At 72.2% G+C, this 110403-nt stretch carries 123 protein-coding genes (1 of these 123 only partly in view); 31 read left to right on the top strand and 92 right to left on the bottom strand.

Annotated elements, in window-relative coordinates; translation table 11 throughout:
* From KU893_RS20505 to KU893_RS20490, 4 genes are all read left to right on the top strand, one after another.
* On the top strand, window positions 1-440 hold the 3' portion of the coding sequence (locus KU893_RS20505; protein WP_218236239.1) for a LysE/ArgO family amino acid transporter. Its footprint begins 184 nt before the window's first position; only the last 440 of its 624 coding nucleotides appear in the window; its start codon lies off the left edge, out of view; its stop codon occupies window positions 438-440.
* A gap of 146 nt (window positions 441-586) precedes the next feature.
* Window positions 587-2332, top strand: a complete 1746-nt coding sequence (locus KU893_RS20500; RefSeq protein ID WP_218236238.1) for an alkaline phosphatase — start codon at window positions 587-589, stop codon at window positions 2330-2332.
* Between the two features lie 2 nt (window positions 2333-2334).
* Window positions 2335-2862 (top strand): hypothetical protein, encoded by a 528-nt coding sequence (locus tag KU893_RS20495; RefSeq protein ID WP_218236237.1) that lies wholly within the window; start codon window positions 2335-2337, stop codon window positions 2860-2862.
* Window positions 2863-2882: 20 nt separating this feature from the next.
* Window positions 2883-3098 carry a hypothetical protein gene (locus KU893_RS20490; RefSeq protein WP_218236236.1) on the top strand — a complete coding sequence of 72 codons (216 nt, stop codon included), beginning with the start codon at window positions 2883-2885 and terminating at the stop codon, window positions 3096-3098.
* 18 nt (window positions 3099-3116) lie between these two features.
* On the opposite strand, the gene KU893_RS20485 is transcribed toward KU893_RS20490, so the two are convergent.
* The 15 genes from KU893_RS20485 to KU893_RS20415 all read right to left on the bottom strand — a co-directional run bounded on the left by KU893_RS20485 (window position 3117) and on the right by KU893_RS20415 (window position 14847).
* Window positions 3117-3965, bottom strand: a complete 849-nt coding sequence (locus KU893_RS20485; RefSeq protein WP_218236235.1) for an alpha/beta hydrolase — start codon at window positions 3963-3965, stop codon at window positions 3117-3119.
* Window positions 3966-3969: 4 nt separating this feature from the next.
* Window positions 3970-4623, bottom strand: coding sequence for a VOC family protein (locus KU893_RS20480; protein ID WP_218236234.1), 654 nt, complete (start codon window positions 4621-4623; stop codon window positions 3970-3972).
* 22 nt (window positions 4624-4645) lie between these two features.
* Window positions 4646-5233 carry a TetR/AcrR family transcriptional regulator gene (locus KU893_RS20475; protein ID WP_218236233.1) on the bottom strand — a complete coding sequence of 196 codons (588 nt, stop codon included), beginning with the start codon at window positions 5231-5233 and terminating at the stop codon, window positions 4646-4648.
* 24 nt (window positions 5234-5257) lie between these two features.
* Entirely contained in the window at window positions 5258-5938 is a 681-nt protein-coding gene (locus KU893_RS20470) for an ABC transporter ATP-binding protein (protein ID WP_218236232.1), read from the bottom strand.
* Window positions 5935-7059: an ABC transporter permease gene (locus tag KU893_RS20465; RefSeq protein WP_218236231.1), complete on the bottom strand. Its 1125-nt coding sequence runs from the start codon at window positions 7057-7059 to the stop codon at window positions 5935-5937. The genes KU893_RS20470 and KU893_RS20465 overlap by 4 nt, the downstream gene beginning before the upstream one ends.
* A gap of 82 nt (window positions 7060-7141) precedes the next feature.
* Window positions 7142-7591 carry a methyltransferase family protein gene (locus KU893_RS20460; RefSeq protein WP_218236230.1) on the bottom strand — a complete coding sequence of 150 codons (450 nt, stop codon included), beginning with the start codon at window positions 7589-7591 and terminating at the stop codon, window positions 7142-7144.
* A gap of 148 nt (window positions 7592-7739) precedes the next feature.
* Entirely contained in the window at window positions 7740-7934 is a 195-nt protein-coding gene (locus KU893_RS20455; protein WP_218236229.1) for an SHOCT domain-containing protein, read from the bottom strand.
* A 177-nt stretch (window positions 7935-8111) separates the two neighbouring features.
* Window positions 8112-8657: a hemerythrin domain-containing protein gene (locus KU893_RS20450; protein ID WP_218236228.1), complete on the bottom strand. Its 546-nt coding sequence runs from the start codon at window positions 8655-8657 to the stop codon at window positions 8112-8114.
* Between the two features lie 64 nt (window positions 8658-8721).
* Window positions 8722-9795, bottom strand: coding sequence for a redox-regulated ATPase YchF (ychF, locus tag KU893_RS20445; protein ID WP_218236227.1), 1074 nt, complete (start codon window positions 9793-9795; stop codon window positions 8722-8724).
* A 76-nt stretch (window positions 9796-9871) separates the two neighbouring features.
* A complete protein-coding gene (locus KU893_RS20440) occupies window positions 9872-10693 on the bottom strand; it encodes a zinc metalloprotease (RefSeq protein WP_218236226.1) in 822 nt (273 codons plus the stop codon).
* A 147-nt stretch (window positions 10694-10840) separates the two neighbouring features.
* On the bottom strand, window positions 10841-11530 hold the full coding sequence (locus KU893_RS20435; RefSeq protein ID WP_218236225.1) for a RibD family protein: 690 nt from the start codon (window positions 11528-11530) through the stop codon (window positions 10841-10843).
* Window positions 11503-12381: a lysylphosphatidylglycerol synthase domain-containing protein gene (locus tag KU893_RS20430; protein ID WP_257440819.1), complete on the bottom strand. Its 879-nt coding sequence runs from the start codon at window positions 12379-12381 to the stop codon at window positions 11503-11505. Before KU893_RS20430 ends, KU893_RS20435 begins: the two co-directional genes overlap by 28 nt.
* 32 nt (window positions 12382-12413) lie before the next feature.
* Window positions 12414-13442 (bottom strand): glycosyltransferase family 4 protein, encoded by a 1029-nt coding sequence (locus KU893_RS20425; RefSeq protein ID WP_218236224.1) that lies wholly within the window; start codon window positions 13440-13442, stop codon window positions 12414-12416.
* The gene (locus KU893_RS20420; protein ID WP_218236223.1) at window positions 13439-13852 is read right to left on the bottom strand and encodes a 6-pyruvoyl trahydropterin synthase family protein; all 414 of its coding nucleotides are present in this window, start codon (window positions 13850-13852) and stop codon (window positions 13439-13441) included. The genes KU893_RS20425 and KU893_RS20420 overlap by 4 nt, the downstream gene beginning before the upstream one ends.
* Entirely contained in the window at window positions 13852-14847 is a 996-nt protein-coding gene (locus KU893_RS20415) for a zinc-dependent alcohol dehydrogenase (protein ID WP_218236222.1), read from the bottom strand. Before KU893_RS20415 ends, KU893_RS20420 begins: the two co-directional genes overlap by 1 nt.
* 71 nt (window positions 14848-14918) lie before the next feature.
* On the opposite strand from KU893_RS20415, the gene KU893_RS20410 reads away from it, so the two are divergent.
* A complete protein-coding gene (locus KU893_RS20410) occupies window positions 14919-17099 on the top strand; it encodes a CDP-alcohol phosphatidyltransferase family protein (RefSeq protein WP_218236221.1) in 2181 nt (726 codons plus the stop codon).
* Between the two features lie 53 nt (window positions 17100-17152).
* Complete coding sequence (locus tag KU893_RS20405) at window positions 17153-17530, top strand: hypothetical protein (protein WP_218236220.1); 378 nt, start codon at window positions 17153-17155, stop codon at window positions 17528-17530.
* On the opposite strand, the gene KU893_RS20400 is transcribed toward KU893_RS20405, so the two are convergent.
* Complete coding sequence (locus KU893_RS20400; RefSeq protein WP_218236219.1) at window positions 17507-18187, bottom strand: hypothetical protein; 681 nt, start codon at window positions 18185-18187, stop codon at window positions 17507-17509. The genes KU893_RS20405 and KU893_RS20400 overlap by 24 nt on opposite strands.
* Window positions 18184-18696, bottom strand: coding sequence for a sigma-70 family RNA polymerase sigma factor (locus tag KU893_RS20395; protein ID WP_218236218.1), 513 nt, complete (start codon window positions 18694-18696; stop codon window positions 18184-18186). The genes KU893_RS20400 and KU893_RS20395 overlap by 4 nt, the downstream gene beginning before the upstream one ends.
* A 135-nt stretch (window positions 18697-18831) precedes the next feature.
* On the opposite strand from KU893_RS20395, the gene KU893_RS20390 reads away from it, so the two are divergent.
* Together KU893_RS20390 and KU893_RS20385 are read left to right on the top strand one after the other, a co-directional pair.
* On the top strand, window positions 18832-19614 hold the full coding sequence (locus KU893_RS20390) for an exodeoxyribonuclease III (RefSeq protein ID WP_218236217.1): 783 nt from the start codon (window positions 18832-18834) through the stop codon (window positions 19612-19614).
* 57 nt (window positions 19615-19671) lie between these two features.
* Window positions 19672-20097: a DUF6542 domain-containing protein gene (locus tag KU893_RS20385; RefSeq protein WP_218236216.1), complete on the top strand. Its 426-nt coding sequence runs from the start codon at window positions 19672-19674 to the stop codon at window positions 20095-20097.
* Here KU893_RS20385 and KU893_RS20380 read toward each other — a convergent pair.
* The 38 genes from KU893_RS20380 to rpsJ all read right to left on the bottom strand — a co-directional run bounded on the left by KU893_RS20380 (window position 20094) and on the right by rpsJ (window position 51716).
* Complete coding sequence (locus tag KU893_RS20380) at window positions 20094-20711, bottom strand: L-threonylcarbamoyladenylate synthase (protein ID WP_218236215.1); 618 nt, start codon at window positions 20709-20711, stop codon at window positions 20094-20096. The genes KU893_RS20385 and KU893_RS20380 overlap by 4 nt on opposite strands.
* Before the next feature lie 2 nt (window positions 20712-20713).
* Window positions 20714-21730, bottom strand: a complete 1017-nt coding sequence (locus KU893_RS20375; RefSeq protein WP_218236214.1) for a 4-hydroxy-3-methylbut-2-enyl diphosphate reductase — start codon at window positions 21728-21730, stop codon at window positions 20714-20716.
* Window positions 21731-21819: 89 nt separating this feature from the next.
* Window positions 21820-22368, bottom strand: coding sequence for a 50S ribosomal protein L17 (gene rplQ / locus KU893_RS20370; protein WP_218236213.1), 549 nt, complete (start codon window positions 22366-22368; stop codon window positions 21820-21822).
* Between the two features lie 70 nt (window positions 22369-22438).
* Window positions 22439-23461: a DNA-directed RNA polymerase subunit alpha gene (locus KU893_RS20365; protein WP_139621498.1), complete on the bottom strand. Its 1023-nt coding sequence runs from the start codon at window positions 23459-23461 to the stop codon at window positions 22439-22441.
* A 181-nt stretch (window positions 23462-23642) separates the two neighbouring features.
* Window positions 23643-24251, bottom strand: a complete 609-nt coding sequence (gene rpsD, locus KU893_RS20360) for a 30S ribosomal protein S4 (protein WP_218236212.1) — start codon at window positions 24249-24251, stop codon at window positions 23643-23645.
* 31 nt (window positions 24252-24282) lie between these two features.
* On the bottom strand, window positions 24283-24684 hold the full coding sequence (gene rpsK, locus KU893_RS20355) for a 30S ribosomal protein S11 (RefSeq protein ID WP_038681087.1): 402 nt from the start codon (window positions 24682-24684) through the stop codon (window positions 24283-24285).
* A gap of 55 nt (window positions 24685-24739) precedes the next feature.
* Window positions 24740-25114: a 30S ribosomal protein S13 gene (gene rpsM / locus KU893_RS20350; protein ID WP_036547929.1), complete on the bottom strand. Its 375-nt coding sequence runs from the start codon at window positions 25112-25114 to the stop codon at window positions 24740-24742.
* Window positions 25115-25328: 214 nt separating this feature from the next.
* A complete protein-coding gene (rpmJ, locus tag KU893_RS20345) occupies window positions 25329-25442 on the bottom strand; it encodes a 50S ribosomal protein L36 (RefSeq protein ID WP_004008316.1) in 114 nt (37 codons plus the stop codon).
* Between the two features lie 42 nt (window positions 25443-25484).
* Window positions 25485-25706, bottom strand: coding sequence for a translation initiation factor IF-1 (infA, locus tag KU893_RS20340; protein WP_028656368.1), 222 nt, complete (start codon window positions 25704-25706; stop codon window positions 25485-25487).
* Window positions 25707-26235: 529 nt separating this feature from the next.
* Window positions 26236-27282, bottom strand: a complete 1047-nt coding sequence (locus KU893_RS20335) for an LLM class flavin-dependent oxidoreductase (protein ID WP_218236211.1) — start codon at window positions 27280-27282, stop codon at window positions 26236-26238.
* Between the two features lie 37 nt (window positions 27283-27319).
* The gene (locus KU893_RS20330; protein WP_218236210.1) at window positions 27320-29782 is read right to left on the bottom strand and encodes an FHA domain-containing protein; all 2463 of its coding nucleotides are present in this window, start codon (window positions 29780-29782) and stop codon (window positions 27320-27322) included.
* A 38-nt stretch (window positions 29783-29820) separates the two neighbouring features.
* The gene (locus KU893_RS20325; RefSeq protein ID WP_218236209.1) at window positions 29821-30873 is read right to left on the bottom strand and encodes a TerC family protein; all 1053 of its coding nucleotides are present in this window, start codon (window positions 30871-30873) and stop codon (window positions 29821-29823) included.
* A 215-nt stretch (window positions 30874-31088) separates the two neighbouring features.
* Window positions 31089-32219, bottom strand: a complete 1131-nt coding sequence (locus tag KU893_RS20320; RefSeq protein ID WP_218236208.1) for an isochorismate synthase — start codon at window positions 32217-32219, stop codon at window positions 31089-31091.
* Window positions 32220-32224: 5 nt separating this feature from the next.
* Window positions 32225-39106: a DUF5979 domain-containing protein gene (locus KU893_RS20315; RefSeq protein WP_218236207.1), complete on the bottom strand. Its 6882-nt coding sequence runs from the start codon at window positions 39104-39106 to the stop codon at window positions 32225-32227.
* Window positions 39107-39272: 166 nt separating this feature from the next.
* A complete protein-coding gene (gene map, locus KU893_RS20310) occupies window positions 39273-40115 on the bottom strand; it encodes a type I methionyl aminopeptidase (protein WP_257440820.1) in 843 nt (280 codons plus the stop codon).
* 10 nt (window positions 40116-40125) lie between these two features.
* Window positions 40126-40701 (bottom strand): adenylate kinase, encoded by a 576-nt coding sequence (locus KU893_RS20305; RefSeq protein WP_218236206.1) that lies wholly within the window; start codon window positions 40699-40701, stop codon window positions 40126-40128.
* Complete coding sequence (gene secY / locus KU893_RS20300; protein ID WP_218236205.1) at window positions 40698-42011, bottom strand: preprotein translocase subunit SecY; 1314 nt, start codon at window positions 42009-42011, stop codon at window positions 40698-40700. Before secY ends, KU893_RS20305 begins: the two co-directional genes overlap by 4 nt.
* Before the next feature lie 160 nt (window positions 42012-42171).
* Window positions 42172-42612 (bottom strand): 50S ribosomal protein L15, encoded by a 441-nt coding sequence (gene rplO, locus KU893_RS20295; RefSeq protein ID WP_218236204.1) that lies wholly within the window; start codon window positions 42610-42612, stop codon window positions 42172-42174.
* A gap of 2 nt (window positions 42613-42614) precedes the next feature.
* Entirely contained in the window at window positions 42615-42803 is a 189-nt protein-coding gene (gene rpmD / locus KU893_RS20290) for a 50S ribosomal protein L30 (protein WP_139621508.1), read from the bottom strand.
* Entirely contained in the window at window positions 42803-43447 is a 645-nt protein-coding gene (rpsE, locus tag KU893_RS20285; RefSeq protein WP_218236203.1) for a 30S ribosomal protein S5, read from the bottom strand. The genes rpmD and rpsE overlap by 1 nt, the downstream gene beginning before the upstream one ends.
* Before the next feature lie 25 nt (window positions 43448-43472).
* Window positions 43473-43856 carry a 50S ribosomal protein L18 gene (rplR, locus tag KU893_RS20280; protein WP_179727416.1) on the bottom strand — a complete coding sequence of 128 codons (384 nt, stop codon included), beginning with the start codon at window positions 43854-43856 and terminating at the stop codon, window positions 43473-43475.
* Window positions 43857-43858: 2 nt separating this feature from the next.
* Window positions 43859-44398, bottom strand: coding sequence for a 50S ribosomal protein L6 (gene rplF / locus KU893_RS20275; protein ID WP_218236202.1), 540 nt, complete (start codon window positions 44396-44398; stop codon window positions 43859-43861).
* Window positions 44399-44420: 22 nt separating this feature from the next.
* Complete coding sequence (gene rpsH / locus KU893_RS20270) at window positions 44421-44825, bottom strand: 30S ribosomal protein S8 (RefSeq protein WP_218236201.1); 405 nt, start codon at window positions 44823-44825, stop codon at window positions 44421-44423.
* Window positions 44826-44902: 77 nt separating this feature from the next.
* The gene (locus KU893_RS20265; protein WP_011757321.1) at window positions 44903-45088 is read right to left on the bottom strand and encodes a type Z 30S ribosomal protein S14; all 186 of its coding nucleotides are present in this window, start codon (window positions 45086-45088) and stop codon (window positions 44903-44905) included.
* A gap of 1 nt (window position 45089) precedes the next feature.
* Window positions 45090-45659 carry a 50S ribosomal protein L5 gene (rplE, locus tag KU893_RS20260; protein WP_218236200.1) on the bottom strand — a complete coding sequence of 190 codons (570 nt, stop codon included), beginning with the start codon at window positions 45657-45659 and terminating at the stop codon, window positions 45090-45092.
* Between the two features lies 1 nt (window position 45660).
* A complete protein-coding gene (gene rplX / locus KU893_RS20255; RefSeq protein WP_218236199.1) occupies window positions 45661-46056 on the bottom strand; it encodes a 50S ribosomal protein L24 in 396 nt (131 codons plus the stop codon).
* Window positions 46056-46424 carry a 50S ribosomal protein L14 gene (gene rplN, locus KU893_RS20250; RefSeq protein ID WP_141797584.1) on the bottom strand — a complete coding sequence of 123 codons (369 nt, stop codon included), beginning with the start codon at window positions 46422-46424 and terminating at the stop codon, window positions 46056-46058. The genes rplX and rplN overlap by 1 nt, the downstream gene beginning before the upstream one ends.
* Window positions 46425-46490: 66 nt before the next feature.
* Window positions 46491-46763 carry a 30S ribosomal protein S17 gene (rpsQ, locus tag KU893_RS20245; protein ID WP_203043709.1) on the bottom strand — a complete coding sequence of 91 codons (273 nt, stop codon included), beginning with the start codon at window positions 46761-46763 and terminating at the stop codon, window positions 46491-46493.
* Window positions 46763-46999, bottom strand: a complete 237-nt coding sequence (rpmC, locus tag KU893_RS20240; RefSeq protein WP_028656351.1) for a 50S ribosomal protein L29 — start codon at window positions 46997-46999, stop codon at window positions 46763-46765. The genes rpsQ and rpmC overlap by 1 nt, the downstream gene beginning before the upstream one ends.
* The gene (rplP, locus tag KU893_RS20235) at window positions 46999-47418 is read right to left on the bottom strand and encodes a 50S ribosomal protein L16 (RefSeq protein ID WP_139621514.1); all 420 of its coding nucleotides are present in this window, start codon (window positions 47416-47418) and stop codon (window positions 46999-47001) included. Before rplP ends, rpmC begins: the two co-directional genes overlap by 1 nt.
* A 3-nt stretch (window positions 47419-47421) precedes the next feature.
* Window positions 47422-48252 (bottom strand): 30S ribosomal protein S3, encoded by an 831-nt coding sequence (gene rpsC / locus KU893_RS20230; protein WP_218236198.1) that lies wholly within the window; start codon window positions 48250-48252, stop codon window positions 47422-47424.
* Entirely contained in the window at window positions 48252-48671 is a 420-nt protein-coding gene (gene rplV, locus KU893_RS20225) for a 50S ribosomal protein L22 (RefSeq protein ID WP_218236197.1), read from the bottom strand. Before rplV ends, rpsC begins: the two co-directional genes overlap by 1 nt.
* Window positions 48668-48949: a 30S ribosomal protein S19 gene (gene rpsS / locus KU893_RS20220; protein ID WP_139621517.1), complete on the bottom strand. Its 282-nt coding sequence runs from the start codon at window positions 48947-48949 to the stop codon at window positions 48668-48670. The genes rplV and rpsS overlap by 4 nt, the downstream gene beginning before the upstream one ends.
* A 14-nt stretch (window positions 48950-48963) precedes the next feature.
* Entirely contained in the window at window positions 48964-49800 is an 837-nt protein-coding gene (gene rplB, locus KU893_RS20215; protein WP_218236196.1) for a 50S ribosomal protein L2, read from the bottom strand.
* A gap of 24 nt (window positions 49801-49824) precedes the next feature.
* Entirely contained in the window at window positions 49825-50130 is a 306-nt protein-coding gene (gene rplW / locus KU893_RS20210; RefSeq protein ID WP_218236195.1) for a 50S ribosomal protein L23, read from the bottom strand.
* Entirely contained in the window at window positions 50130-50741 is a 612-nt protein-coding gene (gene rplD, locus KU893_RS20205; RefSeq protein ID WP_218236194.1) for a 50S ribosomal protein L4, read from the bottom strand. Before rplD ends, rplW begins: the two co-directional genes overlap by 1 nt.
* A gap of 5 nt (window positions 50742-50746) precedes the next feature.
* Window positions 50747-51397: a 50S ribosomal protein L3 gene (gene rplC / locus KU893_RS20200; RefSeq protein WP_218236193.1), complete on the bottom strand. Its 651-nt coding sequence runs from the start codon at window positions 51395-51397 to the stop codon at window positions 50747-50749.
* A 10-nt stretch (window positions 51398-51407) separates the two neighbouring features.
* Window positions 51408-51716: a 30S ribosomal protein S10 gene (rpsJ, locus tag KU893_RS20195; protein WP_007078637.1), complete on the bottom strand. Its 309-nt coding sequence runs from the start codon at window positions 51714-51716 to the stop codon at window positions 51408-51410.
* A 457-nt stretch (window positions 51717-52173) separates the two neighbouring features.
* On the opposite strand from rpsJ, the gene KU893_RS20190 reads away from it, so the two are divergent.
* From KU893_RS20190 to KU893_RS20150, 9 genes are all read left to right on the top strand, one after another.
* Window positions 52174-53334: a hypothetical protein gene (locus KU893_RS20190; protein WP_218236192.1), complete on the top strand. Its 1161-nt coding sequence runs from the start codon at window positions 52174-52176 to the stop codon at window positions 53332-53334.
* Entirely contained in the window at window positions 53331-53969 is a 639-nt protein-coding gene (locus tag KU893_RS20185; RefSeq protein WP_218236191.1) for a DUF4129 domain-containing protein, read from the top strand. The genes KU893_RS20190 and KU893_RS20185 overlap by 4 nt, the downstream gene beginning before the upstream one ends.
* Window positions 53966-55102, top strand: a complete 1137-nt coding sequence (locus KU893_RS20180; RefSeq protein WP_218236190.1) for a DUF4350 domain-containing protein — start codon at window positions 53966-53968, stop codon at window positions 55100-55102. The genes KU893_RS20185 and KU893_RS20180 overlap by 4 nt, the downstream gene beginning before the upstream one ends.
* Entirely contained in the window at window positions 55099-56070 is a 972-nt protein-coding gene (locus KU893_RS20175) for an AAA family ATPase (protein ID WP_218236189.1), read from the top strand. The genes KU893_RS20180 and KU893_RS20175 overlap by 4 nt, the downstream gene beginning before the upstream one ends.
* Window positions 56071-56085: 15 nt before the next feature.
* Window positions 56086-57423, top strand: a complete 1338-nt coding sequence (locus KU893_RS20170; protein ID WP_218236188.1) for a DUF58 domain-containing protein — start codon at window positions 56086-56088, stop codon at window positions 57421-57423.
* 227 nt (window positions 57424-57650) lie between these two features.
* The gene (locus KU893_RS20165) at window positions 57651-58568 is read left to right on the top strand and encodes a DUF4349 domain-containing protein (RefSeq protein ID WP_218236187.1); all 918 of its coding nucleotides are present in this window, start codon (window positions 57651-57653) and stop codon (window positions 58566-58568) included.
* Window positions 58569-58689: 121 nt separating this feature from the next.
* Entirely contained in the window at window positions 58690-59649 is a 960-nt protein-coding gene (locus KU893_RS20160) for a hypothetical protein (RefSeq protein ID WP_218236186.1), read from the top strand.
* Between the two features lie 176 nt (window positions 59650-59825).
* Complete coding sequence (locus tag KU893_RS20155) at window positions 59826-60755, top strand: LysR family transcriptional regulator (RefSeq protein ID WP_218236185.1); 930 nt, start codon at window positions 59826-59828, stop codon at window positions 60753-60755.
* A gap of 32 nt (window positions 60756-60787) precedes the next feature.
* Window positions 60788-61603 (top strand): NYN domain-containing protein, encoded by an 816-nt coding sequence (locus KU893_RS20150; protein ID WP_218236184.1) that lies wholly within the window; start codon window positions 60788-60790, stop codon window positions 61601-61603.
* On the opposite strand, the gene KU893_RS20145 is transcribed toward KU893_RS20150, so the two are convergent.
* The 6 genes from KU893_RS20145 to KU893_RS20120 all read right to left on the bottom strand — a co-directional run bounded on the left by KU893_RS20145 (window position 61488) and on the right by KU893_RS20120 (window position 66019).
* Window positions 61488-62360: an FAD:protein FMN transferase gene (locus KU893_RS20145; protein WP_257440821.1), complete on the bottom strand. Its 873-nt coding sequence runs from the start codon at window positions 62358-62360 to the stop codon at window positions 61488-61490. The genes KU893_RS20150 and KU893_RS20145 overlap by 116 nt on opposite strands.
* Window positions 62357-62794: an FMN-binding protein gene (locus KU893_RS20140; protein WP_218236332.1), complete on the bottom strand. Its 438-nt coding sequence runs from the start codon at window positions 62792-62794 to the stop codon at window positions 62357-62359. Before KU893_RS20140 ends, KU893_RS20145 begins: the two co-directional genes overlap by 4 nt.
* Before the next feature lie 5 nt (window positions 62795-62799).
* Window positions 62800-64200 carry a ferredoxin reductase family protein gene (locus KU893_RS20135; RefSeq protein ID WP_218236183.1) on the bottom strand — a complete coding sequence of 467 codons (1401 nt, stop codon included), beginning with the start codon at window positions 64198-64200 and terminating at the stop codon, window positions 62800-62802.
* Window positions 64197-64655, bottom strand: coding sequence for a hypothetical protein (locus tag KU893_RS20130; protein WP_218236182.1), 459 nt, complete (start codon window positions 64653-64655; stop codon window positions 64197-64199). Before KU893_RS20130 ends, KU893_RS20135 begins: the two co-directional genes overlap by 4 nt.
* A gap of 97 nt (window positions 64656-64752) precedes the next feature.
* A complete protein-coding gene (hemE, locus tag KU893_RS20125; protein WP_218236181.1) occupies window positions 64753-65850 on the bottom strand; it encodes a uroporphyrinogen decarboxylase in 1098 nt (365 codons plus the stop codon).
* A 31-nt stretch (window positions 65851-65881) separates the two neighbouring features.
* The gene (locus KU893_RS20120) at window positions 65882-66019 is read right to left on the bottom strand and encodes a hypothetical protein (protein WP_218236180.1); all 138 of its coding nucleotides are present in this window, start codon (window positions 66017-66019) and stop codon (window positions 65882-65884) included.
* 227 nt (window positions 66020-66246) lie between these two features.
* On the opposite strand from KU893_RS20120, the gene KU893_RS20115 reads away from it, so the two are divergent.
* The gene (locus KU893_RS20115) at window positions 66247-66957 is read left to right on the top strand and encodes a hemerythrin domain-containing protein (RefSeq protein ID WP_218236179.1); all 711 of its coding nucleotides are present in this window, start codon (window positions 66247-66249) and stop codon (window positions 66955-66957) included.
* Here the strand turns inward: KU893_RS20115 and KU893_RS23735 are convergent.
* The 6 genes from KU893_RS23735 to KU893_RS20085 all read right to left on the bottom strand — a co-directional run bounded on the left by KU893_RS23735 (window position 66898) and on the right by KU893_RS20085 (window position 74587).
* On the bottom strand, window positions 66898-68964 hold the full coding sequence (locus tag KU893_RS23735; protein WP_218236178.1) for a sensor histidine kinase: 2067 nt from the start codon (window positions 68962-68964) through the stop codon (window positions 66898-66900). The genes KU893_RS20115 and KU893_RS23735 overlap by 60 nt on opposite strands.
* Window positions 68961-70205 (bottom strand): BTAD domain-containing putative transcriptional regulator, encoded by a 1245-nt coding sequence (locus tag KU893_RS20105; RefSeq protein WP_218236177.1) that lies wholly within the window; start codon window positions 70203-70205, stop codon window positions 68961-68963. Before KU893_RS20105 ends, KU893_RS23735 begins: the two co-directional genes overlap by 4 nt.
* Before the next feature lie 53 nt (window positions 70206-70258).
* Window positions 70259-71536: a TolB-like translocation protein gene (locus KU893_RS20100; protein WP_218236176.1), complete on the bottom strand. Its 1278-nt coding sequence runs from the start codon at window positions 71534-71536 to the stop codon at window positions 70259-70261.
* Complete coding sequence (locus KU893_RS20095) at window positions 71533-71859, bottom strand: hypothetical protein (protein ID WP_218236175.1); 327 nt, start codon at window positions 71857-71859, stop codon at window positions 71533-71535. Before KU893_RS20095 ends, KU893_RS20100 begins: the two co-directional genes overlap by 4 nt.
* A 142-nt stretch (window positions 71860-72001) precedes the next feature.
* Window positions 72002-73186 (bottom strand): TolB-like translocation protein, encoded by a 1185-nt coding sequence (locus KU893_RS20090; protein ID WP_218236174.1) that lies wholly within the window; start codon window positions 73184-73186, stop codon window positions 72002-72004.
* Window positions 73187-73306: 120 nt separating this feature from the next.
* Window positions 73307-74587, bottom strand: coding sequence for an FAD-binding oxidoreductase (locus KU893_RS20085; protein WP_218236173.1), 1281 nt, complete (start codon window positions 74585-74587; stop codon window positions 73307-73309).
* Window positions 74588-74720: 133 nt separating this feature from the next.
* Between KU893_RS20085 and KU893_RS20080 the strand changes: the two genes are divergently transcribed.
* Together KU893_RS20080 and KU893_RS20075 are read left to right on the top strand one after the other, a co-directional pair.
* Window positions 74721-75335 (top strand): DUF3000 domain-containing protein, encoded by a 615-nt coding sequence (locus KU893_RS20080; RefSeq protein WP_218236172.1) that lies wholly within the window; start codon window positions 74721-74723, stop codon window positions 75333-75335.
* Window positions 75335-76717 (top strand): HRDC domain-containing protein, encoded by a 1383-nt coding sequence (locus KU893_RS20075; protein WP_218236171.1) that lies wholly within the window; start codon window positions 75335-75337, stop codon window positions 76715-76717. Before KU893_RS20080 ends, KU893_RS20075 begins: the two co-directional genes overlap by 1 nt.
* Here the strand turns inward: KU893_RS20075 and KU893_RS20070 are convergent.
* The gene (locus tag KU893_RS20070) at window positions 76630-78054 is read right to left on the bottom strand and encodes an extracellular solute-binding protein (RefSeq protein WP_218236170.1); all 1425 of its coding nucleotides are present in this window, start codon (window positions 78052-78054) and stop codon (window positions 76630-76632) included. The two genes, KU893_RS20075 and KU893_RS20070, sit on opposite strands and share 88 nt — an antisense overlap.
* A gap of 62 nt (window positions 78055-78116) precedes the next feature.
* Between KU893_RS20070 and KU893_RS20065 the strand changes: the two genes are divergently transcribed.
* Window positions 78117-78716 carry a hypothetical protein gene (locus KU893_RS20065; protein WP_218236169.1) on the top strand — a complete coding sequence of 200 codons (600 nt, stop codon included), beginning with the start codon at window positions 78117-78119 and terminating at the stop codon, window positions 78714-78716.
* 144 nt (window positions 78717-78860) lie between these two features.
* On the opposite strand, the gene KU893_RS20060 is transcribed toward KU893_RS20065, so the two are convergent.
* From KU893_RS20060 to KU893_RS20030, 7 genes are all read right to left on the bottom strand, one after another.
* On the bottom strand, window positions 78861-79487 hold the full coding sequence (locus KU893_RS20060; RefSeq protein WP_218236168.1) for an Ig-like domain-containing protein: 627 nt from the start codon (window positions 79485-79487) through the stop codon (window positions 78861-78863).
* Window positions 79488-79612: 125 nt separating this feature from the next.
* Window positions 79613-81460, bottom strand: coding sequence for an Ig-like domain-containing protein (locus KU893_RS23730; protein ID WP_218236167.1), 1848 nt, complete (start codon window positions 81458-81460; stop codon window positions 79613-79615).
* Between the two features lie 216 nt (window positions 81461-81676).
* On the bottom strand, window positions 81677-85588 hold the full coding sequence (gene hrpA, locus KU893_RS20050) for an ATP-dependent RNA helicase HrpA (RefSeq protein WP_218236166.1): 3912 nt from the start codon (window positions 85586-85588) through the stop codon (window positions 81677-81679).
* Window positions 85589-85662: 74 nt separating this feature from the next.
* Window positions 85663-86103 carry an SRPBCC family protein gene (locus KU893_RS20045; protein ID WP_218236165.1) on the bottom strand — a complete coding sequence of 147 codons (441 nt, stop codon included), beginning with the start codon at window positions 86101-86103 and terminating at the stop codon, window positions 85663-85665.
* A 28-nt stretch (window positions 86104-86131) separates the two neighbouring features.
* The gene (locus KU893_RS20040; protein ID WP_257440822.1) at window positions 86132-87238 is read right to left on the bottom strand and encodes an FUSC family protein; all 1107 of its coding nucleotides are present in this window, start codon (window positions 87236-87238) and stop codon (window positions 86132-86134) included.
* A 155-nt stretch (window positions 87239-87393) separates the two neighbouring features.
* A complete protein-coding gene (locus KU893_RS20035; protein WP_218236164.1) occupies window positions 87394-88230 on the bottom strand; it encodes an SDR family NAD(P)-dependent oxidoreductase in 837 nt (278 codons plus the stop codon).
* The gene (locus tag KU893_RS20030; protein ID WP_218236163.1) at window positions 88227-89744 is read right to left on the bottom strand and encodes a flavin-containing monooxygenase; all 1518 of its coding nucleotides are present in this window, start codon (window positions 89742-89744) and stop codon (window positions 88227-88229) included. The genes KU893_RS20035 and KU893_RS20030 overlap by 4 nt, the downstream gene beginning before the upstream one ends.
* A 40-nt stretch (window positions 89745-89784) precedes the next feature.
* Here KU893_RS20030 and KU893_RS20025 point away from each other — a divergent pair, with 40 nt between their 5' ends.
* Window positions 89785-90405, top strand: coding sequence for a TetR/AcrR family transcriptional regulator (locus KU893_RS20025; RefSeq protein ID WP_218236162.1), 621 nt, complete (start codon window positions 89785-89787; stop codon window positions 90403-90405).
* 55 nt (window positions 90406-90460) lie between these two features.
* Here the strand turns inward: KU893_RS20025 and KU893_RS20020 are convergent, their stop codons facing one another.
* Window positions 90461-90739, bottom strand: coding sequence for a hypothetical protein (locus KU893_RS20020; RefSeq protein WP_218236161.1), 279 nt, complete (start codon window positions 90737-90739; stop codon window positions 90461-90463).
* A 139-nt stretch (window positions 90740-90878) separates the two neighbouring features.
* Window positions 90879-92231: a threonine/serine exporter family protein gene (locus tag KU893_RS20015; RefSeq protein WP_218236160.1), complete on the bottom strand. Its 1353-nt coding sequence runs from the start codon at window positions 92229-92231 to the stop codon at window positions 90879-90881.
* A gap of 41 nt (window positions 92232-92272) precedes the next feature.
* Between KU893_RS20015 and KU893_RS20010 the strand changes: the two genes are divergently transcribed.
* Window positions 92273-93400 carry a glutamate--cysteine ligase gene (locus tag KU893_RS20010; RefSeq protein WP_218236159.1) on the top strand — a complete coding sequence of 376 codons (1128 nt, stop codon included), beginning with the start codon at window positions 92273-92275 and terminating at the stop codon, window positions 93398-93400.
* Between the two features lie 4 nt (window positions 93401-93404).
* On the opposite strand, the gene KU893_RS20005 is transcribed toward KU893_RS20010, so the two are convergent.
* Complete coding sequence (locus KU893_RS20005; protein ID WP_218236158.1) at window positions 93405-94847, bottom strand: FG-GAP-like repeat-containing protein; 1443 nt, start codon at window positions 94845-94847, stop codon at window positions 93405-93407.
* 153 nt (window positions 94848-95000) lie between these two features.
* On the opposite strand from KU893_RS20005, the gene KU893_RS20000 reads away from it, so the two are divergent.
* The gene (locus tag KU893_RS20000) at window positions 95001-96485 is read left to right on the top strand and encodes a WS/DGAT/MGAT family O-acyltransferase (RefSeq protein WP_257440824.1); all 1485 of its coding nucleotides are present in this window, start codon (window positions 95001-95003) and stop codon (window positions 96483-96485) included.
* Window positions 96486-96503: 18 nt separating this feature from the next.
* Here the strand turns inward: KU893_RS20000 and KU893_RS19995 are convergent, their stop codons facing one another.
* Entirely contained in the window at window positions 96504-97685 is a 1182-nt protein-coding gene (locus KU893_RS19995) for a site-specific DNA-methyltransferase (RefSeq protein WP_218236157.1), read from the bottom strand.
* A 25-nt stretch (window positions 97686-97710) separates the two neighbouring features.
* Between KU893_RS19995 and KU893_RS19990 the strand changes: the two genes are divergently transcribed.
* Window positions 97711-98328: a mismatch-specific DNA-glycosylase gene (locus tag KU893_RS19990; RefSeq protein ID WP_308167235.1), complete on the top strand. Its 618-nt coding sequence runs from the start codon at window positions 97711-97713 to the stop codon at window positions 98326-98328.
* Between the two features lie 189 nt (window positions 98329-98517).
* Here the strand turns inward: KU893_RS19990 and KU893_RS19985 are convergent, their stop codons facing one another.
* The 5 genes from KU893_RS19985 to KU893_RS19965 are packed head-to-tail and all read right to left on the bottom strand — an operon-like array spanning window position 98518 to window position 101620.
* A complete protein-coding gene (locus tag KU893_RS19985) occupies window positions 98518-99168 on the bottom strand; it encodes a class I SAM-dependent methyltransferase (RefSeq protein WP_218236156.1) in 651 nt (216 codons plus the stop codon).
* A 26-nt stretch (window positions 99169-99194) separates the two neighbouring features.
* Entirely contained in the window at window positions 99195-100193 is a 999-nt protein-coding gene (locus KU893_RS19980; protein ID WP_218236155.1) for an HAD family hydrolase, read from the bottom strand.
* Window positions 100190-100414, bottom strand: coding sequence for a helix-turn-helix domain-containing protein (locus KU893_RS19975; protein ID WP_257440825.1), 225 nt, complete (start codon window positions 100412-100414; stop codon window positions 100190-100192). Before KU893_RS19975 ends, KU893_RS19980 begins: the two co-directional genes overlap by 4 nt.
* Window positions 100395-101048, bottom strand: a complete 654-nt coding sequence (locus tag KU893_RS19970) for a GntT/GntP/DsdX family permease (protein WP_218236153.1) — start codon at window positions 101046-101048, stop codon at window positions 100395-100397. The genes KU893_RS19975 and KU893_RS19970 overlap by 20 nt, the downstream gene beginning before the upstream one ends.
* Window positions 101049-101056: 8 nt before the next feature.
* Window positions 101057-101620, bottom strand: a complete 564-nt coding sequence (locus KU893_RS19965; RefSeq protein ID WP_246592948.1) for a gluconokinase — start codon at window positions 101618-101620, stop codon at window positions 101057-101059.
* A 103-nt stretch (window positions 101621-101723) separates the two neighbouring features.
* On the opposite strand from KU893_RS19965, the gene KU893_RS19960 reads away from it, so the two are divergent.
* The 4 genes from KU893_RS19960 to KU893_RS19945 all read left to right on the top strand — a co-directional run bounded on the left by KU893_RS19960 (window position 101724) and on the right by KU893_RS19945 (window position 104900).
* The gene (locus KU893_RS19960; RefSeq protein ID WP_257440826.1) at window positions 101724-102449 is read left to right on the top strand and encodes a FadR/GntR family transcriptional regulator; all 726 of its coding nucleotides are present in this window, start codon (window positions 101724-101726) and stop codon (window positions 102447-102449) included.
* Entirely contained in the window at window positions 102433-103065 is a 633-nt protein-coding gene (locus KU893_RS19955) for a hypothetical protein (protein WP_218236152.1), read from the top strand. Before KU893_RS19960 ends, KU893_RS19955 begins: the two co-directional genes overlap by 17 nt.
* Before the next feature lie 334 nt (window positions 103066-103399).
* Window positions 103400-104488: an ABC transporter permease gene (locus KU893_RS19950; protein WP_218236151.1), complete on the top strand. Its 1089-nt coding sequence runs from the start codon at window positions 103400-103402 to the stop codon at window positions 104486-104488.
* A 4-nt stretch (window positions 104489-104492) separates the two neighbouring features.
* Complete coding sequence (locus tag KU893_RS19945) at window positions 104493-104900, top strand: DUF2237 family protein (protein ID WP_257440827.1); 408 nt, start codon at window positions 104493-104495, stop codon at window positions 104898-104900.
* A gap of 16 nt (window positions 104901-104916) precedes the next feature.
* On the opposite strand, the gene KU893_RS19940 is transcribed toward KU893_RS19945, so the two are convergent.
* From KU893_RS19940 to KU893_RS19920, 5 genes are all read right to left on the bottom strand, one after another.
* Complete coding sequence (locus KU893_RS19940; RefSeq protein ID WP_218236150.1) at window positions 104917-105330, bottom strand: hypothetical protein; 414 nt, start codon at window positions 105328-105330, stop codon at window positions 104917-104919.
* Between the two features lie 70 nt (window positions 105331-105400).
* A complete protein-coding gene (locus KU893_RS19935) occupies window positions 105401-106069 on the bottom strand; it encodes a hypothetical protein (RefSeq protein ID WP_218236149.1) in 669 nt (222 codons plus the stop codon).
* The gene (locus tag KU893_RS19930; RefSeq protein ID WP_218236148.1) at window positions 106066-106617 is read right to left on the bottom strand and encodes a SigE family RNA polymerase sigma factor; all 552 of its coding nucleotides are present in this window, start codon (window positions 106615-106617) and stop codon (window positions 106066-106068) included. The genes KU893_RS19935 and KU893_RS19930 overlap by 4 nt, the downstream gene beginning before the upstream one ends.
* A 54-nt stretch (window positions 106618-106671) precedes the next feature.
* The gene (gene ppnP, locus KU893_RS19925) at window positions 106672-106995 is read right to left on the bottom strand and encodes a pyrimidine/purine nucleoside phosphorylase (protein ID WP_218236147.1); all 324 of its coding nucleotides are present in this window, start codon (window positions 106993-106995) and stop codon (window positions 106672-106674) included.
* Window positions 106996-107006: 11 nt separating this feature from the next.
* Window positions 107007-107579 (bottom strand): dihydrofolate reductase family protein, encoded by a 573-nt coding sequence (locus KU893_RS19920; protein ID WP_218236146.1) that lies wholly within the window; start codon window positions 107577-107579, stop codon window positions 107007-107009.
* 77 nt (window positions 107580-107656) lie between these two features.
* On the opposite strand from KU893_RS19920, the gene KU893_RS19915 reads away from it, so the two are divergent.
* A complete protein-coding gene (locus KU893_RS19915; RefSeq protein ID WP_218236145.1) occupies window positions 107657-108241 on the top strand; it encodes a TetR/AcrR family transcriptional regulator in 585 nt (194 codons plus the stop codon).
* Window positions 108242-108263: 22 nt separating this feature from the next.
* On the opposite strand, the gene KU893_RS19910 is transcribed toward KU893_RS19915, so the two are convergent.
* Together KU893_RS19910 and KU893_RS19905 are read right to left on the bottom strand one after the other, a co-directional pair.
* Complete coding sequence (locus tag KU893_RS19910) at window positions 108264-108869, bottom strand: DNA-3-methyladenine glycosylase (RefSeq protein ID WP_257440828.1); 606 nt, start codon at window positions 108867-108869, stop codon at window positions 108264-108266.
* Window positions 108870-108906: 37 nt separating this feature from the next.
* The gene (locus tag KU893_RS19905; protein ID WP_218236143.1) at window positions 108907-109389 is read right to left on the bottom strand and encodes a CYTH domain-containing protein; all 483 of its coding nucleotides are present in this window, start codon (window positions 109387-109389) and stop codon (window positions 108907-108909) included.
* Between the two features lie 37 nt (window positions 109390-109426).
* Between KU893_RS19905 and KU893_RS19900 the strand changes: the two genes are divergently transcribed.
* Window positions 109427-109819, top strand: coding sequence for a (deoxy)nucleoside triphosphate pyrophosphohydrolase (locus tag KU893_RS19900; RefSeq protein ID WP_257440829.1), 393 nt, complete (start codon window positions 109427-109429; stop codon window positions 109817-109819).
* Window positions 109820-109849: 30 nt separating this feature from the next.
* On the opposite strand, the gene KU893_RS19895 is transcribed toward KU893_RS19900, so the two are convergent.
* Window positions 109850-110403 (bottom strand): HNH endonuclease signature motif containing protein (locus KU893_RS19895; protein ID WP_218236141.1); only part of this gene is annotated, 554 nt, incomplete at its 5' end.

Here is a 110403-nt window from a genome sequence, read left to right as displayed (position 1 = left end):
TGGACGAGACCGGTTGGGCCCTCACGGTCGTGCGGTGGCTCGGCGTCGCCTTCCTGCTCTGGTACGCCGCCGGCTCGCTGCGCCGCGCCGCCCGGCCCGAGTCGCTGGCCGCCGTCAACGGCACGGCGAGCGCCGGGGCCGAGACCCGGCGCAGCGTCGTGACCCGGGTGGTCCTGCTGACCTGGCTCAACCCGCACGTGTACCTCGACACGCTGCTGCTCATCGGGTCGATCGCGACCGCCCACGACGGCGGCGAGCCAGCGGGCCGCTGGTGGTTCGGCGTCGGCGCGACGCTCGCGAGCCTGCTCTGGTTCTGCGGCCTGGGTTTCGGTGCGCGACTGCTCGCACCGCTGCTGTCCCGGCCTCGGTCCTGGCAGGTACTGGAGCTGTGCATCGCGGGGACCATGGTCCTGGTCGCCGCCAAGCTCGCCCTGGGGTGATCTCGAACCTCCCGGGACGAGGATGTGCGCCGTTCACGTGGCGCACACCTTGCGGCCAACCGCTGCTCGCGACCGGTTGTCGTGGGCTTTCTAACCTCCGGGCGGTCGCGCCGACCGGCGGCGCGGAGGAAAGGGACAACCCGAGCATGCGATCTCGCATCAAGACGACCGCCCTGGCCGCGGTGCTGCTGGCCGGCACCGCCGGTGCCGGCGCGGGCCTGGCCAACCAGGCCACCGCCGCCGAACCCGCCGCGGGCAAGGCGAAGAACGTCATCTACCTGCTGGGCGACGGCATGGGCCGCACGCACGTGACGGCGGGCCGCGAGCGCTTCTACGGCGCCGACGGCAAGCTGAACATGGAGACGATGCCGGTGGTCGGCCAGGTGTCGACCTACGCCGTCGAGAAGAACTCCGGCCAGCCCGGTGCCGCCGACTTCCACCCGAACCTGGTCACCGACTCCGCCTCGGCCGCCACCGCGTGGTCCTCCGGCGTCAAGACCTACAACGCCGCGCTCGGCATCGACGGCAAGGGCAACCTCGCGCCGACCGTCATGGAGCAGGCGCACGCCGCCGGCCTGGCGACCGGCAACGTGTCGACCGCCGAGATCACCGACGCGACCCCCGCCGGCCAGATGTCGCACGCGCTCGCGCGCGGCTGCCAGGGCCCGACGTACTCGGCCGCCAGCTGCCAGGACAACGCCATCACCGGCGCCGACCTGCCGACCAGCGACGTCCGGGTCACCCCGATCGCCGACCAGATCGCCCGCAACCAGACCGCCGACGTCATCCTCGGCGGCGGACTCGCGCGCTTCGACGCCGCCGACCAGAGCGCGCTCGAGGCCAACGGCTACAGCGTCCTGGGCTCGCCGGCGACCCAGACCGTCGCGACCGAGGCCGACCTCAACGCCGCGAGCGGCCAGAAGGTCTTCGGGCTGTTCAACAAGGGCAACCTGACCGTCGAGAAGTCCAAGCAGGACAACCCCGGCTCGCCCCAGGCGCTGGAGCCGACGGTCGCCGAGATGACCTCCAAGGCGATCAGCCTGCTCAAGTCCAAGAGCGCCGCCACCGGCGGCAGGGGCTTCTACCTGCAGGTCGAGGGTGCGCTCATCGACAAGCGCTCGCACGCCAACGACGCCGCGCAGACCCTCGAGGAGATCAAGGCGTTCGACGACGCGGTCAAGGTCGCGCTCGACTTCGCCAAGGCCGACGGCAACACCCTCGTGGTCGTCACCGCCGACCACGAGTGCGCCGGCTTCAACATCATCGAGAAGGGCAGCTTCACCAACGCCGAGGCCGACGTCCCCCCGGTCAACAAGGACTCGGGCAACCCGGCCAACAACTCGACCCCGCTGCGCACCGCCAACCAGGCCAAGGCCGCCGGTCGTGAGGCCTTCGCCCCGGCGACCTTCCGCACCAAGGACGACCCGGCCTCCGTGCACGACGGCGACGCGGCCGCGAGCCTGTGGCTCTCCTACCTGTCGGGCAACCACACCGGCGCCGACGTCCCGGTCTTCGCCTACGGTCCCGGCTCGTCCGCGATCAGCAACGAGATCGACAACACCGACCTGTTCAACATCGTGCGCAGCGCGCTGAACCTCGACGGCTCGGCCACCCCGGCCAAGGCGGCGTCGAGCACCGGCCTCACGGCGCCGAAGAGCGTCAAGGCGGGCAAGAAGGTGGCCGTCAAGGTCGCCGTCACCCCGGCCGCCGCCACCGGCTCGGTGAAGGTCCTCGACAAGGGCAAGGTCGTCAAGACGGTCACCGTCTCCGGCACCACCGTCAAGGTGAAGCTCAAGCTCAAGAAGGGCAAGCACAAGCTGGCGGCGGAGTACGCCGGCAGCGCGTCGTACAACCCGTCGACGTCGCCGACCGTGAAGGTCCACGTGCGCTGACCATGAAGTTCCGCATCACTGCTGTCTCGGTCGCCGCCGCGCTCGCCCTCGCGGGCTGCGGCGGCGCCGGGAACGGCGGCCCCGCCGCCTCCTCGACCCCGTCGACCACCCCGAGCCCGGTGATGGTCACCTCCTTCCCGGACCTCCCGGCCCCGACCGGTGAGCCGGACCTGCCGGGCATCGCCACCGCCGCGCCCGCGTCCGCCGGCTCCGTGGGCCGCATCCCCGGCCCGTTCGACGACCGGGTCAGCCTCGGCCCGCTGAGCTTCGACGGCCAGCGCGTCGTCGGTTCCCTCGACGTCACCAGTGACGTCTCGGACCTGCTCGAGCTGCAGGTGCTCGCGGGGTTCTACGACGCCTCGGGCACGCTGGTCGGCCGCGGCCGGTTCACCCACCACCTCGACGAGGACACCCACCACGACGACGGCCCGCCCTCGCAGCACGAGGCGTTCACGATCGCCGTGCCGAAGAAGCTGCGCGGCCAGGCCGTCTCGGCCGCGGTCGGCGTCCCGGTCCTCGTCAACGAGTAGCCGGCCGGTAGCCTGCCGGCGTGGACCAGGACAGGTACGGCGCCCGCCCGCGCTGGCAGAAGCTGCTCCTCGGCCTGCCCCCGGCGCTGCTCCTGCTGCTCGTCGGCGGCTACTGGACGCTCCTGTCGTGGGGCGTCATCGGGGACGAGAAGTCCGAGACGTTCTCGATCGTCGGGCCGATCCTCTCCGGCTTCGGCGTGGCGCTCGGCTGGGTCGTGCTGCAGCGCCGCGACTGACCCGTCGGCCGCCCTTCGTCAGCCGCGGATCCACGCCGCCACGGACGCGGCGAGCGGGAGCGGGCCCGCGTCCTCGTCGAGGAGCAGGTCGTAGCCGTGGCCGGACTCCGCCGGCTCGAACCGGCTGCCCTGCGGCGCGTTCTCGACGATGGCCCGCGACCCGTCGACCTTCTCCACGCCCTCGGCGTCGGCCATCGCGACGAGGACCGGGACCCGCAGCGCCCGACCGCCGTCGACGACCTCCGCCAGCCCGTCCCAGTCCACCGGCCCGGACAGGTCGACCGCGGCGTCGACACCGGGCACCGAGGCCGCGGTCATCAGCGCGACGCTGCCACCCATCGAGGCACCCACCACGACCACACGCGTCGCCCCGAGCTGGGACCGGGCCTCGCGCACGGCCACTCCCACCGCGTCCACCTGCCGCGGGCCCGACCGGTCGCCACGGCACTCCGACTCGCCGTACCGGCACAGGTCGACCGCGAGCACCTGCACCCCGGGCTCCGCGACCAGGTCGGCGGCGTACGGCAACCAGCCGCACAGCCCGTTGCCGTCGGTCTGGTGCAGCAGGACCGCGACCGTCGGCCCGGTCCCCGCGGTGGCCGCGCTGATCCGGCCGACCTCCGGGTCCTTCAGCACCGTCGGGACGAACCCGGCGTCGGCCACGTCCGGCGGCTGCGGACCGCAGCGACCGAGCGCTCCGGCGAGAGGCTGCCAGGGTGCCGACGTCGCCGTCGCCGTCGCGGTGGCTGTCGTGCTCGTCGGCGGACCGCTGTCCGGCCCGCCTGCCGGCTCGTCGTCCCCGCCGCAGCCGGCGAGCGGCAGCGCCGCCGCGAGGATGGTCGTCACTGCCCCGATGCGTGGACTCATCGGGTCATTGTCGCTCGGTGCGGCGCACGTGGGGCGAGATCAGCGCCGTGCGCACCGACATCTCGAGGTCGCGGTGCCGCAGCGTCGTGATCCGACGGCCCGGCTGGACCGCGTCCTTCACCGGGGACGTCCGCTCCCCCAGCAGCCTCGCCGCCGCGTCGATGTCCGGCACCGTGTGAGTGAGGCCCCACAGGCTCGACGGCCCCTCGCCCTGCGCGTCCGGCGAGCCGACGACCTCGAGGATCACCTCACCGAGGCGGAAGAACACCTGTCGCATCGCCGCCCCGCCGAGCGTCCCGTCCCGCTCCCGGCGTACGTCGAGCCCGAGGGACCGCAACGCCGCCGTGGTCCGGGCGAGGTCGGGCGAGAGGAGGACGACGTGGTCGAGGTGGGTCACGCCGTTGGGATGCTCCGAGGGCCGGCTCGGCTCGACGGTCGCCGGGGCGGCCGGGATGGTGGGGATGCCGTCGACATCGCTCGTGCCCGCCGGCACACCGCCCAGGGCCCACCCGACGATCCCGGTGCCGTGCTCGGTCCCGACGAGGCGGATCCGTACCGCCCCGACCCAGCAGCTCCCGTCGTCGTCCACGCTGAACCCGGCCTCCCGCCAGGAGGCCGGCGGATCGGCGACGACGAGCTCGGCGAGGGTGACGCTCACGGGTGCGAACCCTAGCCCGGGCTCAGCCGCGCTGCAGGTAGCCGCCCAGCAACCGTCGGAGCAGGGCGAGCGCCTGGTCCTTGCGGAGCGGGTCCTCGACCGGCTCCCCGAGGCGACGGGCCACGTGCACGAGAGCCGACTCGATGGTCTCGGCCATGAGCTGGGCATGCGGCTCGCCGTGGGCGACCAGGGCCGCGACCAGGGGTCGTTGCAGCTCGGCGTGGAAGGCCTCCATCGGCTCCTTGAGCAGGTGCGGGTCCGCCACCTCGCTCAGCGCGCTGGCCACGTCCTGCTCGGAGGAGGAGAACAGGTCGATGTTGGCGCAGACGTAGGCCCACACCTTCTCGCCCGGCGTGGTCGCCGCCTCCACCCTCGCGCGGACCTGTCCGGCCCACTCCGGGAAGACGTCGGCCACCACGGCGGCCAGCAGCTCCTCGCGCGAGGCGAAGTAGCGGTAGATGCTGGACCGGGCCAGCCCCGCGCGCTGAGCGGTCGCAGCCAGGGTGGGCGCCTGGCGGGTCTCACCGAGGATGGCCCGCGCACTGTCGAGCACGGCTCGGAGCTGCTGCTCGCGGTGTGCGGCCACGGTGGGCGCGGTGATCCGGGGCACGGCGCCTCCTTCCTTCTCGGCGACTCAGCGCGGGGCAGGCACCCCCAGCTTGCCGTCGATCATCTCGTGCACCCGATCGCAGTGGTGCAGCACGTCGTGGTCGTGGGTGACCATGATCGTCGCGACGCCGTGTGCGCGCGTCTCCCGGGCCAGCAGGGCGACGACGTCCTGGCTGCGCTGACGGTCCAGGGCCGCGGTCGGCTCATCGACCAGCAGCACGCTCGGCCGGGTGACCAGCGCCCGGGCGATTCCGATCCGCTGCCGCTCGCCGCCGGAGAGCTGATCGGGTCGCCGCTTGGCCTTGTGCGCCATCCCGACCGCCTCCAGCAGCTCCTGCGGGTCGCGGGGGGCCTCGGCCTTGCCGAAGGTCAGCGGCAGCCGGAGCTGGTCGATCGCGGTGAGGGCCGGGATGAGGTTGCTGGTCTGGAAGACGAAGCCGATCCTGGTCCGGCGCAACTCCGTCAACCGCGCGCGGTTGAGTCCGGCAAGCGCCGTACCGCCGAGGGTGACGGCGCCGGAGGTGGGCGCGATCAGAGCGCCGGCGACGGCGAGCAGGCTGGACTTGCCGGCGCCCGACGGGCCGACGATGGCCACGACCTCCCCCGGCGCCACCGCCAGGTCGACGTGGTCGAGGGCGGTGATGCTCTCGTCGCCGTCACCGTGGACGAGGCTGACCTCCTCGAGGACGAGGGCGGGCTCGGTCATCGGTTTCCTCCCAGAGCGGTGAGCGGGTCGACGCGGACGATCCGGACGACGGCGACGGTCGCGCCGACCAGGCCCAGCGCCACCAGGAACGCGGTGGCCACCGCGATGGGTCCTGCCTCCAGCGCGAAGGGCATCGGCGTGGAGCCGATCACGGCCCCCAGCGCGAGGCCGATCCCGACGCCCACGGCAGCGGCCAGGGCGAGCAGGATCAGCGACTGCACGATGCTGTCGCGGACGAGGTAGGCCGTCTTGGCCCCCATCGCCCGCATCACCGAGATCTCGGGGCGGCGCTGGATGGTGAGCACGGTGAAGAAGGCTCCGACGACCAGGGCCGAGATGGCGTAGAGGAAGACCTGGATGAGCTGCAGCGTCGAGGTCTCGGCGGTGTAGCCGGGCGAGGCGCCGTAGGACTGCTTGGTGGTCATCGAGGTGGTCCCCGCCGCCTTGTCGCCGGCCGCGAGGTCGACGTCCTCGCCGAGGACGGCGACGGCGGTGATCTCCCGGTAGACGCGGTCGGGCACCTGGTCGCCCTCGCGGACGCCGGCGCGGATCTCCTGCCAGGTCCGCAGCGGCAGATAGCCGACATCCACGTGGCCGAAGGTGTGCTGGTCGGCCAGGACGCCCACGACCCGCAGCTGGGCACCGGTCTGCTCCACGGTGATCACGTCGCCGACCTTGACCCCCTCCTCGGCCGCCGTGGCGCTGAGCACCACCTCGTCGGGTGCTCCGCTCAGCCCGGCTCCCTCGGCGACCCGGGGCGCGAGGAAGGAGTCGAGCTCGATGCCGAACAGGGCCAGGTCGATGGCGACGTCATGATCGGTCTTGCCGTTGACCAGCGCGTTGCCGAAGGGGGCCGCCTCCTCGACGCCGTCCTGCCGAGCCCACACGTCGACCGCCTCCCGGTCGATGAGGCTCCGCGAGAACGCGGCGTCCTTGCTGACGTCCTTCTGGAAGGCGAAGGAGGTGGCGGACATCCGCTGCAGCCCCGACACGCCGTCGTTGACGAGTCCCACCGACAGGCCGCTGAGCAGGACCATCAGGATCGCGATCAGCGCGACCACCGAACCCATGAGCGCGAAGCGACCGCGCGCGAACGCGATCTCACGCAGAGCGAGGAACACCGGCACTCCCAATCTTTGGCGACATCACGTCGCAATCATAGCAACATGACGTCGCGAACCTCGACGGTGTGCGCGGCGGTCGTCACGCCCGGACCGGCAGCCAGCGCGACACCCGAGCCCGGTAACGCGCATAGGCCTCGCCGAAGTTGGCCTCCATCGCGGCCTCCTCTGCGGGGATCTGCAGCCGGTCGACGAGGACGACGAACGCCGCGGCCGGGAGCGGGGTGAGCCAGCCGCCGCGACGCACGGCGTGGGCGGTGAGCAGGCCCGCCATGCCGACGTACATCGGGTTCCGGGTGAGCCGGTAGGCACCGCCGGTCACCATGCTGGAGGCCCGAGCGGGATCGAGCGGGTTCACGGTCGTGTGGTGCCGGCGGAAGGCCGCCACGGCACTGGCGTCCAACCCGAGCGCCGCAACGGCGATCCCCGCGGACGCGAGCTTGCGGGCCCCACCGGCCGGACGGTCAGGGGCGAGCAGGTGCTGGGCGATCCCTGCGGCCAGCGCGAACACGGGAGGCGGTACGACGGGCACGCATCGAGCCTGCCAGCCGTGCGACCGGCGCGGCAATGCCCGCTCGGGACCGGTCCTCGAGGTCACTCCCGCCCGGGACGGACCTCCCGGACGGCGTCCGTCCGAGCCTGGCCCCGCCCAGCACGGGACCGATCGCGAGCTCCGCCGGTCAGCGCTTGCGTCCCGACAACGCCGCGAGTCGGACGTCGTACTCCTCCGGATCGATCTCGCCGCGGGCGAGCCGCTCGGCGAGGATGTCTCGTGGGTCCTGCGCGCCGTGCTGCCGCGCCGGACCGAGCGAGCGCAGGACGGCGACGACGAGCAGCGCCGTCAGCACCCAGAAGCCGCTCATGCCCAGGGCCATGGCGAGCCAGCCTCCCCAGCCTGCATCGTGATGCCACCACATGGATGTCACCTCCCTCCGGCTCGGCTCCTCCTTCCTGATCGTCGCGCCCCGTGCGCCCTCAGGGAAGGGGCCTGCGCCGGGGACCGGCGGGTCTTTGGACCCTTTCCGCCGTCGCCCGGGCGGGCCGGACGCGGGTCAGGCCATGGCGGAGCGGGCCGCGTCCCGCACCTTGTCGACGAGTGCCGCCAGCGGACCGACGGCGGCGTTCACGACGGCCGACTCGCCGGCCCTGGGGTGCGGATGGGTGGGAGCGACCCGCTCGACCGCCTTGACCGCTGCGGCCATCCTCTCCAGCTCCCCCGGCGCCGCATCGGCGAGGAGGAGCGGGAACTCCAGCTCCTCCTCGTTGCGGGCGTGGGCGAGGACCGCCTCGCGCAGCCGGGCGAGCCCGGCGGCGAAGTGGGGCGAGGTGGTGTCCATGCCGTCGAGGGAGGAGAGCAGCTTCTTCGCCTCGTGCTCCTCGGCCTGCCGCGCCTCCACCACGTCGCCGTACCCGTGCCGGGTGGCGCTCGGGTGGGTCACGATCTCCTCGGCAGCCTCGTGGACCGACAGCATCCGCCGGAGCTCGTCGAAGGCCCGGGTCCGCTCGTCGGCGTCGGTGGTCGAGTGCACCTCGTCGAAGAGCTTCTCGATGTGGCGGTGCTGGTCGGTGAGCAGCTCGACGACGTTCTTGTCTGCCATGGGATCCTCCTGGTTCGGGGTCGTTGGACCCCGGTACCCGGACGGACCCGCCCGATGCGGCGACTCACACGTTGAAGCGGAACTCCACCACGTCACCGTCGGCCATGACGTAGTCCTTGCCCTCCATCCGGACCCGGCCGGCCTCCTTGGCCTTGTTCATCGACCCGGCGGCGAGCAGGTCCGCGAAGGAGACGACCTCGGCCTTGATGAAGCCCTTCTGGAAGTCGGTGTGGATGACACCGGCGGCCTCGGGGGCGGTGGCGCCCTTGGGGATGGTCCAGGCGCGGGCCTCCTTGGGCCCGGCGGTGAGGTAGGTCTGCAGGCCGAGGGTGTCGAAGCCGACCCGGGCGAGGACCTCGAGGCCGGGCTCGGTCACGCCGGCCTCGGCGAGGAACTCGGCGGCCTCCTCCTCGTCGAGCTCGATCAGCTCGGACTCGAACTTCGCGTCGAGGAAGATCGCCTCGGCCGGGGCGACCAGCGCGCGCATCTTCTCCTTGAGCGAGTCGTCCTGGAGCTCGTCGGCGTCGCAGTTGAAGACGTAGATGAACGGCTTGGCCGTCAGCAGCGACAGCTCGCGCAGCAGCGAACGGTCGATGGAGGTGGCGATGATCGGCGTGCCGGCCTCGAGCGCCTCCTTGGCCTCCTTGGCGGCCTCGAGGTTGGCGGCGAGGTCCTTGACCTTGCGCGCCTCCTTCTCCAACCGGACCACGGCCTTCTCGACCGTCTCGAGGTCGGCGAGGATCAGCTCGGTCTGGATGGTGGAGATGTCGTTGCCGGGGTTGACCTCGCCGTCGACGTGGGTGACGTCCTCGTCGCGGAAGACGCGGGTCACCTGGCAGATCGCGGCGGACTCACGGATGTGGGCGAGGAACTTGTTGCCGAGTCCCTCCCCCTGGGACGCGCCGCGGACGATGCCGGCGATGTCGACGAACTCGACGGTCGCCGGCAGCTGCCGCTCGGAGCCGAAGATCTCGGCGAGCTGGGCCAGGCGCGGGTCGGGCACGCCCACCACGCCCACGTTGGGCTCGATGGTGGCGAACGGGTAGTTCGCCGCGAGGACGTCGTTCTTGGTCAGCGCGTTGAAGAGGGTCGACTTGCCCGCGTTGGGGAGACCGACGATGCCGATGGTGAGTGCCACGGACGCTGAGTCTAGGGCGGTACGACGAGGGGCCCGAATCACCGACCGGGGCCCCTCGCCGTTCACCGCGGAGAGGTCACGAGCCGTACAGCGCCCGCGCCCCCTCGGCGTCGGACGCCTGGAACGCCAGGTCGGCCGACCCGCCGTTGCACTGCGGGTAGTGCATGATCGAGGAGGAGTCGTACGGCGTCAGCGGGCGCCAGTTGTTGTCCTCGAAGCAGGTGCCGGACTCGGGGCGGGTGTGCTCGTGCCGGAAGCCGAGGGTGTGGCCCAGCTCGTGGCCGAGGATGTCGCCGGGCTCCCAGGTGCCGGAGGTCCAGATCGAGTCGTCGACGAGGACGTTGCGCTGCCGCTTCGGGGTGCTGGGGAAGAACGCCCGGGCGATGTACTGGGTGGTGGCGACCGGCTCGACGGAGAACAGGACGGTGTTGTTGCGCGTCGTGCACTTGCCGTCCTGGGCGGGCACGTAGACGAAGTCGATCTTCGACGACGCCGCCTCCCACAGCCCGGCGCCGGCGCTCATCGCGGCGACGATGTCGTCGTGGCGGGTGCCGAACTTCGTGCTGACGCAGTAGGTCAGGTTGGCGACCTGTGCGGCGCTCCACCTGTCGTCGACCCCGTTGACGGTGTTGACGACGAGGCCCTCGGTCGGGGTGCTCTCCGGGCCGACCAGGCGCTCGTAGAACTTCTTCAGCTCGCCGTTGCCGCTGACCGCCTCGTCGCCGTTGACGACGTAGGCGCCGTCGACGTCGACGTACGTCGCGGCCCGGAACTCCTGGTACGTCGGCACGTCGGTGGTGCTGTCGGCACCAGCGGCGGACGACACGGTCGCGCCCGTGAAGGCGGCGACCAGGCACGCGGCTCCGGCGGAGATCTTGTGGATCCGGGAAGACAACATGCAGGGAACCTTTCGGTGGAAGGTGGGTGATCGGCGCTCATCGAAGCGCGGCCCCGGACCTGCCGACAAGGGGTTCGGATCCTCACAAAGGAGCAGGCCCCGGGGCTGCACGAATGTGAGCCACGCAAGCTCTTGCGGAGCGGCGGATCAGGCCTGGAACCGGTCGGACAGCGCATAGCGCAGCAGCGCCACGTCGCCGATCGCCCGGCTCTCGACGAGCTCGGCGCGTCGGCCGGCGCGCCAGGGGAACTCGCCGTCGCCGACGAACCGGCGCGCCCGGGAGTCGCCGACGAAGAAGGGCGCGACCACGAGCTGCAGCTCGTCGGCGATCCCGGCGGCCAGGAACTGCGTGTGCACCCTCCCCCCGCCCTCGACCATCAGCCGGCGCACGCCGCGCGCGCCCAGGTCGGCCACGAGGTCGGCCATCCGCACCTCGTCGCCGAGCGCGACCACCTCGGCGCGGGCACCCACCCGGCTCTCGAGGACGGGCACGGTCGCGTCGGGGCAGTAGACGAGCTTCTCCCCGTCCCCGACGGTGAAGAAGCGGGCGTCCGGCGCGAGGTCGCCGCGCGAGGTCAGGGTGACCTTGAGCGGGCCGGCCGGCCGCCCCTCGGCCACCCGACGCGCCCGCCGCTGCGCGGAGCGGACCTGCAGCCGCGGGTCGTCGTTGCGGACGGTCGCCGCGCCCACCAGGATCGCGTCGCAGCCCGCCCGCACCTCGTCGACGCGGTCGAAGTCGGCGTCGTTGGAGAGCAGCAACCGCTCCTCGCCGCCGCTGTCGAGGTAGCCGTCGAGGGAGATGCAGCAGCTCAGGAGGACGTAGGGCCGCTCGCCCATGCGGGTCCTCCGTTCACGATGCCGGGAAGGGTCGCGACCAGCGACATGATGCCGTAGACGACGGCGACCTCGACGCCCGTGGCGGCGCCGATCCCGGCCGCGCCGAACGCCCAGGCGGCGGCGCCCTCCCGCGGCCCCCACCCGGCGATGCTCACCGGGACGGCCGAGGCGAGCAGCACCAGCAACGCCAGCGCGAGCAGCCGGGGCGTGGGCGCGGTGACGCCGGCGGTGCGGGCCGCGACGAGGAACACCAGCACGTGGCCGCTCGCCGCCAGCGCGGACAGCACCAGCACCTCCGGCCACACTCCGGCGACCGCCGCGGCCGCCTCGCTCCGGAGCGCAGCGAGCACGAACCCGGTCACGACGACGACCACGACCAGCGCGGCGAGCACGGTCAGCACCCAGCCGCGCAGCGCCGGCGGCAGCAGCGGTACGGCGGCGACGACGAGCGCCACCTGGACCACCTGCCCGCTCGCCCGGTCCCCGACCACCGAGAGCAGGCCGCGGCCCACCGCGCCGGCGTCCTGTCCGTGCCGGAACCCGCGGTGCACGTCGCCGAGCACCCCGCCGGGCAGGGTGGCGTTGAGGAGCTGGGCGCGGTAGCAGGTGCGGTAGGCGTCGCGGAACGGGATCCCGACGCCGAGGCCGGTGGCGATCAGGCTCCACCGCCGCGCGCAGCAGGCCGTGCTCAGCGCCGTGACGACCAGCGCGATCGCGAGCGCGCGGGGGTCGGTGTGGGCGAGACCGTCGAGGAACGGCTCCGCGCCCAGGCGCACCGCCAGGACGACCAGGATCGCGGCCGCCGCGGCCAGCCGGACCCGGGGGCCCAGCGCCGTCCGGGTCCTGCCCACCGTGCTCGTCCTGCCGGTCGTCGTGGCGATGGCTACCTCCTCGTCTCGCCCGTGCGTACGACGTCCGGCGCGACCAGGTTCAGCACCCGGCTCACCTCGGCGGCGGTTGCCTCCCACGTCCCGAGGCTGCGCCGGCGCTGTGCGGCGGCGTCCCGCCACCGGTCCCGCAGGCCGGGGTCGCCCAGCCAGCCGCGCAGCACCTCCGCGAGCGCGGCCGGGGCGCCGGCCGGGACGAGGGCGCCGGGCACCACCCCGTCGCCGCCCGCGCCCAGCGCCTCGGCGTGACCGCCCACGTCGGTCACGATCGCGGGCAGCCCACGGGCCAGGCCCTCGGCGAGCGCCATGCCGTAGGACTCGCGCCGCGACGGCGCCACCACCAGGTCGCTCGCCGAGCGGAGCTCCTCCAGCGCGGCCGGCGGGAGCGGGCCGAGGAGCTCGATCCGGCCGTCCAGGCCGAGCTCCCGGACCCGCGCGCGGAAGTCATCGGTGTACGACGGCAGCAGGTCGAGCGCCCCGGCACACCGGCAGTGCCAGTCGAGGTCGGCGAGGTCGGCGAGGGCACCGAGCAGGTCGTCGTACCCCTTGGCGGGGGTCAGCGGCCCCACGCAGAGCAGGTTCGCGCCACGCGCCGAGCCGGTCACGACCGGGCCGGGCTCGACGCCCGGCCGCGCGACGTGCACCCGCTCGGGTGGGATCCGCAGCCGGTCGATCACCCAGCCCCGCGCCCACGCGCTGGTGGTCACGACGGCGGCGACCGCGGCCAGCACCGCCGGCTCGGCCGGCCCCGACTCCGGCATGTGCAGCAGGACCGCCACCCGGAGCCGGCGGCTCTCCGCGACCAGGACCTCCGTCGTCGAGGCGACCAGCCCATCGACGAGGACCAGCGCTGCGTCGGGCAGGCCGGCGAGCACGCTCCCGAGGCCGGCGGCGCCGACCGGGTGCTCCCGCACCTCCACACCGCGCGCCTCCAGGGCCGCGGCCAGCCGGCGGTCATAGACGTTGCCGCCGCTGGGGCGGCGCAGGTCGTCGACGCCGTCGGGCAGCACCAGGTGGAGCGTCACAACGTCCGCTCGTAGCTGGCCCGGGCGACGTGCGACTCGTGCAGGGTGACCTCGATCCCGGCGAGGGTGCAGCCCCCGGGCCCGAGGTCGCCGGACGAGGCACGCTCGGCCAGCCGGTCGGCGACCCAGCGCGCGAGCACCTCGGTCGAGCTGTTCTGTCCGGCGAGGCCGAGCCCGTCGTCCGTCCGCTCGTCATCGAGGTTGCGGTAGTGCAGGCGGCCCAGCACCTCGCGCACGACGTCGGTGGCGCGGCCGATGTCGACCAGGATCCCGTCGGCGTCGAGGTCCGGACCGGCGAAGGTCGCGTCGACGACGTAGGTCGCGCCGTGCAGCCGCTGCGCCGGTCCGAACACCTCGCCGGTCAGGCTGTGGGCGATCATGATGTGGTCGCGGACGGTCACCCGGAACATCAGGCCTCCTGGTCGGTCTCGTGGGAGTAGTCGATCGCGTGGCACAGCCCTGGCAGCGAGCCGGCGGCGACCCTCGCCATCACCTCGGGCAGCTCGGCGAACGGCGAGCAGCCGGTGAGCAGCGCGTCGAAGGCGGGGTCGCGGAGCAGCTCGAGCGCCAGCACCAGGCGGTCGCGGTGGCTGCGGGTGGCGCGGCGGGCGGGCGCGACGGATCCCACCTGGCTGCTGCGCAGGGTCAGCCGGGAGGAGTGGAACGCCTCCCCCAGCGGTACGGCGACCGGTCGGTCGCCGTACCAGGACAGGTCCAGGACGGTGCCCTCCGGCTGGGCCAGCTCGAGCGCCCGCCGCAGCCCGGACCCGGTCGCGCTGGTGTGCACGACGAGGTCGCTGCGACCGGGCTCGTCGCCGGGTCCCGCGAAGCCGGCACCCAGCGCCGCCGCCACGTCGGCCCGGCCGGCATCGGTGTCGACGAGGGTGACCCGCGCCCCGGGCACGCCCGCGGCCAGCCGCGCGACGCAGCAGCCCACGAGGCCGGCGCCGACGACCGTGACGTGGTCGCCGAGCAGGGGCGGCGCGTCCCACAGCGCGTTCAGGGCCGTCTCCACGGTCCCGGCCAGCACCGCCCGCTCGGCCGGGACGCCGTCGGGCACGGGGACGACCGCGGCGGCCGGGACGACGTACGCCGTCTGGTGGGGGTGCAGGCAGAACACGGTGCGCCCCACGAGGTCGTCCGGACCGCGCTCGACGACGCCGACGCTGAGGTAGCCGTGCTTCACCGGGCCGGGGAAGTCGCCCTCCTGGAAGGGCGCCCGCATGGTGGCGTGCTGGCTGACCGGCACCCGGCCGGCATGGACGAGCGACTCGGTGCCGCGGCTGATGCCCGAGCGCAGCGCCCGGACCAGCACCTCGCCGGCGCCCGGCTCGGGCAGGGCGACCGGCCGGATCTCGCCGTGTCCCGGCTCGGTGATCCAGTAGGCCCGCGCCTGCTTGACCACGCGGGCTCCTCTCGTTGAACTGGCGTGCGTCGTTCGTCGTAGGTCTCTCCAACCTAGGACACGGAGGTGCGATGGATCGGGTTCAGCGCGGCGCGCGTCTCGGGCCTGCCGACCGGGTCACCGCGACCCGCGCCGCCCTCGCCGTCGGGGTCGCGGTGCTCACCGTGCGCGGCCTGGTCGTCCCCCTGTCCCCTCGGCTGACCGCGGCCCTGGTCGGGATGAGCGCGGTGGCGCTGGCGCTGGACGCGGTCGACGGGTACGTGGCGCGCCGTACCGGCACGGCGAGCCCCTTCGGCGCCCGGTTCGACATGGAGACCGACGCGTTCCTGATCGCCGTGCTCAGCGTGCACGTGGCGCCGCAGCTCGGCTGGTGGGTGCTGGCGATCGGCGCGATGCGCTACGCCTACGTCCTCGCCGGACGGGCCCTGCCGTGGCTGCGCGGCCCGACCCCGCCGCGGTACTGGGCCAAGGTCGTCGCCGCGGTCCAGGGCATCGTGCTGACCGTCGCCTCCTCCACGCTGCTGCCCCCCGCGTCGGCCCGCACCCTGCTGGCGCTGGCGCTGCTGCTGCTCGTGGAGTCCTTCGGGCACGACGTGGTCTGGCTGTGGCGGCACCGGTACGACGCCCCCGGCACCCCGCTGCCCGCCGGCACCACCCGCCCGTCGCCGCGCCTGGTCACCCTGGCGGCGGTGGCCGCGCTGTGGGTCGCGCTCGCGCCGCCGCACGTCGCGGACGGGATCGGCCCGGCCGACTTCGCCCGGATCCCGGTGGAGGGCGTGGTGCTGGTGGCGCTGGCGGTCGTGCTGCCGACCCGCGGGCGCCGGGTGCTGGCGGTCCTGCTCGGCGCCGTGGTGACGGCGCTGGCGGTGCTGCGCGGCCTCGGCCTGGGCTTCGACGTCTACCTCGGCCGGCCGTTCCACGTGCTCGGCGACTGGTCGTACCTGCCCAAGGGGTACGAGGTCGTCCGCGACACCCAGGGCGGGCCGGTGGCGGTCGGCGCGCTGGTCGGCGTGGTGGCGCTGGTGGCCGCGCTGGCCGCCGTCCTCACCTGGGCGGCGGCCCGGGTCGCCCAGGCCTCGGCCGAGCATCCGCGCACGACCTGGCGCGCCCTGACTGCGCTGGGCACCGTGTGGGTGGTGTGCGCCACCTTCGGCGGACCGGTGGACCGGGTCGCCGCCGCCGGGTCCGCCGGGTTGGTCGTCGACACCGTCGACCAGGTCCGCGCCGACCGCCGCGACACCCGGGTCTTCGCCCGGGAGCTCGCCACCGACGCCTACGCCAGGACGCCCGGCGACCAGCTGCTGCTCGGCCTGCGCGGCAAGGACGTGCTCCTGGTGTGGTTCGAGAGCTACGGCCGGGTCGCGGTGGAGGACAGCTGGTTCGCGCCGTCGGTCGTCCGGGTCCTCCAGGAGGGCGACCGGGAGCTGGCCGCGGCCGGCTACCACTCCCGCAGCGCGTTCCTCACCTCGCCGACCTTCGGCGCCGGCAGCTGGCTGGCGCACGCGACCCTGCAGTCGGGGGCGTGGACGAACAGCGAGCGGCGCTACGGCCAGCTCCTCGGCAGCGTCCGGCTCAGCCTCACCCGGGCGTTCGCCTCCGCCGGCTGGCGCACCGTGTTCGACGTACCCGCCAACACCCGGGACTGGCCCGACGGGGCGGCGTACTACGGCTTCGACCAGCTCTACGACTCCCGCAACGTCGGCTACCGCGGGCCGAGGTTCGGCTACGCGCCAATGCCCGACCAGTACACGCTCGACCACCTCCGCAGGACGGAGCTCACGCCGGGGCGACGCGCGCCGGTTTTCGCCGAGGTGGACCTGATCTCCAGTCACCACCCGTGGGCCCCGGTGCCGGAGCCGGTGCCGTGGGCCGACGTCGGCGACGGCTCGGTGTACGCCGGCATGCCGGCGCGCGGCGCGGACGGGGTCGACGGCCGCCGCCACCCCCGGACCGCGCAGCGCGACTACGCCGCGTCGGTGCGCTACACCTGGCGCACCCTGATCTCGTTCCTGACCACCTACCCCGACCCCGACCGGGTGGTCGTGATCGTCGGCGACCATCAGCCGCACTCGTACGTGAGCGGCCGGGACCCCGGGCACGACGTACCGATCACGGTGCTCGCGCAGGACCCCGCGAGCGTCGCGCGGATCGACGGCTGGGGCTGGCAGCCCGGCATCCTGCCCTCCCCCGACGCGCCCGTGTGGCGGATGGACACGGTGCGGGACCGGTTCCTGGCGGCGTACGCCAGGTGAACCGGATGCCCGTGCGCCGCGTGTACCCCTCAGACGAGCGTGAGGAGAGCGCGATGGGCATCCGAGTGATCGGTGCGCTGGCGGCCGTGGTGACCGCGGCGGTGCACCTCTACCTGTGGTTCGACGGCGTGCGCGACCAGGGCACCGTCGGGCAGCTGTTCGTGGTCAACGTGGTCGCGGGTGCGGTGATCGCCGTCCTCGTCGTCGCCTGGCGCAGCTGGGTCCCGCTGGTCCTGCTGGCCGGCCTCGGCGCCACCACCCTGGTGGCGTTCATCATCGCCACGACCGGTGGGCTGTTCGGAATCCACACGACCTGGGACACCTGGTACGCCTGGCTGGCGGCGATCTCCGAGATCGTGGCGGTCGTGGTCGCGGTCGCCGCGGCGGCGGCGGAGGGCTGGTTCGGCTCACTGCGCCAGGCGAAGGACTGAGTAGCCCGACTCCGTGCGGACCTCGACCGACGCGATGTCGCCGGGCGCCACCGCCGTCGCCATGGTGACGTGGACCTCCTGGCCGTCGGCGGTGCGCCAGGTGCCGACCTGCTCGGACCGGCCGTCGGTCGAGGTCACGACGAGGACGTACGTCGTCGGGCCCGCGACCGGCCCCTCGTAGGTGCAGGTCAGCTCGATCCGGGTCCCCCAGCCGCGCCGGGTCAGCGAGACCCAGCCCGAGGACGGGGTGCCGAGCGCGTCCATCCGCTGCGCGGCGGCGAGCTGCTGCTGCGGCGCGGCGTCGTCGCCCAGGGTGGTGCCGATGCCGACCGCCAGGAGGGCCAGGAGCACCGCGGCCGCGGCCACGAAGGAGCCGACCGCGACCCGGTGCCGGCCCCGCGCCCGGCGTACCTCGGCCTGCATCGCGGGCAGCAGGGTCGGGGGCAGCGGCTCGGCCGGCCGCAGCTGCTCGACCGTCTCCGCCTGCACCCTGCCCAGCAGGCCGGGGATCCCGGCCAGGTCGCGCAGCGCGCGGGTGCACTCGGCACAGCCCGGCAGGTGCCGCTCGTAGGCCGCCCGCTCCGCCGCGGCCAGCGCACCGAGGACGTAGACACCGTCGAGGTGGGCGAACTCGCAGCCCGTCGCGGGGTGGGTCACGACGCCACCCCCGTCTCCTCGAGGATCAGTCGCAGCGCGCGCAGGGCGTAGTGGGTACGGGACTTCACGGTTCCTTCCGGGATGTCGAGGCGGCGGGCGGCCTCGGCCACCGACCGACCCCGGTAGTAGCACTCGACGAGCACCGCACGGTGGTCGTCGGACAGCTGGCGCAGGGCGTCGGCGACGACCCACGACAACAGCAGCTCGTCGGTGCCGTCGTCGCCCACCTCGCCCGGCGGCGGCTCCGCGGTCGCGAACTCCCGGGTCCCCCGCCGTGAGCGCCACTCGTCGATCACGATGTTGCGCGCGACCGTGAACAGCCACGAGCGGACCGAGCCCCGGGACTCGGTGAGGACCGCGGCGTTGCGCCAGGCCCGCAGCATCGTCTCCTGCGCGACGTCCTCCGCCCGGGCCCGGTCGTTGCCGGTCAGGTGCAGGCAGAAGCCCCACAGGGCCGACGCGTGGTCGTCGTACAGCGCCTGCATCGCCGTGGCCGGGTCCTCGCTCATCCGCACCTCCCGGCCGGGGATACGGCGAGGCGGTCCGGCCGGTTCAATGCGCGCGCGGCGAGGACGGACCCGGCGACGCACGCCGGACCGACTCCCCGCCGGACGCGGTCCATGTCTGCAGACTAGGGTTGGCCGGTGCGACTGGCCACCTGGAACGTCAACTCCCTGCGCACGCGGATCGACCGCGTCGAAGCCTTCCTCGACCGGCACGAGATCGACGTGCTCGCCGTGCAGGAGACCAAGGCCCGCGAGGAGCAGCTGCCGCTGATGGGCCTGCAGGCGCGCGGCTACGAGGTCGCCGCGCACGGCCTGAACCAGTGGAACGGGGTCGCGATCTTCAGCCGGGTCGGCCTCGACGACGTCACCGTCGGCTTCCCCGAGCAACCCGGCTTCGGCGACGCCCTCGAGGTCGAGGCGCGCGCCCTCGGCGCGACGTGCGGCGGTGTCCGGGTCTGGAGCCTGTACGTCCCCAACGGCCGCAAGCCCGACGACCCGCACTACGTCTACAAGCTGGACTGGCTGACCCGGCTGCGCGCGGCCGCCTCCTCCTGGCTGGACGTGCCCACCGCGCTGGTCGGCGACTGGAACATCTGCCCGACCGACGACGACGTCTTCGACGTCGCCCAGTTCAAGAACTCCACCCATGTCACGCCCGCCGAGCGGGCCGCGTTCCAGGCATTCCTCGACAGCGGCTGGTCGGAGGTCACCCGGTCCTACGCGCCGGGCTACACCTACTGGGACTACTACCGCCAACGCTTCGAGCGCGACCGCGGGCTCAAGATCGACTTCGTCCTGGGGTCCGCGGCGTTCGCGGAGCGGGTCAAGGGCGCCTTCATCGACCGGGAGGAGCGGGACCCGGCGGTGTTCGCGGGTGCCCCCTCCGACCACGCTCCCGTGGTCGTCGAGCTGGCCGACTGATCGGCCCGCGCGGGCTCAATCCCCGGTTCCGCCGGACCGATGCCCTAGCGTGAAGGGGTGAGCAGCCCGGCGCAGCGGCGCCACCGCACCCTGTGGGAGGAGGGCCGCCGTCCCGGTCGGGAGGTGGCCTCGCTCGCGGTCGCGCTCCTGCTGAGTGCGACCGTGCTCGACCTGGCGCTGTCCGAGGGACTCGGGCTGTTCTTCGACCTGACGTTCGTGACGCTGTGCGTGGGAGCCGCGCTCGCCGTACGACCGCCGGACTTCTTCGCCGTCGGGGTGCTGCCGCCGCTCGCGATGGCGCTCGTGGTCCTGCTGCTCGGCATCAGCGACCGCGACAGCATCGCGCGAGCCGACGACGGGCTCGCCCAGGCGTTGCTCTCGGGGCTCTCGCGCCACGGCATCGCACTCGCGCTGGGGTACGCCGCCTGCCTGGGCCTGCTGGCCCTGCGCCGCTCGTTCGCCGAGCGCCACCCGCGGGGCTAGAACCGGTCGGGGTCCCCCGCGCCGCGCCGGATGACCTCGGGGTAGCCCTCGGACCAGTCGACGACGGTGGTCGGCTCGGGCTTCACCTCGCCCGCCTCGATGACGATGTCGACCTCGTGGTCGAGGTCCTCCTTGATCTCCCAGCCCATGGTCCGCGGCTCGGTCTCTCCGGGCAGGATCAGGGTGGAGCTCAGCAGCGGCTCCCCGAGCTCCTCGAGCAGGGCCTGCACGAAGACGTGGTCGGGGATCCGGACGCCCACGGTCTTCTTCTTCGGGTGCAGCAGCCGCTTCGGCACCTCGGGCATCGCGGTCAGGATGAAGGTGTACGGGCCCGGCGTCGCCGACCGGATGGCACGGAACGCCGAGTTGTCGACGTGCACCAGCTGGCCCAGCTGCGAGAAGTCGCGGCACATCAGCGTGAAGTGGTGCTTGTCGTCGAGGCCGCGGATCCGCAGGATCCGGTCGCGTCCCTCGCGGTTGCCGATCCGGCAGCCCAGCGCGTAGCCGGAGTCGGTCGGGTACGCGATCAGCGCGTCGTCCCGCAACGCGGCGACGATCTGCTGCAGCGTGCGCGGCTGCGGGTTGTCCGGGTGGACGTCGAGGTAGCGGGCCATGGCTAGAGCCGCACTGCCGTCTTGGTACTGCGCCCGGCGGCCTTGAGGTCGCGGTGCAGCTCCTTGGGCAGCGAGAAGGCCAGGGTCTCCTCCGCCGTCTGGACCGACCGTGCGTCCGGGTAGCCGCGCTCGGCGAGATGGGCCAGGACCTCGGTGACGAGGTGGTCGGGGACCGAGGCTCCCGAGGTGACGCTGACCGTCGCGGCGCCGTCGAGCCAGGACTCGTCGAGCTCGGACACGTCGTCGATGCGGTACGACGCCTTCGCGCCCGCCTCCAGGGCCACCTCGACGAGGCGCACCGAGTTGGAGGAGTTGGCCGAGCCGACCACGATCACCAGGTCCGCGGCCGCACCGATCTCCTTGACCGCGACCTGGCGGTTCTGGGTGGCGTAGCAGATGTCGTCGCTCGGCGGGTCCTCGAGCTGTGGGAACTTCGCACGCAGCCGGCGCACGGTCTCCATGGTCTCGTCGACGCTGAGCGTGGTCTGCGAGAGCCACGCGAGCTTCGCGTCGGCTGGGAACTCCAGCCTGTCCACGTCGTCGGGGTGCTCGACCAGGACGGTCTGCTCGGGAGCCTCGCCGGCGGTGCCCTCGACCTCCTCGTGGCCCGCGTGCCCGATCAGCAAGATGGTGTAGCCATCGGCCGCGAACCGGACCGCCTCGCGGTGCACCTTGGTCACCAGCGGGCAGGTGGCGTCGATGGTCTTCAGGTCGCGCTCGGCCGCCTCGCTCACCACGGCCGGCGAGACGCCGTGCGCCGAGAACACCACCCGGGCACCGGCCGGGACCTCGTCGAGCTCCTCGACGAAGATCGCGCCCCGCGCCTCGAGGTTGGCCACGACGTGCTTGTTGTGGACGATCTGCTTGCGCACGTAGACCGGGGAGCCGTAGAGGTCCAGGGCCTGCTCCACCGTCACCACCGCCCGGTCGACGCCCGCGCAGTAGCCCCGGGGCGCGGCGAGCAGCACCTCACGCTCGCTGTCCTCGAGCCGGCGCGGCGTTCCCAGGTCGATCGTCATGGGTCCCAGTCTACGGACGCGCGCGGACCACCCGAAAAGCACGACGCCCCGCCACCCTCGCGGGTGACGGGCCGTCGGAGAGCCTCAGCTCAGGCCTTGTCGGCGTCCTCGGCGGGCGCCTCCTCGGCGACCTCCTCGGTGACCTCGGCCTCGGCCTCGGGGGCCTCGACCTCGGCGGCCTCGGTCTCCTCGACCTCGGGCGCCTCCTCGACCGGCGCCGGGGCGGCCGCGGCGGCCGGAGCAGCCTTCGGGGCGGCCGGCTTGAACGCCTCGGTCACCAGCTCGATGACCGCCATGGGGGCGTTGTCGCCCGCACGGTTGCCGATCTTGGTGATCCGGGTGTAGCCACCCGGACGCTCGGCGAAGGTCGGCGCGATGTCCGCGAACAGGGTGTGCACGACACCCTTGTCGCGGATGTCCTTGAGGACCTCGCGGCGCTGGTGCAGCGGGTTCTCGCCGGCGTGGGCCTTCTTCGCCTTGGTGATCAGCTTCTCCGCGTACGGACGCAGCGTGCGCGCCTTGGCCTCGGTGGTCGTGATCCGGCCGTGCTCGAAGAGCGAGGTGGCCAGGTTCGACAGGATGAGGCGCTGGTGCGCGGCGCTACCGCCGAGGCGGGGGCCCTTCTTGGGCTTGGGCATTGCTTCTCTCGATTCTCCCCGGCCGTGTCAGGTACCGGGGTAGGTGGTGTCCCGGGTGGGACGGATCAGGTCAGAACTCCTCGGACTCGATGAACGACTCGTCGTCGTCCTCGTCGTCCGAGTAGTTGGCCAGGGCGGCCGACGGGTCGAAGCCCGGGGCGCTGTCCTTGAGGGACAGACCCATCTCGTGGAGCTTGGCCTTGACCTCGTCGATGGACTTCGCACCGAAGTTACGGATGTCCAGCAGGTCCTGCTCCGAGCGGCTGAGGAGCTCACCCACGGTGTGGATGCCCTCGCGCTTGAGGCAGTTGTAGGACCGCACGGTCAGCTGCAGGTCCTCGACCGGGAGGGCGAGGTCGGCGGCGAGCTGCTCGTCGACGGGCGACGGGCCGATGTCGATGCCCTCGGCCTCGACGTTGAGCTCACGGGCCAGGCCGAAGAGCTCGACCAGCGTCTTGCCGGCCGACGCGATGGCGTCGCGCGGCAGGATCGACGGCTTGGTCTCGACGTCGATGACGAGCTTGTCGAAGTCGGTGCGCTGCTCGACACGGGTGGCCTCGACCTTGTAGGTCACCTTGAGGACCGGGCTGTAGATCGAGTCGACCGGGATCCGGCCGATCTCGTTGTCGGCGCCCTTGTTCTGGACGGCCGAGACGTAGCCGCGGCCGCGCTCCACGACGAGCTCGAGCTCGAGCTTGCCGTTGTCGGAGAGGGTGGCGATCTTCAGGTCGGGGTTGTGGACCTCGACGCCGGCCGGCGGCGCGATGTCGGCACCCGTCACGTCACCGGCACCCGACTTGCGCAGGTACATGGTGACCGGCTCGTCGTGCTCGGAGGAGACGACGAGGCCCTTGAGGTTGAGGATGATCTCGGTGACGTCTTCCTTCACGCCCTCGATGGTCGAGAACTCGTGGAGGACGCCGTCGATCTTGATGCTGGTGACCGAGGCACCGGGGATCGAGGAGAGGAGGGTACGACGCAGCGAGTTGCCGAGCGTGTAGCCGAAGCCGGGCTCGAGCGGCTCGATGACGAAGCGCGACCGGAACTGGTCGACGGTCTCCTCCGACAGGGTGGGGCGCTGTGCGATGAGCACTTGTTTCGTTCCTTTCCGGGCCGACCGCTATATGAGGACCCAGACGTGGTGCGGAGATGGAGAAGAGGGCCTGGACGCCTCCGCTGGGACCCTGCCACAGAGGGGGTCTGGGGCAGGGCCCCAGCGGGGCACTCGGGGCTTCGTCCAGACCTTGGGGGTCTGGGGGCGAAGCCCCCAGTGGTTACTTCTTGGAGTAGTACTCCACGATGAGCTGCTCCTGGATCGGCATGTCGATCTGCTCGCGCACGGGGACCTGGTGGACCAGGATCCGCATGCGGTTCGGGAGCGCCTCGAGCCAGGCCGGCACGATCCGCTCGCCGTGGGTCTCACGAGCCACGATGAACGGGGTCATCTCGAGCGACTTCTCGCGCACGTCGATGATGTCGTACTGGGTGACCTGGAACGACGGGATGTCGACCTTCTTGCCGTTGACCAGGAAGTGACCGTGGGTCACCAGCTGGCGGGCGTGGCGACGCGTGCGGGCGAAGCCGGCACGGTAGACCACGTTGTCGAGGCGGCACTCCAGGAGCTGGAGCAGGTTCTCGCCGGTCTTGCCCTGGCGACGGGCAGCCTCCACGTAGTAGCGGTGGAACTGCTTCTCCAGCACGCCGTAGGTGAAGCGGGCCTTCTGCTTCTCCTGCAGCTGGTTGCGGTACTCGCTCTCCTTGACCCGCGCGCGGCCGTGCTGGCCCGGGGGGTAGGGGCGCTTCTCGAAGGCGGCGTCGCCGCCGACGAGGTCGACGCCGAGACGGCGCGACTTCTTGGTCAGGGGTCCGGTGTAACGGGCCATTGAAGTTCTCCTCTAAGTCCTGGTCAGACGCTCAGACGCGACGGCGCTTCGGCGGGCGGCAGCCGTTGTGCGGGGCGGGGGTCACGTCCTGGATGGTGCCGACCTCGAGGCCGATCGCACCCAGCGAACGGATCGCCGTCTCGCGGCCCGAACCCGGACCCTTGACGAAGACGTCGATCTTCTTCATGCCGTGCTCCATCGCCCGACGACCAGCGGCCTCGGCGGCCATCTGAGCGGCGTACGGGGTGGACTTGCGGGAGCCCTTGAAGCCGACGGTGCCGGCAGAGGCCCACGAGATCACCGCACCGGTCGGGTCGGTGATCGTGACGATCGTGTTGTTGAACGTGCTCTTGATGTGGGCCTCGCCCTGAGCGACGTTCTTCTTCTCCTTGCGGCGCACCTTCTTGGCGCCCGCGCGAGCCTTGGGAGGCATGCGTTATCTCCTTGAGAAAGCTGGTCGTGAGGCAGTGTCGAGCCAGAGGCTCAGATCACTTGGCCTTCTTCTTGCCGGCAACCGTGCGCTTCGGGCCCTTGCGGGTACGAGCGTTGGTCTTGGTGCGCTGGCCGCGGACCGGAAGGCCCATGCGGTGACGGCGACCCTGGTAGCTGCCGATCTCGATCTTGCGGCGGATGTCGGCCTGAACCTCGCGACGGAGGTCACCCTCGATCTTGAAGTTCGCCTCGATCTCGTCGCGGAGCTTGACCAGCTCCTCGTCACCCAGCTCGTGGACGCGGAGGTCCGGGCTGACGCCGGTGGCCTCCAGCAGCTGCTGGGCGCGGGTACGGCCGATGCCGTAGATGTAGGTGAGTGCGACCTCGATGCGCTTGTCGCGCGGCAGGTCGACTCCGACGAGGCGAGCCATGATGGCTTCCTTTCAAACGGTTGCGGTGGTGTGGTCGTGATGCGTCCGGGCATTTCGGTTGGTCGAGGTGCGAGCTTGCGAGCCTCGAACCTGCCCAGCTCCGGCCATCCGCGCCGGAGGTGATTCGGTCCCACTCGATGTCGAGCTGGTCGGGACCTAAGCGATCACGTGGATGTCGTATTCAGTTGTCTGCGCCGATGGCGGGCAGCGGGCCTCAGCCCTGGCGCTGCTTGTGGCGCGGGTTCTCGCAGATGACCATGACGCGGCCGTGGCGACGAATCACCTTGCACTTGTCACAGATCGGCTTCACGCTCGGGTTGACCTTCATGTCAGCCCTTTCTTGCTAGTGGCGGAACAGGCGAGCGGTGGCTCACTTGTAGCGGTAGACGATCCGGCCGCGCGAAAGGTCGTACGGGGAGAGCTCCACCACCACGCGGTCCTCGGGGAGGATCCGGATGTAGTGCTGGCGCATCTTTCCGCTGATGTGAGCCAGGACCTTGTGGCCGTTGCTCAGCTCGACGCGGAACATGGCGTTCGGAAGGGCCTCCACGACGGAGCCCTCCATCTCGATGACGCCTTCTTTCTTCGCCATGTCTCACAATCTGCTCGGGGATGTTGTGTCTACCGGTGGTCCGGGAACCTCTCTGCCGCCCGCGGGCAACCGAGTGGACCTCGTGGGCCGTGCACCACACACGGAACCCACGTTGGACCGACACGCCAGTCTATGTGCCGAGGCCAACGAACTCCCAATCCCCGAGGCCGGCGGGCACCGAGGGACGAGGTGTCCGCCGTGAGCCGAGGGGGTTGAGGGCGCCCGCGACCGAGGGACGAGGTCGCGACGGCGTGTCTCGAAACCCCGAGGCCGGCGGGCACCGAGGCACGAGGTGTCCGCCGTGAGCCGAGGGGGTTGAGGGCGCCCGCGACCGAGGGACGAGGTCGCGACGGCGTGTCTCGAAACCCCGAGGCCGGCGGGCGCCGAGGGACGAGGTGTCCGCCGTGAGCCGAGGGGGTTGAGGGCGCCCGCGACCGAGGGACGAGGTCGCGACGGCGTGTCTCGAAACCCCGAGGTCGGCGGGCACCGAGGCACGAGGTGTCCGCCGTCAGCCGAGGGGGTTGAGGGCTCAGCCGGCCAGCAGCTCCAGGGTCCGCACCCGCGCGGGCGAGGTGCGGGGGTCGGTGCCGCGGAACGCGCCGCCGACCGGGTTCACCATCACCTCGTCGACGCCGTACGTCGACGCGAGGTCTGCCAGCTCGGCGCGCGCGCCGGCCGCGTCGCCGATCACCCAGCGCCGGCGCATGGCGTCGACCAGCTGGTCGTGGGCCTCGGGCAGGCCGGCCTCGACGATGGTCTCGGCGTCCTCGACGCTGCGCTGGGCGACCAGCGGCTGGCCGGTGCGCAGCGCGAGCATCTGCAGCAGCTGCGGCAGCGCCAGTCGGTGGGCCTCCTGCGCGGTGTCGGCGACGGAGGCGTTGACGGTGAGGAAGGTCCGCGGCTGCGCGAGCTCGGGCGAGGGCTGGAAGGTCGACCGGTAGAGCTCGAGCGCCTCCGCGGTGCCGGAGCCGGAGAAGTGGTGGGCGAACACGTAGGGCATGCCCTTGGCCGCGGCGAGGCGGGCGGAGTAGTCGGAGGACCCGAGCAGCCAGATCTGCGGCACCGACTGCGCGGCCGGGGTGGCCTTGAGGACGTGCTGCGAGCCGCGCAGGGCCAGTCCGACGCCGGCCGGCTCCATCATGGCGAGCACGTTGTCGACGTACTCGGGGAAGTGCGTGACCGCCTCCTCGCTCACCCCGCCGGCGCCGTGCCGCAGCGCCCAGCTCGTGACCGGGTCCGTGCCCGGCGCCCGGCCGATGCCGAGGTCGATCCGACCCGGGAAGGCCGCCTCGAGCAGCGCGAACTGCTCGGCGACGACCAGCGGTGCGTGGTTGGGCAGCATCACTCCCCCGGAGCCGACCCGGATCCGCTCGGTCGCGGAGGCGACCAGCCCGATCACGACCGGCGGGTTGGTCGCCGCCACCGCCGGCATGTTGTGGTGCTCGGCGAGCCAGTAGCGGCGGTAGCCGAGCCGGTCGGCGGCGCGGGCCAGGTCCAGGGTCGCCGCAAGGGCGTCGCCGGTGGCCTGGTCGCTGCGGACGGGCACGAGGTCGAGGACGGAGAGCGCGAGAGACATCACCAGGTCCAAGGCGCCCGACGCCCCGGGCATTCCCTCAGTCGCGGGCGGCCTCAGCGCTGCGTCGCACCAGCAGCAGGCCGACGCCGAAGGCGGCGGCACCGAGCAGGCCCAGCATGACCAGGTCCATCAGGTAGTGCCCGGCACCGCTCTGGGCGATCCAGTCCGCACGGTCGGTGCCCTCGAACCGGTCGACCAGCTGGATCGCGGAGGCGGAGGCGGCATACCCCCAGCGGGAGGGTGAGAGCCAGGCGATCTGCTCGAGGAGGACCCGGCCGGCGATCTCGAACAGGGCGCCGGAGAGGACCAGCTGGAGCATGACGAGGCCGACCAGGGCAGGCATGGTCTGCTCGGTGCTGGTGACCAGGGCGGACAGGGCGAGGCCGATCACGACCATGACCGCGGACAGGACGGCGATCGCGAGGGCGACCCGGAAGGTGCCGGCCGTGCCGTCCGCGCCGGGGAGCCCGACGGCGGCGAGGAAGGTGACGACCAGGCCCTGGACGAAGGCGGCGGTGCCGAGGACGAGGACCTTGCTGGTGAAGTAGAGGCCGGGCGAGAGGCCGACGGCGTACTCGCGCCGGAAGATCGGCCGCTCCCCCACCAGCTCACGGATGGCGAGCGCGGTGCCCATCAGGCAGGCCGCCACGATCAGCACGGTCAGGCGCTGCTGCGCCTCGCCGATCCGGCCGCCGGCCTCGAGGACCGAGAGGCCGTTCTCGCCGGGCACGACGCGGCTCAGTGCGCCGAGGATCAGCGGGAGCAGGACGAGCATGCCGAGCAGCAGCCGGTCGGCCAGCACGACCGCGAGGTTGCGCTTGACCAGGGTCGTCAGCTGGCGGGAGGCGGACTGGCGCGGCGGAGCGGGCACGGCGCCGGCGTACGACTGCTGCAGCGACGAGGTGTCGACCGAATGCTGGGGCACGGGGATCCGCTGCCACAGGTCGGCGTCGTCGAGCAGGTCGAAGACCTCGGGGTAGTTGGTCTTGCCGAAGTGGGCGAGCACGCCGGACGGCGGGCCGAAGTAGGCGACCCGGCCACCGGGGGCGAGCACGAGCACGTTGTCGCACACGTCGAGCGCGAGCACCGAGTGGGTGACGACCATGACCACGCGGCCGTCGTCGGCGAGGGCGCGCAGCTGGCGCATGACCTCGAGGTCGAGCCCGGGGTCGAGGCCGGAGGTCGGCTCGTCGAGGAAGAGCAGCGGCGGCGCGGTGAGCAGCTCGGTCGCGATCGAGACCCGCTTGCGCTGGCCGCCGGAGAGCTGGGTGCCGATCCGGTTGTCGAGACGCTGCGTCAGCTGCATCTGGTCGGCGACCGTCTGCACGCGGTGGTCCCACTCCTGCGCCGTCGTGTCGGGCGGCAACCGGAGCTGGGCCGCGAACCGCAGGCCCTGCCGGACCTTGAGCTGCGGGTGGAGGATGTCCTGCTGCGGCACCAGGCCGATCTGGAAGCGCAGCTGGTCGTAGTGCTGGTAGAGGTCGTGGCCCTGCCAGATCACCCGGCCGTGGCTGGCCGGCTTGAGGCCGGTCAACGCGCCGAGCAGCGTCGACTTGCCGGCGCCCGAGGGGCCGATGACGGCCGTGAGGCTGCGCGGCTCGAGCTTGAACGAGACGTTCTCGATGAGCCGCTTGCCGCCGGCGACGACCTGGGTCAGCCCGTCGGCGTACAGCGTGAACTCGTGGGCCGTCGCGGAGGCGATCAGCTGGTGGCCGTCCCAGCGGAAGGTCTGGTTGCCGAAGATGACCTCGGAGCCGACCGGGAGCTGGACGGCGCCCTGCACCCGGTGGCCCTCGACGAAGGTGCCGTTGAACGAGCCGAGGTCGTGCAGCACCGCCGGCGCGCCCGGCGTCGCGGGGTCCAGCCGCGCGTGATGCCGGCTGACGAGGGGGTCGGCGAGCACGATGTCGTTGGTCTGCTCACGCCCGATCGTCAGCGACCGCCCGGTCTGGAGCTGCTGGGGAAGCACGACGGAGTGGCCGTGGGGCAGCTGTCCCGGAGGGAGTACGCCGGCCGGCCGCCAGGCGTCGACCGGCCCGCCGCTCGCGGGGACCTGCGGCGGCGGCAGGTTCTTCCAGAACTCCCCCGCCGGCGCCGGCTCCTGGGTCGGCACCGGCCGCGAGGCCGGCTGCTGGACCGGCGGGAGCGGCTGCACCGGCTGCACCGGCTGGGCGGCAGCAGGCGCGGGCGGAGGCGGCGGCGGCACGGCCGGGGCCAGCACGCTGACGACGACCGGCTCCCCGGTCGGGCCGCCGAGATGGAGGCTGACCGGGGCCCCGGTCAGCTGCAGGCGGCTGACCCGCTGGCCCGAGACGTAGGTGCCGTTGCTGCTCTGGTCGACCACGACCCAGGCGCCGTCCTCGACCTGCAGCACCACGTGGTGCCGCGACGCCTTGGCGTCGGTGACCGCGACCTCGCAGTCGAGCTCGCGCCCGACCACGACCCGCGGGCCGTCGAAGGTCCGCGTCTGCCCGGCCCACTGCACCTGGAGTCGATCCACGACGCACACCCTAGGGCGTGCGGGTCGGGCGCGGCGGGTCAGCGCCAGTCGGGGCCCGCGGTGTCGTCGACGTCGGCCGCGTCACGCGGGGCGACCGCGTGGTCGGGCACGTGGTCGTCGCCGCCGTGCGAAGACCTCAGCAGGCTCGCCACGGCCGTGACGACCAGGGTCACGATGATCACGCCGAGGCTGAACAGCGAGGAGATCTCCGGGGCGCCGTGCACGCCGTGGCCACCGTTGATGAACGACAGCTCGTTCTCGTGGAGTGCGTGCAGGACCAGCTTGACGCCGATGAAGGCGAGGATGAACGCCAGACCCAGGGACAGGTAGACCAGCTTCTGCAGCAGCCCGCCGAGCAGGAAGTAGAGCTGGCGCAGGCCCATCAGCGCGAACACGTTCGCGGTGAAGACGAGGTAGGGCTCCTGGGTGATGCCGAAGATCGCCGGGATCGAGTCGAGCGCGAACAAGATGTCGGTGACGCCCAGCGCGATGATCACGATCACGATCGGCGACACGAACCGCACGCCGTTCTCGACGTACCAGAGCTTGAGGCCGTGGTAGGCCTCGCCGACCCGCATGTGCTTGCGCGCGAAGCTGACGATCGCGTTGTCCTCGGGGTGCTCGTCCTCGTGGCTGCCGTAGGACTTCACCAGCTTGAGCGCGGTGTAGACCAGGAACGCGCCGAACAGGTAGAAGACCCAGCTGAAGTTCTCGATCAGGGCGTAGCCGAGGGCGATGAAGATGCCGCGGAAGACGAGCGCGAGCACGATGCCGACCAGCAGCGCCTCCTGCTGGTACTTCCGGGGCACCTTGAGCGCCGACATCAAGATGATGAAGACGAAGAGGTTGTCGATCGACAAGGAGTACTCCGTCAACCAGCCGGTGTAGAACTCGATGCCGTAGTCGTGCCCGTGGTGCACGAGGATGAACGCACCGAACGCGAGGGCAGCTCCGACGTAGAAGCTGAGTGCGATCGCGCACTCCTTCATCGTCGGCTCGTGCGGGTCGCGGGCGATGACGAAGACGTCGAAGAGGAGGACTCCGACGGTCACCGCGATGGTGATCGTCCATTCGAGGGTGGTCACGTCCATAGAGGTGTCCCTTCAGGGGCGGATGCGTCGACAGGTCGCCCGAGGTCTCTTCCGCTGTCGACGGCTGGTGCGCCGTCTCGCAGCCTACGGGACCGGAGCGGGCGACTTCGACCGCTCGTGATGACGAGCCCGCAGCGAAGGAGTACTCCCCCCTGGTGCCCGGATCCTCCCACGGGCGGAGGAAGCGGGTCCAATCAGCCGCCGGTGGGGACCGGTCAGGGCAGGCCGGTGACCCGGGCCATCGTGGCCAGCTTGGCGCCGGTCTCGCGGACCTCCGAGGCGGGGTCGGAGCCGGCGACGATCCCGGCGCCGGCGAAGAGCCGCAGCCGCGGACCGTCCATGACGGCGGCCCGGATGGTCACGGCGAACTCGCCGTCGCCGTACCGGTCGACCCAGCCGACGCAGCCGGCGAACCAGTCGCGCAGGTCGCCCTCGAGGTCGGCGATGACGGCGTTCGCCGCCGCGGTGGGTACGCCGCCGACGGCCGGCGTCGGGTGCAGGAGCTGGGCCAGGCGCAGCGCGCTGGGGCCGTCGACCGGGTCGGCGAGGCGGGCGTGGATCGGGGTGGCGAGGTGCCAGACCGTGTCGGTCGAGAGCAGCTCTGGGGTCGCGGGGTACTCGATCTCGACGCACACGTCCTTGAGCGCGTGCACGATCGCCTCGACCACGAACGCGTGCTCGGCGAGGTCCTTGGCCGACTCCTGCAGCCCGGCCGCACGGCGCAGGTCCTCCTCGGCGTCGCTCGAGCGCGGGACCGAGCCGGCCAGCGGGGTGCAGGAGATGACCGCGCCCTCGCGGCGCACCAGCAGCTCGGGGCTGGCACCGACCAGGATCGGACCCTCCCCGTCGGTCGAGGAGTCGAGCGGGACGCTGAACACGTAGCGGCCCGGCCGCGTGGTGAGCAGCCGGTCGATGATCTCGGCGGGCACCAGCGGCGGTGTGCTCACGACGTCGAGGCACCGGCCGAGGACCACCTTGTGCAGGTCGCCGTTGGCGATCTTCTCCAGCGCGGCGGCCACCATCGCGGCGTACTCGTCGGGCGTGGGGAACTCGGTGACCTGGTAGGTCCGCTCGACCGTGGTGTCCGCCTCGGGTCGCTGCAGCGCGTGCTCGGCGCCGGTCACGAAGTGCGCCAGGCCGGGCGCGCCCGCGGCGAAGGACAGCGCGCACAAGGCCCGCTCCCCCGGCTCGAGCTCGGCGACGACCGCATCCGCCCAGGCGGGGTCGGCGCCGTCGGGCACCTCGGAGGTGTGCCGCACCGCGTGGGCGATGTAGGCCTCCTCGCCCGATGCGAAGAGCATCGGGCGAGCCGCGAGAGCCGCTGGTGTGATCGGGTCTCGCGCCATGCCACTCAGCCTAGTTGACGCCTGCTGCGGACCACCGCGCCGAGGCCGGCGAGCAGGAGCAGCAGCCCGAGGGCGACGTGCCAGGGCCGGTAGGGCGCGCCGGCGTTCGGCAGGCCGCCGCCCCTGCCGACCTCGTTGCCCGCCACCTCGTCGAACTCGTTGACCACCCGCACCGAGGCCTGCCCCGGACCGGTCGTCGTGGTGAGGTCGACGGCGATCGTCGGCTTCTTCGACGTGCTCGCCTGGCCGGCGACGTTCGCGGTCATCGTGGTCGACGAGGCGCCGCCGTCCTTGGTCTCGGTGAGCGTGCAGGCCGCGCTCGACGGCAGCTCCGGGTACGACGCCCGGTAGCCGTTGCCGCGCGACAGCAGCCGGGTCGCTCCCCCCGGGACGTCGAAGGCGACCCGCTGTCCGTCGACGAGCCAGGTGCAGGCGAGGGCCACCCGGAACGGCCCCTCGGCACCGTCGATCGCGGTGTCGCCGACGACCTTCTTGACGACGTCCAGGGAGGTCAGCCGGAAGTCGTTGGTCGCCGTGACGGCCACGTGGCTCAGCTCGCCCTGCTGGTCCGGCGCCGGCACGACGACGGTACCGTCGGCCGGTGCGAGCGCCGTCGACGTCGCACCGCCGGTCCCGGTCTCGCGCACCGTGCACGACGTGCCGACCGGGAACGGGCCCACGGTGCGGGTGCCGCCGGCGGTGAGCCGGACCGTCTCGTCGTACGGCGTCTGGCCGCGGTAGGTGCAGCGCACCCGGAAGGAGAAGGCGCCGGTGCCCCAACGCGCTCCTCCGGCCCCGTCGACCTTCTTCTCCACGGTGACCGTGCCCGCGTCGTAGGCGTTGGTGACCTCGACCGCGGCCGGCTCCGTGCCGGTCGCGACCGTCGCGGACCCGTCGCCGTGGTCGACCACGTCGCCGCCGGTGACGACGACCCGGTCGGCGAAGAACCGGTCGGTCTCGGTGACCACGCAGGCCGCGCCCACCGGGATCGTGTCGGCCGGCGCCGTGAAGGTCTCGCCGTCGCGCAGCGTGAACTCCAGCTCGGTCGTGCCGGAGCCGTCGAAGGTGACGTCCTTGCCGGTGATCGAGGAGCAGCGCAGGGTGAAGGTGAACGGCCCGAAGGTGGTGCCGGTCGCCTCGGTCTGCACCCGCTTGGTCACCGACAGTCCGGTGTACCGGTAGTCGTTGGTGATCGTGGCGGTGCCGGTGACGTCGGTGACGGGGATGGTCACCGGCGTGCCGGAGCGTGACGTCTCGCCGAACTCGCCGACCGCGCCCTGCTCGGTGAAGGTGCAGGAGCTGCCGTTCGCGCTGACCGGGACGCCGTCGACGACCGCCCGCCAGTCACCGGCCCGGGTCAGCGTGACCTCCGCGCCCGCGCCGAGGTCGAGGGCGACGCCTCCGGCCTCGCACGCGACGTCGACCTTCACCCGGGCCGGGGCATACCCCGCAGCAGGCCCGGTGATGTCCTTGCGGATCTCGACCGAGCCGGTCCGCAGGCGGACGCCGACCCGGTTCGGCGCGATCTGCCGGAAGGCGGTGACCCCGGTGTACTTGAACTTGATGCCGTGCTGGTTCCACGCCACCAGGTCCGCGGCCGGCACGTCCCGCTCGACACCGCTCGGGTCGGCGTCGGAGGCGAGCACGTTGAGCGTCGAGAAGGTCACGTCGACCGCCTGACCGGCGCGCAGCGAGCCCGCGGTCGTCGTACGGAAGTCGAGGTGGACGCGGATGCCGGTCACCTTCGACCAGTCCGTGCTCGCGTCCGCGACCGACCAGCTCTCGCCGTTCTGCTGGCACACGGGCTGGGTCGTGAGGTTGGTCCAGGTGCCGACGCAGACGCCCGCGCTGGTGGTGACCTCGACGGTCCGGGTCGTGCCCGCGGGGGCGGAGACCTGCAGCGAGTCGGCCACCAGCTGGGGCCGGTACGCCGAGCCGCGCTGCCCGCCCGACACCAGCTGCCGGTCGCCGCGGACCGGGAGCTGGTCGAAGACGGTCATCTCGTCGATGTTCACGGTGCCGGCGTTGATGCTGTGCAGCACCCAGTCGTCGGTGCCGTCGACCTCGCTGTTGGCGACACAGGGCGAGCGGTAGTAGGAGCCACCGGTCGCGGCCAGGTTCGGCGCGCACACCGCGGTCGGGTCGCCGGGCTGGTTGGCGCCCGCGAGCGAGCCGCGCACCCCCTTGACCGTGTACAGGTTGGGCCCGGTGATGGTGCCGACGTAGTCGGACGTGCCGCAGGTGTGGGCGTCCTGGCCCCAGTCACCGGTCAGTGGCCCGCCGGCCACCGTGTTGCGGCAGGCGGTGAGGTTCTCCTCGGTGCGCGCCGTCATGGTGTTGGTCGCGGTCTGGCCGGTGCCGAGCCCGGGCTGCAGCTCGAGGTGCAGCCGGATCCCGAACACCTCGCCGGGCCGCATCTGGGCGCCGCCGGCGGGCCAGGTGAAGCGCAGCACGGAGCCGCCGGACTCGGGCGTCACCGTCACGTCGTCCGACAGGGTGCCGGCCGGGTCGGCGGTGTACTCGGGCGCCGGAGTGCCGGTGTACAGCAGCTCGGGCGGCAGCACGTCGCGCAGCTCGGTCAGGGTCAGGAAGCCGGTCCCGGTGTTCTTGACGGTGAGGTCGAACGGGACGTTGTCGCCGACCGACGCGAGCCGGTTGCCGTCGTTCGTGAGCTTGCGGACCGCGAGCTCACGGGTGCCGTGCGAGAGCTCGACCCGGGCGGTCGCGTCCTTTTGCTCGGAGTCGTTCCCGTCGGGTCGGGTGGTCCACGAGGTCTGCGTGTTCGGCACGGTGCCGGTGAACTCCACCGACTCGCCCGAGTCACGGTAGGTCTCGCGCAGCTGCACGGTGAACCGCGCCGTGGCCGACCAGTTCGGGGCCGGCACGGTGGCGGAGAGCAGCTTGCCGTCGGCTCGGGTGAAGGCGAACCGGACGCCCTGGACGTCGGCGTTCGCCACGCCGGCGGGCAGCGCCGCGGTGGCGGCGGGCGTGCCGAGGACCCACTGGGCGCCGTCGTACACGTCGACCTGGACCCGGTCCGCACCGGCCGGCAGGGTGACCGCGCCGAGGCCGGTGAACCGGAAGGTGTTCCAGAAGTCCGGCGAGCCGGCCTGGTCCTCGATCACGACCCGCTGCGGCGAGAGCGTGCTGCGCGGAGAGGTGCCCTGGTCGGCGCCCAAGGTCACCGTCACCGGCACGTCGGGCGACGGCTCGTTGATCAGCGTCGGGCTGACCGACTTGGTGGGCGCGATGTTCACGACCCCACCGGTCAGCACCACCTTCGCGTCGGCGACGTCGCCGGTGGCGACGCCCGGGCTGGTGACCGGGTCGTAGGACTGGGCGAACACCCGGTTGACCACGTCGAGCGTGTCGGGCGCGCGCAGCACCTGGTCGGCGCCCGTGCTCCGCAGCGTCGGGCGGAGCCGGGTCTGCAGGGTCATCGTCAGGTTGTTGTCCTGGGTGATCGTGCCACCGGACGTCGCCGGGTTGGTCGGCTGGAAGGTCACGCTGATGCCGACGACCGTGCCGGGGTCGGTGATCCCGGCGTTGACCGCCGCGGCGGTGGTCTGCTCGGCGGTGTAGTCGCCCGTGGCGGCGTCGTACCGAAGCAGCCAGACGACGCTCGCGGCGAGGTCGACCTGCGCCGGACTGCTGGCCGCGATGGCCACGCCGGTCAGGTCGAAGCGCTGGAACGGGTTGGGCCGCGACGGGTTGCCGAGGTGGTCGGCACCGAGGTCGAACGGGTTGGCCCGCGCCCCGGTCGCGTCGGCGGCACTCTGGCAGGCCTGCAGCGTGGTGTCGGTGCAGGCCGCCGGGTCCGTGAGCCGGACGTACGACGCCCGCGCGGTCGACCCGTTGTGCCCGGTCAGGGTCCAGGTGGCCGTCGGGTAGTCGCCCGGGGCGGTGCCCACCGGCGGCACGTGGATCTGGGTGGTCGGCGTGACTGCCTTGGCCACCGCGACACCCGGGTCGGGGTCGAGGATCTGGATGGTGTCGGCGTCGGTGTCGGTTACCTCCGGGCCACCCGCGCTCGGGGTGCCCGCGATCTCGACGTCGTTCTCGACCAGGCCCTGGTCGGACGTGTTGTAGGCGCGGTCCTCGATGACGAAGGCGCCGTCGGAACGGGCCTGGTCACGCACCTGCCAGACCAGCGAGAACCGGCGGTCGGTGCTGCCGGCGCCGACGCCGGTGCCCGGGGCGGGCGCGAACGGGTCGAACGCCGCGCCCGGCTGCTGGGCCGCCTGGCGGGCGGTGGTGTCGGCGGCGGTCTCGGCGAGCGTGATCCGCACGCCGACCGTGGAGGCACGCTGCGCGTCGGTCAGGACGTAGCCCTTGAAGCCGCGGCTGGCGTCCAGCCACGAGCCGCCCGGAGCCGGGACGTCGGTCCAGCCGGCGCCGTCGTACAGGGAGACCCGGGTGACCGTGTCGTAGCGCAGGTACCAGCCGCTCGTGTACGGCGTGGAGCTCGCCGCGACCGGCTCGATCCGGACCAGGTCGAAGGCGTCGTACACGGTCTCGGCGACCGGCGTGGTGGCCGGGTCGACGCCGTCGGTGATCACGACCGGTGTGTGGCCGGTGCCCACGTTCCAGTCCAGGTGCGTCGTCGAGCGGTCTCCCGACTGCGCGTCGACAGCCGCGTCGACCCAGGTCTTGCGGATCTCGACACCATCGCCCGGGCCCCCGTCGTCGGTGACGACGGTGCCGGTGCCGGTATCGCCGTCACCGTCGTGGAGCGGGGCGCCGCCCGCGGACTCGCCGTCGGACTCGACGGTCGCGGAGTTCACGTACGCCGTGGGCCGGTCCGGGCCGGGCGTGATCACGCCACCGTCGCGCAGGTCCCCACGCGCCACGAACTCGATGTTGGGGGTGACGGTGGTGTCGCTCGGGAAGCCGGCGGCGTTGTGGAACGAGAACCGGATCCCCTGCACGGTGTCACTGCTCAGGCCGAGGCCGGCGAGCAGGGCTGCGGTGGCGGTGGCGTCGCGCCGCAGCACGCTGGCTCCGGCCTCGGGCCCGTGCACCAGGAGGGCGTGCCAGGTGCCGTCGGCACCTTGGACCTCGACACTCAGCTCCGTCCCGGCGGGTACCTGGGTGGGCGCGATCGAGACCAGGTCGAAGGCGTCCCAGAACTCGGCGTCGCCGTTGCCGACGACGTCCTCGACCACGATGTCGTGGACCAGCGCGCCGTCTCCCTGGGCGACGGCATTCGCCTGCAGCGAGGAGATCACGGACTCCCCCGGCTCCACGGCGGCCGAGGGCCGCACGGTCTTGGTCAGGGCGGTGCTGATCGCCGGGTCCACGATCCGCAGCGTGTCGCTGTCCTCGGCGGTGTCGGTGAGCCCGTTGCTCGCCCGCACGTCCGCGTCCACGCGGTTGGTGAGCGTCAGCTCGGGGGCGCCGGCCGTCGCGTCCTCGGTGGTGGCGATCGCGAAGCGGGCGCCGCCGGTCTCGTTGGGCTGGATCGGGCCGGTCCAGTCGATGTCGAACCCGGAGATCTTCGCCGACGGCGGCGCCGGCGTCTGGCCGCTGGTGACGACCACGGTCTCGGTGCCACCCGCGAGCAGGTGGTAGGTGATGCTCGCCTCGGTGGCGGCAGCGGGCCAGCTCAGGGGTGCGGTGAAACCACCGAAGATGACCTCGTCGGTGAAGAAGTCACGGTCCTTGAGCCCCAGTGAGGTGACCGGCACCTCGCCGTTGGTGCCGCCGATCAGCGCCGACGCCTCCTGGCCGGCGGTGATGGTGCCCGGGGAAATGTCCTTGGTGGCGTCGACCGTCGGGATCGCCGGGCGCACGACGTAGGAGGCCGTGGCGTCGTCGGTCATCGTCGGCTGGCCGGCCAGGACCACGCTTCCGGTCGCGACGTTGTCCACCCGGTGCTCGGCGGTCGACAGCCCGCTGTTGTCGTTGCGGTGCGTGGCACGCTGCTCGAGACCGAGGTCGGCCTGAATGCGCGCACCCGGGGCGATCTCGCCGGTGCACGTGATCCGGACGCCGCCCACGTCGGCGTTGCTGACGCCGGCCGGGAGTGCGAGCGGATCGGCAGCGGCCGCCGCGCTTCCCTCGACCCAGGCCCACGCGCCCGCCGTACGGACGTAGGCGTCGACCCGGACGGTGTCGCACCCGGCCGGGAGGGCGACATCGCCGAAGCCCGTGAAGTCGGTGATGGTGAACGGGTTGCTGGCATCGAGCGTCGCGGCACCGTCCGGCGCCATCTTCGGCTCCTGCACGCTCAGCCGGCCGACGGGAACGTTGCCGCTGTTGCGGATGCCGACGCCGATGGTCGAGTCGGCGCCCGGCTCGAAGGACTGGCTGCCCGGCTGCCACGACTTGGTGACCTCCGCGCCCATGGTGATCGGTGCGTCGATGGTGATGGTGGCGGCGCTCTGCTTGGCGTCGGCGTTGCTCGCCGAGACCCGCGCGGTGTTCACGATGTCGGCGCTGCGGCCCGGCGGGTAGTCGTCCGGCACCTTCAGCGAGACCGAGATCGTGTAGGTCGTCCCGGCCTGGAGACCGGTTCCCGCCGGACCGTCGGTGACCTGGGCCAGGTCGACGGTGAGCGAGGTGCCGGGCACCACGCTCGCCGGCGGCGTCGCTGCGCCGCCCGGCTGCCAGGTCACGGTGCGCGGCACGGTGGCGGCGTTGGGGCTGAAGGTCACGTTCTGGATCGGGAAGCCGACCAGCTCATCGGGCAGCTCGTCGACGACCTGCGTGTCCAGGCAGTCGTCCTCGGAGCAGCGCACCTGGATCAGGTACGTGAAGGTCTGACCGGGCTGCGGCTCGGCCCGGTCGACGACCTTGTCGATCTGCAGCGAGTCCGGCGCGCCCTGCGACGGTGGCACCACCGCCAGCATGCCGATCGAGCCCACCAGCATCGCGAGGGCACCCACGGCCCAGCGACGACGGTTCCCACCCTGTTTCGGGCGCACTTCATCCACGGTTGTCACGCTCCCTCTCCCGGAGGAGAAGGTACGGGACCAGAAGGGCTCACCAGACCAAGAATGGCGAGAAGTTATCTATGTCTCACCAAGATCTGCGGCCGCACGGCCCGCGGACCTAGTCCGTGCCTCCGTACGGCACACCGAGCGCCTCCAGGCGGGCACGGCCGCCGTCCTCCGCGGTCAGCACCCACACCCCGTTCTCGGTGAGCGCGAAGGTGTGCTCGTAGTGGGCGGCCCAGCTGCCGTCGGTCGTGACGACGGTCCAGTCGTCGGCGGCGACGTCGCTGTCGTGGGTGCCGAGGGTGATCATCGGCTCGACGGCCAGCGCGGTGCCCTGACGCAGCCGGGGGCCGCGGCCGGGACGTCCCTCGTTGGGGACGTCGGGCTCCATGTGCATCGAGGTGCCGATGCCATGGCCGGTGTAGCCGTCGACGATGCCGTAGACACCCTGGCTGCGGACGTACGACGCCACCGCGTGCGAGATGTCGCCGACCCGGCCACCGATCCGGGCGGCGGCGAGACCGCGCCACAAGGACTCCTCGGTGACCCGCATCAGCTCAGCCACCTCGTCACGGACGCTGCCGACGGCGACGGTGATCGCGGCGTCGCCGTGCCAGCCCTGGCCCGAGTCGTCGAACACGATCGCGCCGCAGTCGATCGAGATGGCGTCGCCCTCGACGAGCACCCGGCTGCCCGGGATGCCGTGCACCACCTCGTCGTTGACCGACGCGCAGATGGTGGCCGGGAACGGCGGCACGCCGTACCCGAGGAAGGACGGGACGGCGCCCTGCTCCCGGATGCTCCGCTCCGCGAGGGCGTCGAGCTCACCCGTGGTGATGCCGGGACGCACCGCCTCGCGCAGCCGCGCGAGCGTGCGGCCGACCACCAGGCCGGCCGCACGCATCACACGCACCTGCTCCGGCGTCTTGATCTCGATCCGGTGCTGGTCGAAGAACAAGTGCGGCCGGTCAGCTCTGCGCGATGGTGTCGAGCGCGTCGAAGATCCGCTGCTGGACGTCGTCGATCTCGCCCATGCCGTCGACGGAGACGACCAGGCCGCGCTCCGCGTAGACCGCGATCAGCGGCTCGGTCTCCTCGGCGTAGACCTCGAGGCGGCGCCGGATGACGTCCTCGGTGTCGTCGGCACGGCCCTCGATCTCGGCGCGCTTGAGCAGGCGGCCGACGACGGCGTCCTGGTCGACGGTGAGCACGAGGACCGCGTCGAGCCGGTGACCGGTCGCGTCGATCATGCTGTCGAGCTCGGTGACCTGCGCCAGGGTGCGCGGGTAGCCGTCGAGGAGGAAGCCCTTGTCGGCGTCCGGCTCGGCGATCCGGTCGCGAACCATGTTGTTGGTGACCTCGTCGGGCACGTACTCGCCGGCGTCCATGTAGCGCTTCGCCTCGACGCCGAGCGGGGTGCCCTGCCCGACGTTCGCGCGGAAGATGTCGCCGGTGGAGATGGCCGGGACGCCGAAGTGGTCGGCGACGGCCTTCGCCTGGGTGCCCTTGCCGGCGCCCGGCGGGCCCATGATCAGAAGCCTCAACGCAGGAATCCTTCGTAGTTGCGCTGCTGGAGCTGACTCTCGATCTGCTTCACCGTGTCGAGTGCGACGCCGACCATGATCAGGATGGACGTGCCACCGAACGGGAAGTTCTGGTTGGCGTTGATCAGCACGAACGCGATCAGCGGTACGAGCGAGATCAGACCCAGGTAGAGAGCGCCCGGCAGCGTGATGCGGGACAGGACGTAGGACAGGTAGTCCTGGGTCGGCTTGCCGGCCCGGATCCCGGGGATGAAGCCGCCGTACTTCTTCATGTTGTCGGCCACCTCTTGCGGGTTGAAGGTGATCGACACGTAGAAGTAGGTGAAGAAGATGATCAGCAGGAAGTACGCCGCCATGTGCACCGGGTGGCCCTGGTCGACGAGGTACTCGTTGACCCACCGGATGAACTGGTTGGGGTTCTCCTGGTTGAACTGGACCGCCATCGCCGGCAGGTAGAGCAGCGAGGAGGCGAAGATGACCGGGATGATGCCGGCCTGGTTGACCTTGAGCGGGATGTAGGTCGAGCTGCCCCCGAACATCTTGCGCCCGACCATCCGGCGGGCGTACTGCACCGGGATCCGGCGCTGGGCCTGCTCGATCAGGATGACCGCTGCCACGAGCACGAGCCCGATCACGATCACGATGCCGAAGGTCCACCAGCCCTGGCTGATCTTGACCTGCCACAGGGCGATCGGGAACGTCGCGACGACCTGGGTGAAGATCAGGATGGACATGCCGTTGCCGACACCGCGCTCGGTGATCAGCTCGCCGAGCCACATGATGACGGCCGTGCCGGCGGTCATGGTCACGACCATGACGAGGAAGGTCTTGGTGTCGTTGCTGTGCAACAACGGGTACTGCGTGCTGTCGCAGCCCTGGAGCAGGTTGCCGGTGCGCGCGAGGGCGACGATGCCGGTCGCCTGCAGGACCGCGAGGCCCAGGGTGAGGTAGCGCGTGTACTGGGTGATCTTGGTCTGCCCGGACTGCCCCTCCTTCTTGAGGGCCTCGAGCCGCGGGATCACCACGACGAGCAGCTGCAAGATGATGCTCGCGGTGATGTACGGCATGATGCCGAGCGCGAAGATCGTCAGCTGGAGGAGCGCTCCGCCGGAGAAAAGGTTGACCAGGCTGTAGAGGCTGGCGTTGCTGCCTTCCTCGACCACCTTGATGCACTTCTCCACGTTGGAGACATGCACGCCAGGTGCCGGGATCTGCGATCCGGCCCTGAAGATGACGATGATCATCAGGACGAACAGCAGCTTGCGCCGCAGGTCCGGGGTCCGGAAGGCGTTCACGAACGCGGTGAGCACGCGGGTCCTCTTCTCTCATCGCTGGCCTTGTGGCCAGCGGGAAGCCTAACAGGGGGCACACAGCCGCCAGCGCGAGACGCCGGGCAGACCGTGGAGATGACACGAGGGGCGCGACGAGACCCGGGCAACACCCGGGGCCGACGCGCCCCTCGCAGCGCCGTCACAGGACCGTGATGGTCCCGCCGGCAGCCTCGATCTTCTCCTTGGCCGACGCCGAGAACGCGTTCGCGCTCACCGACACCTTGACCGTCAGGTCACCCTGGCCGAGCACCTTGACGAGCTCGCCCTTGCGGACGGCGCCCTTGGCGACCAGCGTCTCCGGGGTGACGTCGCCGCCCTCGGGGAACAGCGCGCTGATCCGGTCGAGGTTGACGACCTGGAAGGTCACCTTGAAGGGGTTCTTGAAGCCCTTGAGCTTCGGGAGCCGCATGTGCAGCGGCATCTGGCCACCCTCGAACGCGACCGGGACCTGGTAGCGGGCCTTGGTGCCCTTCGTACCACGTCCGGCGGTCTTGCCCTTGGAGCCCTCACCACGACCCACGCGGGTCTTGGCGGTCTTGGCGCCCGGCGCGGGGCGCAGGTGGTGCAGCTTGAGCGTCATTGTCACTCGCCTCCGACGACCTCGACCGTCACCATGTGACGGACGGTGTGGACCATGCCCCGGATCTCGGGACGGTCCTCCTTGATCACGACGTCGCCGATCCGCTTGAGGCCGAGGCTGCGCAGCGTCTCACGCTGGTTGGCCTTGGCACCGATCTTCGACTTGGTCTGCTGGACCTTCAGCTGTGCCATCAGATCGACACCGCCTCGGGCGCCGAGGTCTTGGCGGCGGCCGCAGCGGCCTCGCCCTCGGCCTTGGCCTTGAGCAGCGCCGCCGGGGCGACGTGCTCGACGGGCAGACCACGACGCGCGGCCACCGACTCGGGCTGCTCCAGCATCTGGAGCGCCGCGACGGTCGCGTGCACGATGTTGATCTGGTTGGACGAGCCCAGCGACTTGCTGAGCACGTCGTGGATGCCGGCGCACTCGAGAACCGCACGCACCGGGCCACCCGCGATCACACCGGTACCGGGAGCGGCCGGACGCAGGAACACCACGCCGGCAGCCTTCTCACCCTGGACCGGGTGCGGGATCGTGCCCTGGACGCGGGGGACGCGGAAGAAGTTCTTCTTCGCCTCCTCGACGCCCTTGGCGATCGCCGCGGGAACTTCCTTGGCCTTGCCGTAGCCGACGCCGACCAGGCCGTCGCCGTCACCGACGATCACCAGGGCGGTGAAGCTGAAGCGACGACCGCCCTTCACGACCTTGGCGACGCGGTTGATCGCGACGACGCGCTCGACGTACTGGCTCTTCTCGGCGCCACCGCGACCGCCGTCACGACCACCACGGCCGCCACGGTCGCCGCCCGAACGCTGTCCGCGCTGGGGTCCGCTCATGATCTCTCCTCAGTCCTGTTCGCGGTCAGAAGGTCAGGCCGCCCTCGCGGGCGCCATCTGCCAGGGCCGCGATGCGACCGTGATACTTGTTGCCCGACCGGTCGAAGACGACCGACTCGACGCCCTGCTCCTTGGCGCGGGCGGCGACGAGCTCGCCGACCTTCTTCGCCTTGGCGGTCTTGTCGCCGTCGAAGGCGCGCAGGTCGCCCTCGAGGGTCGAGGCAGACACGAGGGTCTTGCCGACCAGGTCGTCGACGACCTGGGCGGTGATGTGCTTGCTCGACCGGGTGACCACCAGGCGCGGACGCTCGGCGGTACCGGAGATCTTCTTGCGGCCACGGATCTGGCGGCGCAGCTTGGAGCTGGCGCGCGCCGAGAGGTTCCGCTGGTGCTTGAGGGTGATCGCCATGGTCACTTACCAGCCTTTCCGACCTTGCGGCGGACATGCTCGCCGGAGTACCGGACACCCTTGCCCTTGTAGGGCTCGGGCTTGCGAAGCTTGCGGATGTTGGCGGCGACCTCGCCGACCAACTGCTTGTCGATGCCGACGACGCCGAGCTTCGTCGGGCCCTCCACCGTGAAGGTGATGCCCTCGGGAGCGTCGAAGATGATCGGGTGCGAGTAACCGAGCTGGAACTCCAGCTGGGTCGGGCCCTTCGAGAGGACGCGGTAACCGACGCCCACGATCTCGAGCTTCTTCTCGTAGCCCTCGGTGACACCGATGACCATGTTGTTGATGAGCGTGCGGCTCAGGCCGTGGTAGGCCTTCGAGAGCCGCTCGTCGTCGGGGCGCTTGACGTCGAGAACGCCCTCACCCTTCTCGACGGTGATCGGAGCGACCACAGTGTGGCTCAGGGTGCCCTTCGGGCCCTTGACCGTGATGTCGGAGCCGTTGATCTGGACGTCGACCCCAGCCGGGACCGGGACGGGGAGCTTGCCGATGCGCGACATGTTCTTCTCTCTCCTTCCCTTGTCACCAGACGTAGGCGAGGACTTCCCCACCCACGCCCTTCTGGTTGGCCTGGCGGTCGGTCAGCAGACCCTGGCTGGTCGAGATGATCGCCACACCCAGGCCGCCGAGAACCTTCGGCAGGCCGGTGTGCTTGGCGTACACCCGCAGACCGGGCTTGCTGATGCGGCGCACGCCGGCGAGCGAGCGCTCACGGTTGCGGCCGTACTTGAGGGTGACGGTCAGCAGCTTGCCGACGCCGTTCTCGTTGTCGGCCACGGAGTAGGAGGTGATGTAACCCTCCTGCTTGAGGATCTCCGCGACGCCTTCCTTGAGCTTGCTGTACGGCATGGTCACCGCGTCGTGGTACGCCTGGTTGGCGTTGCGCAGACGCGTGAGCATGTCTGCGATCGGGTCAGTCATCGTCATGATGTGTGTTCTTTCTGCTGTGGTTTCCACACGCGGCGGGCAAGCCCGCTCGCAGGTGGACCTTCAACGGTTGGGTGTTACCAGCTCGACTTGGTGACGCCGGGCAGCTCGCCGCGGTGGGCCATCTCCCGCAGGCAGATCCGGCACAGGCCGAACTTGCGGTAGACCGCCTTGGGCCGGCCGCAGCGCTGGCAACGGGTGTAGCCGCGCACCGCGAACTTGGGCTTGCGGGCCGCCTTGACCTTGAGCGCAGTCTTCGCCATGTCAGTTCTCCTTGAACGGGAAGCCGAGCTGCTTCAGCAGCGCGCGCCCCTGCTCGTCGTTGGTCGCCGTGGTGACGATGGTGATGTCCATGCCCCGCTGGCGGTCAACCTTGTCCTGGTCGATCTCGTGGAACATGACCTGCTCGGTCAGGCCGAACGTGTAGTTGCCGCGGCCGTCGAACTGCTTCGGCGAGAGGCCACGGAAGTCGCGGATGCGCGGCAGCGCGAGCGACAGCAGCCGGTCGAGGAACTCCCACATCCGGTCGCCACGCAGCGTGACGTGCGTGCCGATCGGCATGCCCTCACGCAGCTTGAACTGCGCGATGGACTTGCGGGCCTTGGTGACGGCCGGCTTCTGGCCGGTGATCGCGGTGAGGTCGCGGACCGCGCCCTCGATCAGCTTCGAGTCGCGAGCAGCCTCGCCGACACCCATGTTGACCACGATCTTCACCAGACCGGGGACCTGCATGACGTTGGCGATCTCGAACTCGGTCTTCAGCGCCGGGAGGATCTCCTCGCGGTACTTCGTCTTGAGCCGAGGGGTGACCTTCTCGATGGTGGTCTCGCTCATCTCAGATCTCCTTCCCGGTCTTGCGGGAGACGCGCACGCTGCGCGTCGAGGGGTACTCGGAACCGTCGGGGCGGCGCTTGGTGACGTCCACGCGCTTGTAGCCGACCTTGGTCACGCCGTCGCCCTCGACCAGCATCACGTTGGACACGTGGATCGGGGCCTCGGTGGTGATGATGCCGCCGGTGTTCCCCGCACGCCCCCCCTGGTCGACGACCTTGGTGTGCTTCTTGATGCGGTTGACACCCTCGACGATCACGCGCTCCTCCTCACGGAGGACCTTGATGATCTTGCCCTCGGCGCCCTTGTCCTTGCCGGCGATGACCTTGACGGTGTCGCCCTTCTTGACGCGCAGGTTGGGCTTCTTGCGAACCTGCTCGGACTTCTTGCGGGCAGCCATCACAGCACCTCCGGAGCCAGCGAGATGATCTTCATGAACTTCTTCTCACGCAGCTCTCGGCCGACGGGGCCGAAGATGCGGGTACCACGGGGCTCGCCGTCGTTCTTGAGGATCACCGCGGCGTTCTCGTCGAACCGGATGTACGAGCCGTCGGGCCGGCGGCGCTCCTTGACGGTGCGCACGACGACGGCCTTGACGACCTCGCCCTTCTTGACGTTGCCGCCGGGAATGGCGTCCTTCACGGTGGCGACGATGACGTCGCCGATCCCGGCGTAGCGACGACCGGAGCCGCCGAGCACCCGGATGCAAAGGATCTCCTTGGCACCGGTGTTGTCGGCGACCTTGAGTCGCGACTCCTGCTGAATCATCGATTTCTCCTGGTTGTCGTGCCGGTTCTCAGACCCTCACAGGGGTCTGAGCCTGGCCGAACGGATTTACTTCGCGCGCTCGAGGATCTCCACCACGCGCCAGCGCTTGGTGGCAGACAGCGGGCGGGTCTCCATGATGAGGACGCGGTCGCCGACACCGGCCTCGTTCTGCTCGTCGTGGGCCTTGAGCCGCGTGTTGCGGCGCATGACCTTGCCGTACAGAGCGTGCTTGACGCGGTCCTCGACGGACACGACGACGGTCTTGTCCATCTTGTCGCTGACCACGAGACCCTCGCGGGTCTTGCGGGCGTTGCGCGCGGTCTCAGTGGACTCGCTCATCAGTTCTCCTCCTCCGAACCCGGGGCGGTCCGGATGCCGAGCTCGCGCTCACGCACCACGGTGTAGATCCGGGCGATGTCCTTCTTGACCGTGCGGAGCCGACCGTGGCTCTCCAGCTGGCCGGTGGCCGCCTGGAAGCGGAGGTTGAACAGCTCCTCCTTGGCCTCGCGCAGCTTGGCCTCGAGGTCGACGTCGTTGAGCTCGTCCAGCTCGTGGGCGCGGATGACGTTCGCCATCAGAACTCACCAGCCTCTCGCGTGATGAAACGGGCCTTCATGGGCAGCTTGTGGATCGCACGACGCATGGCCTCGCGAGCGATGTCCTCCGGGACGCCGGAGAGCTCGAACATGACACGGCCCGGCTTGACGTTGGCGACCCACCACTCGGGCGAGCCCTTACCGGAGCCCATGCGGGTCTCGGCCGGCTTCTTGGTGAGCGGGCGGTCCGGGTAGATGTTGATCCAGACCTTTCCGCCACGCTTGATGTGGCGGGTCATCGCGATACGAGCCGACTCGATCTGGCGGTTGGTGACGTACGCACCCTCCAGCGCCTGGATACCGAAGTCACCGAACGCGAGCGACGTACCGCCCTTGGCAGCACCCGACCGCTTGGGGTGGTGCTGCTTGCGGTGCTTGACGCGACGCGGCATCAACATGGGTCAGGACTCCGTTCCGGTGGTCGGCTCGGCGGCCGGCGCAGCCTCGACGGCGTCCGCGGGAGCGGCAGCCTCGGCGTTGCGGTCCGAGCGGTTCGGGCGGTCGCCGCGCGACCCACGGGTCGGACGGTCGCCACCACGGGTGGGGCGGCCACCGCGGCCGGGGACACCGGCGCGGGCAGCGGCCTGGGCCTGGCGCTCGGCACGGGTACCGGCGACCTCGCCCTTGTAGATCCAGACCTTCACGCCGATGCGGCCGAAGGTCGTGCGGGCCTCGTAGAAGCCGTAGTCGATGTCGGCACGCAGCGTGTGCAGCGGAACGCGGCCCTCGCGGTAGAACTCGGTGCGCGACATCTCGGCGCCGTTGAGGCGACCGGAGCACTGGATCCGGATGCCCTTGGCACCCGAGCGCATCGAGGTCTGCATGGCCTTGCGCATCGCGCGGCGGAACTGCACACGACCCGACAGCTGCTCGGCGACACCCTGGGCGACCAGCTGCGCGTCGATCTCGGGGTTCTTGACCTCGAGGATGTTCAGCTGGACCTGCTTGCCGGTGAGCTTCTCGAGCTCGCCGCGGATGCGGTCGGCCTCGGCGCCACGGCGGCCGATGACGATGCCCGGACGCGCGGTGTGGATGTCGACGCGGACCCGGTCACGGGTGCGCTCGATCTCGACCTTGGCGATGCCGGCCCGCTCCATGCCCTTGCTGAGCAGCTTGCGGATCGCGACGTCCTCGCCGACGTAGGACTTGTACAGCTTGTCGGCGTACCAACGCGACTTGTGGTCGGTCGAGATGCCGAGGCGGAAGCCGTTCGGGTTGATCTTCTGACCCATTACTTCTTGCCCTTCTTCGCGACGACATCGGCCGGCTGGACCGCGATGGTGATGTGGCTGGTGCGCTTGTTGATCCGGGTGGCCCGGCCCTGCGCACGCGGACGCCAGCGCTTCATCGTCGGTCCCTCGTCGACCCGCGCGACCGAGACGACCAGGTCACCGGTGGCGAGGCCCTCGGTGGTCGCGGCGTTCGCGACGGCGCTCTGCAGCACCTTGTAGACGGTCTCCGAAGCCGACTGCGGCGCGAACTGCAGCAGGGTCAGCGCCTCGTCGGCGGGCAGGCCGCGGACCAGGTCGATGACGCGGCGCGCCTTCATCGGGGTGATCCGCACGAAGCGGGCGGTCGCGAACGCGCCGGGCTCGTCGCCCAGGAGCGACTCGCGGCGCGCGCTGGTGCGGTGACGCTCAGTGGTGCTCATCGACGGCGCCCCTTCCGGTCTTCCTTGACGTGGCCGCGGTAGGTGCGGGTCGGCGCGAACTCACCGAGCTTGTGGCCGACCATGGAGTCGGACACGAAGACCGGAACGTGCTTGCGACCGTCGTGGACCGCGATCGTGTGGCCGATCATCGAGGGGATGATCATGGACCGGCGCGACCAGGTCTTGATGACGTTGTGGGTGCCCTTCTCGTTCTCGGCGTCGACCTTCTTGAGAAGGTGGCCGTCGACGAAGGGGCCCTTCTTCAGGCTGCGAGGCATCTCTGACGTTCCTATCAGCGCTTGTTCTTGCCGGACTTGCGGCGTCGGATGATCTGGGAGTCGCTGGCCTTGCGCTTGCGCGTACGGCCCTCGGGCTTGCCCCACGGCGAGACGGGGTGGCGACCACCGGACGTCTTGCCCTCACCACCACCGTGCGGGTGGTCGACCGGGTTCATGACCACACCACGGACGGTCGGGCGCTTGCCCTTCCACCGCATGCGGCCGGCCTTGCCCCAGTTGATGTTCGACTGCTCGGCGTTGCCGACCTCGCCGATCGTCGCACGGCAGCGCACGTCGACGTAGCGCATCTCGCCCGAGGGCAGACGCAGGGTGGCACGCGAGCCCTCACGGGCGACGAGCTGAGCGCTGTTGCCGGCCGAGCGGGCCAGCTTGGCGCCGCCGCCGGGACGCAGCTCCACGCAGTGGATCGTCGTACCGACCGGGATGTTGCGCAGCGGCAGGTTGTTGCCCGGCTTGATGTCGGCGCCGACGCCCGACTCCACCCGCATGCCCTGCGTCAGGTCCTTCGGCGCCACGATGTAGCGCTTCTCGCCGTCGACGTAGTGCAGCAGCGCGATGCGCGCGGTGCGGTTGGGGTCGTACTCGATGTGCGCGACCTTGGCCGGCACGCCGTCCTTGTCGTAGCGACGGAAGTCGATGATCCGGTACGCACGCTTGTGACCGCCGCCCTGGTGCCGGGTGGTGATCCGGCCCTGGTTGTTGCGGCCGCCCTTCTTCGGGAGCGGGCGGGTCAGCGACTTCTCGGGCGTGGTCCGGGTGATCTCGGCGAAGTCGGCCACCGAGGAGCCACGACGGCCCGGGGTGGTCGGCTTGTACTTGCGGATAGCCATGTCAGATTCCTCTACCTAGCCCGGTCAGGAGACCGGACCTCCGAAGATGTCGATGCGGTGACCGTCAGCCAGGCTCACGATGGCGCGCTTGGTGTCCTTGCGCTTGCCGAGCCCGTTCTTGGTGCGACGGACCTTGCCCGGACGGTTGAGCGTGTTCACCGAGGTGACCTTGACGCCGAAGATCTTCTCCACGGCGATCTTGATCTCGGTCTTGTTGGCGTCCGGGTGCACCAGGAAGGTGTACTTGTTGGCGTCGAGGAGGCTGTAGCTCTTCTCCGACACCACGGGCGCGATCAGGACGTCGCGGTGGTCCTTGTGCAGGGTGCTCATCAGTTGGTCTCCTCCTCGGCGTTGCCACCGACGAGGCGGTCGAACGCGGCCTTGCTGAACACCACGTCGTCGCTCACGAGGACGTCGCGGGTGTTGAGCTGGTCGACCGCCACGATGTGGACCTCGGGCGCGTTGCGCAGCGAGAGCCAGGTGAGGCTGTCGGCGCGCTCGAGCACGACGAGGAACTTGCGACGGGTGGTCAGCTCGAAGAGCGAGGCGAGCGCGGCCTTGGTCGACGGCTTGTCGCCGGACACGAGGCCCTCGACGACGTGGATCCGCTCGTTGCGGGCCCGGTCGGAGAGGGCGCTGCGCAGGGCGGCGGCCTTCATCTTCTTGGGGGTGCGCTGGCTGTAGTCACGCGGCTGCGGGCCGTGGACGACGCCACCGCCGGCGAACTGCGGCGCCCGGGTCGAGCCCTGGCGGGCGCGGCCGGTGCCCTTCTGCTTGTAGGGCTTCTTGCCACCGCCGCGGACCTCGCCGCGACGCTTGGTGGCGTGGGTGCCCTGACGCGCAGCGGCCTGCTGGGCGACGACGACCTGGTGGATCAGCGGGATGTTGACCTCGACGTCGAAGATCTCGGCGGGGAAGTCGACGGAAACGGTCTTGGCCATGGTGTTCAGCCCTTCTTCGCAGCCGTGCGGAGAACGACGAGACCGCCCTTGGGGCCGGGAACGGCGCCCTTGATCAGGACGATGCCCTTCTCGACGTCGACGGCGTGGACGGTGACGTTCTGGGTGGTGACGGTGTCGGTACCCATGCGGCCGGCCATGCGCAGACCCTTGAACACGCGACCGGGGGTGGCGCACGCGCCGATCGAGCCCGGCTTGCGGTGGTTGCGGTGGGCACCGTGGGACGCGCTCACGCCGGCGAAGCCGTGACGCTTCATGACACCGGCGAAGCCCTTGCCCTTGCTGGTCCCGGTCACGTCGATGACCTGGCCGGCCTCGAACGTGTCGACGGGCAGCTCCTGGCCGACGGTGTACTCGCTGGCGTCGGCGGTGCGGATCTCGACGACGTGGCGACGCGGCGTCGTACCGGCCTTGGCGAAGTGACCCGCCTGCGGCTTGTTGACCTTGCGGCCCTCGATCTCGCCGTAGCCGATCTGGATGGCGTTGTAGCCGTCCGGCTCGGGCTGGCGGACCTGGGTGACGACGTTGGTGCCGGCGGCGACCACCGTCACCGGGATGACCCGGTTGTTCTCGTCCCAGAGCTGGGTCATGCCGAGCTTGGTGCCCAGCAGGCCCTTCACGTTGCGCTCAATAGTCATGTCTCGAACCTCAGAGCTTGATCTCGATGTCGACACCGGCCGGCAGGTCGAGGCGCATGAGGCTGTCGACGGTCTTCGGCGTGGGGTCGATGATGTCGATGAGCCGCTTGTGGGTGCGCATCTCGAAGTGCTCGCGCGAGTCCTTGTACTTGTGCGGCGAGCGGATGACACAGAAGACGTTCTTCTCGGTCGGCAGCGGCACCGGGCCGGCGACCTTCGCACCCGTACGGGTGACCGTGTCCACGATCTTGCGCGCCGAGGTGTCGATCACCTCGTGGTCATAGGCCTTGAGCCTGATGCGGATCTTCTGTCCCGCCATAGGTCTCTCTCGTCCTTACTCGTCGTACGACTCTGGGTCCTTCAGCTCCGACCCCCGCGGTCGGGCGTGTCGCGCCTCGTTCTGGGCACGCACGTCTTCCCTGGGGAAGTCGAGCTGTTGTTCTTGGCTGCCTCGGGCCTCCCGGGCGCGCGGTGCGAGCTGATGTCGACGACCGGCACACGCTCCACGCGGCTCGGACCGGCCAGGGCCGATCACTCCGCTGGGGAGACACGATTCAGTAGTCAAGATTGGCGCGCACCCCGACGACCTGTCCGGGGCAACCGGAACATCTTGGCAGAGTTCGCGGGGCGGACCAAATTCCGAGCCCACCTCGTCGGGGAGGCGCCAGCTGCGGGGTGGGCAGCGGGACGAGGGCTGCGAGGAGATCAAGGAGCCCACTCCACTTCCGCCGGCGTCTCCCCCGGTTCCGCAGGGGGTGGATGCAAGGATGAGCCGCATGACCGACGGCCCCTCGCAGCAGTACCCGCCCCCGGGTGCGCCGGTGCCCGTCGACCCGGTCCCGGCCGTTCCCCCCGGGCCCGCCTTCCCGCCTCCCGGGCCGGCTCCCGGTGTCGTCGCGGGCCACGTCCCGGCCCCGGTCCCGACCGGCTGGGCGACCTACCCGTCCGGTCCGGGGCCTCGCCCCGCACCGGGACTGGCGCTCGGTGCCGCCCACAAGCCCGGTGCGCTCCCCCTGCGCCCGCTCGGTCTCGGCAACATCTACGACGGCGCGTTCCGGATCATCCGGTTCAACCCCAAGGCGACCGTCGGCGCCGCCGTGATGGTGACCGCGGTCGCCATGCTGATCCCGGTCGTCGTGACGGTGGTCGTCAGCCTCACCATCGGCATCGCGACCGACGCGGCCGGCGACATCGACCCCGAGGCGTCGGTGGCCGAGCTGGTCGGCGCCCTGGCGGCGTACGGCTCGCTGCTGTTCTCGCTGGTCGTCGCCCAGGTCGGCGTGGTCTTCGTGACCGGCATGGTCGCCCACGTCACCCGGGCCGCGGCGGTCGGTCGCCGGCTCGGGCTCGCGGAGGCGTGGGCGGCGACCCGGGGCAAGAGGTGGCGGCTGCTCGGCCTCACCCTCGTGCTCAACGCGACCTTCCTGTTCCTCGCGATCGCCTACGTGCTGCTGTGGGTGCTCGTCGTCGCGGTCAGCAGCAGCCCGTGGCCGGTCGTCGGGTGGGGCCTGGTGAGCGTGCCGGCCTTCCTCTGCCTGTGCTGCTGGCTGTGGATCCGCTACTACTACCTTCCCGTGCCGGCACTGATGCTGGAGCCGGTCGGCGTCTTCGGCGCGATCGGCCGCGGCTGGCGGCTCTCGGCGCGACAGTTCTGGCGGACCTTCGGCATCGCACTGCTGACCGTGGTCGTCGCCCAGTTCGCCGGCGGGCTGCTGTCGTTCCCGGTCAGCATCGTCGGCAACGTCGTCGCGCTGGCCGTGCCGGAGCAGGCCGTGCTCGCGCTCGTCGTGACGCAGGCGGTCGCGCTGGTGATCCAGAACGCGTTCGTCGCGCCCTTCCTGGCTGCCGTCACCTCCGTGCAGTACGTCGACCTCCGCATCCGCAAGGAGGCCTTCGACGTGGAGCTGATGCGGGAGGCGGGGATCATCCCCGAATGAACCCGGCCCCGGCGCTCGCTCTCCTGAGGCTCACTCCCCCGCTCGACCCGAGCGGCGACGAGGCGCGCCGAGCGCTGCGCCGCGAGCTCGTGCGCCCGGAGTACTACGAGGACGACGTCGTGGGGCGGCTGATCCGCTGGCTCGACCGGCTGATCTCCAGCACGATCGACGCCGCCTCCGGGTCGTCGGGCCTGACCACCGCGGCCGCGTTCCTGGTCGTGCTGCTCATCGTGGGCGGCGTGCTGTTCCTGGCCAGCCGCGCCCGTCGGACGGCGACCGGGCGGGCGAGCAGCTCCCCCGCCCTCACCGACGAGGTGATCACCGCCGACGAGCTGCGGGCGCGGGCCGAGGCCGCGCTCGCCGCCGGCGACGCGGCGGGAGCGCTGGTCGACGCCTACCGGGCCAGTGCCGTGCGCCAGGTCGAGCGCGGCCGGATCGAGGACCTCCCCCAGGCGACGGCCCACGAGCTGGCCGGTGCGCTGGCCACCGTCTTCCCCGAGCACCGCGACACCGTGCTGCGCGCCGCGGACCTCTTCGACGGGGTCCTGTACGGCGAGCGCCCCGCCACCGCCGCCCAGGCCGCCGAGCTGCTGGCCCTCGACGACACCCTCGCCGGACGGGCGGCCCGTCGATGACGCCGTCGGCTCGCCTGCGCGTCTCCCGGGTGCGGCTGGCGCTCGCCGCAGCGATCGTGCTCGCGCTGGTGGTGGCGGTGTGGACCACCCGCGGCTCGGAGCGGTATCCCGGCGATGCCGACCCGCGCAATCCCGGGCCGCAGGGCGCCCAGGCGCTGGCCCGGGTGCTCGCCGACCAGGGCGTCGAGGTACGCATCGCCCGCTCGGCCGAGGCCTTCGACGAGGCGAGCATCAACGATGCCACCACGGTCGTCGTGACCAGCACCGAGCAGCTGGCACCCAGCACCCTCGAGCGGATGCGCCGGCACGCCGCCGCCGCGGCCCGGGTCGTGCTCGTCGAACCGGACTACGCGATCGTGCACGAGATCGACCCCGACCTCGGCCTGCTCACCGTGCCGGCCGGCAAGGACCACCCGATCGCCGCCCGCTGCCCCGACGGCATCGCGGGCCTCCCCCTCGACGGGCTGAGGGTCGAGGTGGACCGCGCGACGTCGTACACGGGGACGGGGTGCTTCCCGCGCGACGGGCGCGCCCTGGTGCGCGCCGTCGACGGACTCGTGCTGTTCGGCGCCGGGCAGGCACTGACCAACGACCAGGTCACCCGCGGCGACAACGCCGCGGTCGGGCTGCGGCTGCTCGGGCAGGAGCCGCGGCTGGTCTGGTACGTCCCGGACGCCACCGACGCGGTCGCCGACGACGCCGTCACGCTCGGCACCCTGCTGCCCGACTGGCTCGGGCCGGGGCTGTGGATCGCCGCGCTCGCCGGCACCGCGCTGCTGCTGTGGCGGGTGCGCCGGCTCGGCCCGCTGTCGACCGAGCCGCTGCCGGTCGTGGTCCGCGCGGTCGAGACGGCCCGCAGCCGCGGCCGGATGTACCGCCGCAGCGGTGACCGTGCCCACGCCGCCCGGGCGCTGCGCCGCGCGGCGCGCACCGACATCGCGCGCCGGCTGCGGCTCGACAGCGGCGCCGCGGCACCCGTGGTCGTGGAGGCCACCGCCCGCCACCTCGACGCCCCCGTCGAGGCAGTGGCGGCCCTGCTCGACGACGACCGCACGCCACCGGCGACCGACCACGACCTGGTCCGGGTCGCGCAGGACCTGGCCCGACTGAGGAGAGAGGTACGACGCTCATGACCCAGACCACCCAGGAGACCGACGTCCGCGAGCGACTGCTCGCGGTGCGCCAGGAGGTCGCGAAGGCCGTGGTCGGCCAGGACGCGGCGGTCTCCGGGCTGCTCGTCGCACTGCTCTGCGAGGGCCACGTGCTCATGGAGGGCGTCCCCGGTACGGCGAAGACGCTGCTCGTGCGGACCCTGGCCCAGAGCCTCGACGTACAGACCCGCCGGGTGCAGTTCACGCCGGACCTGATGCCGGGCGACATCACCGGCTCACTGGTCATCGACTCCGCGGGCGGCGGCGAGCTCAGCTTCCGTGAGGGCCCGATCTTCACCAACCTGCTGCTCGCCGACGAGATCAACCGGACACCCCCGAAGACACAGTCGGCGCTGCTGGAGGCGATGGAGGAGGGCCAGGTGTCCGCCGACGGCGTCACCCGGCCGCTGCCACGCCCGTTCCTGGTCGCCGCCACCCAGAACCCGGTCGAGTTCGAGGGCACCTACCCGCTGCCCGAGGCGCAGCTGGACCGGTTCCTGCTCAAGGTCGTGCTGCCCGTGCCGCCGCGCGAGGACGAGATCACCATCCTCACCCGGCACGCCGACGGGTTCGACCCGCGCGACGTGGCCGGGGCAGGGGTGCGCCCGGTGGCCGGTGCCGCCGACCTCGAGGCCGGGCAGGCGGCGGTCAAGAAGGTGCAGGTCTCGCCCGAGGTGGCGTCGTACATCGTCGACATCGCGCGGGCGACCCGGCAGTCCCCGTCGCTGTCGTTGGGGGTCAGCCCGCGCGGCGCGACCGCGCTGCTGCGCGCGGCGCGGGCGTGGGCCTGGCTGTCGGGACGCGACTTCGTGACACCCGACGACGTGAAGGCGCTCGCCCAGGCGTCGCTGGCCCACCGGCTCGGCGTGCGGGCCGAGGCCGAGCTCGAGGGCGTCGACGTCACCCAGGTGCTGGCCTCCGCGATCGCGTCCGTCCCCGTCCCGCGCTGATCCCCGCGTGCGCTCATGGTGATCTCCGGCCGGGTCCCGCTACTGCTCCTCCTGGGGCTGGTGGCGGTGGTGCTGCGCCCGCAGGCCGGCACGGTGTGGCTCTGGCTGCTCGGGGTGCTGCTCCTCGCCGGCCTGGACCGACTGCTCACGCCCGCCCCCGGGCTGGTCGCACTCACCCGACGCGAGCCGGGGTCGGTCCGGCTCGGCGACCCGGCGTCGTCGGAGCTGGTGGTGGCCGGCAGCGGCCGCCGGATGCACCTCCAGGTCCGCGACGCCTGGCAGCCCTCGGCCGGCGCCCGCGACAACCGCTTCCGGCTGCGGCTCGCGCCCGGCGACCGGCGCCGGCTGACCACTCCCCTGCTCCCCCGCCGTCGCGGCGACCTGCGCGCCGCCGGCGTCACGGTCCGCTCGTGGGGACCGCTCGGGCTGGTCGCCCGCCAGCGGACGTACGACGTACCGGGCTCGGTGCGCGCCCTGCCGCCGTTCGAGTCCCGCAAGCACCTGCCGTCCCGGCTGGCGCGGCTGCGCGACCTCGACGGGCGGGCCGCCGTCCGCGTGCGGGGGCAGGGCACCGAGTTCGACTCGCTGCGGGAGTACGTCCGCGGCGACGACGTGCGCTCCATCGACTGGCGCGCCTCGGCCCGCAGCGCCCATGTCGTGGTCCGCACCTGGCAGCCCGAGCGCGACCGCCGCGTGGTCCTCGTCCTCGACACGTCGCGGACCTCGGCCGGCCGGGTCGTCCGCGCCGCCGGGGAGGCCGAGACCGACGGCATGCCGCGACTCGACGCCGCGATGGACTCCGCCCTCCTGCTGGCCGCGCTGGCCTCGCGGGCCGGCGACCGGATCGACTTCGTCGCCGGTGACCGCAGGGTCCGGGCCCGGCAGCGACTGCACGGCGCCCGCGACGTCGCCCAACGACTCCAGGAACAGATGGCCGACCTCGACCCGGTCCTGGCCGAGGCGGACTGGGACCTGCTGGCCGGCGCGGTCCAGGGCTTCGGGCGACAGCGCGCCCTCGTCGTCCTGCTCACCGCGCTCGAGCCCTCCGCGATCGCCGACGGCCTGCTGCCCGTGCTGCCCGTCCTCACCCGCCACCACCGGGTCGTGCTGGCCTCGGTGCGCGACCCCGAGCTCACCCGGATGGCCGCGCTGGCCGACGACGACGGCTCCGCCCCGCCCACCGCCGACGACGTGTACGCCGCCGCGGCCGCCTCCCACGAGCTGCACCGCCGCGAGCGGACTCGCGCGATGCTGGTGCGGCTCGGGGTCGACGTGGTCGACGCCGACGCCGGCGACCTGCCGCCCGCCCTGGCCGACCACTACCTGGCCCTGAAGGCGCAGGGGCTGCTGTGAGGCCGCCCGCGAGTGAGCCTGCGAACTCGCGGTGAGCGGCCGAAGATCGAGGAGCGCCGGCGAGCTCGCGCCGCGAAGCAAGCGAGGTCGTGGCGCGTCACGAGACCCGGCCCGGGTCTCGTCGTCGCACCTGACCATTGGGTGGCGAGCCGACCGGTTTCACAGCCCGTTGGTCAGGTGCGACGACCACCGGGGAACCGCTGCGGCCGGCGCGGCGTCCCACTGCCATGCACACCTCACCGCGCCGTACCGCTCTCGCCCTCGCCGCGATCGCCACCCTGGTTGCACTCGCCGGCTGCGGCAGCTCCGAGGGGTCCGGCGACTCCGCCGGCCGCACCGCCGAGAAGGTCGGAAGCGCCGACGTGGGGATGAGTGCACCGCAGGCCGAGGGGGCAGCACCCGTCGCCGACGACGCGGCGCGGGACGCCGCCGCGGCCCCGACGGTGCAGCAGCCGGCGGTGATCTCCACCGGCACCGTCTCCCTCGAGGCGAAGGACGTGGCCCGGGCCCGGCTGCAGGTGCGCAAGGTGGTCGACGCCCACCGGGGCACCGTGGGCGAGCAGGAGACGACGACCGGCGAGAACGGTGAGCTGGCGACGGCGCGGCTGGTGCTGCGGGTGCCGAGCGAGGCGTTCGACGACGTGGTGGCCGCGCTCGAGGAGGTCGCGACGCCGACCGGCACGACGACCACCAGCGAGGACGTCACCGCCGAGGTGGTCGACGTCGACGCCCGGATCCGCGCGCAGCGCAAGAGCGTCCAGCGGATCGAGACCCTGCTGGCCCGGGCCGAGACGATCGAGCAGATCGTCGCGATCGAGGCACAGCTCGCGAGCCGGCAGGCCGACCTCGACGCGCTCGAGTCACGGCAGCAGTGGCTGGCCGACCAGACCAGCATGTCGACGATCACCGTGTACGTCGAGCGGCCCGCGGCACGCCACGACCGCGAGGACGACCGGGCGACCGGGTTCCTCGGCGGGCTGAGCCGGGGTTGGGACGCGTTCGTGGACGGCGCCGGCGCGGTGCTCGTGGTCGTCGGCTTCCTGGTCCCGTGGCTGGCCCTGCTCGCCCTGCTGGCGGTGCCGGCACGACTCGTCCTGCGCCGGCGACGCCGCGCCGGCACGAGCGTCACCCCGGCATCGACCTGACGCGAACCACCGTGACCGATCACTGCTCGCCCGTGGCAGCGAGCGGTCACGATGCACGTTTCTCCACAGCGCTCCGACGGGCGCGTGTGGCGGCCCGCACTCGCGGGGACCGATCCGTGGCATGGACGAGATCGAAAACCTCCTCGACCTGCAGGACGGCGTGATCGCACGGCGCCAGGCGCTCGCAGCCGGGTGCACGGCCGCGACTCTCCGCCGACGGATACGACGCCGCGAGTGGGCCGTCGTCCATCCCGGCGTCTACGTCAGCCACACCGGCCCGCTGACCTGGCAGCAACGCGCGTGGGCAGCCGTGCTGACGCAGGCGAGTGCGGCGTTGGCCGGCAGATCGGCCGTGCGCGCCCACGAGGGCACCGGTCGCCAGCAGATGGACGCCGTGCCGATCGAGATCATCGTGCCGAGCACCAGCCACCCGGCGAAGGTGGCCGGGATCGTGGTGCGACGGTCGAGGCGCTTCGAGGAGACCGTCCAGCGCAACCTCCACCCGCCACGTCAGCGGTACGACGACGCCATCCTCGAGCTGGCGGACACGGCCGACGACCCGTTGCGGCTGATCGCCGTCCTCGCCGATGCCTGCGGCGGCCGCCGTACCACGGCGGAGCGTCTGGTGGCGCGGCTCGCCGCCACCCCGAGAATGAGGCAGCGCCGCCTGATCGAGGCGGTCCTCGCCGATGTCGCCGAGGGCACCTGCTCGGTGCTCGAACGGGCCTACCTCAGCATGGTCGAACGGCCACACGGGTTGCCGCGCGGCGAGCGCCAGGTCGCCGCGCGCACCGCCGACGGCAGGCGGATCTACTGCGACGTGGTCTACCGCGGACGGGACCCCGCCTGGGTCCAGCACGTCGAGCTCGACGGCCTGGTGTTCCACGACTCGGTGGCACAACGAGACCGTGACCTGGAACGGGATCTCGACGCAGCCGTGGAGCTCGCGGGCACCGTCCGTCTCGGCTACGGCCAGGTGCTGGGTCGCGCCTGCTCCACCGCCGCCAAGGTCGGACTCCTGCTCCAACGGCGTGGGTGGAGCGGAGCGGCCAGCACCTGCCCCGAGTGCTCGGGATCGTGACCGATCACTGCCCACCCGTGGCAGCGATCGGTCACGATGACCCGCTCGGACGGCCGCACTCTGCGTGAGTCGAGTTCAGCCGCGTGCTACTGTTTGTCTACAAACTTACTCGTATTTGACGCAGGGGCAAGGCCACCGGCCTCCGGCGTCCCCGAAGGACGTGAAAGGCCGCACCCATGCGCATCGAACAGCTCGAGTACCTCACCGCCGTGACCCAGCACGGCTCGCTACGCCGGGCCAGCGAGAAGCTCCACCTCTCCCAACCCGCGCTGAGCGAGGCGCTGACCAAGCTCGAGCGCGAGCTGCGGGTCACCCTGCTCGACCGCCGCCGCTCCGGGGCCCAGATCAGCCGGGAGGGCCGCGAGCTGCTCCCCTACATGTCCGACGTGCTCGCCGCGGTCGAGCGGCTGCGCAACGCAGCCGGCGACCGCCGTACGGACGCCCGGGTGATCCGGATCGGCACCGTCCACGCCGCGACCTCGACCCTGCTCATCCCCGCCGTGCGGGCCTTCCAGGAGCGTCATCCCGGGACGACCGTCGAGGTGCTCACCCTGCAGCAGGCGGCGATCGACGACGGTGTCGCCGACGGCACGCTCGACCTCGGCCTGGTCAACGTCCTCGACGGCGACGCCACGCCCGTCGGACTCGACGGGATCGACCTGCTGCACGGGCGACCGGTCGCCGTCCTGCCCGCGGGACACGGCCTCACCGCCCGCCCGCAGGTCACCATCGAGGAGCTGCGCCAGGAGCGGTTCGTGATGATGCGGCCCGGCTACGTCATGCACCGCTACGTGCACCGTGCGTTCGGCCCCGAGGTCCCACCCGCCGCGCACAGCACCGACGGCGCCGAGATGGGCAAGGCGCTGGTCGCGGAGGGCGTCGGGGTCACCGTGCTGCCCGACTACGCGGTGATCGGCGACCCGCTGCACCGCGTCGGCATGATCGAGGCCCGCCCGATCGCCGGAGACCAGACCTACCTGACCCTGCAGCTGCGTCAGCGCACGTCGCTCCAGCAGCCGCTGCCGGTACGCGAGCTGCAGGCAGCGCTGACGGCACGGGCCACCCAGTACCGGGCCGCGGGCGCGAGCTCGAGCGCCGCTTCCTGAGGTCCGGCGCCGGTCTCGGCCATGATGGGGCGATGGCCGACCTGCGCATCGCTGTCCTGATCGACGCCGACAACGTCTCGCACCAGTACGCCGGCCCGCTGCTGGAGGAGCTGGCCAAGTTCGGCCGGACGACCGTCAAGCGCGCGTACGGCGACTGGTCCGGCGAGAACATGAAGGGCTGGAAGGACAAGCTCAACAAGCACGCGATCTCGCCGGAGCACACCTTCGCCTACACCCGCGGGAAGAACTCGACGGACTCCGCGCTGATCATCGACGCGATGGACCTGCTCTACTCGGGCAACGTCGACGGGTTCGCGATCGTGTCCAGCGACAGCGACTTCACCCGGCTGGCCAGCCGGCTGCGGGAGTCCGGCAAGACCGTCTACGGCGTGGGCCGGGAGCGGACGCCCCGGGCACTCCAGGAGGCCTGCGACCAGTTCCTGCTGCTCGAGCTGCTCGGCACCACCGACGCGGCGCCCGCCGACGACGCCGGCGAGGCCGAGGACGCCCCGGATCTCCCCAACCTGCAGAGCCTGTTGACCCGGGCGGTCAACAACGCGGCCGGTGACGACGGGTGGGCCACCCTGAGCTCGCTCGGCACGAACCTGCGGCGCCTGTTCAGCGCCTTCGAGCCGAAGCGGTACGGCTACGACGCGCTGTTGCCGCTGGTCGAGACCCAGCCGTTCCTGGTCCTCGACCGGGAACGGCAGCGGGTCGGGCTCAAGGGCCAGGTCACGGTCGCGACGAGGACAGCGGTGAAGCAGGCTCCCGCGAAGCAGGCCCCAGCGAAGAAGACCGCGAAGAAGACGGCGAAGAAGACGGCGCCGACGAAGACCACCGGCTCCTGACCGGCCCGTCGCCGTACGTAGCGACGCTGCCGTCGGAGCCGACCACGACCCCGGTGCGCCCGCGGGCCAGCAGCCACGGCACGCCGCGCTCCCCCAGCACGAAGGCGGTGGTCGCCTCCACGTCGGCGGCGACCAGGTCGGGCGCGACGACGGTGACCTGGCGCAGGCCGTCGGGTGCCGTGCCGGTCCGCGGGTCGCGGATGTGGGCGCCGCGGTGGGCGCTGCCCGAGGTCGCGACGGCACCGTCGGCGACCGGGAGCACAGCGATCAGCCGGCGCGGGTCGGCGGGGTCCTCGATGCCGATCCGCCAGGCCGGGGCTCCCGGCACGCGGGTCCGGCAGACCAGGTCGCCCCCGGCCGCGAGGCAGTAGTCGGTCGCCGTGAGCCGGTCGAGGGCAGCGGCCGCCCGCTGCACCGCCCAGCCCTTCACGACGCCGGACGGGTCCGGCCCGCCGCCGTACGGCGAGCGGACCGCCTCGATGTCGAAGGCACCGTCGCTCGCCTCCCGTGCCACGTCGGCGAGCGTGAGCACCTCGGCCAGCTCCGGCGGGGCATCCACCAGGGCCAGCTCGCCGCGCCCCCACCGGTTGACCACCGAGTCGGGGCGGTAGGTGCTGAACACGGCGTCGACGTGGCGCAGGCTCGCGGTCACCTCGGCCCAGGCGGCCTCGGCCTCGGGCCCCTCGGCGTACCGGCCGCGCAGGGCCAGGCTGACGACCGTGCCCATCACCTCGAACGCGCGGCGGTGGACGTTCACAGCCCGGCCTTGTCGAGCGCGCTCTGCAGGGACTGCCGGTAGCCGGCGCTGGTGAAGGTCGCGCCGCTGACCATGTCGATCGAGGCGCTCTGCGCGTCCAGGGTCTCCCGCACGAGCACCGGCAGGGCGCGGCTGTTGATCTGCCGGTCGTGGCCGTTGCTGTCGGGGTACTGCGGCACGTCGACGGCCGTGATCGTGCTGCCGTCGACCGTGAGCGCCACCTGCACCGGACCCCAACGGGTCTCGACCACGTCGCCGGTGACGGTGCTCCCGGCGGCGCTGCCGCCCGTGGTGCCGCCCGTGGTGCCGCCCGTCGCGACGAACCGGGAGCCCGGCGTGGCAAGGGTGGTCCCGCCGCCGGTGGAGGTCTGGTGGCTGAACAGCAGGACCACGACCGACACGGTCCCCGCGAACCACAGCGCGATGCGTCGCATGCCGCTCACCACCCGAACTCCTCGATGTGCAGCCGTTGCTCGGGCACGCCGGCAGCGGCGAGCGACGACCGGACCAGCGCCGACCAGCCCGGCGGGCCGCAGACATAGACGTCGCGCTCCGCGATGTCCGGCACCCAGCCGCGCAGCGCGGTCGCGTCGTCGACCGGGCGGGTCAGGACGGGCAGCCACGAGTCGGGGGTACGCCGCGCGCCGGGCAGGCGCAGCACCTGCAGGCCGCGCTCCCGGGCGAGCACGTCGACCTCGGCGGCGAACAGGGGCGTGGCGCGGTAGCGCTCGACGTACACGGCCTCGCCGGGGGCGAAGGCCATCCCCTCCGCGAGGGCACGCAACGGGGCCATGCCGACACCGGCGCCGATGAAGGCGACCTTGCGGGCCTCGCGGGCCCGGGGCGTGAGCCGGCCGTACGGGCCCTCGACGAGGACCCGGCTCCCGGGCCGCAGCGCCGCGACCCGGCTGCTGTCGTCGCCGGCCGCGGCGACGGTGATCCGCAGGCTGCGCCCGTCGGGAGCGGCGGAGAGGGAGTACGGGTGTGCCCGGGACCGCCCGGGACCGCCGAGGAAGCGCCACAGCAGGAACTGGCCAGGCTCGGCACGCAGCAGGTCCAGGCGGCGGCCGGTCAGGTAGACCGACCACACACCCGGCGCCTCAGCCACCACGGAGGTCACCCGGAGCCGGTGGCGCAGGTTGCGCGCGAGCGGCAGCAGGACCCGCCAGCCGACGACGGCGGCCGCGGCGAGGGCCCAGGCCGTCCACCAGAAGACCGTGCGGGCCGGCGAGGTGGTGAGCTGCTGGCCCGTCCACAGCTGATGGGGCAGCGCGAGACCGACGCCGAGGTAGGCGTAGAGGTGCAGCAGGTGCCAGGACTCGTAGCGCAGCCGGCGCCGTGCGGCCCGGATGCTCGTGACCACGACCATGACCAGGCAGGCGGTGCCGCCGGCGGCCAGCAGCATGCCCGGGTAGTCCCAGGTCAGCGTCCACAGCATGCCGGGGGTGGCGGTCAGCGAGCCGGCGGCGTACCCCCAGGTCACGGTGACGACGTGGACCATCACCAGCGAGAACGACGTGAAGCCGACCAGGCGGTGCAGCCCGGCAAGCCGGTCCTGGCCGAAGGCCCGCTCCAGCACCGGCAGGCGGGCCATCAGCAGGACCTGGGCCAGGAGCAGCACCGAACCGGCCAGGCCGCTGAGCTGGCCCAGCGCGGTGAGCGCGGAGCCGAGGTCGACGACGGCACCCAGCCCGCCGTCGCGCAGCCACCAGCTGGTGACCAGGACGAGGGCCGCCGCCAGCGTGAGCCCCGCGCCGACCCGGACCGCCTCGGCCTGGGCGGCCGCCGCCGGGCGGGCCGCGACCGGCGGGAGGGTGGCGCGCGGCGCCAGGGTGGTCATGACGACGCCGTGCCCGAGTCCGAGTCCGAGTCCTGGCCCGGGAGGCCCTGACCGTCGAAGCCCTGACCGTCGTGGTCCTGGCCGCCGAAGCCCTGGCCGTCGTGGTCCTGGCCGTCGTGGTCCTGGCCGTCGAAGCCCGGGGGCGGCTGACGCTGGCCGAACCGGCCGTCACCGTCACCGTCGCCGACCTGGCTGGTGACCGGGATGCTCGCGTCGTCGTCGTCGCCCGCCGTGGCGTGACCGACGGCCAAGCCACCGATCCCGCCCAGGCCGACGAAGGCGGCGGCCGCGGCCGCCGCGACGAGGGCACGGCTCCGGCGCCGCTGCGGGTCGGGCGCTCCGGCCACCGGGTGGGCGGCGGCGTCCGCCACGGGCGGCAGCGTGGGAGGGGGCGGCGGTGCCGCCCCCTCCCAGCGGTTGCCGGACAGCTCGGGCGTGGGGTTCGGCTCGGTCACGAGGGTCCTCCGGAGGTCGTTGGTGACCACCAGTGTTCGACCGTTCGGTGAGGGCCCGCTGTCGCCGTCCTGTGCGCTCCCTGTGAAGGAGCGAGCCTCAGTCGAGCGGGTAGGACTGCACGAACTCGGTGAGCCGCGCGAGCTGGTCCGGGTCGGTGCTCGGGATGACGCCGTGGCCCAGGTTGAAGATGTGGCCGCGGGCGGCGCGCCCGGCCTCGATGACGCCGGCAGCGCGCTCGGTCATCACCTCGGTGGGCGCGAACACCAGCGTCGGGTCGAGGTTGCCCTGCACCGAGCGGTCGCCGACCAGCGGGATCGCCCGGTCGAGCGGCGTGCGCCAGTCGACGCCGACCACGTCGGCACCGGCCTCGCCCATCAGGTCGAGCAGGTTCGTCGTACCGACCCCGAAGTGGATGCGCGGCACGCCCAGCTCGCCGACCCGCTCCAGCACCCGGGCCGAGTGGGGCTGGACGAAGCGGGCGTAGTCGTCGGGGGTGAGCGCGCCGGCCCAGGAGTCGAACAGCTGGACCGCCGAGGCGCCCGCCGCGACCTGGGTCTCGAGGAACACCGCGGAGACGTCGGCGATCTTGCGCATCAGCGCGTCCCACACGTCGGGGGCGCCGAACATGAGCGCCTTGGTCTTGGCGTGCTCCTTCGACGGCCCGCCCTCCACGAGGTACGACGCCACCGTGAACGGCGCACCCGCGAACCCGATGAGCGGCGTACCGCCGTTGACCGAGGCGAGCTCGCCGACCAGGGCCTGGACGGCCTGGGTGATGTAGGGGATCTGCTCCGCCGTGAGGTCCGGGATCGCCTCGACGTCGGCCAGCGTGCGCACCGGCGAGGCGACGACCGGGCCCACCCCGGGCACGATGTCGAGGTCGACGCCGACCGCCTTGAGCGGCAGCACGATGTCGGAGAAGAAGATGGCCGCGTCCACGCCGTACCGGCGCACGGGCTGCAAGGTGATCTCGGTGATCAGCTCGGCGTTCTGGCAGGAGTCGAGCATGGCGATGCCCTCGCGCACCTTCAGGTACTCCGGCAGGGAGCGGCCGGCCTGGCGCATGAACCAGACCGGGGTGTGCGGCACCTTCTCGCCGCGGGCGGCCCTGAGGAGTGCGCTGTCGTGCAGGGGGCTGTCGTGGAGTGCGGTCACGACACCCAGCGTCTCAGAGAGAGTCCCGGCGGGCGCCATCGCGGTGCGCCCACCGGGGACGTCCTCGCCGCTACGGGCGGGTTCGGAGGTACAGACGGTTCACGGCGACCGTCGTCCCGGCGACCAGGCCGGTGCCGGTCGAGGTGAAGGCGATCAGGCGGCCGTCGCCGTTGACGGACGGGGCTCCCGCGCCGCCGTTGCCGGCCACGGCCGCGCCGTCGCGGGCCGAGACCAGCTCGTGGCGTCGTGCAGGAGGTGTTCATCCACAGGTCGAGGCTTCATCACCCCGCCACGATGCGACCGGTCGCTGGCGGCGGCCTGGAAGGGCCCTGGAGGTGCTCGGGCGTGGATCCAGTCGTGCGCCAGCCGCTCTCAAGTCACCGGGACGAGCCTGATCCCGAGCACCAGCCGGAACCGCCCTGAGAAGAGGACCAGATGACCGACCAGATCCTGCTGCCGGGCCAGGCCGCCGCGCCGCCCGGCCCCGCCGACATGACGATGATGTACGTCCTGCACCACGCCTTCCGCCGCGACGTGCACGACTTCCGCCGGGTCGTGCCCGGACTGCCGGTCGAGGACCGGGCCGCCTGGCGCCGCCTCGCCCAGCGCTGGGCGCTGTTCACCACCGAGCTGCACACCCACCACACCAAGGAGGACCAGATCCTCTGGCCGCTGCTCGCCGAGCGGGCGCGGGCCGGCGAGGACGTCGACAGCCTGCGCGTGCTGGACGAGATGGAGGACGAGCACACCACGCTCGATCCACTGTTGACCTCGTGTGACGCCGGCTTCTCGGCGCTGGCCGCCGGCGCCGGAGCCGGCCAGCTCGGTGACCTGCGCTCCGACCTGCTCGCCGACCTGACCGACCTCGACGAGGCTCTCGACAGCCACCTGGGCCACGAGGAGTCCGCGGCGGTGCCGATCCTGCAGCGCTACGTGCCGGGCGAGGAGTGGGAGGTCATCGAGCGCGAGAGGTTCCGCGGCCGGCCCTCGGTGAGCCACGCCCGCCGCTTCCTGCCCTGGATCTTCAAGGACCTCGACGACGCGGCCGCGGCCCGGGTCATCGCGATCGGCGGGCCGGGGATGCGGCTACTGCTGGCCAGCTCGCGCCGCGGCTTCGCGCGCCGGGAGGCCGAGGTCTTCGGCTGAGGCGGGGGCGAGCGGGTCGACCATGTGGACGGGCAGCCGGATCTCGATCCGGCTGCCGGGTCCCCCGGGCGAACCCGAGCCGGACGTCAACCGCAGGAGCGCGCCGAGCTCCTGTGCCCGCTCCCGCATCGAGCGCAGGCCGATGCCGTCGACCGTGCCCTCGGCGATGCCGATGCCGTCGTCGGACACCGAGAAAACGACATCGCCGTCGGCACGCCGGCGCAGCACGACGTCGCAGCGCGTGGCCCGCGCATGCCGACGCACGTTGAGCAGCGCCTCGCTGGCCATCTGGTAGATCGCCACCTGCACCGGCGCCTCCAGCACGACGTCGTCGTCGACCGTGACCCGGACCGTGAGCCCGTCCGCCGTGAAGCGATCCGCGAGCGCCGAGAGCGCCGTGGCGAGGTCGCCGTCGTCGAGGGCGAGGGGAACCAACGAGCGGCTCAGCCGCCGTACCTCCTCGCCCTGCTGCGTCAGCTCGCGCTCCAGCGCGTCCAGCATCTCCTCGGCGGCCAGCGGGTCGCGCATGCCGCGGGCGGCGATCAGGCCGAGTCGGATCCCGGCCAGGGCCGGGCCGAGACCGTCGTGGAGGTCACGACGCAGCATCCGCCGCTCCTCGTGCCGGATGCTGGTCATCCGGCGTCGCGCGGCGGAGAGCGCCTGCACCGACTGCATCAGGTCGATCGTCATCCCGACCAGTCCGGCGACCTCCCTCAGCATGCCGACGGTCCGGCGATCGAGCCGCTCCCCGGGTCGTGGAGTGGCCACCAGCAGGCCGACCCGGCGTCCCCGGCTGGTGAGCACGATGGTCGCGTCGTGGTCGCGCGCCACGGGCCCGGCCGGCTCCTGTCCCGCCGGGTCCGTCACGATCCGTACGTCCGCGAGCCGCAGGCCCTGGCTGAGCGCGGCGGCCAGGCGGGCGATGTCGGCACCCGCCGGTACCTCGCCGCCCAGCAGGAGCTGCGCGGGATCCGGACCGGCCCCGTAGACCAGGTGGTCGACGCGTCGCTGCACCACGCGGCGCAATGGCGCCGCCCCGAGGCCGACGAGCCCCACGGCGAAGGCGAGCGCGATGTCCGACTGTCCGGGCAGGACATGGCTGGCGACCCCGACCAGCAGCAGGTAGGCGAGGGCGATCGCGACCGTCATGACCGCCCAGACGACGCCACGGTTGATCCGTGCGTCGATCCCCCACAGCTGCTGGCCGAGCACCAGCACCAGGAGGGCAGCGGGGAGGAAGAGCTGCGCCACCAGCAGGAGGCTGCCGCTCACCTCGGCCGCCGTGCCGACCCACTCGTCGGACATCGGCAGCAGGAAGGCGACCAGCGCGACGACCATGGCGCCGTGCCCGGCCAGGAGCCACCCGAGCCCCCGTCGGTCCGCGGCCTCGGCGCGCAGGACGCGGATCAGGAGCCAGCACCAGACCACGACGCCGAGCACGGCGACGGTCCGGTCCGGGATCAGCCCCAGGTGCCGGAGCATCGACTGCCACCACGCCACGTCCACCCCGAAGGGGTTGTCGGGAAGTCCAGGTACGACGACCGTCAGGCTCGGCAGGGTCGAGGCGATGATGGCGAGGGTCGCGAGCACCACGGCGGGCCAGCGTCTCCGGCTGCCCGGTAGCACGAGCAGCGGGACGATCGCGACCGTGGCGTAGACGCCCGGCACCCAGGCCCAGTACGGCAGGTAGACGGCGAGATCCTGGCCGGGCCAGGGCCCGTCGAGCGCGACGTACCCCGTGGCGAGACCCGAGGCGCCGCACCCGAGCGCGGTGAGGACGAGGATCCAGACCACGGGGTGCCGCGAACGGGGCAGCATCATCACGACGACGCCGCCGTAGACGGCCGAGGTGACCACGTCCATGACCCAGTCGGCGACGTTGGGCGGCGTGGCCCCCGTGATGACCAGCGCCGCGACGGCACCGGCCGACAGCAGCCAGGAGGCGCCGGCGATCGACCACGCCAGCAGCCGCCAGTGAGCCGAGGAGCGGGGCGAGGCGTCGTTCACGGCCGTGCCAGTCGGGAACGGGCTGCGCTCGCGACGGCCGAGCCGATGATCAGCTCGCCGCGGGCGACCCCTCGGATCGCGCGCAGCACGTCGTCGGCCTCGGCCGACTTCAACAGGTAGCCGGCCGCGCCGGCCTGCAGGGCGCCGGCGACGTGGTCGTCGTCCTCGTGCATGGTCATCACCAGCACCTTGAGTGCCGGATGGTCGCGCACCAGTTCGCGGGTGAGGTCGATACCCGACTCCCCCGCCAGGTCGAGGTCCATCAGCACGACGTCGACGCCCCGCGCCACGAGCGCGCGGGCACCCGCGGACTCCCCGGCCGCACCGACCAGCTCGAGCCCCTCCAGCGAGCCGAGCAGACCCGTCATGCCCATCCGGAACATCGGGTGGTCGTCGACCACGGCCACGCGGAGCACGGTCGTCGCCCGAGCCGAGGGCTCGGCAGCGACGCGTTGTTGGAGGATCGCGGTCTCGAGGGCCCCCACGGCAGGACTGGCGTCGACACCGAGGTCGTCGCGAAGCGTGTCGCGCAACCGGCGGAGGGCCGCAAGCGCGTCGACCTGACGCTCGGCAAGGACCAGGGCGGCGGCGTAGAGCAGCCAGAGCCGCTCGCGGTGGGGCTGCCCGGTGACCTCGGTCTCCAGCCTACGGGCCGCGGCGGCGGCATCGCCGCGCTGCATCCGGATCAGCTCGCGCAGCTCCACCGCGGCCGTGCGGACCTCGTGCAGCCGCCTGCGCTCGACCGCGATCACCGGGTCATCGGCGAGGTCGGCGTACGGCTCGCCGCGCCAGGCTGCCACGGCCTCGTCGAGCAGGTCTGCGGCGGCACCGAGCTGGTCCGGGTCGGGGCTGCCGGCGATCAGCCAGGGCCGGTCGCGGTCGGTGCGGGCGACGACACCGGCAGACCTGACCGCCATCTCGAGCCGGGCGGCGTCGATCTCGTCGACCGGCAGCCGCAGTGCGTACCCGAGGGCCGAGGTCTGGATCACCGTGCCGGCCCGGCGAGGGGCCCGCTCCGGCTCGAGCGCCTTGCGCAGGCTCGACACGTAGCCCTGGATGGTGACCGCGTGGCTGGCCGGGGGCTGGTCCCCCCAGAGCGCGCCCGCGATCGTCTCGGGGCTGACCGGCTGACCCCGGTGCAGGGCCAGGACGGCCAGCACCTGGCGGGGCTTGGGGGCACCGAGGTCGAGCACGCTGCCGTCGACCTCGACCTCCACCGGGCCGAGCACGCGCATCCTCATCGCAGAGAGGCTACCGATCTCCACGTCGCCCCACGCCGATATCGCGGACGCGCTCAGCGCCTGACCCGGATGCCGTGGCTGGTCCACGTCACGCTCCCGAGGCCGGGTCCACTGGCGGTGACCCGCACCGCGAGCCGCTTGCCGCGGTCCTTGCCGGCGACCCGGTACGACGTCTTGGTGGCCTTCTTGATCGGCTTGCCGTTGCGCAGCCACTGGTAGGCGAGAGTGCTCGGCGCGGGTGACCAGGCACCGCCCTTGACCTTGAGCACCTTGCCGGCCCGCGCCTTGCCGGCCAGGCGGGGCGCGGTCTTCAGCGCGAGCCCGGTGACCGGTGTCTTGCCACCGGGATCCTGCTGCTGGTCGGGGTCGGCCGCGGGCAGCTCGGCGCCGGCCCAGGAGACCTCGGTTGCTCCGGCGACGACCCGGGTCGCCTCGACCGTGCAGTCCAGCGGGTCCGGCTTGACCCACACGCCGTCGGGCTGCGACCACCCCAGGGCGCTGCCGTCGGGCGCGAAGGCGGGACTTCCCTGGCCGGGGACCGGGTCGTTGCTGCACACGCGCGTCGGCTGCACCGGCGTCGTGTCGGTGCGGATGTCACCCTCGAGGCGGTACGTCGCGACGTGGGTCTCGGCGTCCTCGCCCCGGACCAGCGCCAGCATGGTGCCGTCACGCGAGGTGACCGGCTCGCTGAGCTGCACATCGGTGGGGCTGGTCCCCTCGTGGAACCAGTCCCTCGCCGGGTTCTTCCCGAGGTCCTGGACGTCGACACCGAGCTCGCCGAGGCCGTTGAGGATGAGCCGGGAGTCGGTGACCCAGCTCGGGTTGTCGTCGCTGGACTGGCTGTCGTCGGCCGGCGGGGTGAGGTGATCGGCGGCCGTGATCGCGCTCGCCCAGACCGGACCACAGACCCACTGGCAGCTGGTGCCCTCGTAGGAGTAGGCGATCTTGGTGCCGTCGGGCGACACCGCGGCGGTGTCGACGACCGGCCCGAGCGGGTTGCCCCACACGTCGAAGAGGTTCGGCGGGTCGATCGAGTTGAGCGGGCGGCCGGTGACGGTCATCCGGTGGATCAGGGTGCCGCGCACCGCGACCACGTTGCCGAGGTCGTCGCCGGTCGGCGAGCGGTAGGGCGCCGCGGCGGTACCGTCGGTCGTCAGCCGGCGCTCGCCGGTGCCGTCGGGGTGCGCCGCATAGACGTCGTACCCCTTGACGTAGAGGAGGGTGCCGGGCAGGTCCGGGGTCCCGGCGGCAGTGGCCGGAGTGACCGTGGCGGCAGCGAGGCCACCCAGGGCGATCGCCGCTGCTGCGGCGGCATGGAGCAGGGTCCTCATCGCTTCACCTTCTTGGTCGCGCTGGTCCAGGTGGTGCTGGCCAGGCCGGGCCTGCTGATGGTCAGCCGCACGGAGATCCTCTTGCCGCGGTCCTTGCGGGACGGCTTGTCCTGGTGGGAGACGCCCCAGAATCCGGGATCGCTGGCGTACCCGGCCGCGGTGTAGCCCGTCGCCGACCGCAGCTTGCCGTCGGCGAGCCAGACGTTGTGGCCCTTGACGTAGACGATGGCGCCGGGGGATGACGTGGCGACGGCCTGGGGCGCTGGTACGACGCCGGCGACGACAGTGGCGGCGAGCGCCCGGCGGGCAGTGCTGAGGGACATGGTCGTGTTCTTCCTTGCTGATCGGTCTACGGGACCGGGTTGGTCAGAGGCCGAGGGCTCCGGCCGGGTCGTGGGTCGCCCGCACCCGCTCCGGAGGGAGGTGCGCGACGGCGCGAGTGCGGCGCTCGGGCCGGGGCCTCACCTATCGCACACGCCCTGCGCGGATGACGACCGTCGTGGTGGCGTAGCCGGCGCGCGCCAGGGTGACGGTGACGCTGAGCTTCTTGCGCCGGTCTCGGCGCTTGACCCGATAGGTCCGCTTCGTGGCCTTCTTGATCGCCTTTCCATTGATCCTCCACTGGTAGGAGATGGTCGTCGGCCGTGGCGAGACCCGGGCAAGCCTGAGGGACACCTTCGTGCCGACATGGGGCCTTCCGGACGTCCTCGACTTCCCGAGGACCTGGAAGGGACGGACCTGATTCATCGGCACGGTCTCGGGGTCGTAGACCGCTCCAGACCAGTCGGGAGCCGAGGCACCGGCGATCAGCAGGTGGAAGTTCACGGCATCGCAGCCCACGGTGACGTCATCGGCGACCCAGACGCCGTTGTCCGCCTGAAAGGCCAGCGCCCTGCTGTCCGGACCCCAGGTGGGGCTGACAAGTGCCCCGCCGCCGTCGTCGTCCCATGTGCACCGGTGGTCGGGAGGGGCAGGGATGGGCCCGCTGGTGACGTCCAGGTCGGCGTCGTAGTAGGAGATGCCGTCGTTGCCCTGGTAGCCGGCCGCCCCGGCAAGGCGCCGGCCGTCCGGCGAGAGCTCCACATCAGCCATCCCGTTCTGGGTGTCGAACCAGTGCCTCGGCTCACCCCCGAGATCGTGGACCATGACCTCGGCCCCGGAGCCGCCGCTCTGCAACGTGCGACTGTTGCCCGCCCACGACGGCATCTTGAAGTACGTCGATCCGCCGGCTTCCGGATCGGTGGCCCGATCGGGGGCGGTGTAGCCGGTGGCGGTCGAGCATCCCGACCCCGTGCAGCCGGTGTTCACCATGCTGTAGGCGATCCTGGCGCCGTTCGGCGAGATCGCGACCTGCCCGAGGTTGGTGAGCGAGCCCTTCAACGCTCGTGGCGTGAAGCGGTTGAGGAGGGTGCCGCCTTGGCGCATCCGAACGATCTGGCCCTCACGCCCTGCGGCGATGGTCCCGTCCTGGGCCATCGACGGCGAGAAGTACGGCCACGAAGATGTTCCATCCGCGGTGACCTGGCGTTGACCGCTGCCGTCTGGACGGGAGATCCAGACGTTGTGATCCTTGATGAACACCAGGGTGCCGGCGGATGCGGGCACCAGCCGGCCGGCCGTGTCGGCCGCAGTCGCTGGCTGCTGACCCATGACGGGGTACCCACCAGCCAATACCAGTGTCATCGCCGCCACGGCGGTGCGGGTTCGCTGAGCTGTCATCACTTCACCTGTCTGTACGTCGTTGCTCGGGCCGCGAGGCGGTCCGGGTTGTCAGTGGCCGATGACTCCGGCCGGGTCGTGGTGCTCGCGCACGTGCTCCAGTCGCTCGCGCACCCCGGCCGGCCACGCGCCGTCGAGCGCGGTCGGCTGATTCAAGGAGCCGACGAAGTTGGGCTGGAAGCCGCCACTCGCCCACGGCGCCATCGCTGTCGCGAGCGCAGCGACAGCCGTCGGCACCGGCCCGGCGAACAACTCCGGCACCGGGGCGCTGACCACGAACAGCCCGTACGCCGCGTCCCGGCCGAGCACCGAGTCCGGGCGCTGCGGCGCCCGGGCCAGGCGGCCGCCCAGGCGTCGTACCTCGACCACGGCGAGCGGGACCTCGACCTGCGGACCGGCCACCGCGAGCAGGGCCGCGGCGGCAGCGGGGTCGAAGTCGCGCAGCAGGGCCCCGGCCTCCAACGCCGGCATCGGCTGGTCCGGGTCGGCGTGGATGGCGCCGAGGGCGGCGACCGGCAGCTCGGCGACGGTGTCGACGATCGGGTCGGCCAGCTTGCGCAGCGGCTCGACCAGGGCGGCAGCGAGCTGCGCGTCGCCCACCACCGCGAGGCGCAGGTGCACGACGAACCGCCCGCGCAACGGCGTGGGGACCGTGTCGAGATCCGGCAGGCGCATCAGCGCCGCCGAGGTGTTCACCTGGTCCGGCACGAGCGCGGACCACACGGCCCACTCGGTCAGCACCCGCTCGGCATCGGCGGCGTCGAAGAAGAGGCCGCCGCCGTACACCGTGGCGAGCTCGACCAGGCCGAGCTCGACGGAGGTGACCACGCCCGGCAGGTGCTTGCCGCCGAGCAACGCGGCGAACAGGTCCGGGTGACTCGTCGCCGAGACCGTGAGGAGCTCGCCACGGCCGGTGACGATCTCAGCGGAGCGCACGAAGTCGCTCGCCCACCCGAAGCTGCGGCCGAGCGGGCTGAGCCCGCCGCCGAGCAGGTAGCCGACCGCGCCGACGCCGGGCGCCGAGCCGGCCAGGGGCGCCAGTCCGTGAGGTGCCGCGGCGGCCAGGACGTCGGCCCAGGTGGCGCCGGCACCGATCCGCGCCACCTGCATCCCGGCGTCGACGACCACCCCTGCGAGACGACGGGTCAGCAGTGCGACACCGCCCTCGATGGCGTGGGTCCAGCCGTGGCCGGTGCCGACCGGGTAGACCCGCTCGCCGCGGGCGGCCGCGTCGCGGACGACCCGGACCGCCTCCTCGGCGCTGCGGGGCTCGACGACCTGGAGCGGGAGGTGGGGATGAGCGAGGTTGAACACGGGGACTGCTCCAGCCATGGGCTTCCTTCGAGTCGGGGTGCGTCCAGCGTCCGGGGACACGCTGGAGTCCGACTGGGAGAGGACTGGAGACCGGCAGGGTCAACGGCGTGGGACGCACATCGATCCGGCCCTCTCGGCCTAGGCTGGCTCCATGGTCGCCCGCCAGGAGATGAACCAGGGGTCCGGCGCGGCCGGCACTCCCCCCGAGTTCACCGCTGCCGTCGCGGGCCTGCGTGCGGCCTCGTTCCGCCCCGAGGTGTTCTGCGAGGAGATGCCGGCACCGCAGCGGATCGCGCCGTACGCCGCCGCGCTGTCCGCCGACGTCACGGTCGACGACGAGGAGGTCGCCACCGGGCGGCTGGTCCTGCTCCACGACCCCGCCGGCAACGACGCGTGGGAGGGCACCTTCCGGTGCGTCGCCTACTGCCGCGCCGAGATCGACCACGACCTCGCGACCGACCCGCTGCTGACCGACGTCGGCTGGACCTGGCTGACCGACGCGCTCGAGGCCCACGGTGCCGCCCACGTCGCGGTCTCCGGCACCGTCACCAAGGTCGTGAGCGAGAGCTACGGCTCGATGGCCGACGAGCCGGGCAGCGCGCAGCTGGAGATCCGCGCGTCGTGGACGCCCGTCGACCCGGCCGACATCGCCACCCACGCCGAGGCGTGGGGCGAGCTCCTGTGCACCGCCGGCGGACTCGAGCCGGTGCCCGACGGGATCGCGGTCATGCCGTCGCGGCGCGGCCAGCGGGGCGGCGCCGGCTGATGACCAAGCAGCCGACCGAGAAGTCGACCGACGAGACGACCGACCAGGCCGCGCCCGAGGAGCAGCCGGTCGAGCTGCTGACCCTCGCCGGGGGTCTGCCGCCGGTCATCGACACCCCCGAGGCGCTGGCCGCCTACTGCGACCTGGTCGCGGCCGGGACCGGCCCGGTGGCGATCGACGCCGAGCGCGCGTCGGGCTACCGCTACTCGAACCGCGCCTACCTCATCCAGGTCAAGCGGGCCGGCGCCGGCATCGGCCTGATCGACCCGATCCCGTTCGGCGAGCTGTCCCCGCTCGCCGAGGCCATCGGCGACGCGGAGTGGATCCTGCACGCCGCCACCCAGGACCTCCCCTGCCTCGCCGAGGTCGGGCTGCGCCCGGTCGCCCTGTTCGACACCGAGCTGGCCGGCCGCCTCCTCAACTACCCGCGGGTCGGGCTCGCGACCCTGGTCGAGACCCTGCTCGAGCGACGCCTGCGCAAGGAGCACTCCGCCGTCGACTGGTCGACGCGGCCGCTGCCCGAGCCCTGGCTGGAGTACGCCGCCCTCGACGTCGAGGTGCTCGTCGAGCTGCGCGACCTGCTGGCGGCGCAGCTCGAGGAGGCCGGCAAGGCCGACTGGGCCCGCCAGGAGTTCGAGCACGTGCGCGGCTTCGAGCCGGCGATCCGCGTCGATGCGTGGCGGCGCACCTCCGGGCTGCACAAGGTCCGCGGCCGCCGTACCCTGGGCGCGGTGCGGGCCCTGTGGGAGACCCGCGACGCCATCGCCCGCGAGCGCGACGTGACGCCGGGACGGCTGATCCCCGACGCGGCGATCGTCGCCGCGGCGACCGCGATGCCGACCAGCCGGGGTGCGCTGCTCGGCACCTCGGGCTTCCACGGCCGCGGCGCCGCCCGGCACTCCCGCGAGTGGTTGGCCGCGCTCCAGGCGGCCGCGGAGCTGCCGGAGAACGAGCTGCCGACCCGGGTCACCCACGGCGACGGGCCGCCCGCGCCGCGCACCTGGGCCGACAAGGACCCCGTCGCCGCACGGCGGCTCGAGCTCGCCCGGGCCGCGGTCTCCGCGCTGGCCGAGGAGCACTCGGTCCCGCTGGAGAACCTGCTCACCCCCGACACCCTGCGCCGGGTGATGTGGTCACCGCCGGGCACCCGCGACCCGGTCGACCTGCTCGAAGCGGTCATCGACCAGCTCCGTGCGCTCGGCGCGCGCAGCTGGCAGATCGGGCTGACCGCGTCGGCACTGAGCCGGGCCGTCCTCGAGGCCGAGGACGGTACGGCCCGCCCGAGGAGGAGGCGTCAGGGCGTGGCGGAGGCCGACCCCGACGGGGCACCGGACGCCGAGCCGGACGCCACGTCCGACGGCGTCTCCGACGGCGCGACGTAGTCCGGGTCGAGCAGGCTGCGCGACTTCTCGTCGATCGCCTTCAGCGACTCCTGGAGGTCGGCGATGTCCGGCGTCGTCAGCAGCGTCTCGATGTCCGGGTCGACCAGCTGGCGCAGCTCGCGGCCCTGGGCCATCAACGGCGGCAGCACGATCGTGCGCATCACCGCGTTGAAGACCGCCGAGTGCTCGGGCGCCATCCCGGGCTGGAGGAAGTCGTTGGAGAACGCGACGGTCAGCTTGGCCGGCTGGACGTACCCGGTCTCCGCGACCCGCGCCAGCGCCTCGTCGCTCACCAGGTAGCTGAGCACGTTGGCCGCCGCCTCGTTGCGCTCCGGACGGGCCGGCGCGATGCAGATCCCGTTCAGGTCGGCGACGGTCTGGGCCGAGCCGAGCGACGGCATCGGCAGCACGTCGAAGCTCAGCCCCTCGACGCTGCGCAGCTCCGGCGTCATCTGGCGGAAGCCGGCGATCATCGCCAGCTTGCCGCGCTTGAACCAGTCCACCGCCGGCCGCCGCGCCAGCTGCTTGGCGCTCAGGGTCAGCCGCGGGTCGCGGAGCAGCTCGAGGGTACGGCGCAGCGCGTCGGTCGAGCCGTCCTCGCCCAGGGCGAGGCTGGTGGGGTTGGTGTCGTCGTCGAACAGCGTGCCGCCACCGGAGTAGACGAACGGCGCGAGCCCGGGCAGGGTCGGTTCGATGTAGATGCCCCGCGTGTTGCGCCGCGGCCGGCTCGCGAACTCCGCCGCCGCCCGGAACTCCGCGAAGTTCCAGCCGCTGTGGTCGTCGTTCGGCACCGGGAGGCCCTCGGCGTCCATCGCGGCGAAGTCGACGAGGGCGGTGTTGTAGTAGATGACCATCGGCGAGGCGGCGTACGGCATGCACTGCAGGTCGTCGTCGAACGAGAACGCCGAGACCGCGTCGCGCGACCAGTCGTCGCCGATCGGGATCTCGCGCTCGTTGACCAGGTCGAGGAGCGGCACGTTGCGCTTCTCGGCGGCGGCCTGGGCGAGGTCCCCACGCGGGAGCAGGTAGAGGTCGGGCTTGGCCCCGCCGCTGCGGATCGCGTCGAGCATCGCGTCGGCGTCCGGCCAGGACACGACCGACACGTTGGTGTCCTTGCTGGAGGCGTTGTAGTCGTCGACGACGCTCTGGTAGGCCGCGATCTCGGGCGCCGTGCCCCACACCGCGAGCTGCAGCTCGGTCACCGGCCGGGCGGTCGGCTTGTCCACGTGCGGGGAGCGCTTCTGCTCGGTGCCGCTCGCGAGGGCGATCATGCCCACGAGGACCACCAGAGCGACCCCGACCACGACTGCACCCGTCCGCCACGTGAACCGACCCACGGCGGCAACCCTACCGGCCGGTCACAGGCCGACCGTCACGGCCGCGGTCCTAGGGTGGTGGGGTGTCCGAGCACCGTCGTCACCACCGTCCCGCGCCGCGGGAGGCTGCCTTCTTCGACGAGTACGTCGGCGCCGCCGACCCCGCGCTGCTCGCCGAGGCCGCCGAACGGGCCGCTGCGCTCCTGGTCCGCGGCGCCCACACCAGTGACGACGCCGGGGTCGCCGAGCGACTGGTCCACCTCGCCGACACCGAGGGCATCGAGGCGATCGCCGAGGTCTGGTCGCAGGCTCCCGCCGACACCCTCGCCGGCTGCCTGTGGCGCCTCTACCTGCTCCGTTCCTGGGTGTACGCCGACCCGGCCGGCGTCGCGCGCCAGTTCGAGGCGGGCCGCAGCCGGGCCGAGTTCGCCCGCGTGGTCGCCGGCGTCGCCGACCCGCCCGGCCCCGACGAGCTGCGCGCCATCGTCGACGAGGTGCTCCGCGGCATCGCCGAGGGCGAGTTCGCCGACGTCCTGCTCCGCGCCTCCGCCTTCGCCCGGGTCGTCGCCGCCGGTCGCGCCACCCTGCACGAGGTGCCCGCCACCGACATCCGCCGCATGCTCGAGCTCGCCGAGCAGCTCGAAGCGGCCGGCCACCTGGAGCTCCTGCACCGCTTGGCGTGAGGACTGGATCCGAGGCCGTAGACTGAGGACTCGAGCACGCCGGGCCGCGGCAGCCCCGGGTCCCAAATTCAGCCGCTACGAGCGGCCCTGCGCCGTGAGGCGCTCCCGGTCCGGCGTGCTCGACCTCCCGGCGGCGGCCCGTCGCTAGCGCACGACGACGCGACAGCTGGTGCTCGACGCGCTCACGGTCGGGGAGCCGAGGAAGCGGATCTTCAGCTTGTGCCTGCCCTTCGTCAGCTTCTTGGTCGTCAGGATCACGGAAGTCGCGCCGGCGGGAAGGGTCCCCTGCGCGACCACCCTGCGTCCGTCGCGGATCTCGATGCGTCCCGACGCGGGACGTGACGCGGAGACGACGACCTTGGCCCTCACCCGCCGCTTCGCCACCTTCACGGAGCCCACCTTCACGGTCGAGCCCACCGCCTGGGAGTGGCTGGACACCCGGACGGGGGGATCGACGAGGTAGCTGAGCGTCCTGCTGACCGACGGGGCCTGGGTCGCCGTACCGGTGTAGCGCGCCGACACCTGGTAGGTGCCCACCTTGTCCGTCGGCATGGTCATCCGCGCGGTGCCCTCCTCGTCGACGGCGACCTCCTCGCCGATCTGCGCGCCATCGAGGTAGAACGCGACCTTGCCATCGGCCGGGTCGACGCTCTCGTAGACGTCGACGGTCGCGATCGCCTCGATGGGGTAGGCGTTCGGAGACCCGGGAGGCCAGGTCCGCCACCCGCTCAGCACCAGACCGGTCACGGTCTCGAAGGCGGCGGTGCTCACCCGGACAGTCGGGTTGGCGGCCGGGGCCGGCGTGGCGGTCGAGACACTGGCCAGAGTCGTGGCCAGTGACACCGCAAGGGCGGCGGTCCCCCGCAGGACGACGCTTCGACGACGGGGCCGGGAGCTCATCGCACCCTCACCCGGTAGGTCCGGCTCGCCCCGGCCACCGTCGGCGAGCCCAGAAAGCGCACGGTCAGCCTGCGCTTGCCCGGCTTCAGCCTCTTGGTCGTCAGCGTGATCGACGTCGAGGCGGAACTCAGCACCCCTCGGGCGACGACGCGCCTGCCGGACCGGATCTCGACCACTCCGTCGGCGGGCGCCATCGACGACGCCGACGACACCGCGATCTTCGCCTTCACGCGGTGCTTGGCCACGCTCTTGAAGCTCCCCGTGACGCTCGATGGGGACATGACCGGCGGGGTCGGGCTGCCCGGATCGGAGGGTCCCGGGGTCACGGTGAGTGTGAGCCTGGCGTGCGACGCACGGACGTTCACGTCGCCCGAGTAGTCCAGCGTGAGGTCATGTGTTCCGACCGGCAGCACGATGGTCCCGTGTCCGGCCACGAGTGTCACGGTGCCCAGGAGCGTGGACCCCTCCGTCACCGCGACGGACCCGCTCGGCTTCACCACCGAGCCGGACGCGACCACATCGACGGATGCCTCGGCGCCGGCGACGACAGTGTCCGGCGTCACCGAGATCGTCGACGATGCCTGCCCGACCGTCAGCATCCGTGCGGGGCTGAGCGAGCCGTCGTGGGTCGCACTCCCGAGATAGCGCGCGGTCACCGAGCGCTGCCCGACGGCTCCGGGTGCGAGTGGGAGACGTGCGCTCGCGTCGGCCCCTACGGGGGATCGGCCGACCTCGTTGCCGTCCACGTAGAAGGCCACCTGACCGGTCGGACGTGCCGCCGCGCCCGTGACCGCGACGCTAGCGGTGGCAAGGACCTCGTCGCCCCCGACAGTGGCGGTGCCCCGATCCAGCTGGAGCGAGGTGGTCGTCGGGATCGCAGTGCTACCGGGCTCCTTGATCTGGATCATGGTGCGCGATACCGCCGACTCGGCGGTGATCGCGTCACCGGTGTTCGAGACCTGGATCTCCCAGGTGCCGGTGTGAGTGGCCGCGAACTGCCCGAGGTCGAACCGGACCGACTGATTGCCGCCCGGGTACGCCCGCCCGGGCTCGATGACGACGGGTTCGCCGCCGTCGGTGGGTTGCGCCACGACCTTGATCGCGCCGTGCGGTGACTCCCTCAGGATGAAGGTGGTGCTGGCGCGCACGGCGGCGTTCATGGTCAGGGGCTCGCCCTGCGTCAGCACGGTCGCCGAGAAGGTCGCGTCGACCACGTTCGGGATCCGCTCGACGACCAGGTCGCCCACGAAGCTGCCCGTGCCGGGAGCGGTGGGCGCGTAGAACCCGTCGCCGGCGTACTCGATCTCCACGAAGTGGGTGCCGGGCCGAAGGTGGTCGTCGACCGACTCCACCAGCGTTCGTCCGTTCTCGTCGATCATGCCCCCGCCGACGAACCGCTGGGTACTCGTGTGCAGGGCGATCATCGTGCCGGCGGTCGGCCGCACCGCGCTCGGTGCGTCGGCCGCGAGCTCGACCGGCAGGAAGGCGCTGTACGGCACCGTCGTGCTCGACAGCCGCACCGTGCCCGTGATGAGCTGCGGCACGAACCGCTCGTAGGCGGTGCCACCCAACGTGCCGTCGCCGGCTGCCACGTCGACCCGGTACGACGTGCCGACCTTCAGACCCGTGGTCGGGATCTGGAACTGGGCCGGGAGCTCCTTGGTCTCGAGCTCGATGCCGTTCATCGACACGGTCCCGGCGATGGGGTCACCCGTTCCCCCGGACACCCTCACGTTGAGCAGCAGCGGGTCCCCGTACCTGGGGTCGGCGACCTTCGTCGCGCTGACCTTCAAGGGCGGTGCGGCCGGCGCGACGGCCGGCGGGCCGGCGTTCGCTCCCTCCACGCCGAGGGCGGCCGGCAGACCGGCCAGGCCTGCGAGCAGCGTCGCGACCAGCGCTGCGCGGACTCCGGGTCGTGCGATACGACCACGCGACGTCCGTACGGCCCGCGCTCGGCGGGAGTCGTCGGACCTGGATGGTGTTCTGGGCTCTCTCACGTCGGCACCCTGACCGGGGCCGTTGGAGACCGGCTTGAGACCGACTGGAGCCCGGGTGAGCTCTCAGAGTGCGTCGAGGGCCTTGCGGATCCGTACGTCGGAGACCGGGCCGTCGGTGCCGAGCTGCTGGGCCCACAGCGAGACCCGGTACTCCTCGAGCATCCAGCGGATCGCCCGCAGCCCGGCGCCGGCCGGGCGGGCGTCGGGGAGCGCGGCGACCCGGGCCAGGTAGGCGTCCTGGAGCGGGTGGAGGACGTCCATCCGCTGCCGGTCCTTGGTGAGGGCGGCGGGGCCGCCGGTCTCGAGGGCCGTGCGACGCTCGCGCATCGCCGCCAGCCAGGTCCGGTAGCGCCGCAGCCGGGCGGCCCCGGCCTCCCCCACGAACCCGTCGTGCACGAGCCGGGCGAGCTGTCCCTGGAGGTCGGTGAGCGCGGGGAGCATCGGCAGGTCGGCGCGGCCGGTGAGCAGCCGGTCGACCTCGCGCCAGGTCGCCAGCACCCGCAGCAGCTCGGCGAGCACCTCACGCACGCCCGCGGCGGCGCTCGGGCGCAGGGCGGCCAGCAGGTCGTCGTACTCCTGCCGGGTGCGGACGGGCGGCCGGGCGTCGACGGCGTCGACCACCACCGCGCGCAGGCAGTCGGCGAGGATCGCGGGCACGCCGGCGTACGGCGTGCCGGCGAGACCGAGCTTCTCGGCGTTGCCGAGGCGCTCGACCACGCCGTCGAGGGGGCGTGCGCCGAGGGCGAGCAGGGCCAGGCGGACCACGCCGAGCCGGTGCCGGGCGTCGCGCTCGTCGGCGGAGCCGAACACCTGCAGGCCGACGGTGGCGCCCTCGTCGACCAAGCCGGGGAACGCCTCGACCTCGTGGCCGGCGCGGGTCCAGGTGGCCGTTGCCGGGATGTCGTCGAAGACCCAGGTGGTCTCGCCGCTGCGGGCGACGCCGGAGTCGGACGCGACCTCGGCCAGCGCCCGGTCGAACTGCGGCTGGAGCGGCGCCTTGAGCTCGGCCAGCGACTTGCCGCTCCCCTGCACCGACCCGTCCTCGTCGACGACCCGGTAGCTGGGCTTGAGGTGCTCCGGCAACGACGCGAGGTCCCAGGCGTCGCGCGGGACGTGGACGCCGGTCGTCGAGCGGAGGTAGCGCTCGAGCGCGGTCAGCAGCGCCTCCTCCCCCGCGGGTACGGCGGCCAGGAACGCGCGGGCCGTGTTGGGGGCCGGCACGAAGCTGACCCGCAACGCCTTCGGGAGGCTGCGGATCAGCTCGGTCACCAGCTCCTCGCGCAGGCCCGGGACGATCCAGGAGAAGTCGTCGTCGTCGACCCGGTTGAGTGTGGCGACGGGGATGTCGATGGTGAGTCCGTCGTCCTTCGCGCCCGGCTCGAAGTGGTAGCTGATCGGGAAGGTCAGCCCTCCCGTCACCGACCACTGCTCGGGGTAGTCCGCCTCACGGACCTCCTCGGCCGTGTCGTGGGTGAGCATCGCCGGGTCGAAGGTGAGCAGCTCCGGCTGGCTGCGCCGGGCGTCCTTCCACCAGCGGTCGAAGTGCGCGCCGCTGACGATCCCCTCGGGGACGCGGGCGTCGTAGAAGTCGAACAGGGTGTGCTCGTCGACGACGAGGTCGCGACGCCGGGCGCGGTGCTCGAGCTCCTCGGCCTCGGCGAGCAGCCGGCGGTTCTGGGCGAAGAAGCGGTGCCGGGTGTCCCACTCGCCGTAGACGAGGGCGTGGCGGATGAAGATCTCGCGCGACAGCTCGGGGTCGACCTTGCCGTAGGACACGGCGCGGTCGACGGCCAGCGGTACGCCGTACAGGGTGACCCGCTCGCGCGCCATGACGGCCTGGCGCTTGCGGGACCAGCTCGGCTCGGAGTAGGTGCGCTTGACCAGGTGGGCGCCGAGACGCTCGGCCCAGCGCGGGTCGATCGCGGCGTTCTGGCGGGCCCACAGCCGGCCGGTCTCGACCAGCTCGCCGGCCATCACGAAGGGCGGGTTCTTCCGGGCCAGCCCGGAGCCGGGGAAGATCGCGAACTTCGCGCCCCGGGCGCCGAGGTACTCGCGCGGGCCGGGCCGCCGGTTGTCCTTGCGCGCTCCCGGCTTGGGCGTCTCGCGCTCCTCGAGCACGCCGACGTGGGACAGCAGGCCCGACAGCAGGGCCTGGTGGATGCCGTCGGCGTCCGGGGTCTCGCTGGGCGCCTCGAGCCGGACGCCCATCTCCTTGGTGACCTGACGCAGCTGGGCGACGAACTCCTGCCACTCGCGCACGCGCAGGTAGTTGAGGTGCTCGCGCTTGCACATCCGGCGGAAGGCGCTGCCGGACAGCTCCTTCTGCTGCTGGCGCAGGTGGTGCCAGAGGTTGAGCCAGGTGAGGAAGTCAGAGCCCTCGGCCTTGAACCGGGCGTGCAGCTGGTCGGCCTGCGCGCGCTCGGTGGGACGGTCGGCGCCGGGGCGCTCGCGCGGGTCCTGCAGCGAGAGGGCCGCGACGATGACGAGCACGTCGCGCACACAGCCGAGCCGCTCGGCCTCGAGCAGCATCCGGCCCAGCCGCGGGTCGATGGGCAGCCGGGCGAGGCGGCGGCCGATCTTGGTCAGCTCACCCTGGCGGGCACCGGAGGTGACCGCCCCGAGCTCCTCGAGCAGCTGGGTGCCGGCCTGGACGTTGCGCCGGTCGGGCGGCTCGACGAACGGGAACCGCTCGATGTCGCCGAGCCCGAGCGAGGTCATCTGCAGGATGACGGAGGCCAGGTTGGTGCGCAGGATCTCCGGGTCGGTGAACTCGGGCCGCGCCTCGAAGTCCTCCTCGGCGTACAGGCGGATCGCGATGCCGGCCGCGACCCGGCCGCAGCGCCCGGAGCGTTGGTTGGCGGAGGCCTGGCTGATCGGCTCGATCGGCAGGCGCTGGACCTTGGTGCGCGCGGAGTAGCGGGAGATGCGGGCGACGCCGGTGTCGACGACGTAGCGGATGCCGGGGACGGTCAGCGAGGTCTCGGCGACGTTGGTGGCCAGGACCACCCGACGCCGGGAGCCCTTCGCGGGCGCGAAGACGCGGTGCTGCTCGGCGGCGGAGAGGCGCGAGAAGAGGGGCAGGACGTCGACGCCGCGGATGCCCTCGCCGAGCGGGGCGAGCGCCTCGGCGGTGTCGCGGATCTCGCGCTCGCCGGGCAGGAACACCAGGATGTCGCCGGGGCCCTCGGCGGAGAGCTCCTTGACCGCGTCGACGATGGCCTCGGTCTGGTCCCGGACGATCGGCTCGCCGTCCTCGTCCTTCTCGAGCTCGGTCCCTGAGGAGGCGAGGGACGACCCGTCCCGAAGGGCCATCAGCGGGCGGTAGCGGACCTCGACCGGGTAGGTACGCCCCGAGACCTCGATGATCGGCGCACGCACGGGGGGCTTCGCCCCCCGTGGCCCCCCCGAAAGCACCGCGTGGCCGGCCTCGTTCAAGGCGAAGTGCTCGGCGAAGCGCTCGGGGTCGATGGTCGCCGAGGTGATGACCAGCTTGAGGTCGGGGCGCTTCGGCAGCAGCTGGCGCAGGTAGCCGAGCAGGAAGTCGATGTTGAGGCTGCGCTCGTGCGCCTCGTCGATGATGATCGTGTCGTAGCGGCGCAGCAGCCGGTCGCGCTGCAGCTCGGCGAGCAGGATGCCGTCGGTCATCAGCTTGACCCGGCTCTGCCTCGAGGTCTTGTCGGTGAACCGGACCTGGTAGCCGACCAGGTCGCCGAGCTCGGTCCCCAGCTCGGAGGCGATCCGCTCCGCCACCGACCGCGCAGCGATCCGCCGCGGCTGGGTGTGCCCGATCATCCGCGGCCGGCCGTCCTCGCCGGGCGCCCCACGCCCCAGCTCGAGGCAGATCTTCGGCAGCTGGGTGGTCTTCCCGGAGCCGGTCTCGCCCGCGACGATCACGACCTGGTGGTCGCGGATCGCGGCGGCGATGTCCTCGCGTCGGGCGCTGACCGGGAGGTCGGGCGGGTAGGTGATCTTCACAGCGCGCCCATTATGGCCGGGGTTGGGTGGGTGAGAGTGATCCAGAGGTCACTCTCACCCACCCGACTCCCGCGTCAGAGAGCCTCCACGTTGCGGACCAGCGCCTCGCTGGAGTGCTTGACCGCGATGCCGACGACCGGCTTGACCGCGCCGGCGATCGCCTTGCCGGCCGGGCCGCCGGGCAGGGTGTAGGAGATCCAGGCGTCGACCCGGGTGCGGTCGCCGCCGAGGTCGGTGAAGGTCCAGCGCTGGGTGTTCTCGACACCCTTGACGGAGGTCAGCTCGAGGAGCCGGTCCTGCTCCCAGGCGGTGCACCGGATCCGAGCCTTGAGGTGGACGCCGACCTTCATCACGCCGTCGTACTGCGCTCCGACGCCGCGGAGCTGGTCGGTGACCGGCTCGATCTTCGCCAGGCCGTACATCCAGTCCTTGGTGCAGGTGAAGTCGTCGACGTACGCGAACACCTTGCTGATCGGCGCCGCGATCTCGACGCTGTGCTCCACCACGTTGGTCACGGCGGAAGTGTGACACGCAGTCACAGGTTCAGCGGGGAGGGGGCAGCGCGTCGGTCGCCTCGAGCTGGCCCATGCCGGTGACCATGAGCAGGTCGGCGACGATCGCACGCAGCTGGGCGAGGATCGCCTCGGCGGTGAGGATGTCGGTGCGCTCGACCCGGCCGGTGGCCGCGCCCACGGCCAGGACGTCGTCCCGGGCCGCCAGGGCCATCCGGTCGGCGCGCAGCTCGCCGGCGATGGCGTCGGCCGCGGCGGCGAGGTCGGCGGTCAGCCCGATGTAGGAGGCAGGCACGGGCAGCCGGCGGTAGGCAGTGATCGTGGCATGGCGCACCAGCACCCGGGTGCTGCGCAGCGCCCGGTCGAGCGGGTCGACCAGCTCGGCCATCCGCCGCAGCGGCTCGCGGTGCCGGAGCCGGAACGGCGAGGAGCTGACGACGGCCATCCCCTCCTCGGCGGCGGCCTGCAGCTCACGGGTCAGCCGGTCAGTGGACCGGGCGTCGGCGAGCAGCTCGAGCGCCGGCGTGACCTCCCCGTCGACCATCACGTCGGCCGCGGCGCGCAGCAGCTCGGCGATCTTGTCGGCGACCGCGGAGGCCTGCTCGCGGGGCCGCCGCAGCGGGGCCGCCGGGACCGCCATCGCCGCGAGCAGCGCGACACCTCCCCCGACGAGCGCGTCGGTCCAGCGCAGGAAGGAGCCTTCCGCGCCGGGCAGCAGCACGGTGACGACGATCGACTGCACCGCGGCCTGGGAGACGAACATGATGCCGGCGTCGAGGAGCAGCGCGAGCGACATGGAGAGGAACACGATCAGCGCGAGCTGCCAGCCCCCCGAGCCGATGCCCGCGACCAGGACGTCGGCCATGAAGACACCGATCGCCACGCCGAGCATGACCTCGACGACGCGGCGCAGCCGCTGGCCGTACGACGTGCCGAGGCACAGCACCGCCGCGATCGGGGCGAAGAACGGCAGGTCGTGACCGAGCAGGTCGTGCGCGACGAACCAGGCCAGACCGGCCGCGACCGAGCACTGCGCGACGACCCACACCTTGTCGCGCCACCGGTTGAGGCGGCCGCGCAGCGACAGGCGGCTGCGCGACCACATCCGGTCCAGGACTCCGTCGCCCACCGCCTCCACACGGCAACCCTAGTGGCGTCCACGCTGAGTTCGTCGAGTAGTCGCCGGAGCGAGGAACGAGCGCAGGCGACGTATCGAGACACCTCACCGACGTCTCGATACGCCCGACCGCTCGTCCCTCGCAATCGGGCTACTCGACGACCTCCGGGGCGGCGTCAGACCGCCTTGGCGGGCAGGACCCTCTTGGAAACCAGCGCGACGACGTCCTCGTAGCGCGAGCCGGTGAACTTCGCGAAGTTGTGCAGCGCGTGGGCGTCGAGGCCGACGAGGACCCGCGCCTGGTTCTTCACGATGCCCTTGACGATGATCTCGGCGGCCCGCTCGGGGGTCATCTTCGCGAGCTTCTCGTCGAACAGCTTCGCCGTGGCGGCCTGGTCCTCCTTGGCGGAGACGCGGGCGCTGCGAGCGATCGCGGTCTTGATGCCACCGGGGTGCACCGACGTGACGCCGACGTTGTGGCCGGCGATGAGCATCTCCTCGCGCAGCGCCTCGGTGAAGCCGCGGACCGCGAACTTGGTGGCGTTGTAGGCGCTCTGGCCGGGCATCGCGACCAGCCCGAAGAGCGAGGACAGGTTGACGACGTGGCCCTCGCCGGAGGCGATCAGGTGGGGCAGGAACTCCTTGGTGCCGTGCACGACGCCCCAGAAGTTGATCCCGACGATCCAGTCCATGTCCTTGTAGTCGAGGTCGACCACGTCACCGGCCAGCGCGACGCCGGCGTTGTTGATGACGACGTTGACCTGGCCGAAGTGCTCGGCCACACCGGCGGCGTACGACGCGAACGCCTCGCGGTCGGCGACGTCGAGCCGCGCGGTCTGCACGTCGGGCGAGCCCGCCTTCGAGGCGAGCCCGGCGGTCTCGGCGAGCCCGGCCTCGTTGACGTCGGACAGCGCCAGGCGCGCGCCCTTGCCGGCCAGGTTCACGGCCAGCGCGCGGCCGATGCCCGAGCCGGCGCCGGTGATGACGACGACCTTGTTGCTGAGGTTCTTCACGCGTTGACTGCCTCTCGCTGGTGGGAGACCTCGACGTCGTAGCGGTCGAGGTCGAACGTGCTCAGGTGCTGCCGGAACGTGAACGTCTGTCCCGGCCAGAGCGTGGTGTTGTTGCCGAACTTGTCGAGGTACCAGCTGGCGCAGCCGCCGGTCTGCCACACGGTCGGCTTCATCTTGCGGCGGATCTCAGCGGTCCACGCGTCCTGCGCGGCCCGGGTCGGCTCCACGGCGGCGAGGCCCTCGCGGCGCATCGCCTTGGCGGCCTCGACGACGTACCTCACCTGGGACTCGATGATGAAGATCATGCTGGAGTGGCCCAGCGCCGTGTTGGGGCCGACGATCTGGAACAGGTTGGGGAAGCCGTGGAAGGTCGTCCCCTTGTACGCCGCCATGCCGCTCTCGTCCCACAGCTCGGCGAGCGTGCGGCCCTCGCGGCCGGTGATGTGCCGCGCGATCGGGGGCTCGGTCACGTAGAAGCCGGTGGCCACGACGAGGACGTCGATCGGCCGCTCCACGCCGTCGGCGGTGACGATCGCGTTGCCGGTGATCTTGGCGATCGGATCGGTCACCAGGTCGACGTTGTCGGCGTCGAGGGCGGGGTACCACTTGTTGGAGATCAGGATCCGCTTGCAGCCGGCGCGGTACGACGGCGTGACCTTCGCGCGCAGCTCGGGGTCGGAGATGCCCTTGGCGATGTTCTTCTTGCCCTGCAGCTCGACCGCGCGCATCACCTGCGGGAACTTCGCGAAGGCGGGCACGCGGGACTCGAGGGTGGCGTAGACGAGGGCGCGCAGGGCGCGCTGGGCGCCGGGGACCCGCTTGAACACGGTCTTCTCGAAGGCGGTGAACGAGCGCTCGTTGCGCGGGATGATCCAGTTGGGCGTGCGCTGGTAGACGTCCATGTGGCCGACCACCTTCTGCAGCTCGGGCACGAGCTGGATGGCCGAGGCGCCGGTGCCGATGACGGCGACCCGCTTGCCGGTGAGGTCGACGTCGTGGTTCCAGCGGGCGGAGTGGAAGATCTCGCCCTGGAAGGTGTCGATGCCCTCGATCTCGGGGAGCCGGGGCTCGGAGAGGCCGCCGGCGCCGGCGATGACGGTGCGGGCGGCGTACTCCTTCGCGCCACTGGGTCCCTCGGTGCGCACGATCCAGCGCTGGGCCTCCTCGTCCCACCGCGCGTCGAGGACGGCGGTGTCGAAGACGAAGCGGTCGAGCGTGCCGGAGTCCTCGGCGACCTTGCGGGTGTACTCCCAGATCTCGCGTTGCGGCGAGTAGACCTTGGACCACTCGGGGTTGAGCGCGAAGGAGTAGGAGTAGAGCTGGCTCGGGACGTCGCACTCCGCACCCGGGTAGGTGTTGATGTGCCAGGTGCCACCGACGTCGCTGTCCTTCTCGATGACGACGAAGTCGCGCTCGGCGGCCTCGTCGAGCTTGATCGCGGCCGCGAGACCGGCGAAGCCGGCGCCGACGATGAGGTGGTCGACCAGGGTGCGACCTTCGCTTCGGGAGCTCATGGGACGACGCTATTGGCGCTATTGAACATCTGTCAATAGAATGTTCGGCGTGACGACCGCCACGCCCTCCCCCGCCCCGCGCACCCGGCTCTCACCGGCGCAGCGTCGTACCCAGCTGCTCGAGCTCGGCGTCCGCCTGCTCGCCACCCGCTCGCTCGACGAGCTCTCCATCGACCTGCTCGCCGAGCAGGCCGGCATCTCGCGGGGGCTGATGTACCACTACTTCGGCGGCAAGCAGGGCTTCTACGAGGCGGTCGTCCAGCACGCGGCCGACGACCTCTATGCCCGGACCGCGCCGCCCGACGAGGGCGAGCCGATGGAGCGGCTGCTCGCGTCGCTGGCCGGGTACGTCGACTACGTCGTCGGCAACCACGCCGGCTACCGCTCCCTGGTCAAGGGCGCGACCGCCGGCAACGACAACCTGCGCGCGATCTACGACACCACGTTCGCCGCGCTGGCCGAGCGGTTCTTCACCTCCGACCCCGGCGGGCTGGTCATCCCGGACACCCCGGCCGTGCGCCTGGTCATCCACGCCTGGCAGGCCATGGTCGAGGACCTGGTCCTCACCTGGTGCGACTCTCCCGCCGGCCTGTCCCGCGCGGACCTGCTGCAGGTGATCACCGCATCCCTGCCGGCCATCGTCGACACGCTGCCCGGGTGACGCAGCGAGCCGGGCCCCCACATGGGGACCCGGCTCGCGAGAAGGCGACGTGAGGTCAGGGCAGGTTCGCCACGTCGTCGCACTCGTCCTTGACCGCGTCGGTGAACGCCTTCTCGTCGCCCTTCTCGTCCTTGTTGTCCTCCGCCCACTTCAGCAGCGCGTCCGACGCCTTCTTCAGCTTGTCGGCGTCGCCCGACTCCGCCGCCTTCTGGGCGTCCTCGGCCAGCGCGCAGTACTCCTTGGCGAGCTTGCCCTCGTCGGCGCCACCGCACGCGGTGAGCGAGAAGGCAGCCGCAAGCACGATGCTGCCGAGGCCAAGGGTGGTCTTCTTCATGGTGTCTCCTGTAGTCAGGCGATGCGATCGCGAACGTGGCTTCCGGGCGCAGCGAAGTGCCGCCGCCCGGAACCGTGGGGAGCATCCCACCGACACGTCCGGCGAAACCTCACCAATGCACGCGGTGTCACTCCCGGTGTCACTCCCGCCGCTCGGCGGGCCGCGACCGGGCCCGCCGACGGGCGCGGGTCACGCCCACCAGGCGGGGGCCGGCCAACCGGGCCTCGACTCGGCGGGCCTCGCGCATGACCGGCTGGGCGACGTACTCGCCGAGGATCACGCCCGAGGCCAGGGCGATCGCGACCGAGGCGGCGGTGACCATGGCGAGCAGGCCCTGCGCTGCCTGCTGGCCGCCCTCCTCGCCGAGCAGGAACAGGCCGCGGTAGATCGACAGACCCGGCAGCAGCGGCACCACCGCGGAGACCACCACGACCAGCGGCGGCACCCGGAAGCGGCGCCCGACCGTGTAGCCGAACAGCCCGATCGCGAAGGCGGAGAGCCCGACGGCGAAGGTCCGGCCGGCCCCGGCCTCCGACATCAGCTCGGTGGCGGCCAACGACAGACCACCGAGGATGCCGACGGGCAGCAGCGTGCGCAGGGGGGCGTACGACGCGAACGCGAACGCCGCCGCGCCGATCGCCCCACCGACACCGACCGTGGTCACCCCGACCAGGTCGAAGCGCGGCAGGGTCAAGGTGGGGATCTCCAGGCCCACCGCGGCGCACAGCGCCAACCCTCCGCTGACACCGGCGATGATGCCGGCCGTGGCGAGCACCGCCTCGAGGATCCGCGCGCCGCCGGTGACGAAGAACCCGGAGAGCGCGTCTTGGACCGCGCCCATGAAGCCGATGCCGGCGAGCAGCATGATGATGTTGGCGGTGACGACCAGCGACGCGTTGAGGTGCACCCACGGCTCGGCGAGGCGGGTGCCGAGCGCGGCGAGCACCGTGGCGACCACGCCGCCGGCGACCTGTTGGTAGAAGCCGGGCAGCCGGCGCCGGGTCATCGTCAGCTGGAGCCGGTCGATGCAGATCGCCGCCAGCATCGCCACCAGGACCACGACCAGGTTGCCGCCCAGCTGGAGGCCCACGCCGCCGCACATCACGCCCCACGCGAGCGTCGCCGCCCAGCGCGGCCGCGCGTGCCCCGACGACACGATCTGCGCGAGCTGGGTGCGCGCGGACTCGAGGTCGCTCTCCCCCGCGACCACGGCGCGCACCATGTGGTCGACCAGGGTCAGGTGCTCGTAGTCGATCTCGCGCTGGGTCACCGCGCGCAGCTGTACGACGGGCGCCTCGTCCGGCCCCTGCTGGACGCTCATGGCCAGCGAGGTGAACGTGACGTCGACCTGCGTGTGGCGTACCCCGAGCGCCCGGGCGAGTGCCCGCATCGTGGCCACGACGTCGGGGGCGCCGGCCCCGGAGGACAACAGCACCTCCCCGACCTTGAGGCACAGGTCGAGCGTGCGGTGCAGGGTCCGCCGGTCGTCCATGGCGCCATGCTGTCAGGTCGGCGAGGCCCTACGCTGATCGCGTGCGCATCGACTTCCACGGCTCGCCCGAGCCGACGCTGGGGGTGGAGTGGGAGTTCGCGCTGGTCGACCGCCGTACCCGCGACCTCCGCAACGACGCCGCCCACCTGTTCGCGCGGGCCAAGCCGCGGATGCCTTCGCCGGACAAGCTCCACAAGGAGCTGCTGCAGAACACCGTCGAGGTGGTGACCGGCGTGTGCGGCACGGTCGGGGAGGCGATGGCCGACCTGCGCGACACGCTGCAGTACGTCGCGAGCGCGGCCGACGACCTCGACCTCGACCTGTACGGCGCCGGCACCCACCCCTTCGCGGACTGGACCGGCCAGCAGCTGACCGAGGGCCACCGGTACGCCGAGCTGATCAACCGCACCCAGTGGTGGGGCCGGCAGATGCTGATCTGGGGCGTGCACGTGCACGTCGGGCTCCCGGAGAAGGACCGTGTGCTGCCGGTCCTCAACGGCCTGCTCACCTACTACCCCCACCTGCAGGCGCTGTCGGCGTCCTCACCGATCTGGATGGGCGTCGACACCGGCTACGCGTCCAACCGGGCGCTGATGTTCCAGCAGCTGCCGACCGCGGGCCTGCCCTTCCAGTTCGACACCTGGGAGCAGTTCGAGCACTTCGCCGAGGACCAGCTGACGACCGGCGTGATCGACGAGCTCAGCGAGATCCGGTGGGACCTGCGCCCCGCGATCAAGCACGGCACCTTGGAGAACCGGATCTGTGACGGGGTCTCCACCCTGGAGGACATGCAGGGCCTGGTCGCGCTCATGCACTGCCTGGTGGTCTGGCTCGACGAGCGCGTCGCCGCCGGCGAGACGGTCACGACGATGCCGCCGTGGCACGTGCAGGAGAACAAGTGGCGCGCCGCGCGGTACGGCGTGGACGCGATCGTGATCCTCGACGCCGAGTCCCACGAGCGGCTGGTCACCGAGGACCTCGCCGACCTGGTGCCGCGGCTCGAGCCGGTCGCGGCCCGGCTGGGCTGCGAGACGGAGCTGGCCTCGGTGCTCGACATCGCGACCCGCGGGCCGTCGTACGTCCGCCAGCGCGCGGTCGCCGAGCGGACGGGCAACGACCTGGTCGCCGTCGTCGACTCCGTGGTGTCCGAGCTGAAGGCCGGCCTCTAGCCGGTCAGGAGCCGGGGAACTCGATCCGGCAGTCCGCGTCGTCGCAGGCCGGCGTCTCGGCCCAGACCGTCGCGCGCTCGAAGACGGCGCCGGTCGACGTCATCACCTGCACCCCGGTGAACTTCGACTCCCGGAGGGCCTTGACCACGAACACGACGTCCCCGTCGCCGTCCCCGTCGACGTCGCTGAGCGCGGCGCCCTGCAGGCTGCGCTGCCCGACGGTGCTGGTGCCGGTGAAGCCCGCGACCGCGCGGGGACGGCCGTCGGCGAGGTCGTAGACCCGGACCTCGATCTCCTCGGTGTACGCGCTGACCTGGACGGCGACCAGGCTGGTCGTGCCGTCGCCGGTGACGTCGCCGACGAGGTACGCGTCGGCGTACAGGTCGTCCTCGACGACCGCGCCGACCTCGAACTCCGTCCCGGTCGAGGTGAGCAGCGCGTAGCCCCGCTCGCCGGAGTAGTAGCCCGAGCGGTCCTCGTCCTTCACCCGCTCGGCCGGCAGCCGGGTCCACAGGTCGGCGTCGCCGTCGTGGTCGAAGTCGCCGCTGCGGATCTCGGTCGCGTCGATCGTCGCGTTGGTCAGCGACGCCCAGCGCACCGGGTCGGCGAACCCGCCGGTCCCGTCGCCGGCCAGCACGTCGATCTCGACGGTCCGGTCGTTCGGTCCGGCGACGGCCAGGTCGGCGGTGCCGTCGCCGTCGAAGTCGCCCGCCTGGACCAGGATCGTCGTACCCCCTCCGTCGAGCGCGGACATCGGCAGCCGGAAGGTCTGGTCCCCCGGGAACTCCGGGTCGGACGACGAGAGCCGCAGCTGGTCGGCCTCGTCGTCGAAGACCCAGCCGAGCTGTTCGTCGACCCCGTCGTCGTCCCAGTCGAGGGACAGCTCGTCGGGAACCACGGCGTCCTCGAGGGCGCGCTCGCTGGTCGTGAACACGGTGCCGTTGCTGCTGGCGGTGACCCGCGAGGTGCGGTCGTAGTCGGGCGAGAAGTAGTAGACCGCGTCGCCGTACCCGTTCCCGTCGAGGTCACCCTGGACGGCGACCGGGTGGCCCTCACCGCCGCCGCCGGTCGCGGTCGTCCGGTCCGCCCACGGGCGCAGCGCGGCGAGGGTGCCGGCGGTGGCGGCGAGGAGCACCAGGACGACGGCGAGCGCGATCCACGGACCGAGCCTGCGCTGCCGGGGCGGCGCCGGCGCGAACGCCGGCGGCGAGGTTGGCGGGACGGGCGGGATCGGCGGGACGGGCGGGACGGGCGGCGGAGCGAAGGCCGGCGGCGGAGGCAGCGAGGGCGCAGCCGGGACGGCCGCCGCCGGGCGCACCCGGGTCGACTCGTCCACCGGCGCGAACCGGGTCATCGGGCGTCGTTCGTCGGTCCACTCGGCACCGTCCCAGCGGCGCTCCATGCCGTCGCCGTCCGGGTACCAGCCGGGCGGGGTGATGTTGCTCAAGGCCCGTTCCCCCTCTGCTCGCTGCTCAGCCGCAGGCGCTCCTACCCCGCCGTACCGCCGCCCACGCCTGCCCCCACCAGATCCGGGCCGCTTGTGGCGACCGTCACGACACGCAAGGATCGGGACCCTCCTGCGACGAAAGGGGCTGCTCCCGTGGTCTCCGTTCCCGGCAACCGCTTGATCGACCCGACCTCCGCGGCGTTCCTGCTCGCGGAGAACCGCAACATGCCGATGCACGTGGGCGGACTGCAGCTCTTCGAGCCGCCCGCGGACGCGGGGCCCGGCTACGTGCGCACGATGTTCGAGTCGATGCGCGACACCGAGCGGATCGCGCCGCTGTTCCTCAAGCACCCCCACCGCTCGGTGCGGACCGGCGGCACGCTGGTGTGGCGCGACGACGAGCAGTTCGACATCGAGCACCACGTGCGGCACAGCGCGCTCCCCCAGCCCGGCCGGGTCCGCGAGCTGCTCGAGCTGGTCGGCCGGCTGCACTCCACGCGGCTCGCGTGGGAGCGGCCGCTGTGGGAGATGCACATGATCGAGGGCCTGGCCGACGGCCGGGTCGCGATGTACACCAAGCTCCACCACTCGCTCGTCGACGGCATCTCGGCGATGCGGCTGATGGCGAGCACCCTGTCCTCCGACCCCGATCGCCGCCGCATGCCGGCGCCCTTCGCCGAGGGCGCCGCCCGCAAGCGCCGCGCGGACAAGGAGAGGGAGCAGGAGGGCGCCGAGTCGCTGCCCGCCGCGGCCGTCGATGCGGCGACCACGGCCGCGCGCACCCTCGCCGACCTGCCCGGCGACACCCTCCGCACGGCGCTCTCGATCAGCGCCGACGCCGCCGGCATGCCGATGGCGCTGGTCAAGACGCTGCGCAAGGGCCTGAAGAACGAGACGTCCGCGGTCTCGCTGGCCGCTCCTCGCACGATCTTCAACCAGTCGATCACCGGCGCGCGCCGCTTCGCCGCCCAGGACTGGCCGATCGAGCGGATCCGCGGGGTCGGCAAGGCCAGCGGCACGACCATCAACGACGTGGTCCTCGCCATGTGCAGCGGTGCGATGCGGACCTACCTCACCGAGCTCGACGCCCTGCCCGAGCAGTCGATGGTCTCCATGGTGCCGGTGGGCCTGAAGGCCAGGCAGACCAGCGCCGCCGCCGCCAACCCGGGCGACGGCGGCAACGCGATCGGCTCGGTGATGGTGCGCCTGGCCACCGACAAGGCCGACCCCGCCGATCGCCTGCGCACGATCGCCGCGTCGATGAAGGACGGCAAGGAGGCGCTCTCGTCGATGACCCCGGCGCAGATCGTGGCGATGAGCGCCATCGGCATGGCGCCCTCGATCGTGGTGCCGATGCTGAAGATGCAGGGCATCGTGCGGCCGCCGTACAACCTGATCATCAGCAACGTGCCGGGCCCGCGGGTCCCCCACTACTGGAACGGCGCCCAGCTGGTCGGCACCTACCCGGTCTCCATCCCGATCAACGGCATGGCGCTCAACATCACCTGCACGTCGTACGCCGGCAACATGGGCTTCGGCCTCACCGGCTGCCGCCGCACGGTGCCCCACCTGCAGCGACTGCTGACCTTCCTCGACGACGAGCTGGCCGCGCTGGAGAAGGCCGCCGGGGTCTCGTGAGGGTCCCTCGACCTCCGGTCACAGCTCGGTGAACCCACCGCCGACCCGTTCGGCAACGGCCTGCAGCCGCGCCCTGGTCACGGACGAGACGGTCGGGTGGCCGGCGCGCTCGGCGTTGGAGCCGGGGCGGGTGGGCTCGGCGGAGTTGACCGACAGGCAGGTACGACGCCCCCCGTCGGCCGCGTTGGCGAGCGCGACCGCGTGGCCGGTGGTGCCGCTGCCCGCGAAGTAGTCGAGCACCCGGGCGTCGTCCGGCATGGTGCCGAGCACCCGCAGCAGGAGACCGGTCGGCTTCGGCGACTCGAAGACGTGGCCGAGCAGCTCCTTGAGCTCGGCGACCGCGGTGTCGGTGGAGCCGACCTCCTCAGCGAGCCAGATCGTCGGCAGCTTCTTGCGGCGGCCGCCGACGGGGTGGCGCCAGTCGCGCTGGTAGACGTCGACCCGCTCACCCCGCGCCCCCCGTACCAGGCGGCACTCCAGGTCGTCGGGCCGCTCGTCGATCCGTGGCCGGGACCACCGCCACACCGCCGGCGTACCGTCACCGAAGACGGGCTTGATCTCGACCGCGCCCGGGAACGGCTCCGTCGCGACCTGCCCGGTCGCCGGGTCGCCCCAGACCGGGAAGTGCAGGGTCGGGGTGGAGAGCGGGTTGAACCTCTTGTTGGTGTTGCGCAGCGGCAGCCGGCGGTAGCGCCGCCCGTCGGCCGCCTCGAGCGGGAAGTCGGCCTCGACGACCGTGGTCGCCGAGGTCGCGTCGAGCACGCAGCGGGCGGCGTCCTTCGCGTAGACGAGGAGGTACTCGTGCGAGGTGGCGAACCCCTTGCCCAGCTGGCGTCCCTTCGGGTTGAGGTTGACCACGACCTGCGCGAGGAAGTTCGCCTCGCCGTACACGTCGTCGAGGAGCAGCCGCAGGTGGGCGACCTCGTGGTCGTCGATGCTGACGAAGAGCGCGCCGGTCTCGGCCAGCACCCGGTGCCCGGCCTCGATCCGCGGCCGCAGGTAGGCCACCCAGGCGGCGTGCCGGCCGGCCGCACCCGCGCCCCGCTTGCCCTTGAAGTCGTCGTGGTAGGCGAAGTCGTTGCCCGTGTTGTAGGGCGGGTCGAGGTAGATCAGGTCGTACGACGCGTCGGGCAGCCGGGCCAGGACGTCGAGGTTGTCGCCCTCGACGAAGGTGTTCCACGGTCCCGGCTCGTTCGGCACGGCCTCATCGTGACAGGCTCGGTGCGTGGTGCGTCGTACCTTCTCCCGAGCCGAGCTGGAGTCCTACCGCGACGCCGTGGTTCCCGACCTGCTGCCGAACGCGCCGGGCCAGGTGCTCAAGCTGTTGTTCGTCGGCATCAACCCGGGGCTGTGGACCGCGGCGACGCAGACCCACTTCGCCCACCCGGGCAACCGCTTCTACCCGGCGCTGCTGCTGGGCGGGGTGATCACGGAGCCGGTCGACCCCGCCGACGGGATGAGTGATGTCGAGCGGACGATGATGCGCGAGCGGGGCATCGGGATCAGCAACGTCGTGCACCGCGCGACCGCGAAGGCCTCCGAGCTCTCGGCCGAGGAGCTGAAGGCCGGTGGTCAGCAGCTGGTCGAGCTGGTGGCGCGGGAACGTCCGAGGGTCGTGGCGATCGCCGGGATCACGGCGTACCGCACCGCCTTCGGGCTGCCCCGGGCCGTGCCCGGCCGGCAGCCGGACACCATCGACGACCTGTGGTCCGGCGCCCAGCTGTGGGTGGTGCCCAACCCGAGCGGGCTCAACGCCCACGAGACCGTCGCCTCCCTGGCCGCGGCCTACCGCGAGGTGGCCCTCGCCGCCGGCGTCATCGGGGCCTCGGGCGCTTGTAACTAAGGGTTACAGCACGAAAACCGGTGCAACAGCGCCGAGGTAGTGACCGCAGCACCCGGGTAGTCCGGTTCGCCGACTGCTCGAACGGTGCACCTGTCGCCACGCCGCGACACCCGGCGACGGCGCAACTACCCGGGCGCTGTGGCTACTACCCGGGCGATGCGACACCGAATTTCGCGCTGTAACCCTTAGTTACAAGCGCTCGGCCCCTCGGACGGCGACGCCCACGACCATGGGGGCGACCCGGGCCGGGGGGCCGGGCATCCGCAGGTGCTCGACCTCGGCGAGGTCGAACGGCGAGCGCCCGAGCAGGCCGAGGAAGTCGCGGTTGGGACGGCAGCCGTCGGCGATGCGCACCTGCAGCGGCGTGACGACCTCGTGCAGCACCCGGAGCAGCCCGGTGCCGCGGACGTGCTCGTGGAACAAGAAGCTGCCGCCCGGCTTGGTCACCCGGGCGAGCTCGGCGAGCGCCGCCTCGGGCCGGTCGAGGGAGCAGAAGACGAGCGAGGCCGACACCGTGTCGAAGGACGCGTCCTCGAACGGCAACGCGTAGGCGTCGGCGTCGCGGATCTGCCAGGCCCGGGCCCGGACGTCGGCGGTACGGCGCTGGAGCTGCTTGCGCAGTCCGGGATTGGGCTCGACCATGACCAGCTCGGTGACGGCGGCGGCGTAGTGCGGGACCGAGAACCCGTTGCCGGTGCCGAGGTCGAGCACCCGGCCGTGCGCCCGCGCGAGGTGCCGGGCGCGGATCGCCGCCTGGCCGGCGTCCTCCGAGCGCTGCATCAGGTCGGGGTACCAGCGCGCGAAGAAGCGCTGGCGGCGGGTTCCGGGACCGTCCGTCATGCCCGCGACCCTACCGAGGGAGGTCCTCAGGCGCGTCGGCCGGCAGACCACGCCACGGTCACCACCGCGAGGCAGCCGACGACCAGGACCGCCCCTGCCGCGACCAGGCTGAGCCCGTCGACGAGGCCCCACGATCCGCCGATGCCCGAGGCGACGAGGCCGGTCGCACGAACCCGCAGGGAGGCCGACGGAATCCCGCGGGCGACCTCCAGGGCTCGGGCGACGCGCTGGACGTCGAGGTCGACCATCCGCACGCCGCGACCCGCCTCGCTGAACGCCAGGTCTGCCGACGCCAGGATCTCGGCATTGTCCTGGCCGCGTGCGACCACGGCGACGCAGTGCGCTCCACCTCGCTGGTCACGGACCGCTTGCTCCCGCTCCGCTGCCTCCTCACCCCGGATCCACTTGTCGATGCCGCAGGCCTGCGCCAGGTGCTCGGTGTCCAGCACGTCGGCGTCGGACAGGAGGATCGGCTCGACGCCCGCTGCTCGCAGGCGCGCGACCGCCAAGGGGGCGTCGGGTCGGACCTGGTCGCTCACCGTCAGGTAGCCGAACGGACGATGGTCGACCTCGACCCCGACGGTCTCCCCGAGTCCGTCACGCGTCTCCATCCCGAGCCACGCGGGAGCTCCCACCCGAACCGGGTGACGGTCCACCGCGCCGCTGGTTCCCCGTCCGGCGACGAGCTCGACGTCGGTGAGCTTTCCCGGGCCGGCGAGCCGCGCGATGGCCCGGGCGACGGGGTCGCCCTCGACCGCGTGCTGCAGGGCGGCCGCGAACCACTTCAGGTTGCGTTCGTTGCCCTCCTCGACGGGATCGATGTCGGTCACCACGAGCTCTCCGGTCGTGACGGTGCCCCAGCGGTCGAGGACGACCGTGTCGACCCGGCCGGCGGTGCGCAGCGCCGCCAGGTCCGGGAAGTCGACACCGTCGCGCCGGGAACGCCGCATGGCCCACCACGCAGCCCACGGCAGCAGGCCGACGAACGCAGGCAGCAGCACGAGAAGCAGGACGACGACAGTCACTCGCCACGCTCCGAGTACCGTTCGAAGTCGCTCTGGTCACCCGCGATCCACAGCGCGATGCTGGCCTTGAGCACGAGGGTGAGCTGGATGACGTACTCCGGGTCGTGCAGCGCCTCGCCGAACAGCTGGTTGATCCGCCGCCAGCGATAGCGCACGGTCTGTGGGTGGACGCCCAACCGGGCCGCGATCGCCGGCGCGCTGTCACGCGTCTCCAGCCACACCAGCAGCGTCTCGGACAGGATCTCGCGGGAGTTGGGGCTCTCCTCCAGCAGGGGCTGGAGGAGCTCCTGAGCCAGCTGCCGGCGCATGACCGGCTCGGCGTGCAGCCAGATCTCGGTGCGGTAGGTCCGGCAGTCGAGGACGGGCAGGGCGGGGAGGATGCCCTTGCCCGCCAGGCTCAGCGCCCGTTGGGTCCACCGGTGGGCGGCCGCCGCGTCGTGGGGCTCGACCGGCCAGCAGACCGCGAACCGCGTCGCAGGCGCCGACGACCGCCATCGCCCAGGGCAGCGCGCGCGGCGAGGCGTGGCCGATGATCGTGTCGACGATCTGGTCGGCGCCGCCGCTGTCGGCGAGCAGCTTGCCGAACATCGCGCCGAGCGCGATCAGGATGCCGACGCCGGCGGCGGTCGCACCGAAGCCCGTGGTGTAGCTGGCGATCGCGGTCTCGACGTCGACCCCGGCGACCACGCCGACGGTGAGTGCGCCGCCGGTCAGCGCGAGGAAGGGGTGCACCTTCGCGGCGATGATGAGGACGACGATGACGCCGATGCCGAGCAGGGCGGCGAGCACCAGGCGGCCCTCGGAGGCGACCGGCTCGACGAGGTCGGTGCCGGCGGCGATGAGCGGGACGGACATGGGGCTCCTCAGGCCTGGCGGGTGGACGGAGCGGCGGACGGGCCGCCGGACGGACCGGCGGAGCGCCGGACGTACTCCTGGACGATGGCGTCGACCGGCTGGTCGACGTCGATGACGAGACCGGCCTCGTCGGGCCCGAGCGGTTCGAGGGTGTCGAACTGCGAGTCGAGCAAGGACGCGGGCATGAAGTGGCCCGGACGGCTGGCCTGGCGCCGCGCGATGACCTCGCGAGTGCCGTGCAGGTGGACGAACGCGACCCGCGGCGCGTGCGCGCGGAGCCGGTCGCGGTAGGCCACCTTGAGCGCCGAGCAGCTGATCACGCCGCCCCGCTCGTCGTGGCCGGCGAGCCAGCGGCCGATGGCCTCGAGCCACGGGATCCGGTCGTCGTCGTCGAGCGGGATGCCGGCGGTCATCTTCGCGATGTTGGCCGGTGGGTGGAAGTCGTCGGCGTCGCCGAACGCGACGCCGAGCCGGTGGGCGATGGCGGCCCCGACGGTCGACTTGCCCGAGCCGGAGACCCCCATCACGACCAGGAGCGCGGGCGGCCTACCGTCGGCGTGGGTACTGCTCATGGGAACCTCCGAGTGGTGTGCTGGCCGTCACAGTGTGCATGCATTAATCTGCTTTTAACAAGATCCATTCCGAAATAAATCTGATCTTTTGCCGGAGGTGGCCGTGGCCGCGCTGCACGACGACGTCCTCGACGCCCTGGGCCGCCGGATCGTCGGCGGCGAGCTCGCCGCAGGCGCGGTGCTGACCCTCGACGACATCGACACCGAGTACGACGTCAGCCGCTCGGTCTCCCGCGAGGCGGTCCGGGTGCTGGCCTCGATGGGCATGGTCGCCTCGCGCCGCCGGGTCGGCCTGACGGTCCAGCCCCGCACCCGGTGGCAGGTCTTCGACCCGCGCCTGATCCGCTGGCGGCTCGACTCCGAGGACCGCGCCGCCCAGCTGCGCTCGCTGGGCGAGCTGCGCAGCGGGTTCGAGCCGGTCGCCGCGGGGCTGGCCGCCGTGCGCGCGACCCCGGAGCAGTGCGGCGCCCTGACCGCGGCGGTCGGCGACATGGTGGTGCACGGGCGCGCCGGCGACCTCGAGGCGTTCCTGGCCGCCGACATCGCCTTCCACCGGGTGCTGCTGGAGGCGTCGGGCAACGAGATGCTGGCCGCGCTCGACGGCGTGGTCGCGGAGGTGCTCGCCGGCCGGACCCACCACCACCTGATGCCGACCAGGCCCAAGGGCGAGGCGATCGACCTGCACGTCGAGGTCGCCCGCGCCGTCCGTGCCGGCGACGCCGTCGCGGCCCGGGCGGCGATGGAGTCGATCATCGCGGAGGCGACCGATGCGGTCGTGGCCGACGCGACGACCTCGACTATCCTCGGAGGCGATGGAGAACACGCCTGACCTCGCGAAGCTGATCACCCAACTGCAGGGCGAGGAGTACGACGTCTCCGAGCCACTGCCGGGCGTCCTCCACGTCAAGGGCCGGTTCTCGAACCCGGAGCGGATCGCGCTGCGCGCGGCCGCCGACGCGGGCGACGTACCGCTCGCCGTGTGGGCGACCAGCCACCACGACGACTGGGCGCTGGTCGCCTGGGACCGCCCCGAGCTGGTGACGATCACCCAGAAGGGGGCGACCCCGCAGCGCTGGCGGCACCGCCGTCCGCCGGCCACGCTGCGCCCCGACGCGCAGACCTTCCTCGAGGGCGCGTCGTCCCCGTTCGACATCGTCACCCGCCCCAAGCACCAGCCGACCGAGGCCGCCCGCGAGGTGCTCGGCCGGTTCGGCATCACCGACCCGCCGCCGCCGGGCTGGGTGCCGCCCGTCGTCGAGGCGCCGCCGGTCCCCGAGGTGCGGGAGAGCCGGGTCCCGACGGCCACCGAGAAGGCGGCCCGGACCCCGCGGGCGACCAAGCCCAAGGCGCCGGCCAAGCCGGTCGCGCCCGAGCCCGTGGTCGCGATCTGCCCGACGTGCTTCATGGCACTGCCCGCGACGGGCGTGTGCGACAACTGCGGGTAGACCGTCGCGTAGCCCGCGGCTGAGGAACGAGGCCGTGGCTTGTCGAGGCGGTTCCAGGGGCGTCTCGATACGCCACCTCCGCTCGTTCCTCGCTCCGGCGGCTACTCGACGACCAACCCGCGGCTGAGGAACGAGGCCGTGGCTTGGCGAGGCGCGTCCAGGGGCGTCTCGATACGCCACCTCCGCTCGTTCCTCGCTCCGGCGGCTACTCGACGACCAACCCGCACCTCCGCTCGTTCCTCGCTCCGGCGGCTACTCGACGACCAACCCGCACCTCCGCTCGTTCCTCGCTCCGGCGGCTACTCGACGAACGACCTTTGACATGCTTCGTCCCATGAGCGAATCGCCTGCTCCCGTCGGACTCCGCAAGCTGTCGAAGCTCGGCCTGGCCATCGCCGCCGCCGGCGCGCTGATCCAGCTCGTCCTCGGCATCTACTACCTGGCGATGGCGCACTCCCCCGCACCCGACGACCTGCCCGTCGGCATCGTCGGGTCCGCCGAGCAGCGCGCCCAGCTCACCACCGCCCTCGAGGAGGGTGGCGACTTCAAGGTCGAGGTGTACGACGACGCGACCGCGCTGCAGCAGGCGATCCGCGAGCGCAAGGCCTACGGCGGCGTCGCCTTCGCCGGCCCGCAGCCCACGCTCTACGTCGCGACGGCCGCCTCGCCGTCGGTGGCCAACCTGTTCAAGGCGTCGTTCTCGAAGGCCTACCAGGACCAGGTGCAGGCGCAGGTCCAGCAGCTCGTCGCCGCCGGGCAGCCGGTCCCCGCCGAGACGGTGGCCCAGCTGGCCTCCGCGCCGCCGGTCACCGATGTCGTGCCGCTGCCGAAGGCGGACAGCGCCGGCAGCTCGCTCGGCTTCGTGATCCAGGCGCTGTGCCTCGGCGGATCGATCGCCTCCCTCGCCCTCGGCCGGCTGCGCGGCCTGACCCAGCGCTCGACCGCGCGGGGCCTGGGTCACGCCGCGCTCCTGGTCGTCTATGCCCTCGCCTCCGCCGGCGTCGCGCTGGTCGCGATGGCGCTGTTCGGCGTCGGCAAGGACGCCGACCACCTCGTCCTGTTCGGCGGCCTGGCCCTCATCTCGCTGGCCGTGACGGCGTCCACGGCCGCGGCCGTCGCGCTCGTCGGGCCGGCGGGATCGCTCGTCGGCGGCCTGTACTTCACTCTCGGGCTGATCATCTCGGGCTCCTCGATCGCCCCCGAGATGCTGCCGCGGGCCGGCAACGCCGTCGGCCAGCTGCTCCCGCCGGGCGCCGGTGCGACCGTGGCCCGCGACGCGATGTACTTCCCCGACGCGTCGACCGTCGCGGCCTTCGTGGTCCTCGGCCTCTACGCCGGACTCGGCCTGCTCGTCATCCTCCTCACCAACGCCGCGGCCAACCGGACCCGGTCGACACAGCTGCTCGCCCGGGGCGAGGATTGACCTCGTGAGCGAGGCCGGGACCCCCAGCGAGCGCAACGTGCTGGGCGGCGCGCTCCAGCCGTGCGGCACCGACCCGATGACCGGCTTCCTGCGTGACGGGAACTGCTCGTGCGGCCCGCAGGACGTCGGCCTGCACGCGGTGTGCGCCGTGATGACCGAGGAGTTCCTCGCCCACCAGCAGGCGGTCGGCAACGACCTGTCGACGCCCCGCCCCGAGTGGCGCTTCCCCGGCCTGCACCCGGGCGATCGCTGGTGCGTGGTCGCCGGCCGCTGGCTCCAGGCCTACGCCGACGGCGTCGCCGCGCCGGTCGTGCTCGCCTCGACGAACGAGCGGGCACTGCGCCTGATCCCGATCGAGGTGCTGCGCGAGCACTCGGTCGACGTACCGGACGACCTGAGCGAGCTCGGCTAGCGTCGCCGACGTCGCGTCAGGCGGCGAGATCGTCGGGCGCCACGACCCGCAGCTCGGCGTCGTTGGCGAGGTGGACCGGCCACCGGGCGTCGAGCCCGACCAGCCCGCGTGCCCAGCCGAGGTCGCCCGGGGTCCGCGGCGCGCCGCCCGGCCGCGCGTACAGGAACGCGCACCTCAGGTCGTGCTGGTGCGCCTGTCGGACCAGCAGGCCGATGCTGTCGACGTCGCGGTCGACCGGCTCGGTCGGGAGGTCGGTGACCTCGATGACGTGCAGCGGCTGGTCGCCGTCGACGAGCAGCACCCACAGCTGGGGCGTCGCGAAGCCGAGCGCCCCCATGAGCGAGCACCAGGTGCGCTCGAGGGCGGCCTGGTCGACGAGGGGCGGAAGCTGGCCGGGCGGGCGGAGGGGCTCGATGTCGTGGTCGTCCATGCCCCGAGCCTGCGCCAGATCCGCGCCAGGCGTCGGGGCTCATCCACAGGCCCCTCCCCCCGGGCAGGTGTCAGCCGACGCCGGCCTGCGCCTGGGCGGTCACGGTGACGCCCTCGGCGAACTCGATGACCTGCTCGTCGCTGAGGCCCAGGGACTCCCAGGCCTGGACGACGACGCGGTGCTCCCCGTCGTCGTAGGTCAGGATCTGGCTGCCGCCCTCGGCGGTGCGCAGCCAGCCGTCGTGCGCGCCGACCTTCACCGGGGCACCCTCGGGCTCGCCGGTGACCGACTGCGACTCGAGCATGACGACGAGCTTGTCCTCGAACACGTCGAGTCCGCTGTGGTCGTCGGCACGGGCGACGTTGAGGTTGTACGGCGTGGCGCCCTCGAGCACGAAGCCCGCCGGGACCTTGGCGACGACGAAGCCGGGCTGCTGCTCGCCGGTGTAGGCGACCAGCTGGACGCGCGCCCCCGGGTCGGCCGAGCCGGAGGTGCTCGGTGCGGCGATGGACGGGGCGGGGGCGGGTGAGCGGTCGGCGCTGACGGCGATCGCCGTGCCCACGCCGGCGACGGCGACCAGGGTGAGGCCGGCGGTGCCGACCCGCAGCGCGCGGCGCCGCGCGGCGCCCCGGCCGCGGGCCAGGTCGCGTCGGACGGTCTCGTCGGAGGGTGCGGGGGCCTCGCCGCCGAGGCGGTGCAGCCGGTGCAGCCGGTCGGTGAGGTCGGGGAGGTCGCTCATGTCGGGTCTCCTTCGTAGGGGGCGGCCGGGATCGGTGCGGCCTGCGGGAGGAGCTCCCGCAGCTTGGCGAGACCGCGAGCCGTCTGGCTCTTGACCGTGCCCGGGCTGCACCCGAGCGCGTCCGCGGCGTCCTCGACGCTGAGGTCGGCGACGTGCCGCAGCACCACGGCCGCCCGCATCCGCTCCGGCAGCGCCTTCAACGCCGCGAGCAGCTCGGCGTCGACCTCCGCCGCGCCGAACGAGGCAGCGGCCGGCGCCGCGGCGGCGGCCCGGTCCGGGACCGTGTCGGTCACCGTCTCCCGGGCCACCGACGGACGGCGGCGGTGGTCGATGAAGGCGTTGACGAGCGCCCTGCGGGCATAGGCGTCGACACCTCCACGGCGGGTGGCGCGCCCCCAGGCGAGGTACAGCCGCACCAGCACGCCCTGGACCAGGTCCTCGGCGAGGTGGTGGTCACCCGCGGTCAGCACCGCGGCGGTGCCGAGCAGGTGGGAGCGGCGGCGGCGTACGAAATCCTCGAACTCGGCGTCGCGGGCCTTCGGTCTCATGCTCCCTACACGTGCGGCGCTCTCCCCGGGGTTGCATCCCCGGGGAGGACGGGGTCAGCCGTAGTGGCAGACGTAGCCGAGGGTCTCGGTGACCTCGATGTCGAAGGAGGAGTCACCCGGCACGCTGAACGACTCGCCCGCGCCGTACTCCTGCCACTCCTCGGAGCCCGCCAGCCGGATCCGGCACCTGCCGGCGTTGAGCTCCATCACCTCGGGCGCGGCGGTGCCGAAGGTGAGGCTCGCCGGGAAGATCACGCCCGCCGACTTCCGGGTGCCGTCGGCGAGGTAGAAGGTGTGGCTGACGCAGGCGCCGTCGAAGTAGACGTTGGCCTGCGGGTCGAGGGTGACGTTCTCGTACGTCGTCTGCTCACTGGTCACGGGCTCGAAGCCTACTGTCGGACGTACTCCAGCACGGCGCAGCCGTTGTCGAACGTGCGCACGTCCTCCAGCCCGAACGCCTCGGGCGCGAAGCCGCGCGTGAGCATGCGCACGCCGTCGCCCGCGACGACCGGGTACTTCTTCACCACGAGACGGTCGATCTCGGCGCTCACCGCCCCAGCGAGCCGGCCGCCGCCGGCCAGGCAGACGTCGTACGGCGAGTCGGTCGCCTTGAGCCGGCGGACCACGTCGAGCGGGGGCTCGGCCGTGATCTCGACGGGACCGTCGGCGGCGGGCAGCGACGTACTGACGACCACGGTGCGCAGGTGGGCGTAGGGGTCGGCGATGCCGGCCACGAGCGCGGGGTCGTAGGTGCGCCGCCCCATCACGACGGTGTCGTAGCGCCTGAGCGGCGCGTCGGTGGCGCCGAGGGCGGCGCGCAGGTGGGTCGGCTGGAGATCGGCGTACTCGTCGGCGAGGAAGGCCAGGAAGTCGTCGGAGAGGCCGAAGAAGTCGACCTCGTCGCGTGGTCCGGCGATGAAGCCGTCGAGGGTGACGCCGACGTAGTAGGTGAGCGCGGGCATGACGGGGACTCAACCACTACATTTGCAGTACGTCAACCGTAGTTGTCAGGCGCGACGGACTTCGGCAGGATGCCGCCATGGCCCGCAACCCCGCCCGCCGAGCCCAGCTCCTCGACGCCGCCACCGACCTGCTCGCCAGCGTCGGCGCCCGCGGCCTGACCTTCCGCGCGGTCGACGAGCAGGCAGGCGTGGCGACCGGCACGACGTCGAACTACTTCCGCTCCCGCGACGACCTGCTGCGCGAGCTGTGCGACCACGTCTTCCTACGCCTCACCCCGGACCCGGCCCAGGTCGCCGACCGGCTCGACGCCCCCCGCACGCGCGAGCTCGAGACCACGCTGATGCACGACCTGGTCGCCCGCGCCGAGGCCGACCGGGCCGGCCACCTCGCCCTGTTCGAGCTACGCATGGAGGCCTCGCGGCACCCCGGGCTGCGCGAGGTCTTCACGACCCGGTTCCGCGCGAACCTCGAGGCGATCACCGCCGACCACGTCGACGGCGGATTCCCCGGGGGCCCGGAGGCCGCGCGGGCGCTCTACCTGGCGATGACCGGCCTGCTCTTCGAGCACCTCACCCTGCCGGGCCTGCACGCCAGCAACCCCGACGACCTCGCCGACCTGGTCACCGCGTTGGTCGCGCGGGTGGTGCCGCCGGGCGACTGAGCGACCCGGCCCGCCGGGTCGCTCAGCTCCTCGGCGCTCGGGGGCTCCGCCGGTACGCCGACACCGTCGGGTCACCCGGGAGCCAGAACCGCCACAAGACGTCGGCCGCCTTGGACACCCCCACGCGCGGGCCGCTCGCGATGGCGTCCGCCACGGGCGTCTGCGGACCCAGGCGGACGCCGACGAACTCCTCCTCGTCGTGCTCGGCCAGCAGGTCGGTGCCGAGGTCGTCGAGCGTGATCCCCAGCGCCCGCGCCAGGTTGCCCGGTCCGCGCGCCAGGTGGTGGTCGCGCTCGGGCGGGGTCTGCCCGCGACGGAACCGCGCCACCTCCGTGCCGTCGACCACCTCGCCGGCCCGCAGCAGCACCGCCGCCCCGATCTCCGTCGGCCCGGTGACGACGTTGGCGCACAGATGGATCCCGTAGGAGCGGTACACGTAGAGCCGGTACGCCGGCCCGTACATGATCTCCGAGCGCGGCGTGCGCGTGAATGCGTGCGACGCCGGGTCCTCACAGCCGCCGTACGCCTCCACCTCGGTGATCCGCACCGTCACGCCGTGGCCGATGATCGTGCGGCCCAGGAGCTCCCGCGCTCGTCGTACGACGTCGGCGGGGTCGACTGCGCTCACCCGGCCGACGATAGCCATCGGCCCGGCAGCACGAGGGTCAGGCAGTCCGGTCGCGGGTCGCGGCGAGGGCTGCGCCCGTCCACGCCTCGTCCGCGCTGACGTCGGAGACGACCTCGAGCCAGTCCGGGACAGCAACCGGCGTCGCGTCGCCGTCGTCGATCTCAGCCACCAGCGTCCCGTCCTCGAGCTCGTCGACCACGACGTGCAGCCCGTCGCGGTGCACGTGGTGCCGCCGCTTGCGCAGCCTTCTCGTGGGGAGTCGGTCAGCGAGGAGCGACCACTCCGCGTCGTCGAGGTAGAGCGAGGTGCACGCCACCTCGGCCGGCCCCTCGCCGAGCCGGACATTGTGCCCCACCTTGCGCTGCACCGACCCGTCGGGCTTGCGCACCTCCCGCAGCCGCAGCCGCGCCCCGTCGACGTACCGGTCCTCGATCTCCCACACCTCGCTCACGCCGTGCGGGATCGCCGCCACGAGGAACCGCCGCTCGCGCTCCACCACCGCGTACTTCAGGGAGACCATGGGGCCATTGTGTTCCCCGACCTGCGACCATCGGCCCGTGGAGATCGACGTCGTCGGTGCCGTCATCGTGCAGGACAGCCTCGTCCTGTGCGCCCAACGCGGCCCCGGTGGCGAGGCCGGCGGAAGGTGGGAGTTCCCCGGCGGCAAGGTCGAGCCGGGCGAGGATCCGCGCGCTGCGCTGGCGCGGGAGATCCACGAGGAGCTCGGCTGCCTCGTGGAGGTCGGCGATCCGGTGACCACCACCCGGTACGTCGGGTCGTCGGTCGTGATCGTGCTGTCGACGTACTGGTGCCGGGTGGTGTCGGGCACGCCTGCCCCCACGGAGCACGCGGCGATCCGGTGGTTGCCGGCCGCACAGCTCGGCGAGCTGGACTGGGCGCCGGCGGACCTGCCCGCCGTAGCCATGGTCGAAGGCACGCTGCAGCGCTGAACCAGCGCGTCTACCCGTACCGACGCGCGGTCAGGCGGCGCGTGGTCGGGCGGGTCGGTAGGTCGCCCTCCCGCGGAGGCTGTCGAGGGCGTGTCTGGGTGGTGGGGTCCACACGGGTTGTCGGGCGTCGGGGTCGATGTGGACGGCCCACGGCGTCTGGTGGACCAGGACGTGGTGGTGACGGCAGAGCATGACGAGGTTGTCGAGGCTGGTGGCGCCGCCGTCGGCCCAATGCACGACGTGGTGGGCATCGCAGGCCAACGGCATCCGGGTACAGCCCGGGAAAGCACAGTGCCGGTCCCGGACGACCAACGCCATCCAGATCGTGGCGGTCACCAGACGTTGGGCCCGGCCCACGTCGAGAACTTGGCCTTCGGCACCGAGGACGCTCGGGATGATCTCGGCATCACACGCCATGCGTCGTACCGCACTCGCGGAGAACCGGGCACCGGTCGGCGTGTGCCCGTTGCGGGCCAGACCAGCATCGATCACCTGCTGCTTCAAGCTGTCCTGGTCGATGAGGACCACCACCCGCGGCTTCGACCCGTGGTCACGAGGAAGCTCGTCGGTGGCGGCGAGCCGGT

It is taken from the genome of Nocardioides daeguensis (assembly GCF_019192965.1).
In the GTDB taxonomy this organism is placed as follows: domain Bacteria; phylum Actinomycetota; class Actinomycetes; order Propionibacteriales; family Nocardioidaceae; genus Nocardioides; species Nocardioides daeguensis.
This window is presented reverse-complemented; position numbering and strand designations above follow the sequence as displayed.

Excerpts from the sequence above, each read along its gene's own strand:
- KU893_RS19965 (WP_246592948.1), bottom strand. The coding sequence starts at position 101,620 with ATGAGCAGTACCCACGCCGACGGTAGGCCGCCCGCGCTCCTGGTCGTG.
- KU893_RS20320 (WP_218236208.1), bottom strand. The coding sequence starts at position 32,219 with ATGGCGCGAGACCCGATCACACCAGCGGCTCTCGCGGCTCGCCCGATG.
- KU893_RS20115 (WP_218236179.1), top strand. The coding sequence starts at position 66,247 with ATGACCGACCAGATCCTGCTGCCGGGCCAGGCCGCCGCGCCGCCCGGC.
- KU893_RS20190 (WP_218236192.1), top strand. The coding sequence starts at position 52,174 with ATGACCGACGGCCCCTCGCAGCAGTACCCGCCCCCGGGTGCGCCGGTG.
- rplF (WP_218236202.1), bottom strand. The coding sequence starts at position 44,398 with ATGTCGCGCATCGGCAAGCTCCCCGTCCCGGTCCCGGCTGGGGTCGAC.
- KU893_RS20105 (WP_218236177.1), bottom strand. The coding sequence starts at position 70,205 with ATGAGGATGCGCGTGCTCGGCCCGGTGGAGGTCGAGGTCGACGGCAGC.
- KU893_RS20165 (WP_218236187.1), top strand. The coding sequence starts at position 57,651 with ATGCACACCTCACCGCGCCGTACCGCTCTCGCCCTCGCCGCGATCGCC.
- KU893_RS19915 (WP_218236145.1), top strand. The coding sequence starts at position 107,657 with ATGGCCCGCAACCCCGCCCGCCGAGCCCAGCTCCTCGACGCCGCCACC.
- KU893_RS20470 (WP_218236232.1), bottom strand. The coding sequence starts at position 5,938 with ATGACCGAGCCCGCCCTCGTCCTCGAGGAGGTCAGCCTCGTCCACGGT.
- rplE (WP_218236200.1), bottom strand. The coding sequence starts at position 45,659 with ATGAGCGAGACCACCATCGAGAAGGTCACCCCTCGGCTCAAGACGAAG.
- KU893_RS20395 (WP_218236218.1), bottom strand. The coding sequence starts at position 18,696 with ATGAGCGAGGACCCGGCCACGGCGATGCAGGCGCTGTACGACGACCAC.
- KU893_RS20405 (WP_218236220.1), top strand. The coding sequence starts at position 17,153 with ATGGGCATCCGAGTGATCGGTGCGCTGGCGGCCGTGGTGACCGCGGCG.
- rplN (WP_141797584.1), bottom strand. The coding sequence starts at position 46,424 with ATGATTCAGCAGGAGTCGCGACTCAAGGTCGCCGACAACACCGGTGCC.
- KU893_RS20335 (WP_218236211.1), bottom strand. The coding sequence starts at position 27,282 with ATGTCTCTCGCGCTCTCCGTCCTCGACCTCGTGCCCGTCCGCAGCGAC.
- KU893_RS20175 (WP_218236189.1), top strand. The coding sequence starts at position 55,099 with ATGACCCAGACCACCCAGGAGACCGACGTCCGCGAGCGACTGCTCGCG.
- KU893_RS19955 (WP_218236152.1), top strand. The coding sequence starts at position 102,433 with ATGGAGAACACGCCTGACCTCGCGAAGCTGATCACCCAACTGCAGGGC.
- KU893_RS20090 (WP_218236174.1), bottom strand. The coding sequence starts at position 73,186 with ATGGGTCAGCAGCCAGCGACTGCGGCCGACACGGCCGGCCGGCTGGTG.
- rplR (WP_179727416.1), bottom strand. The coding sequence starts at position 43,856 with ATGGCGATCACCCTCAAGCACCAGCGGAACCTCTCGGCGCGCGCCAGC.
- KU893_RS20265 (WP_011757321.1), bottom strand. The coding sequence starts at position 45,088 with ATGGCGAAGACTGCGCTCAAGGTCAAGGCGGCCCGCAAGCCCAAGTTC.
- rpsD (WP_218236212.1), bottom strand. The coding sequence starts at position 24,251 with ATGGCCCGTTACACCGGACCCCTGACCAAGAAGTCGCGCCGTCTCGGC.
- rplB (WP_218236196.1), bottom strand. The coding sequence starts at position 49,800 with ATGGCTATCCGCAAGTACAAGCCGACCACCCCGGGCCGTCGTGGCTCC.
- KU893_RS20020 (WP_218236161.1), bottom strand. The coding sequence starts at position 90,739 with ATGAAGAAGACCACCCTTGGCCTCGGCAGCATCGTGCTTGCGGCTGCC.
- KU893_RS19970 (WP_218236153.1), bottom strand. The coding sequence starts at position 101,048 with ATGTCCGTCCCGCTCATCGCCGCCGGCACCGACCTCGTCGAGCCGGTC.
- KU893_RS20080 (WP_218236172.1), top strand. The coding sequence starts at position 74,721 with ATGGTCGCCCGCCAGGAGATGAACCAGGGGTCCGGCGCGGCCGGCACT.
- KU893_RS20025 (WP_218236162.1), top strand. The coding sequence starts at position 89,785 with ATGTTCGGCGTGACGACCGCCACGCCCTCCCCCGCCCCGCGCACCCGG.
- rpmD (WP_139621508.1), bottom strand. The coding sequence starts at position 42,803 with ATGGCACAGCTGAAGGTCCAGCAGACCAAGTCGAAGATCGGTGCCAAG.
- rpsE (WP_218236203.1), bottom strand. The coding sequence starts at position 43,447 with ATGAGCGGACCCCAGCGCGGACAGCGTTCGGGCGGCGACCGTGGCGGC.
- KU893_RS19920 (WP_218236146.1), bottom strand. The coding sequence starts at position 107,579 with ATGCCCGCGCTCACCTACTACGTCGGCGTCACCCTCGACGGCTTCATC.
- KU893_RS20500 (WP_218236238.1), top strand. The coding sequence starts at position 587 with ATGCGATCTCGCATCAAGACGACCGCCCTGGCCGCGGTGCTGCTGGCC.
- KU893_RS19930 (WP_218236148.1), bottom strand. The coding sequence starts at position 106,617 with ATGAGACCGAAGGCCCGCGACGCCGAGTTCGAGGATTTCGTACGCCGC.
- rplQ (WP_218236213.1), bottom strand. The coding sequence starts at position 22,368 with ATGCCCAAGCCCAAGAAGGGCCCCCGCCTCGGCGGTAGCGCCGCGCAC.
- KU893_RS20140 (WP_218236332.1), bottom strand. The coding sequence starts at position 62,794 with ATGCGACGCATCGCGCTGTGGTTCGCGGGGACCGTGTCGGTCGTGGTC.
- KU893_RS20095 (WP_218236175.1), bottom strand. The coding sequence starts at position 71,859 with ATGTCCCTCAGCACTGCCCGCCGGGCGCTCGCCGCCACTGTCGTCGCC.
- rpsK (WP_038681087.1), bottom strand. The coding sequence starts at position 24,684 with ATGCCTCCCAAGGCTCGCGCGGGCGCCAAGAAGGTGCGCCGCAAGGAG.
- KU893_RS20495 (WP_218236237.1), top strand. The coding sequence starts at position 2,335 with ATGAAGTTCCGCATCACTGCTGTCTCGGTCGCCGCCGCGCTCGCCCTC.
- KU893_RS19950 (WP_218236151.1), top strand. The coding sequence starts at position 103,400 with ATGAGCGAATCGCCTGCTCCCGTCGGACTCCGCAAGCTGTCGAAGCTC.
- KU893_RS20410 (WP_218236221.1), top strand. The coding sequence starts at position 14,919 with ATGGATCGGGTTCAGCGCGGCGCGCGTCTCGGGCCTGCCGACCGGGTC.
- KU893_RS19905 (WP_218236143.1), bottom strand. The coding sequence starts at position 109,389 with ATGGTCTCCCTGAAGTACGCGGTGGTGGAGCGCGAGCGGCGGTTCCTC.
- KU893_RS19935 (WP_218236149.1), bottom strand. The coding sequence starts at position 106,069 with ATGAGCGACCTCCCCGACCTCACCGACCGGCTGCACCGGCTGCACCGC.
- KU893_RS19940 (WP_218236150.1), bottom strand. The coding sequence starts at position 105,330 with ATGGACGACCACGACATCGAGCCCCTCCGCCCGCCCGGCCAGCTTCCG.
- KU893_RS20450 (WP_218236228.1), bottom strand. The coding sequence starts at position 8,657 with ATGGCAGACAAGAACGTCGTCGAGCTGCTCACCGACCAGCACCGCCAC.
- KU893_RS20030 (WP_218236163.1), bottom strand. The coding sequence starts at position 89,744 with ATGAGCTCCCGAAGCGAAGGTCGCACCCTGGTCGACCACCTCATCGTC.
- rpsJ (WP_007078637.1), bottom strand. The coding sequence starts at position 51,716 with ATGGCGGGACAGAAGATCCGCATCAGGCTCAAGGCCTATGACCACGAG.
- KU893_RS20485 (WP_218236235.1), bottom strand. The coding sequence starts at position 3,965 with ATGAGTCCACGCATCGGGGCAGTGACGACCATCCTCGCGGCGGCGCTG.
- KU893_RS20100 (WP_218236176.1), bottom strand. The coding sequence starts at position 71,536 with ATGAGGACCCTGCTCCATGCCGCCGCAGCAGCGGCGATCGCCCTGGGT.
- rplO (WP_218236204.1), bottom strand. The coding sequence starts at position 42,612 with ATGACGCTCAAGCTGCACCACCTGCGCCCCGCGCCGGGCGCCAAGACC.
- rplX (WP_218236199.1), bottom strand. The coding sequence starts at position 46,056 with ATGGCTGCCCGCAAGAAGTCCGAGCAGGTTCGCAAGAAGCCCAACCTG.
- KU893_RS20185 (WP_218236191.1), top strand. The coding sequence starts at position 53,331 with ATGAACCCGGCCCCGGCGCTCGCTCTCCTGAGGCTCACTCCCCCGCTC.
- KU893_RS20075 (WP_218236171.1), top strand. The coding sequence starts at position 75,335 with ATGACCAAGCAGCCGACCGAGAAGTCGACCGACGAGACGACCGACCAG.
- KU893_RS20375 (WP_218236214.1), bottom strand. The coding sequence starts at position 21,730 with ATGACGATCGACCTGGGAACGCCGCGCCGGCTCGAGGACAGCGAGCGT.
- infA (WP_028656368.1), bottom strand. The coding sequence starts at position 25,706 with ATGGCGAAGAAAGAAGGCGTCATCGAGATGGAGGGCTCCGTCGTGGAG.
- KU893_RS20135 (WP_218236183.1), bottom strand. The coding sequence starts at position 64,200 with ATGACCACCCTGGCGCCGCGCGCCACCCTCCCGCCGGTCGCGGCCCGC.
- KU893_RS19985 (WP_218236156.1), bottom strand. The coding sequence starts at position 99,168 with ATGACGGACGGTCCCGGAACCCGCCGCCAGCGCTTCTTCGCGCGCTGG.
- rplV (WP_218236197.1), bottom strand. The coding sequence starts at position 48,671 with ATGAGCACCACTGAGCGTCACCGCACCAGCGCGCGCCGCGAGTCGCTC.
- rplP (WP_139621514.1), bottom strand. The coding sequence starts at position 47,418 with ATGTTGATGCCGCGTCGCGTCAAGCACCGCAAGCAGCACCACCCCAAG.
- KU893_RS20160 (WP_218236186.1), top strand. The coding sequence starts at position 58,690 with ATGGACGAGATCGAAAACCTCCTCGACCTGCAGGACGGCGTGATCGCA.
- KU893_RS20150 (WP_218236184.1), top strand. The coding sequence starts at position 60,788 with ATGGCCGACCTGCGCATCGCTGTCCTGATCGACGCCGACAACGTCTCG.
- rpsH (WP_218236201.1), bottom strand. The coding sequence starts at position 44,825 with ATGACGATGACTGACCCGATCGCAGACATGCTCACGCGTCTGCGCAAC.
- rplW (WP_218236195.1), bottom strand. The coding sequence starts at position 50,130 with ATGAGCACCCTGCACAAGGACCACCGCGACGTCCTGATCGCGCCCGTG.
- KU893_RS20435 (WP_218236225.1), bottom strand. The coding sequence starts at position 11,530 with ATGGGCGAGCGGCCCTACGTCCTCCTGAGCTGCTGCATCTCCCTCGAC.
- KU893_RS20420 (WP_218236223.1), bottom strand. The coding sequence starts at position 13,852 with ATGTTCCGGGTGACCGTCCGCGACCACATCATGATCGCCCACAGCCTG.
- rpsM (WP_036547929.1), bottom strand. The coding sequence starts at position 25,114 with ATGGCTCGCCTCGTCGGAGTCGACCTGCCGCGCGACAAGCGCATCGAG.
- rplD (WP_218236194.1), bottom strand. The coding sequence starts at position 50,741 with ATGGCCAAGACCGTTTCCGTCGACTTCCCCGCCGAGATCTTCGACGTC.
- KU893_RS20155 (WP_218236185.1), top strand. The coding sequence starts at position 59,826 with ATGCGCATCGAACAGCTCGAGTACCTCACCGCCGTGACCCAGCACGGC.
- rpsC (WP_218236198.1), bottom strand. The coding sequence starts at position 48,252 with ATGGGTCAGAAGATCAACCCGAACGGCTTCCGCCTCGGCATCTCGACC.
- KU893_RS20170 (WP_218236188.1), top strand. The coding sequence starts at position 56,086 with ATGGTGATCTCCGGCCGGGTCCCGCTACTGCTCCTCCTGGGGCTGGTG.
- rpmJ (WP_004008316.1), bottom strand. The coding sequence starts at position 25,442 with ATGAAGGTCAACCCGAGCGTGAAGCCGATCTGTGACAAGTGCAAGGTG.
- KU893_RS20085 (WP_218236173.1), bottom strand. The coding sequence starts at position 74,587 with ATGGCTGGAGCAGTCCCCGTGTTCAACCTCGCTCATCCCCACCTCCCG.
- KU893_RS20180 (WP_218236190.1), top strand. The coding sequence starts at position 53,966 with ATGACGCCGTCGGCTCGCCTGCGCGTCTCCCGGGTGCGGCTGGCGCTC.
- rpsS (WP_139621517.1), bottom strand. The coding sequence starts at position 48,949 with ATGCCTCGCAGCCTGAAGAAGGGCCCCTTCGTCGACGGCCACCTTCTC.
- KU893_RS20380 (WP_218236215.1), bottom strand. The coding sequence starts at position 20,711 with ATGGCCCGCTACCTCGACGTCCACCCGGACAACCCGCAGCCGCGCACG.
- KU893_RS20325 (WP_218236209.1), bottom strand. The coding sequence starts at position 30,873 with ATGGACGTGACCACCCTCGAATGGACGATCACCATCGCGGTGACCGTC.
- KU893_RS20440 (WP_218236226.1), bottom strand. The coding sequence starts at position 10,693 with ATGTTGTCTTCCCGGATCCACAAGATCTCCGCCGGAGCCGCGTGCCTG.
- KU893_RS20015 (WP_218236160.1), bottom strand. The coding sequence starts at position 92,231 with ATGGACGACCGGCGGACCCTGCACCGCACGCTCGACCTGTGCCTCAAG.
- rplC (WP_218236193.1), bottom strand. The coding sequence starts at position 51,397 with ATGACTATTGAGCGCAACGTGAAGGGCCTGCTGGGCACCAAGCTCGGC.
- rpsQ (WP_203043709.1), bottom strand. The coding sequence starts at position 46,763 with ATGAGCGAGTCCACTGAGACCGCGCGCAACGCCCGCAAGACCCGCGAG.
- hemE (WP_218236181.1), bottom strand. The coding sequence starts at position 65,850 with ATGGCGCCCGCCGGGACTCTCTCTGAGACGCTGGGTGTCGTGACCGCA.
- KU893_RS20455 (WP_218236229.1), bottom strand. The coding sequence starts at position 7,934 with ATGGCCCTGGGCATGAGCGGCTTCTGGGTGCTGACGGCGCTGCTCGTC.
- rpmC (WP_028656351.1), bottom strand. The coding sequence starts at position 46,999 with ATGGCGAACGTCATCCGCGCCCACGAGCTGGACGAGCTCAACGACGTC.